This is a genomic window from Actinoplanes sp. CA-142083 (assembly GCF_050942195.1).
Lineage (GTDB): Bacteria > Actinomycetota > Actinomycetes > Mycobacteriales > Micromonosporaceae > Actinoplanes.
This window is the reverse complement of record NZ_CP192076.1, coordinates 1667416-1778877: the sequence shown is the minus strand read 5'-3', so window position 1 is coordinate 1778877 and position 111462 is coordinate 1667416. Positions and strand designations below refer to the sequence as shown.

Annotated in this window: 107 protein-coding genes, 2 tRNA genes and 2 pseudogenes (2 of these 111 cut by a window edge); 50 read left to right on the top strand and 61 right to left on the bottom strand. The window is 69.8% G+C overall.

Annotated features, from left to right (window positions below):
• Nucleotides 1–1264 carry the 5' portion of an arginine--tRNA ligase gene (argS, locus tag ACQPZX_RS08540; RefSeq protein ID WP_433376805.1) on the bottom strand. The gene continues 374 nt to the left of window position 1, outside the view, so only the first 1264 of its 1638 coding nucleotides appear in the window; its start codon is at nucleotides 1262–1264; the stop codon falls past the left edge of the window.
• A gap of 167 nt (nucleotides 1265–1431) precedes the next feature.
• Here argS and ACQPZX_RS08535 point away from each other — a divergent pair, with 167 nt between their 5' ends.
• Both ACQPZX_RS08535 and ACQPZX_RS08530 read left to right on the top strand, forming a co-directional pair.
• A complete protein-coding gene (locus ACQPZX_RS08535) occupies nucleotides 1432–1875 on the top strand; it encodes a protein-tyrosine phosphatase family protein (RefSeq protein WP_433376802.1) in 444 nt (147 codons plus the stop codon).
• An 87-nt stretch (nucleotides 1876–1962) separates the two neighbouring features.
• Complete coding sequence (locus ACQPZX_RS08530; RefSeq protein WP_433376799.1) at nucleotides 1963–2460, top strand: SRPBCC family protein; 498 nt, start codon at nucleotides 1963–1965, stop codon at nucleotides 2458–2460.
• Here ACQPZX_RS08530 and ACQPZX_RS08525 read toward each other — a convergent pair.
• The 6 genes from ACQPZX_RS08525 to ACQPZX_RS08500 form a co-directional block, all read right to left on the bottom strand.
• Nucleotides 2457–3266 (bottom strand): class I SAM-dependent methyltransferase, encoded by an 810-nt coding sequence (locus tag ACQPZX_RS08525; protein ID WP_433376797.1) that lies wholly within the window; start codon nucleotides 3264–3266, stop codon nucleotides 2457–2459. The genes ACQPZX_RS08530 and ACQPZX_RS08525 overlap by 4 nt on opposite strands.
• A 10-nt stretch (nucleotides 3267–3276) precedes the next feature.
• Entirely contained in the window at nucleotides 3277–5877 is a 2601-nt protein-coding gene (locus ACQPZX_RS08520; protein WP_433376794.1) for an ATP-binding protein, read from the bottom strand.
• A 21-nt stretch (nucleotides 5878–5898) separates the two neighbouring features.
• A complete protein-coding gene (locus ACQPZX_RS08515) occupies nucleotides 5899–7554 on the bottom strand; it encodes a glycoside hydrolase family 3 N-terminal domain-containing protein (protein ID WP_433376791.1) in 1656 nt (551 codons plus the stop codon).
• Nucleotides 7551–8111: a flavoprotein gene (locus ACQPZX_RS08510; RefSeq protein WP_433376788.1), complete on the bottom strand. Its 561-nt coding sequence runs from the start codon at nucleotides 8109–8111 to the stop codon at nucleotides 7551–7553. The genes ACQPZX_RS08515 and ACQPZX_RS08510 overlap by 4 nt, the downstream gene beginning before the upstream one ends.
• A 70-nt stretch (nucleotides 8112–8181) precedes the next feature.
• Nucleotides 8182–8718, bottom strand: coding sequence for a hypothetical protein (locus tag ACQPZX_RS08505; protein ID WP_433376785.1), 537 nt, complete (start codon nucleotides 8716–8718; stop codon nucleotides 8182–8184).
• On the bottom strand, nucleotides 8715–9908 hold the full coding sequence (locus tag ACQPZX_RS08500) for an extracellular solute-binding protein (protein WP_433376782.1): 1194 nt from the start codon (nucleotides 9906–9908) through the stop codon (nucleotides 8715–8717). The genes ACQPZX_RS08505 and ACQPZX_RS08500 overlap by 4 nt, the downstream gene beginning before the upstream one ends.
• Before the next feature lie 95 nt (nucleotides 9909–10003).
• Between ACQPZX_RS08500 and ACQPZX_RS08495 the strand changes: the two genes are divergently transcribed.
• Nucleotides 10004–10765: an ABC transporter ATP-binding protein gene (locus ACQPZX_RS08495; protein ID WP_433376780.1), complete on the top strand. Its 762-nt coding sequence runs from the start codon at nucleotides 10004–10006 to the stop codon at nucleotides 10763–10765.
• Here the strand turns inward: ACQPZX_RS08495 and mdlC are convergent.
• Genes mdlC through ACQPZX_RS08470 form a run of 5 tightly spaced genes read right to left on the bottom strand, consistent with a single transcriptional unit; the run spans nucleotide 10748 to nucleotide 15435 of the window.
• Nucleotides 10748–12325, bottom strand: a complete 1578-nt coding sequence (mdlC, locus tag ACQPZX_RS08490) for a benzoylformate decarboxylase (RefSeq protein WP_433376777.1) — start codon at nucleotides 12323–12325, stop codon at nucleotides 10748–10750. The two genes, ACQPZX_RS08495 and mdlC, sit on opposite strands and share 18 nt — an antisense overlap.
• The gene (locus ACQPZX_RS08485) at nucleotides 12322–13116 is read right to left on the bottom strand and encodes an ABC transporter permease (protein WP_433376774.1); all 795 of its coding nucleotides are present in this window, start codon (nucleotides 13114–13116) and stop codon (nucleotides 12322–12324) included. The genes mdlC and ACQPZX_RS08485 overlap by 4 nt, the downstream gene beginning before the upstream one ends.
• A complete protein-coding gene (locus ACQPZX_RS08480) occupies nucleotides 13113–13880 on the bottom strand; it encodes an ABC transporter permease (protein ID WP_433376771.1) in 768 nt (255 codons plus the stop codon). The genes ACQPZX_RS08485 and ACQPZX_RS08480 overlap by 4 nt, the downstream gene beginning before the upstream one ends.
• Nucleotides 13880–14845, bottom strand: a complete 966-nt coding sequence (locus ACQPZX_RS08475; protein WP_433376768.1) for an ABC transporter substrate-binding protein — start codon at nucleotides 14843–14845, stop codon at nucleotides 13880–13882. Before ACQPZX_RS08475 ends, ACQPZX_RS08480 begins: the two co-directional genes overlap by 1 nt.
• A gap of 41 nt (nucleotides 14846–14886) precedes the next feature.
• Nucleotides 14887–15435: an RNA polymerase sigma factor gene (locus ACQPZX_RS08470; protein WP_433376765.1), complete on the bottom strand. Its 549-nt coding sequence runs from the start codon at nucleotides 15433–15435 to the stop codon at nucleotides 14887–14889.
• A gap of 56 nt (nucleotides 15436–15491) precedes the next feature.
• Here ACQPZX_RS08470 and ACQPZX_RS08465 point away from each other — a divergent pair, with 56 nt between their 5' ends.
• The gene (locus ACQPZX_RS08465) at nucleotides 15492–16823 is read left to right on the top strand and encodes a serine/threonine-protein kinase (protein ID WP_433385102.1); all 1332 of its coding nucleotides are present in this window, start codon (nucleotides 15492–15494) and stop codon (nucleotides 16821–16823) included.
• Here the strand turns inward: ACQPZX_RS08465 and ACQPZX_RS08460 are convergent.
• Nucleotides 16814–17476, bottom strand: coding sequence for a hypothetical protein (locus ACQPZX_RS08460; RefSeq protein ID WP_433376762.1), 663 nt, complete (start codon nucleotides 17474–17476; stop codon nucleotides 16814–16816). The two genes, ACQPZX_RS08465 and ACQPZX_RS08460, sit on opposite strands and share 10 nt — an antisense overlap.
• Nucleotides 17477–17611: 135 nt before the next feature.
• Nucleotides 17612–18988 (bottom strand): cellulase family glycosylhydrolase, encoded by a 1377-nt coding sequence (locus ACQPZX_RS08455; protein ID WP_433376759.1) that lies wholly within the window; start codon nucleotides 18986–18988, stop codon nucleotides 17612–17614.
• Nucleotides 18989–19153: 165 nt separating this feature from the next.
• Here ACQPZX_RS08455 and ACQPZX_RS08450 point away from each other — a divergent pair, with 165 nt between their 5' ends.
• Both ACQPZX_RS08450 and ACQPZX_RS08445 read left to right on the top strand, forming a co-directional pair.
• On the top strand, nucleotides 19154–21499 hold the full coding sequence (locus tag ACQPZX_RS08450; protein WP_433376757.1) for an NEW3 domain-containing protein: 2346 nt from the start codon (nucleotides 19154–19156) through the stop codon (nucleotides 21497–21499).
• Between the two features lie 93 nt (nucleotides 21500–21592).
• Nucleotides 21593–22042 (top strand): hypothetical protein, encoded by a 450-nt coding sequence (locus tag ACQPZX_RS08445; RefSeq protein WP_433376754.1) that lies wholly within the window; start codon nucleotides 21593–21595, stop codon nucleotides 22040–22042.
• A 40-nt stretch (nucleotides 22043–22082) separates the two neighbouring features.
• Here the strand turns inward: ACQPZX_RS08445 and ACQPZX_RS08440 are convergent, their stop codons facing one another.
• Together ACQPZX_RS08440 and ACQPZX_RS08435 are read right to left on the bottom strand one after the other, a co-directional pair.
• Nucleotides 22083–22676: a class I SAM-dependent methyltransferase gene (locus ACQPZX_RS08440; protein WP_433376752.1), complete on the bottom strand. Its 594-nt coding sequence runs from the start codon at nucleotides 22674–22676 to the stop codon at nucleotides 22083–22085.
• Nucleotides 22677–22742: 66 nt separating this feature from the next.
• Nucleotides 22743–23033: a hypothetical protein gene (locus ACQPZX_RS08435; RefSeq protein WP_433376749.1), complete on the bottom strand. Its 291-nt coding sequence runs from the start codon at nucleotides 23031–23033 to the stop codon at nucleotides 22743–22745.
• A 183-nt stretch (nucleotides 23034–23216) separates the two neighbouring features.
• Between ACQPZX_RS08435 and ACQPZX_RS08430 the strand changes: the two genes are divergently transcribed.
• The 3 genes and pseudogenes from ACQPZX_RS08430 (at nucleotide 23217) to ACQPZX_RS08420 (ending at nucleotide 24945) form a co-directional block, all read left to right on the top strand.
• Nucleotides 23217–23289: transfer RNA gene (locus tag ACQPZX_RS08430), tRNA-Asn, on the top strand.
• Between the two features lie 103 nt (nucleotides 23290–23392).
• Nucleotides 23393–24485 (top strand): annotated as a pseudogene (locus ACQPZX_RS08425) (cation:proton antiporter domain-containing protein); the annotation flags it as partial.
• Between the two features lie 13 nt (nucleotides 24486–24498).
• On the top strand, nucleotides 24499–24945 hold the full coding sequence (locus tag ACQPZX_RS08420; RefSeq protein ID WP_433376747.1) for a CBS domain-containing protein: 447 nt from the start codon (nucleotides 24499–24501) through the stop codon (nucleotides 24943–24945).
• A gap of 8 nt (nucleotides 24946–24953) precedes the next feature.
• Here the strand turns inward: ACQPZX_RS08420 and ACQPZX_RS08415 are convergent, their stop codons facing one another.
• Both ACQPZX_RS08415 and ACQPZX_RS08410 read right to left on the bottom strand, forming a co-directional pair.
• A complete protein-coding gene (locus ACQPZX_RS08415) occupies nucleotides 24954–26522 on the bottom strand; it encodes a hypothetical protein (RefSeq protein WP_433376744.1) in 1569 nt (522 codons plus the stop codon).
• Nucleotides 26519–27412, bottom strand: a complete 894-nt coding sequence (locus tag ACQPZX_RS08410) for an ATP-binding cassette domain-containing protein (protein WP_433376742.1) — start codon at nucleotides 27410–27412, stop codon at nucleotides 26519–26521. The genes ACQPZX_RS08415 and ACQPZX_RS08410 overlap by 4 nt, the downstream gene beginning before the upstream one ends.
• 196 nt (nucleotides 27413–27608) lie before the next feature.
• On the opposite strand from ACQPZX_RS08410, the gene nhaA reads away from it, so the two are divergent.
• The 10 genes from nhaA (at nucleotide 27609) to ACQPZX_RS08360 (ending at nucleotide 38957) form a co-directional block, all read left to right on the top strand.
• On the top strand, nucleotides 27609–28928 hold the full coding sequence (gene nhaA, locus ACQPZX_RS08405) for a Na+/H+ antiporter NhaA (protein ID WP_433376739.1): 1320 nt from the start codon (nucleotides 27609–27611) through the stop codon (nucleotides 28926–28928).
• 72 nt (nucleotides 28929–29000) lie between these two features.
• Nucleotides 29001–30296, top strand: coding sequence for an SLC13 family permease (locus tag ACQPZX_RS08400; RefSeq protein WP_433376737.1), 1296 nt, complete (start codon nucleotides 29001–29003; stop codon nucleotides 30294–30296).
• Between the two features lie 58 nt (nucleotides 30297–30354).
• Nucleotides 30355–30906, top strand: coding sequence for a CGNR zinc finger domain-containing protein (locus ACQPZX_RS08395; RefSeq protein WP_433376734.1), 552 nt, complete (start codon nucleotides 30355–30357; stop codon nucleotides 30904–30906).
• Between the two features lie 2 nt (nucleotides 30907–30908).
• On the top strand, nucleotides 30909–33593 hold the full coding sequence (locus ACQPZX_RS08390) for an ATP-binding protein (RefSeq protein ID WP_433376731.1): 2685 nt from the start codon (nucleotides 30909–30911) through the stop codon (nucleotides 33591–33593).
• A gap of 105 nt (nucleotides 33594–33698) precedes the next feature.
• Nucleotides 33699–34559 (top strand): DUF427 domain-containing protein, encoded by an 861-nt coding sequence (locus tag ACQPZX_RS08385; protein WP_433376728.1) that lies wholly within the window; start codon nucleotides 33699–33701, stop codon nucleotides 34557–34559.
• A complete protein-coding gene (locus tag ACQPZX_RS08380; protein ID WP_433376725.1) occupies nucleotides 34556–35230 on the top strand; it encodes an SDR family oxidoreductase in 675 nt (224 codons plus the stop codon). Before ACQPZX_RS08385 ends, ACQPZX_RS08380 begins: the two co-directional genes overlap by 4 nt.
• Nucleotides 35230–35640, top strand: a complete 411-nt coding sequence (locus ACQPZX_RS08375; protein WP_433376722.1) for a VOC family protein — start codon at nucleotides 35230–35232, stop codon at nucleotides 35638–35640. The genes ACQPZX_RS08380 and ACQPZX_RS08375 overlap by 1 nt, the downstream gene beginning before the upstream one ends.
• Nucleotides 35637–37301 (top strand): MOSC domain-containing protein, encoded by a 1665-nt coding sequence (locus ACQPZX_RS08370; RefSeq protein ID WP_433376719.1) that lies wholly within the window; start codon nucleotides 35637–35639, stop codon nucleotides 37299–37301. The genes ACQPZX_RS08375 and ACQPZX_RS08370 overlap by 4 nt, the downstream gene beginning before the upstream one ends.
• A gap of 272 nt (nucleotides 37302–37573) precedes the next feature.
• Nucleotides 37574–38836 (top strand): NAD(P)/FAD-dependent oxidoreductase, encoded by a 1263-nt coding sequence (locus ACQPZX_RS08365; RefSeq protein WP_433376716.1) that lies wholly within the window; start codon nucleotides 37574–37576, stop codon nucleotides 38834–38836.
• A 47-nt stretch (nucleotides 38837–38883) separates the two neighbouring features.
• Nucleotides 38884–38957, top strand: a tRNA-Ile gene (locus tag ACQPZX_RS08360).
• Here the strand turns inward: ACQPZX_RS08360 and ACQPZX_RS08355 are convergent.
• The 4 genes from ACQPZX_RS08355 to ACQPZX_RS08340 all read right to left on the bottom strand — a co-directional run bounded on the left by ACQPZX_RS08355 (nucleotide 38917) and on the right by ACQPZX_RS08340 (nucleotide 42484).
• Nucleotides 38917–40482, bottom strand: a complete 1566-nt coding sequence (locus tag ACQPZX_RS08355) for a recombinase family protein (protein ID WP_433385099.1) — start codon at nucleotides 40480–40482, stop codon at nucleotides 38917–38919. The two genes, ACQPZX_RS08360 and ACQPZX_RS08355, sit on opposite strands and share 41 nt — an antisense overlap.
• Before the next feature lie 16 nt (nucleotides 40483–40498).
• Nucleotides 40499–40723 (bottom strand): hypothetical protein, encoded by a 225-nt coding sequence (locus tag ACQPZX_RS08350; protein ID WP_433376714.1) that lies wholly within the window; start codon nucleotides 40721–40723, stop codon nucleotides 40499–40501.
• 99 nt (nucleotides 40724–40822) lie between these two features.
• Nucleotides 40823–41695 carry a replication-relaxation family protein gene (locus ACQPZX_RS08345; RefSeq protein ID WP_433376711.1) on the bottom strand — a complete coding sequence of 291 codons (873 nt, stop codon included), beginning with the start codon at nucleotides 41693–41695 and terminating at the stop codon, nucleotides 40823–40825.
• 591 nt (nucleotides 41696–42286) lie between these two features.
• Nucleotides 42287–42484 carry a helix-turn-helix transcriptional regulator gene (locus ACQPZX_RS08340; protein WP_433376708.1) on the bottom strand — a complete coding sequence of 66 codons (198 nt, stop codon included), beginning with the start codon at nucleotides 42482–42484 and terminating at the stop codon, nucleotides 42287–42289.
• Between the two features lie 149 nt (nucleotides 42485–42633).
• On the opposite strand from ACQPZX_RS08340, the gene ACQPZX_RS08335 reads away from it, so the two are divergent.
• Nucleotides 42634–42918: a hypothetical protein gene (locus ACQPZX_RS08335; protein ID WP_433376705.1), complete on the top strand. Its 285-nt coding sequence runs from the start codon at nucleotides 42634–42636 to the stop codon at nucleotides 42916–42918.
• Between the two features lie 303 nt (nucleotides 42919–43221).
• Nucleotides 43222–45654, top strand: coding sequence for an AAA family ATPase (locus ACQPZX_RS08330; RefSeq protein ID WP_433376702.1), 2433 nt, complete (start codon nucleotides 43222–43224; stop codon nucleotides 45652–45654).
• A 596-nt stretch (nucleotides 45655–46250) separates the two neighbouring features.
• Here ACQPZX_RS08330 and ACQPZX_RS08325 read toward each other — a convergent pair.
• The 4 genes from ACQPZX_RS08325 to ACQPZX_RS08310 all read right to left on the bottom strand — a co-directional run bounded on the left by ACQPZX_RS08325 (nucleotide 46251) and on the right by ACQPZX_RS08310 (nucleotide 50244).
• The gene (locus ACQPZX_RS08325; RefSeq protein ID WP_433385096.1) at nucleotides 46251–46433 is read right to left on the bottom strand and encodes a helix-turn-helix domain-containing protein; all 183 of its coding nucleotides are present in this window, start codon (nucleotides 46431–46433) and stop codon (nucleotides 46251–46253) included.
• A gap of 1256 nt (nucleotides 46434–47689) precedes the next feature.
• Nucleotides 47690–48496 (bottom strand): CBS domain-containing protein, encoded by an 807-nt coding sequence (locus ACQPZX_RS08320; protein WP_433376699.1) that lies wholly within the window; start codon nucleotides 48494–48496, stop codon nucleotides 47690–47692.
• 790 nt (nucleotides 48497–49286) lie between these two features.
• Nucleotides 49287–49721, bottom strand: a complete 435-nt coding sequence (locus tag ACQPZX_RS08315; protein WP_433376696.1) for a hypothetical protein — start codon at nucleotides 49719–49721, stop codon at nucleotides 49287–49289.
• Nucleotides 49722–49725: 4 nt separating this feature from the next.
• On the bottom strand, nucleotides 49726–50244 hold the full coding sequence (locus ACQPZX_RS08310) for a hypothetical protein (RefSeq protein ID WP_433376693.1): 519 nt from the start codon (nucleotides 50242–50244) through the stop codon (nucleotides 49726–49728).
• 643 nt (nucleotides 50245–50887) lie between these two features.
• Here ACQPZX_RS08310 and ACQPZX_RS08305 point away from each other — a divergent pair.
• From ACQPZX_RS08305 to ACQPZX_RS08295, 3 genes are read left to right on the top strand one after another with little or no spacing between them, the layout of a single operon-like run.
• Nucleotides 50888–51274 (top strand): hypothetical protein, encoded by a 387-nt coding sequence (locus ACQPZX_RS08305; RefSeq protein ID WP_433376690.1) that lies wholly within the window; start codon nucleotides 50888–50890, stop codon nucleotides 51272–51274.
• Between the two features lie 18 nt (nucleotides 51275–51292).
• A complete protein-coding gene (locus ACQPZX_RS08300) occupies nucleotides 51293–52333 on the top strand; it encodes a tetratricopeptide repeat protein (RefSeq protein ID WP_433376687.1) in 1041 nt (346 codons plus the stop codon).
• Nucleotides 52333–53352: a hypothetical protein gene (locus tag ACQPZX_RS08295; RefSeq protein WP_433376684.1), complete on the top strand. Its 1020-nt coding sequence runs from the start codon at nucleotides 52333–52335 to the stop codon at nucleotides 53350–53352. The genes ACQPZX_RS08300 and ACQPZX_RS08295 overlap by 1 nt, the downstream gene beginning before the upstream one ends.
• Nucleotides 53353–53645: 293 nt before the next feature.
• Here ACQPZX_RS08295 and ACQPZX_RS08290 read toward each other — a convergent pair whose 3' ends face one another.
• From ACQPZX_RS08290 to ACQPZX_RS08280, 3 genes are read right to left on the bottom strand one after another with little or no spacing between them, the layout of a single operon-like run.
• Nucleotides 53646–54332, bottom strand: coding sequence for a hypothetical protein (locus tag ACQPZX_RS08290; RefSeq protein ID WP_433376681.1), 687 nt, complete (start codon nucleotides 54330–54332; stop codon nucleotides 53646–53648).
• 5 nt (nucleotides 54333–54337) lie between these two features.
• Nucleotides 54338–54994, bottom strand: a complete 657-nt coding sequence (locus ACQPZX_RS08285) for a GDSL-type esterase/lipase family protein (RefSeq protein WP_433376678.1) — start codon at nucleotides 54992–54994, stop codon at nucleotides 54338–54340.
• 58 nt (nucleotides 54995–55052) lie between these two features.
• On the bottom strand, nucleotides 55053–56669 hold the full coding sequence (locus ACQPZX_RS08280; protein WP_433376675.1) for a cellulase family glycosylhydrolase: 1617 nt from the start codon (nucleotides 56667–56669) through the stop codon (nucleotides 55053–55055).
• Between the two features lie 228 nt (nucleotides 56670–56897).
• On the opposite strand from ACQPZX_RS08280, the gene ACQPZX_RS08275 reads away from it, so the two are divergent.
• Nucleotides 56898–57299 carry a YdeI/OmpD-associated family protein gene (locus tag ACQPZX_RS08275; protein ID WP_433385093.1) on the top strand — a complete coding sequence of 134 codons (402 nt, stop codon included), beginning with the start codon at nucleotides 56898–56900 and terminating at the stop codon, nucleotides 57297–57299.
• Here ACQPZX_RS08275 and ACQPZX_RS08270 read toward each other — a convergent pair.
• Nucleotides 57274–58248 (bottom strand): TIGR03619 family F420-dependent LLM class oxidoreductase, encoded by a 975-nt coding sequence (locus tag ACQPZX_RS08270; RefSeq protein WP_433376672.1) that lies wholly within the window; start codon nucleotides 58246–58248, stop codon nucleotides 57274–57276. The two genes, ACQPZX_RS08275 and ACQPZX_RS08270, sit on opposite strands and share 26 nt — an antisense overlap.
• 293 nt (nucleotides 58249–58541) lie before the next feature.
• On the opposite strand from ACQPZX_RS08270, the gene ACQPZX_RS08265 reads away from it, so the two are divergent.
• On the top strand, nucleotides 58542–58769 hold the full coding sequence (locus tag ACQPZX_RS08265; RefSeq protein WP_433376669.1) for a hypothetical protein: 228 nt from the start codon (nucleotides 58542–58544) through the stop codon (nucleotides 58767–58769).
• Nucleotides 58770–58857: 88 nt separating this feature from the next.
• Here the strand turns inward: ACQPZX_RS08265 and ACQPZX_RS08260 are convergent, their stop codons facing one another.
• Nucleotides 58858–59283 carry an SRPBCC family protein gene (locus ACQPZX_RS08260; RefSeq protein WP_433376666.1) on the bottom strand — a complete coding sequence of 142 codons (426 nt, stop codon included), beginning with the start codon at nucleotides 59281–59283 and terminating at the stop codon, nucleotides 58858–58860.
• Between the two features lie 125 nt (nucleotides 59284–59408).
• Here ACQPZX_RS08260 and ACQPZX_RS08255 point away from each other — a divergent pair, with 125 nt between their 5' ends.
• Nucleotides 59409–61019 carry a methyl-accepting chemotaxis protein gene (locus tag ACQPZX_RS08255; RefSeq protein ID WP_433376663.1) on the top strand — a complete coding sequence of 537 codons (1611 nt, stop codon included), beginning with the start codon at nucleotides 59409–59411 and terminating at the stop codon, nucleotides 61017–61019.
• Between the two features lie 4 nt (nucleotides 61020–61023).
• On the opposite strand, the gene ACQPZX_RS08250 is transcribed toward ACQPZX_RS08255, so the two are convergent.
• Both ACQPZX_RS08250 and ACQPZX_RS08245 read right to left on the bottom strand, forming a co-directional pair.
• Nucleotides 61024–61512: a VOC family protein gene (locus ACQPZX_RS08250; RefSeq protein WP_433376660.1), complete on the bottom strand. Its 489-nt coding sequence runs from the start codon at nucleotides 61510–61512 to the stop codon at nucleotides 61024–61026.
• Between the two features lie 9 nt (nucleotides 61513–61521).
• Nucleotides 61522–61704: a hypothetical protein gene (locus ACQPZX_RS08245; protein ID WP_433376657.1), complete on the bottom strand. Its 183-nt coding sequence runs from the start codon at nucleotides 61702–61704 to the stop codon at nucleotides 61522–61524.
• Nucleotides 61705–61788: 84 nt separating this feature from the next.
• On the opposite strand from ACQPZX_RS08245, the gene ACQPZX_RS08240 reads away from it, so the two are divergent.
• Together ACQPZX_RS08240 and ACQPZX_RS08235 are read left to right on the top strand one after the other, a co-directional pair.
• Nucleotides 61789–62250 carry a MarR family winged helix-turn-helix transcriptional regulator gene (locus ACQPZX_RS08240; RefSeq protein ID WP_433376654.1) on the top strand — a complete coding sequence of 154 codons (462 nt, stop codon included), beginning with the start codon at nucleotides 61789–61791 and terminating at the stop codon, nucleotides 62248–62250.
• Between the two features lie 11 nt (nucleotides 62251–62261).
• A complete protein-coding gene (locus ACQPZX_RS08235; protein WP_433376651.1) occupies nucleotides 62262–63293 on the top strand; it encodes a LacI family DNA-binding transcriptional regulator in 1032 nt (343 codons plus the stop codon).
• On the opposite strand, the gene ACQPZX_RS08230 is transcribed toward ACQPZX_RS08235, so the two are convergent.
• From ACQPZX_RS08230 to ACQPZX_RS08215, 4 genes are all read right to left on the bottom strand, one after another.
• Complete coding sequence (locus ACQPZX_RS08230) at nucleotides 63286–65100, bottom strand: glycoside hydrolase family 127 protein (protein ID WP_433376648.1); 1815 nt, start codon at nucleotides 65098–65100, stop codon at nucleotides 63286–63288. The two genes, ACQPZX_RS08235 and ACQPZX_RS08230, sit on opposite strands and share 8 nt — an antisense overlap.
• A complete protein-coding gene (locus ACQPZX_RS08225; RefSeq protein ID WP_433376645.1) occupies nucleotides 65097–65981 on the bottom strand; it encodes a carbohydrate ABC transporter permease in 885 nt (294 codons plus the stop codon). Before ACQPZX_RS08225 ends, ACQPZX_RS08230 begins: the two co-directional genes overlap by 4 nt.
• Nucleotides 65978–66856 (bottom strand): carbohydrate ABC transporter permease, encoded by an 879-nt coding sequence (locus ACQPZX_RS08220; RefSeq protein ID WP_433376642.1) that lies wholly within the window; start codon nucleotides 66854–66856, stop codon nucleotides 65978–65980. The genes ACQPZX_RS08225 and ACQPZX_RS08220 overlap by 4 nt, the downstream gene beginning before the upstream one ends.
• Before the next feature lie 113 nt (nucleotides 66857–66969).
• Nucleotides 66970–68286: an ABC transporter substrate-binding protein gene (locus ACQPZX_RS08215; protein ID WP_433376639.1), complete on the bottom strand. Its 1317-nt coding sequence runs from the start codon at nucleotides 68284–68286 to the stop codon at nucleotides 66970–66972.
• A gap of 169 nt (nucleotides 68287–68455) precedes the next feature.
• Here ACQPZX_RS08215 and ACQPZX_RS08210 point away from each other — a divergent pair, with 169 nt between their 5' ends.
• From ACQPZX_RS08210 to ACQPZX_RS08200, 3 genes are all read left to right on the top strand, one after another.
• Complete coding sequence (locus tag ACQPZX_RS08210; RefSeq protein WP_433376636.1) at nucleotides 68456–69730, top strand: vanadium-dependent haloperoxidase; 1275 nt, start codon at nucleotides 68456–68458, stop codon at nucleotides 69728–69730.
• A gap of 86 nt (nucleotides 69731–69816) precedes the next feature.
• Entirely contained in the window at nucleotides 69817–70047 is a 231-nt protein-coding gene (locus tag ACQPZX_RS08205) for a TM2 domain-containing protein (RefSeq protein WP_433376633.1), read from the top strand.
• 426 nt (nucleotides 70048–70473) lie between these two features.
• Complete coding sequence (locus ACQPZX_RS08200) at nucleotides 70474–72072, top strand: hypothetical protein (RefSeq protein WP_433376630.1); 1599 nt, start codon at nucleotides 70474–70476, stop codon at nucleotides 72070–72072.
• On the opposite strand, the gene ACQPZX_RS08195 is transcribed toward ACQPZX_RS08200, so the two are convergent.
• Entirely contained in the window at nucleotides 72057–72980 is a 924-nt protein-coding gene (locus tag ACQPZX_RS08195) for an NAD-dependent epimerase/dehydratase family protein (protein WP_433376627.1), read from the bottom strand. The genes ACQPZX_RS08200 and ACQPZX_RS08195 overlap by 16 nt on opposite strands.
• Nucleotides 72981–73060: 80 nt before the next feature.
• On the opposite strand from ACQPZX_RS08195, the gene ACQPZX_RS08190 reads away from it, so the two are divergent.
• The 4 genes and pseudogenes from ACQPZX_RS08190 to ACQPZX_RS08175 all read left to right on the top strand — a co-directional run.
• The gene (locus ACQPZX_RS08190) at nucleotides 73061–75118 is read left to right on the top strand and encodes a M14 family zinc carboxypeptidase (protein WP_433376624.1); all 2058 of its coding nucleotides are present in this window, start codon (nucleotides 73061–73063) and stop codon (nucleotides 75116–75118) included.
• Between the two features lie 27 nt (nucleotides 75119–75145).
• Nucleotides 75146–75460 (top strand): PadR family transcriptional regulator, encoded by a 315-nt coding sequence (locus ACQPZX_RS08185; protein WP_433376621.1) that lies wholly within the window; start codon nucleotides 75146–75148, stop codon nucleotides 75458–75460.
• Nucleotides 75457–76536, top strand: a complete 1080-nt coding sequence (locus ACQPZX_RS08180; RefSeq protein ID WP_433376618.1) for a hypothetical protein — start codon at nucleotides 75457–75459, stop codon at nucleotides 76534–76536. Before ACQPZX_RS08185 ends, ACQPZX_RS08180 begins: the two co-directional genes overlap by 4 nt.
• A gap of 88 nt (nucleotides 76537–76624) precedes the next feature.
• Nucleotides 76625–77353, top strand: a pseudogene (locus ACQPZX_RS08175) (glycosyltransferase 87 family protein); the annotation flags it as partial.
• Nucleotides 77354–77625: 272 nt separating this feature from the next.
• Here the strand turns inward: ACQPZX_RS08175 and ACQPZX_RS08170 are convergent.
• The 7 genes from ACQPZX_RS08170 to ACQPZX_RS08140 all read right to left on the bottom strand — a co-directional run bounded on the left by ACQPZX_RS08170 (nucleotide 77626) and on the right by ACQPZX_RS08140 (nucleotide 86195).
• A complete protein-coding gene (locus tag ACQPZX_RS08170) occupies nucleotides 77626–78633 on the bottom strand; it encodes a sugar phosphate isomerase/epimerase family protein (protein ID WP_433376616.1) in 1008 nt (335 codons plus the stop codon).
• 140 nt (nucleotides 78634–78773) lie between these two features.
• Nucleotides 78774–79691 (bottom strand): sugar phosphate isomerase/epimerase family protein, encoded by a 918-nt coding sequence (locus ACQPZX_RS08165; RefSeq protein ID WP_433376613.1) that lies wholly within the window; start codon nucleotides 79689–79691, stop codon nucleotides 78774–78776.
• Nucleotides 79692–80209: 518 nt separating this feature from the next.
• Complete coding sequence (locus ACQPZX_RS08160; protein WP_433376610.1) at nucleotides 80210–81382, bottom strand: Gfo/Idh/MocA family protein; 1173 nt, start codon at nucleotides 81380–81382, stop codon at nucleotides 80210–80212.
• An 11-nt stretch (nucleotides 81383–81393) separates the two neighbouring features.
• Nucleotides 81394–82434: a substrate-binding domain-containing protein gene (locus tag ACQPZX_RS08155; RefSeq protein ID WP_433376607.1), complete on the bottom strand. Its 1041-nt coding sequence runs from the start codon at nucleotides 82432–82434 to the stop codon at nucleotides 81394–81396.
• A 40-nt stretch (nucleotides 82435–82474) separates the two neighbouring features.
• Nucleotides 82475–83476, bottom strand: coding sequence for an ABC transporter permease (locus ACQPZX_RS08150; protein WP_433376604.1), 1002 nt, complete (start codon nucleotides 83474–83476; stop codon nucleotides 82475–82477).
• Nucleotides 83473–85008, bottom strand: coding sequence for a sugar ABC transporter ATP-binding protein (locus ACQPZX_RS08145; RefSeq protein WP_433376601.1), 1536 nt, complete (start codon nucleotides 85006–85008; stop codon nucleotides 83473–83475). The genes ACQPZX_RS08150 and ACQPZX_RS08145 overlap by 4 nt, the downstream gene beginning before the upstream one ends.
• Nucleotides 85005–86195: an ROK family protein gene (locus ACQPZX_RS08140; protein ID WP_433385090.1), complete on the bottom strand. Its 1191-nt coding sequence runs from the start codon at nucleotides 86193–86195 to the stop codon at nucleotides 85005–85007. Before ACQPZX_RS08140 ends, ACQPZX_RS08145 begins: the two co-directional genes overlap by 4 nt.
• Nucleotides 86196–87648: 1453 nt before the next feature.
• On the opposite strand from ACQPZX_RS08140, the gene ACQPZX_RS08135 reads away from it, so the two are divergent.
• Nucleotides 87649–88617: a YihY/virulence factor BrkB family protein gene (locus ACQPZX_RS08135; RefSeq protein WP_433376598.1), complete on the top strand. Its 969-nt coding sequence runs from the start codon at nucleotides 87649–87651 to the stop codon at nucleotides 88615–88617.
• A 5-nt stretch (nucleotides 88618–88622) separates the two neighbouring features.
• On the opposite strand, the gene ACQPZX_RS08130 is transcribed toward ACQPZX_RS08135, so the two are convergent.
• From ACQPZX_RS08130 to ACQPZX_RS08105, 6 genes are all read right to left on the bottom strand, one after another.
• Entirely contained in the window at nucleotides 88623–89432 is an 810-nt protein-coding gene (locus ACQPZX_RS08130; RefSeq protein ID WP_433376595.1) for an ABC transporter permease, read from the bottom strand.
• Between the two features lies 1 nt (nucleotide 89433).
• Nucleotides 89434–90192: an ABC transporter permease gene (locus tag ACQPZX_RS08125; protein WP_433376592.1), complete on the bottom strand. Its 759-nt coding sequence runs from the start codon at nucleotides 90190–90192 to the stop codon at nucleotides 89434–89436.
• A 145-nt stretch (nucleotides 90193–90337) separates the two neighbouring features.
• Nucleotides 90338–91267: an ABC transporter ATP-binding protein gene (locus ACQPZX_RS08120; protein WP_433376589.1), complete on the bottom strand. Its 930-nt coding sequence runs from the start codon at nucleotides 91265–91267 to the stop codon at nucleotides 90338–90340.
• A 34-nt stretch (nucleotides 91268–91301) separates the two neighbouring features.
• The gene (locus ACQPZX_RS08115) at nucleotides 91302–91826 is read right to left on the bottom strand and encodes a hypothetical protein (protein WP_433376586.1); all 525 of its coding nucleotides are present in this window, start codon (nucleotides 91824–91826) and stop codon (nucleotides 91302–91304) included.
• A complete protein-coding gene (gene dnaG, locus ACQPZX_RS08110; protein ID WP_433376583.1) occupies nucleotides 91823–93682 on the bottom strand; it encodes a DNA primase in 1860 nt (619 codons plus the stop codon). The genes ACQPZX_RS08115 and dnaG overlap by 4 nt, the downstream gene beginning before the upstream one ends.
• A gap of 11 nt (nucleotides 93683–93693) precedes the next feature.
• On the bottom strand, nucleotides 93694–94908 hold the full coding sequence (locus ACQPZX_RS08105; RefSeq protein WP_433376581.1) for a deoxyguanosinetriphosphate triphosphohydrolase: 1215 nt from the start codon (nucleotides 94906–94908) through the stop codon (nucleotides 93694–93696).
• Nucleotides 94909–94952: 44 nt separating this feature from the next.
• Between ACQPZX_RS08105 and ACQPZX_RS08100 the strand changes: the two genes are divergently transcribed.
• Nucleotides 94953–96539, top strand: a complete 1587-nt coding sequence (locus tag ACQPZX_RS08100; RefSeq protein ID WP_433376578.1) for a methyl-accepting chemotaxis protein — start codon at nucleotides 94953–94955, stop codon at nucleotides 96537–96539.
• Here ACQPZX_RS08100 and ACQPZX_RS08095 read toward each other — a convergent pair.
• The gene (locus ACQPZX_RS08095) at nucleotides 96533–96901 is read right to left on the bottom strand and encodes a VOC family protein (protein ID WP_433376575.1); all 369 of its coding nucleotides are present in this window, start codon (nucleotides 96899–96901) and stop codon (nucleotides 96533–96535) included. The two genes, ACQPZX_RS08100 and ACQPZX_RS08095, sit on opposite strands and share 7 nt — an antisense overlap.
• Nucleotides 96902–97168: 267 nt before the next feature.
• Between ACQPZX_RS08095 and ACQPZX_RS08090 the strand changes: the two genes are divergently transcribed.
• From ACQPZX_RS08090 to ACQPZX_RS08075, 4 genes are all read left to right on the top strand, one after another.
• Nucleotides 97169–97549: a hypothetical protein gene (locus tag ACQPZX_RS08090; protein ID WP_433376572.1), complete on the top strand. Its 381-nt coding sequence runs from the start codon at nucleotides 97169–97171 to the stop codon at nucleotides 97547–97549.
• A gap of 8 nt (nucleotides 97550–97557) precedes the next feature.
• Complete coding sequence (locus tag ACQPZX_RS08085; RefSeq protein WP_433376569.1) at nucleotides 97558–98583, top strand: DUF4388 domain-containing protein; 1026 nt, start codon at nucleotides 97558–97560, stop codon at nucleotides 98581–98583.
• A 60-nt stretch (nucleotides 98584–98643) separates the two neighbouring features.
• Complete coding sequence (locus ACQPZX_RS08080) at nucleotides 98644–99129, top strand: roadblock/LC7 domain-containing protein (RefSeq protein WP_433376566.1); 486 nt, start codon at nucleotides 98644–98646, stop codon at nucleotides 99127–99129.
• Between the two features lie 83 nt (nucleotides 99130–99212).
• Nucleotides 99213–99584 carry a hypothetical protein gene (locus ACQPZX_RS08075; protein WP_433302043.1) on the top strand — a complete coding sequence of 124 codons (372 nt, stop codon included), beginning with the start codon at nucleotides 99213–99215 and terminating at the stop codon, nucleotides 99582–99584.
• Nucleotides 99585–99721: 137 nt separating this feature from the next.
• Here ACQPZX_RS08075 and ACQPZX_RS08070 read toward each other — a convergent pair whose 3' ends face one another.
• From ACQPZX_RS08070 to ACQPZX_RS08050, 5 genes are all read right to left on the bottom strand, one after another.
• Complete coding sequence (locus ACQPZX_RS08070; protein ID WP_433376563.1) at nucleotides 99722–100240, bottom strand: DUF1269 domain-containing protein; 519 nt, start codon at nucleotides 100238–100240, stop codon at nucleotides 99722–99724.
• Between the two features lie 63 nt (nucleotides 100241–100303).
• Entirely contained in the window at nucleotides 100304–101362 is a 1059-nt protein-coding gene (locus tag ACQPZX_RS08065; protein WP_433385087.1) for an MFS transporter, read from the bottom strand.
• Between the two features lie 105 nt (nucleotides 101363–101467).
• Entirely contained in the window at nucleotides 101468–102532 is a 1065-nt protein-coding gene (locus tag ACQPZX_RS08060; RefSeq protein ID WP_433376561.1) for a DUF2786 domain-containing protein, read from the bottom strand.
• The gene (gene dusB / locus ACQPZX_RS08055) at nucleotides 102529–103647 is read right to left on the bottom strand and encodes a tRNA dihydrouridine synthase DusB (protein WP_433385084.1); all 1119 of its coding nucleotides are present in this window, start codon (nucleotides 103645–103647) and stop codon (nucleotides 102529–102531) included. The genes ACQPZX_RS08060 and dusB overlap by 4 nt, the downstream gene beginning before the upstream one ends.
• Nucleotides 103648–103895: 248 nt before the next feature.
• Nucleotides 103896–104078: a hypothetical protein gene (locus ACQPZX_RS08050; RefSeq protein WP_433376558.1), complete on the bottom strand. Its 183-nt coding sequence runs from the start codon at nucleotides 104076–104078 to the stop codon at nucleotides 103896–103898.
• A gap of 114 nt (nucleotides 104079–104192) precedes the next feature.
• On the opposite strand from ACQPZX_RS08050, the gene ACQPZX_RS08045 reads away from it, so the two are divergent.
• A complete protein-coding gene (locus ACQPZX_RS08045) occupies nucleotides 104193–104690 on the top strand; it encodes an XdhC family protein (RefSeq protein ID WP_433376556.1) in 498 nt (165 codons plus the stop codon).
• Here ACQPZX_RS08045 and ACQPZX_RS08040 read toward each other — a convergent pair.
• The 3 genes from ACQPZX_RS08040 to ACQPZX_RS08030 all read right to left on the bottom strand — a co-directional run bounded on the left by ACQPZX_RS08040 (nucleotide 104668) and on the right by ACQPZX_RS08030 (nucleotide 106963).
• Nucleotides 104668–106047, bottom strand: coding sequence for a glycine--tRNA ligase (locus ACQPZX_RS08040; RefSeq protein WP_433376553.1), 1380 nt, complete (start codon nucleotides 106045–106047; stop codon nucleotides 104668–104670). The two genes, ACQPZX_RS08045 and ACQPZX_RS08040, sit on opposite strands and share 23 nt — an antisense overlap.
• 63 nt (nucleotides 106048–106110) lie before the next feature.
• Entirely contained in the window at nucleotides 106111–106605 is a 495-nt protein-coding gene (locus tag ACQPZX_RS08035) for an Rv0361 family membrane protein (protein ID WP_433376550.1), read from the bottom strand.
• Between the two features lie 16 nt (nucleotides 106606–106621).
• Nucleotides 106622–106963 (bottom strand): antibiotic biosynthesis monooxygenase family protein, encoded by a 342-nt coding sequence (locus tag ACQPZX_RS08030; protein ID WP_433376547.1) that lies wholly within the window; start codon nucleotides 106961–106963, stop codon nucleotides 106622–106624.
• A gap of 31 nt (nucleotides 106964–106994) precedes the next feature.
• On the opposite strand from ACQPZX_RS08030, the gene ACQPZX_RS08025 reads away from it, so the two are divergent.
• Genes ACQPZX_RS08025 through ACQPZX_RS07995 form a run of 7 tightly spaced genes read left to right on the top strand, consistent with a single transcriptional unit; the run spans nucleotide 106995 to nucleotide 111219 of the window.
• Nucleotides 106995–107252 (top strand): DUF6703 family protein, encoded by a 258-nt coding sequence (locus tag ACQPZX_RS08025; RefSeq protein WP_433376544.1) that lies wholly within the window; start codon nucleotides 106995–106997, stop codon nucleotides 107250–107252.
• A gap of 51 nt (nucleotides 107253–107303) precedes the next feature.
• Nucleotides 107304–108182, top strand: coding sequence for a metal ABC transporter substrate-binding protein (locus tag ACQPZX_RS08020; RefSeq protein ID WP_433376541.1), 879 nt, complete (start codon nucleotides 107304–107306; stop codon nucleotides 108180–108182).
• Complete coding sequence (locus ACQPZX_RS08015) at nucleotides 108179–108958, top strand: metal ABC transporter ATP-binding protein (RefSeq protein WP_433376538.1); 780 nt, start codon at nucleotides 108179–108181, stop codon at nucleotides 108956–108958. The genes ACQPZX_RS08020 and ACQPZX_RS08015 overlap by 4 nt, the downstream gene beginning before the upstream one ends.
• Complete coding sequence (locus ACQPZX_RS08010) at nucleotides 108958–109827, top strand: metal ABC transporter permease (RefSeq protein WP_433376535.1); 870 nt, start codon at nucleotides 108958–108960, stop codon at nucleotides 109825–109827. The genes ACQPZX_RS08015 and ACQPZX_RS08010 overlap by 1 nt, the downstream gene beginning before the upstream one ends.
• A 30-nt stretch (nucleotides 109828–109857) precedes the next feature.
• Nucleotides 109858–110160 carry an ArsR/SmtB family transcription factor gene (locus tag ACQPZX_RS08005; protein ID WP_203821098.1) on the top strand — a complete coding sequence of 101 codons (303 nt, stop codon included), beginning with the start codon at nucleotides 109858–109860 and terminating at the stop codon, nucleotides 110158–110160.
• On the top strand, nucleotides 110157–110561 hold the full coding sequence (locus ACQPZX_RS08000; RefSeq protein ID WP_433376532.1) for a Fur family transcriptional regulator: 405 nt from the start codon (nucleotides 110157–110159) through the stop codon (nucleotides 110559–110561). Before ACQPZX_RS08005 ends, ACQPZX_RS08000 begins: the two co-directional genes overlap by 4 nt.
• A 43-nt stretch (nucleotides 110562–110604) precedes the next feature.
• Nucleotides 110605–111219 (top strand): hypothetical protein, encoded by a 615-nt coding sequence (locus ACQPZX_RS07995; protein ID WP_433376529.1) that lies wholly within the window; start codon nucleotides 110605–110607, stop codon nucleotides 111217–111219.
• Here the strand turns inward: ACQPZX_RS07995 and ACQPZX_RS07990 are convergent.
• A protein-coding gene (locus ACQPZX_RS07990) for a DUF6328 family protein (RefSeq protein WP_433376526.1) crosses the window boundary here: on the bottom strand, nucleotides 111179–111462 show its 3' portion. 262 nt of this gene lie beyond the right edge of the window; 284 of the gene's 546 nt are visible here — the last part of the coding sequence; the start codon falls outside the window, past its right edge — the gene reads right to left on this strand; it ends in the stop codon at nucleotides 111179–111181. The genes ACQPZX_RS07995 and ACQPZX_RS07990 overlap by 41 nt on opposite strands.

The following is a 111462-nucleotide window of genomic DNA, read 5'->3' as shown; positions in this document are numbered from 1 at the left end:
GGTCCCAGTCGAAGACGTAGTCCGAGCGCCGGTCGCCGGACAGGTCGGCGTACTTGATCGCGCCGACCCCGATGGCCGGTGCCGACGCGCGCTGGTCGGCCTCGTCGAGAAGGTCGTCGAGCCGCACGTTGTCGCCGGCCCGCGTCTTGAACATCTTGCCGTCCGCGCCCAGGATCGACCCGAACTCGATGTGCTCGGCGACGCCGTCCGGCAGCCAGCCCGCGGCCCGGCACACCGCGAAGACCATCCGGAAATGGGTCCGCTGCGGCGCGCCCACCACGTAGAGCAGCCGATCCGCGCCGAGCGCCCGCACCCGGTGCCGCACGGCGGCGAGGTCGGTCGCCGCGTACCCGAATCCGCCGTCGCTCTTGCGCACGATCAGTGGCAGCGGCTCGCCGTCCCGGCCGGTGAATCCCGCCGGGAAGACGCAGAGCGCGCCCTCGCTCTCGACCAGCAAACCCTGCGCGGCCAGGTCGTCCACGACGGACGCGAGCTGCTCCTGGTAGAAGCTCTCACCGACGAAGTCGCCGGCGGTCAGCGTCACGCCGAGCCGCGCGTACGTGCCGAGGAAGTTGCGCTCGGTCTGCTCGATCAGCCGGCGCCACAGCGTCCGCGACAGCTCGTCGCCCGACTGCAGGGCCACCACCCGCAGCCGCGCCCGGGTCTTGAACGCCTCGTCGCCGTCGAACTTCACCCGCGCGGCCCGGTAGAAGTCGGTGAGGTCGCCCAGCGAGTGCTCGGCCTCCTCGGCACCGAGATCGACCATGTGCTCGATAAGCATGCCGAACTGCGTGCCCCAGTCGCCGAGGTGATTGGCCCGGATCACGTGGTGGCCCCGCCAAACGAGGATCCGAGCCAGCGCGTCCCCGATGATCGTCGACCGCAGGTGCCCGACCTGCATCTCCTTCGCCGCGTTCGGTCCCGAGTAGTCGATGACCACGCGTTCCGGCTCGGCCACCACCGGCACGCCGAGCCGGTCGTCGAGCCCGTCCAGGGCGGACGCGAGGACGGCGTCGTCGACGGTGAGGTTGAGGAAACCGGGCCGGGAGATCTCCACGGTGGCCAGGCCGGCGAGGTCGGCGCGGGCGGCGACCTCGGGGGCGAGCTCCCACGGCGCGCGGCCGGCCCGCTTGGCCAGCGCGAGCACGGCCGCGGACTGGAAGTCGGCGTGCTGCGACTGCCGGACCACCGGATCCACGGGGAATCCGGCCACGGCGGCGAGGGCCGGTTCGAGCCGGCCGGCGAGCAGAGCTTCGAGATTCATGGCAAACCCATCGACGGTACGCGCGGAGGCGGGTCGACCGGTTCACGGGCACAAAAAACCGGCGGGCTCGACCCGCCGGTGGAAGGCACTGCTTCAGCGGCGGTCGTCTGACCGCCGGCGTCGCTCGCTGAAGCTGTACATGGGCGCGACTGTAGCAGGATGGTGGCGTGCGGATCGAGCAGCTTTGGCGGGCCGGGGAGTCCGGGGTGCTGGCGTTGCCGTCGGGGCGGCTGGTGCGTGGCCGCGGGCTGCGCGACCCGATGCCGTCGGGGCATCCACCGACGTTCGGGGTCTACCTTCTGGGCGACGAGCCGCCCGAGTTCGGCTGGGAAACGCGCTGGGTGCGGTGGCCCGACTTCCGTCTGCCGGCCGATCCGCCGTACCTCATGGAGGTTTTGATCGAAAGCTTGCGCCGCGCCGAGGGTGAGCGGGTCGAGATCGCCTGCGGCGGCGGCCGCGGGCGCACCGGAACGGCCCTGGCCTGCCTCGCGGTGCTGGACGGCGTGCCGGCGGCGGAGGCGGTCGGGTACGTGCGGGAGCACTACCACCCGCACGCCGTGGAGACGCCGTGGCAGAAGAGGTTCGTGCGACGGTTCGATCGACCTCGATAGTCACGCCGTCCGCACGGGCGAAACACAGGGCACTGATCAGAAGCTGCCATTACGCTGGGACAGCACGCCGACGCCCTGGGGGACCCGATGATCGTCGTGGAGCGCACGTTCGCCGTGACCGCAGACCCGGGCGCCGTGCTGGCCTACCTGCGGGACTTCGCGAACGCTCAGGAATGGGATCCCTCGGCCCGGTCGACGCACCGCCTCGGCGCCGGGCCGATCGCGCCGGGCGCGCACTGGCGGCACGTCCGCAAGCTGCTCGGGGTGACGGCCGAGCTCACCTACACGCTGATCGTCGCCGACCCGGGCCGGCTCGTCTTCCAGGGCCGCAGCGAGGGCGCGACCTGCGTCGACACGGTCATGCTCGGGCCGGCGGCGGGCGGCACCCGGGTGTACTACCGCAGCGAGATCGAGATGCACGGGCTGGCCAAACTCGCCACCCCGGTCATGCGCGCGGAGATCGAGAAGCTCGCCTCCGGCAGTGTCGCCGCGGTGACGGCGGCACTCGAGGGCACGGCGGTGCACCGCCGGTTCGGCGCCGCCACGCCGAACCGGCTCACCGCCCCCTTGGAAGAGACCGGTTAGATGGGGTTCGCCAGCACCTGCACGTAGGCCGACGGGATCTTCGTGGTGCCGTCGGTGGCGACGTTGTGCTCGGCGGCCAAGGCGACCAGGTCGTCGTAGAGCGGCTTGCCGCCGTCCGGGCCGAGCGCCTCGAACGCCTTGAGCGTCGGGCCGTAGTTGGTGCGGAAGTAGTCGGCGAAATGCTCGGGGGTCGCGAAGCGGAAGACGAACGTGCGCGGCACGACCCGCAGGTTGCTGACCCGATCGCCGAACAGCTCGCGGATCCGCGGCTCGCTGCCCCACTCCACCGGCCCGCGGATGCCGGGCGGCGGCGGGACCCGGCGGCCCACCGTGCGGAACATGTGACCGATGAAGCCCTCGGGAGTCCAGTTCGCCATGGCGATCGTGCCGCCCGGCCGGCAGACCCGGGTCATCTCGGCCGCGACCTTCTCCTGGTCGGGGGCGAACATCGCCCCGACCACCGAGATCACGGCGTCGTAGGAGCCGTCGGCGTAGGGCAGGCTCTCGGCGTCGGCGACGTCGAAGTCCATCGGCAGGTGCTCGGCCGAGGCCCGCTCCCGGCCGCGGTCGAGCAGCCCGGTGACGTAGTCGGTGGAGGTGACCCGGCAGCCGCAGCGGGCCGCCGCCAGCGAGGCGTTGCCGGAGCCGGCCGCGATGTCGAGCACGGTCGCGCCGGCCGAGAGGTCGGCCGCCTGCGCGAGCTCCTCGGCGATCGGCTGGATGAGCGCGGCCACGGCGCTGTAGTCGCCGCTGGCCCACGTCTTCTGCTGCTTGGCCTTCAGGCCGTCGAGTACAAGTTCGGTCATGCCAAGAACGCTAGGAATCGCCGTCGTTCCCCACATGGGGAGAGTTCCCTAACTTGCGGGCCACAACAGCCGCCTGACCCCTATTCCGTACGCCCAATTTGCCGAGCACCGCGGACACGTGATGGTCGACCGTCTTGGCCGACAGGGTGAGGCGGGCCGCGATCTCGGCGTTGCTCAGGCCCTCGGCGATCAGCGCCAGCACCTCCCGCTGGCGGCCGGTGAGCCCGATCGGATCGGCGGCCGTGGCCGGGCGCGGGCCGCGCGGCACCGGCATCCCCCGCTCGCGCAGCACCCCGCGCAGCCGCCGGGCCGGACGCACCGCGCCCAGCCGGTCGTAGATCCGCAGCGCCTCGGTGGTCGCGTCGGCGTCGCCGGCGGAGAGCGCCTCGGCCCGCAGGTAGGGACAGCCGAGCTTCTCCCACGCGCCGGCCGCGGCCCGCCACTCCCCCGTCACCATCAGCCGGAACGGCTCGGCCGACGCGGCCACGGCCGACGGCGGGATCTCGCTGCCGGCCCGCCACAGCCAGAACGCCAGCTCGCCGAGGAACCACGCGTGCCCGGCCCGCTCGGCCACCCCGAGACCGTGCCACGCCTCGGCCCGCACCCGCTCGAGATCGCCGTCCAGCCAGCACAGCTCGGCCAGGGCGATCGCGGCCGGGCCGACGAACTGGACCTCGTTGGCACGGTAACCCCGCTCGCGGGCGAGCATCGCGTCCTCGCGCGCGCCCGGCTCGTCGCGGCGCGCCCGCAGCACCGCCCGCACGCTCAGCGCCGGCACGAGGTAGGCGCCCGGCGTCGCGCCGCTCGCCATCGCCTCCTCGACGTCGCCGGCCGCGGTCGCCCAGTCGCCGCGGGCCAGCCCGACCCGCGCCCGGTGGCCCAGCACATGCCGCACGTAGCCGTCCAGGTCGCGGGCGGTCAGGAACGGCAGGACCCGCTCGAAGGTCTCCTCGGCGAGGTCGAGCGCGTACCGGTCGACCGCGATCGTGCCCAGGTTGACCAGGGCGCGGCCGGCGTGGTCGTCGAGGCCGGCCGCGACCGCCAGGTCGAACGCCTCCCGCAGGCCGGTCACCCCCTCCGGCTCGTCGCGCTGCAGCCGGGCCGACGCGATGTTGACCATGGCGTGGACCACGGTGTCCCGGTCGCCGGCCTGCAGGGCCAGATCGAGCGCCCGGCTTCCCCACTCGATCGCCGCCGGCTCCTCGTTGGCCAGCATGTAGAGCTGCGACAAGTGGCTGTAGGCGGCGGCCAGCTCGGGGCCGGGCTCGGCCGCCTCGAGCACCCCGACCGCGCGCCAGCAGTAGTCGCGCGCGTCGTCGGGACGGCCGTTCCACCAGCTCAGCCGGGCCATCCAGCGCAGGTCGTCGCCGATGCGCAGCGGGTCGCCGAGCTCCTCGCGCAGGCGTAGCGCGGACTGGCGGGCCTCGATCGCGTCGACGCCGAGGCCCGCGTGGTACGCCGCCAGCGAGTGCTCCTCGAGGAGCTCGGCGCGCTCCTGCGCCGGACGGTCGCCGGCGAGCGCGAGCGCGGTCGCGTAATGCGCCACGGCCTGCCGGTAGGCGCCGAGCTGGGTGGCGCGGCGGGCGGCCGTCGGGGCCCAGCGGAGGACGGCCTCGGCGTCCCCCGCGTGGTGGGCATGGTGGACCAGCCGCGCGGGGTCGACCCCCGGCATCGTCGTCAGGGCGGCCAGGACCTCGGCGTGCAGGGCCTTTCGGCGTACGGGAGAAAGGGCCTCCTCCACCGCCCGGCGCAACAGCTCGTGGCGGAAGGCGACGCCGTCGCCGCTCGTGGTCAGAACACCGCGGGCCAGGCACTCGTCGACCGCGCCCGCACGACCCCGCAGCAGGTCGGACTCGGCGCGGGCGGGCACCACCGAGACCAGGCGGGCGACGTCGCGGGCCGGCTCGCCGAGCGAGGACAGCCGGGAGAGGACCAGGTCACGGACGGTCGGCGGGATGCCCTCGGCCTCGGCCGCCAGGACCTCGGTCACCAGCAGCGGGTTGCCGCCGGTCACCTCGTACACCTCGGGGGTGGCGCGACCGGCACGCTGCGCGAGCTCCGCGACCGCCGCCCGGGAGAGCGGCGGCAGCGTCACCCGGCGGGAAAGGGCAGGCGGGAGTCCGGCCAGGACATTTCGCAAGCGGTGGTCGGGACCGATCTCGTCATCACGGTACGTCACGAGCAGCAGCGCCCGGCACAGCGCGAGGCGGCGGCCGAGGAACGCCACCATGTCCAGCGTGGCCTCGTCGGCCCAGTGCAGGTCCTCCAGGACGACGACCGGGCGGGCCGTCTGCGGCGGCCGGTCGAGCGCCTCCAGCAACAGGTCGAAGACCTCGGCGCGCGGCGCCTCCAGGATGCGCTCGCGGAGGCGGCCGCCCAGCGCGCGGGCGATGTCGTGCAGCGGGCCGAGCGCGCGCGGGGTGAGCAACGGATCGCAGGCGCCCCACAGGACCTGCGCGCGGGGGCCGGCGGCCTCGGCGAACGCGGCGGCGAGCGTGGACTTGCCGGCGCCGGCCTCGCCGCTGAGCACGGCGACCCGGCCGCCCGCCGACGTCTCGGCGAGCAGCCTGGTCAGGGTCGCGAGCTCGTCGGCGCGTTCCAGCAGGTCCATGTACCGGCCACGCTAGGCCTCCTAGCGGGTTTGGGACAGGCCGCTGCCGTACGGGTAAAGCCCTTCGATCGTGACGGGGAGGCGGCCGGTGGCGGGGGTCTTGCCCTGCAGGACAGCGGCCAGCGCGGTGATGGAGACGGGCTGGTAGCCGTAGGCGGCCACGTAGGTCTCGGCCGTGGGGAAGTACGAGAGGTCGTAGGGGGCGCCCACGGCGGTCACAATGATGGGCTTTCCGGTGGCCAGGAGAGCGGCGACGAGACGCTGCTGGGTCGCGTCGGACCACGCGTTGTAAGTCGTGACGACGGTGACATCGTGCTGGATTGCCGCTGCCACGGCCTGGGCTATGACGGCGTCCGAAGGGGAGCCGGTGTAGAAGCGGGTGGCGCCCAGGGCATTGGCGAGGTTGGTCGTCGTGGACACGCCCCAACCCGTTACCAGGACGGTCTGTCCGCTTTGCAGCGGGAGGGCCTTGTCGCGCAGGACCGTGATCGAGCGGGCGGCCGCGTCGGCCATCACCGCCTGGTGGGCGGGGGTGCCTACGGTCGGGGTCTCCGGGACGTACGCGTCATAGGTCTTGGTTTTGAGAATCCGACGCACGGACTGGTCGATGCGGTGCTCGGAGATGGTGCCGGCGGCGACCGCGTCCAGGAGGGTCTGGATGGCGAGGGGGACGTTGCGGGGCATCAGGAGCTGGTCCACGCCGGCGTTCACCGCGTCCAGGACTATCTGCTGGTCGGTGTAGTCCTCCAAGGCCGCTGCCTCCAGGGCATCGGTGATCACTACGCCGTTGAAGTGGAGTTTTTCGCGCAGCAGGCCGGTGATGATCGGCTTGGAGAGGCTTGCGGGCTTGTTGGAGGGGTCCAGCGCCGGGGCGATGATGTGGGCGGCCATGATGCTTTCGGCGCCCGCCTGGATCGCTGCTTTGAACGGCGGGATATGGGTCTTCAGGATCTCTTGGCGGGACTCGTTGGTGATCGCTACGCCGTTGTCCGTGTTGACCGTCGTGTCGCCCAGCCCCGGGAAGTGCTTGGCCTGCGTGCCGATTTTTGCGCTTTCGTACCCTTTTATAGCTTTTATCGTGAAATTGGTGACGTGGTGGGTGCGGTCGCTGAACGAGCGGACGCCGTCGGCGCTGTTCAGGGGGTTGGTGTTGACGTCGACCACGGGGGCGTCGACGACGTTGATGCCCAGGGCCTTGAGCTCCTCGCCGCTGACCTTGGCGGCGCGCTCGGCGGTGCGCGGATCGAACGTCGCACCCAGCGCCATGTTGCCCGGGGAGATCGCCAGCGGGGCGCCGATGCGGTTGACGACGCCACCCTCCTGATCGGTGCTGATCTGCAGCGGGATGCCGGTGTCGGCCATCGCGGCGTGCTGGAGGCCGTTGGAAAGGGCGGCGATCTGGACCGGGGTGCCGAGGTTGTGGCTCCAAGTGAAGTAGATGACGCCGCCGAGGTGGTACTTGGCGACGGCCTGGGCGGCGGTGGTCACATCGGCGCCGAACATCGCCTGGTTGGCCGCGGCGTCGGCGGCGCTCGGCGCGGTGGCGCTGTCGCCGTACACGTAGGAGACGATCATCTGGCCGACCTTCTCGGCCAGGGTCATGTGCTTGAGAGGGTCACTCTCGTGCGCCGGCGTCCCTCCGGCTATCAAGATCAATGCCAGGAGCCACTTGGTCATGACCTCATCGGAACGCGTTGATCGATGGTTGTCAAATCCTCGGCCAGATCCAGCGCACGCAGCCACGGGAAGCGGCGGGGGTCGTTCTGGCCGGGCGGCAGCGGCTCCCAATCGTCTTCGGCCCCGAACAGCACGCGTACGCCTTCGGACCGCAGATCTTCGACCGCCTGCCGGAACGGCCGCCGAGCGGCGAGCGCCGAGTTGACCGCCGGCACGACCACGGTCGGCACGCCACGCCCGATCACCTCGGCGATCGAGCTGAGCGCGTAGGTGTCCGCGATCCCCGCCGCGAGCTTGTTGACCGTGTTGAACGTCGCCGGCGCCACGATCAGCGCATCCGCCGGCGGCGAGATCCGCCGCCCGTCCGGCGCGAACTTGTACGTCGTGCGGACGGGCCGCCCGCTGACCCGCGCGACATCGGCGACGTCGATGAAGTCGAGCGCGTTCTGCGTGGCCGTGACGTCCACGGCCCATCCGCGCTTGCCCGCCTCAGAAATCAGCCCGACGACACCGGAGGCAGCGCCGCCCCCGCACACCACGACCCGCAAATCACCCATAGCTTCCGATTCTGACGGATGATCGCGCCCCGGCGCTTCCCTAATGCGCTCCTGACGCACTCACCAGGCATTATCGCCGCGGGGTTTTGCGGCCGGCCAGGAGGCGGCGGATCAACAAGGGCAGGAAAGGCTGGCTCGGCGCCCTCCCGTCGGGCGCTCGGCGTGGGGGCGGCCCAAGCGGCTCATTCCCCGGCGGCGCGGGCTGTGGAGCCGGCGGCGACGGGGTCGGTGACGGAGGGCTGATGGCCGGCTTTGCGGGTGGCGGCTCGATCGCCGGCTCGGATGGCGCGGGCTCCTCGGGGGCGCCGGTCCCCGACGGCGGGGCGGACTGGGACTGGTAGGAGCGCAGCGCCAGCACGAAGGCGACCAGCGCCACCACCCCCGCCGCCACGCTGGAGAGCTTGTCGGCCAGGTCGGGGCCCAGCGCCGCGACGGCGATCACGACCGTGAGGATCACCAGGAGGGCCAGGGCCGTGGTGCGGAACCAGCGGCTCACCACCAGGTTGGGACGGCGGCTCAGGAGTAGGTGCACCAAGGGCTCGAGGGCGACGATCAGCAGCGTCACGATCAGGGACAGCTGCCACGCCTGGATGCCGGAGTCGCTCACTTCAGCGCCCCCCGGATGTCGGTGATGAACTGCTGCGTCAGCTCCTCGCCGTCGTGCAGGTGGCGGCGGGTGTGGTCGGCGAAGCGGCGGGCGAACTCGGCGTAGTTGGCGTGGATCGGGCGCGGGCGGGAACCCTCGACCGCGTAGCGCACCAGGCTCAGGTGGGGCAGGGCCTCCTGCAGGTCGGCGTCGATGTAGGCGTCGACCCCGGTCGGGGCGAAGCCGAACGACGTGAGCAGCTTCTGCGCGGGGTTGTCGGTCAGGAAGTGGATCGCCTGGATCGCCTCGTCGCGGTGGTCGCTGTCGGCCGCCACCGCCAGGCTCTGGCCGCCGAGAATGCCGATCGGCAGGCGGCCGATGCGGATCTCCTCGGTGTCGGGCCGGGCCCGCTCGGCGCGGTCGAGCGGCAGGTAGCGGACCGGCCAGCTGCGCATGTACCGCAGGCTGTCGCGCTGGAACGCGCGGGTCGTGTCGTCCTCGCCGGCCGCCGCGACGACCCGTTTGCGGCGGATCGCGTCGGCGAGCGGCGCCAGCGCGTCGCGCCACTGCCCCAAGCCGTACGAGAGGGTGCCGCCCTCGTCCAGGATCGCCTCGTCCTGCGCGAGCGCCTGTTCGAGCACGTTGCACACGAACGCCTCGTCGGTCTGGCTGCCGACCGTGTCGAGCTGCCCCGCGAAGGTCACCGGGCCGGTGGCCGACGCGGCGAGCACCGACTTGAGCGTGGTCGGCGGGTCGATCCGCTTGTCGGTGACCCGGCGGAACAGCATGCCGACGTCGGAGTTGAACGGCACCGCCCAGAACTGATCCGTCCCGGCGCGCCGGCACACCTGGCGGACCGGCGCGAGCAGCGAGATGTCGTTCTCGAGATCGATCGGGACGATCTTGCCCTCGGCCACGAACCGGGGAATGTGGATCACGTCGAGGTTGAAGATGTCGGCGTGCGTCTCGTTGAACTTGAGGAACTGGTCCTGGGTGGAGCTGTTGACCTCTTTGACGTCGATCTGGACGTTCGGATTCATCTTGTTCCACATGTCGACCAGGAGCTGGCGCCCACCGGTCGGATCGGCGCCGGTGGCGAGAGTGAGCTGAATCTTTTCGCGCCGGGTGAAGAAGTATCCGGCGGAAGTCGACAGCATGCCCGCGGTCAGCACCCCGGCGAGGAACGACCGTCGCGAATAGAGCTCCGCCATTGCCTGACCGTACTCCTTGACCGAAAGGGATCGACGCCGATCCGTCCGGCGACGCGGCCGACTCGAATGTGGAGACGAAGACGTACGGTTAATCCATGCTGGAGATCCGCGACCTCGCGCACAGCTATGACGGGCATGTCGCGCTGAGCGGGGTGACGCTGCGGATCGAGCCGAAAACCCTGGTGAGCATCGTGGGGCCGTCGGGCTGCGGCAAGTCGACGCTGCTGCGGTGCGTGGCCGGCCTGCAGGAGCCGTCGGGCGGCGAGGTGCTGCTCGACGGCGAGCCGATCATCGGCGTCCCGGGCGATCTCGCGGTGGTCTTCCAGGACTACAGCCGTTCGCTCTATCCGTGGCTGACCGTCCGGGACAACGTGGCCCTCCCCTTGCGGCGACGCGGCCTCGACAAGACGGCCCGGCGGCAGAAGGCGGTCGAGGCGCTCGAGTCCGTCGGATTGAAGAGCCAGACCACCAGATACCCATGGCAGCTCTCCGGCGGCATGCAACAGCGCGTCGCCATCGCGCGGGCCCTCGCCTTCCACCCCAAGCTGCTGCTGATGGACGAGCCGTTCGGCTCGGTCGACGCGCAGACCCGCGAGGACCTCGAGGATCTCCTCCTCAAGATCCGCGCGGGCAGCGACATGACGATCCTGTTCGTCACCCACGACATCGACGAGAGCGTCTACGTCGGCGACCGCGTGGTGGTGCTGGGCGGCCCGCCCGGCCACGTCGCCGCCGACCTCCCGGTCACCCTGCCGGGCCCGCGCGAGCAGATCGCGACCCGGGAGCTGCCGGAGTTCGTCGCTCTGCGTGCCGAGGTGGGCCGCCTGGTCCGCGGCAGGCTAGTAGAGCGTCGCTGAGGTCGTCCCCACCGGCACGTCCAGCACGTAGGGCCCGTCGTGAGCCAGCGCCGTCTCCAACGCTCCGGACAACTCGGTCGACCGACTGACACGCCCCGCAGCACATCCGAACCCCCGCGCCAGCGCGACGAAGTCCAGCGCGGGAAGATCGGTTCCAGGCACATCCCGTACGCCGATCCGGCGCCCCAGAGCAGCGACCGCCTCGTATTTCGCGTTGTTCAGCACCACCACGGTCAGCTGAGCCTTCTCCCGAGCGGCCGTCCACAGTGCTTGGACGCAGTACATGGCCGAGCCGTCCCCCACCACGCAGACCACTCGATCCCCGGCGAGCGCCCGCCCCACCGCGACCGGCAGTCCCCACCCGAGCGCCCCGCTCCCGGTCGACACGTAACCGCGGGGCCGGGTGATCGGGACGTACTCGTGCAGCGCGTCCTTGTGCGAGGGCGCCTCTTCCACGAGCACCGCGTCTGAAGGCAGCGCCCGCCGCAACGCCTCCAGAACCGAGGTGGCCTGCATCGGATCGCCCAGGGCTGGCGCCGCCGGCCGGGCGAGCACGGGCGGATCCGCCCGCCCCGACGCCGGCTTCACCAGCCGCGCCAGCTCGGCCACCCCGGCCCGCACCGTGGTCAGCACGCTGGTGCCCACCGCCGCCCGGGCGGCCGCACCCGGATCGCAGTCGAGGTGGAACAAACGGGCGCCGTCGGGAAGAACCGGCCCGTCGGTGTGCACGTGATAGGTGAAGACCGGCGCGCCCAGCACCACGACGACGTCGTTGTCGGCGAGCAGCGACGCGATGCTCGACCGCACCGGCGGCAGGTAGCCCCGGAACAGCGGATGGTCCTCCGGGAACGCCGCGCGGCTCGGCATCGGCGCCGCCCACACGGCGGCCCGCACGGTCTCGGCCAGCGCGACGGTTGCCTCCCAGGCGTCGTCCTCGTCCACGCCAGGCCCGGCCACGATCGCCGGCGCCCGCGCCGCGCTCAGCGCCTCGGCGACCGAGGCCAGCGCGGCCGGATCCGCCACGAAGTCCGACCGCACCGAACGCACGGGCACCGGATCCGCCGGGGCGTCCCAGTCATCCTCCGGAATGGACAGGAACACCGGCCCGCGCGGCGGCATCATCGCCACCCGGTACGCCTCCGCGAGCGCCCCCGGCACCGACAAGGCGCTCTCCGGTTGATGGCTCCATTTCACGTACGGGCGGGGAAAAGTCGCCGGCTCGTCGGCCGAGAGGAACGGCCGGGTCGGCAGCATGGCGCGGGTCTGCTGCCCGGCGATCACCACCAGCGGCACCCGGTCCCGGTATGCGTTGAACACCGCCCCGAGCGCGTGCCCCACCCCGCCCGCGGAGTGCAGGCTGACCAACTGCGCCTGTCCACTGCCGATCGCGTACCCGGAAGCCACTCCCACCGCCGACGCCTCCTGCAGCGCCAGCACGTACCGGAAATCGGCCGGCCAATCGCGCAGCATGCGCAGTTCCGTGGAGCCCGGGTTGCCGAACCAGGTCGTCATGCCGGCTTGCCGGCAGACGTCGAAGAAAGCCTCGCGAACGTCCGTCATGTCGCTGCCTCCGCCTTCCGTGCCGAGAGATGCCAGCTCAGGGCCCGCCGCTCCACCGCCAGCAGCATCATGTTGAGTACGTATCCCAGAATGCCGAGCAGCACGATCGCGGCCCAGACCGTCTCGTAGTCGAATCGCGTGGTCGCCTCGACCAGCTGGAACCCGATGCCGTCGGCCGCGCCCGGCTGCAGCTCGGAGAAGACCATCAGGATCAGCGACAGCGAGAGCGCGAGCCGCAGCCCGGCGAAGAGCTTCGGCATGGTGGCCGGCAGGATCACGAAGGCGAGCCGCTCGGGCCCGGTCAGCCGGAACGCGCGCGCCGTCTCGATCTGCAACGGCTCGACCGTGCGTGCGCCGTCCGCCGTGTTGAGCAGCACCGGCCACAGCACGCTGAAGACGATCGACGCGATCTGCATGGGCGCGCCGAGCGAGAACAACACGATCAGCACCGGGACCAGCGTGGGCGGCGGAATCGCGCGGAAGAACTGCAACACCGGATCAAAGATCTCGTACGCCCAGAGCGAGCGCCCGATCGCGACGCCGAGCACAGCCCCGAGCAGTGCGCCGCCGAGAAACCCGAGCGCCAGCCGACCGAGGCTGGGCAGCACGTTGCCGATCGCCCCGTCGGTGAGGAACAGCCGCGTCACCGGGCCGGAGAACCACAGGTCGTACATCCGCCGCACGATCGTGGCCGGGGTCGGGAAGAAGGGGTCGGCGGCCGCGGCGGTGGCCACCTGCCAGGCGGCCACCGCCAGCGCGAAGACCAGCCACCGTTGCGCCAGGCGGTTCATCCGGGAGTTCCGTTCCGGTACGCCCAGAAGAACAGTCGCCGTTCGCCGCCGCGCAGCAGGGCGTTGATGGCGAGGCCGAGCGCCCCGGCCCAGACCGTCGCCGCGAGCGTGTCGGTCGTGCCGCCCGGATAGTTCGAGGCCGACGCGATGAAGATGCCGATGCCCTCGCCGAACCCGCCGAACATCTCGGCGGTGACCGCGAGGATCAGCGCGACCGCCGCGGCCATCCGCACCCCGGTGGCGATGAACGGCGCGGTGGCCGGCACGGCGACCCGGCCCAGCACCGCGAGCCGGCCGAAGCCGAACGCGCGCAGGGTGTCCCGGGCGACCGGGTCGACGTCGCGCAGGCCGTAGATCGTGTTGAACAGGATGGGCCAGACCGCGGCGTACACGATGACGGTGAGCTTCATCTGCAGGCCGGTCCCGACCAGCATGGCGACCAGCGGGATCAGCGCGACCGAGGGGATCGGCCGCAGGAACTCGACGATCGTGGTGACCGCGCGGGCGATCGGCGGGATGGTGCCGAGCACCAGGCCGAGCGGCACCGCGACGGCGGTGGCGATCAGCAGGCCGAGCGCCCAGGCGGTGAGCGTCGCGCGGACGTCGGTGAGGAACTCACCGTCGACGGCGAGCTCGCCCGCCCGGGCCAGGATCGACGAGGCCGGCGGCAGGAAGTCGCGGTGCACGATGCCGGCCCGGCCGAGCGCCTCGCTCGCCAGCAGCACCACCAGAACTCCGGACAGGCCGCGGAGGATGCGACCCATCAGGGCTGGAACACGATTGTCGTGGCGTCGATCCGGTTGGTGAGCTGGCCCTGCTCCTTCATCAGGTCGATGAGCTTCTGCAGGCGCTGCGGGTCGTTCGCGGTCGGGAAGCCCGGCATGGTCAGCTTCTTCGCCACCGCGGGGTCGACGTTGCGGATGTAGCTGGGCAGCACCTCTTCGACCTTCGTCCGGTCGCCGGCGGCGATCCCCTGGGCCTTGGCCAGCGCCCGCTGGAACGCCGCCGCGGTCTTGGGGTACTTCTTGGACCACCCGTCGAGCGCGAAGTAGCCGTCCATCGGGATGCCGGTCACCGGCGCGGCGCCGCCGTCGACGGCCATCCGCGCGCCCAGCTTGACCTCGGCGTCGGTGAGGAAGGGCTCGTTGACGTGGATGGCGTCCAGGTCGCCCTTCTGCATGGTGGCCGCCATCTGCGGGAAGACCACCTGGCGGTATTGGATCTGGGCCGGGTCGACGCCGTTCTGCTTCGCGATCGCGTTGAGCGTGATCGCCTGGATGTTGTTGAGCACGTGCACCGAGACGCTGTGCCCGGCGAGGTCCTTGATGGACTTGATCGGTGAGCCGGGCATGACCAGCACGGCCATGAACTTGGGCGTGAGCGTGGTGCCCTCGGCGATCAGGTTGATCGGCAGGTCGCCCTTGTCGTGCCCCAGCAGCATCGACGCGTCGTTGGCGAAGACGAGGTCGATCGCGCCGTTCTTGAGCGCCGGGTACGCCTGCGGCGAGGCCTGCACCGGCTGCGTCTCGACGGTCAGCCCCTCGGCCTCGAAGAGCTTCTCCTTGACGGCGATGTAGTAGGGAGCGTTGGTGACCAGCGACAGCATGGCCACCTTGATCTTCGATTTCTCCAGGCCCGAGCCGCTCGCCTGCGGGTCGTCCGAGTCGCCGCACGCGACCAGCAACGAGGCCAACAAAAGGAGCACGGCGGGAATGCGGATCCGATTCATCGTTTCTCCTCCCCAAGGAGACGAATCACCGGAATATAGCCCTATCCCAACGGCAAAAGATATTCACGCAGGTCAGTACGTGCCTGATGGATTCGGGACTTGACCGTGCCGACCGGGATGCCGAGATGCCCGGCGATCTCGGCGTAGTCGAGCTGGCAGACGTCGCGCAGCACGAGCGGCGCCACCAGGTCGGGCCGGCGCGCTTCGAGCCGCTCCAGCGCGTCCAGGAAGTCGAGCCGCGAGCCGGCGATCACGCTGGTGGTGCGCGGGTCGGGCCGGTCGAGCTGCGGCGCCTCGTGCGCCTGCTCGACGGCGCGGCGCTTGAGCGACCGGTAGGTCTGCCGCGCGCTGTTCGCCACCACCACGTACAGCCAGGTGGTGAACAGCGACCGGCCCTCGAACCGGTCGATCGTGCGTGCGACCTGCAGCAGCGCGTCCTGGCAGGCCTCTTCCGCGTCCTGGAAGCAGGGCAGGAACCGGGCGCAGCGGCGCAGCACGTTCGGCCGGATCGCGGCGAGTAGCTCGTTCAGCGCCGCGGCGTCGCCGGCGGCGGCTCGCCGGGCCAGCGCCTCCAGACGGTCATCCCCCATGATCGATCCCCCCGTTTTCCCCCATGGTGCGATGACCGCACAATATCTGCGTGTCGATGCCGGCCCGGATCGGGCGCTACCGGGTGGAACGACGGCTCGGCGCGGGCGCGTTCGCGACGGTCTGGCTGGCCGAGGACGAGCAGCTCGAGTCCCAGGTCGCCATCAAGGTGCTCGCCGACAACTGGGCGCACCAGGCGGATGTGCGCGCCCGCTTCGAGCAGGAGGCGCAGGTGCTGCGCCGGGCCGACTCCGAGCGGCTGGTCCGCATCCACGACTACGGCGAGCTCCCCGACGGCCGGCCGTACCAGGTGATGACCTACGCCGACGGCGGCACGCTGGCCGAGCGGCTCGCCGCCGGTCCGATGCCGGTGCGGTCGGCGCTGCGCATCGCGGCGGACATCGCCCGGGCCACCGCCGACCTGCATGCGTCCGGCGTGCTGCACCGCGACCTCAAGCCGTCCAACGTGCTGTTCGGCACGGTCCGCGGCGCCGAGCGGGTCATGGTGGCCGATCTGGGGCTGGCCAAGGCGATCGCGTACGCCTCGGGTTTCACGGTGGTGGCCGGGACACCCGGGTACATGGCCCCCGAGCAGTCCCGGCCCGGCGGCGGCCTGGACGTGCGCGCCGACGTGCACGCGATCGGCGCGATGACGTACCAGATGCTCACCGCCACCACCCCCGATGGCGCCGCGCTACCCCCGTCGAAGCGCCGCGCCGGGGTCTCTCCCGCGGTCGACCGGATCGTCCTGCGCGCCCTGGCCGCCGACCGCGACCGGCGCTGGCCGACCGCCGACGCCCTCGCCGACGCCCTCGAGGAGGCGGCCGAGGCGCCCGCCCGCCGCCGCAACCGGGCCCTGCAGCTGGCCGGCCGGACGACCGGCCTGCTGGTCGCGGTCGCCGGATTGGCGCTGCTGAGCGGTGCGGTGCCGGAGTGGGCGCTTGCCCACTCTGAGTGGGCAAGCGCCCACTCAAAGGGCTGGACGCGGGTGGCCGACTCGACGGGGACGATCTCGGTGGCGGTCCCCGAACAGTGGGCCGGCCAGGCCCGGCCGGCCGGCTGGAATCCGGCCGCGGTGGGCCTTCCCGCCGGGACGAGTCCGGGGCTGGCGGTGGCCGCCGACCTGTCCTCGTGGGGCGAGGAGTACACCGGCGGGCCGGGCGTCTTCGCCGGCGCCGCCGGGGGTCTCGAGCGGGCGACGCTGCCGGTACACGACCGGTGCGCACGCTCGGAGCGCGCGATCCCGGGCGGCCGGGTGACCCGCTGGACGAACTGCGCGGGCACCTCCATCTCGTACAGCGAGGTGGTGGTCGGCGGGATCTATCTGCAGATCAAGCAGGTGGGCGCGGAGGACCTCACCGACTCGATCGTGGGCGGGCTTCACTCGTAGCAGTCCTGGTTCTTGTACTGCAGGGTGAGCTCGACGACCTTGCCCTTGTTGATGACGATCCGGTAGGTGGCCTTGTCGTTGCCGGGCACGGCGGCGTATCCGCGGCCTTCGGCCTTCGGGTTCTCCACTTCGGCGTTCTTCCAGTCCGGGTACGCCTTGAACAAGGCCGCCGCGGTGCTGCCCAGGTGGATGCCCTCCGGCGTGCGCATGCTCCCGTCGTACGCGTCGATGATCTCCACCCCGAGAGTGGACGAGACCATGACGAAACCGCGGTCGCTGCCGGAGGCCTTGAGGTGGGTGTTCTTGACGCAGCCGGGACCGAACGGGCCGGTGGTCACCCACGGGTCGATCAGGCCGGTGGCGCTGGCGGCATCGGCGGTCATGCCGAGTTTCAGCTTGCCGTAGCCGTTCGGGCCGAGCCGGAGCGCGGCCGCCGTGGTCGCGGTCCTCGTCGGCGTGGCGCTCGCCGACGCGCTCGCCGGAGGGCTGGTGGGCTCGCTCGTGGTGGCCGCGGAGGTGACGGACGGGGACGGGCTGCCGGTCACCGGGCCGGCGGTGCCCGTGACGGTCTGCACGCCGCCCTTGTCGCAGGCGGCGGTGACGAGAAGCGCGGCCGGCAGGGCGACGACGGCGACGAGACGGGCGATACGCATGGTGGTTACCTCTCTTCTGGGTTTGCCACACAGTGCGATGCGGCCGTCCGCGGTCGAGTTCGGTAACCGAGGTAACAGACTTATAACAGCCGAGGCCCGGCCGGCGAAACCGCCGGCCGGGCCCCCGAGGAAAGATCAGCTCGCCGAACAGCTCAGCGTCGGAACGCTGTTGGTGCTGTTGTTCCAGGAGCCGAGGAAGCCGAAGGACGTCGTGCCCCCGGCCGAAAGCTTGCCGTTGTAGCTGACGTTCCTGGCCGTCACGGCCGAGCCGCTGCTGGTCACCGTGGCGCTCCAGGCCTGCGACACGGTCTGGCCGTTGGCGTACGTCCAGGTCACCGTCCAGCCGTTGATGGCGCTGCCGCCGGCGGTCACCTTGATCTCGCCCTGGAAGCCGGACGGCCACTGCCCGGTGATCGCGTACGCGGCCGTGCAGCCGCCGCCGCTGGGCGGCGTGGTCGGCGGAGTCGTGGGCGGCGTGGTCGGCGGGGTCGTCGGCGGCGTGGTGGGCGGCGTGGTCGGCGGGGTCGTCGTCGAGGTGCCGAAGATGGTGGCCTGCTTCGAGGTGGCCTTGATGCCGTTGGCGCCGTTGACGATCCGCTGACCCCAGGTGGTGAGCTGGGCGGGGTTGAAGCTGGTGGTCATGTCGAGGATCGGGTCGGTGTTGCCCGACCACGACCAGCCGATGTAACCGATGCCCCGGGCGACCGCTTCCTTGAGGATCGTCTGGTCGTCGACCTCGCTCGAGGAGAACTGCCAGCCGAACTCGCCGATCACCAGCGGCCAGCCCTTGCTCTTGAAGGTGTCCAGGTAGGACGTGATCGACGAGGCCGTGTTGAAGACCGCGTACATGTGGATCGAGAGCACGGTGTTGTGCTGGGTGTCGGCGTCGAGGATGGTCTGGCCGTTGTCCCGCATCGTGTACTGCCAGTCCTGGCCCCAGTTGGGCGCGTCGATCATCAGCATGTGCTGGAAGCCGTTGCTGCGCATCTTCTGGATGGCCGCGACGGTGGCGGCGGTCCACTGGCTCGGGTTGTTGTTGCCGATCGGCTCGTTGCCGATGTTGATGATGACGTAGTCCTCCTGGCCGACCAGCACGCTCTTGAGGCCGATCCAGTAGTTCACCGCCTGGTCGAGGGTGTAGGCCGCGCCGTCCTCGCCGTACCCGGTGGTGTCGTGGTCCTCGAGGACGCAGATCATCTTGTTCGCCTTGCACAGCGAGATCACGTTGGCCACGTCGGAGGCGCTGTTGGCGGTCCACCGGCCGCCGCTGAGCACGACCCGGACGGTGTTCGCGCCGGTCGCCTTGATGTTGGCGAACGAGCTGGTCTGGTTCGTGTACCAGGTGTGCGCGTGGTTGATGCCACGCATGATGAAGTTGGAGCCGTTGGCCTCGACGACGTTCGTGCCGCTGATGTGCAGGCCGGTGGCCGCGTAGGCGGGACTGACGAACATGACGACCGAGGCGGCGAGGGCGGCGAGGACCGCGACGAGGATGCTGAGCTGTCTTTTCATGACCAGCCTTCAATGACGGGGGAAGGGGACAGTGCGCACCCAGCCCGCCGCGCATGCAGCAGTGCTCGCCCTCGGGATTACGTGCTCAGAAAACTACCCACCTCATCGCCGCCCGTCAATGGGAGCGCTTCCATAGACAGACATTGATGCGTACGGTTGGGGGCCATGCGCAGACTCCTGGTGACCGCAATGCTTGCGACGCTGGCTGTTCTCCCCGCCTCGCCGGCGCATGCCCTCCCCGACGGACAAGCCCTCACCCCGCCGATGGGGTTCAACGACTGGAACGCGTTCGGCTGCGACGTCAGCGAGCAGCTCATCAAGGAGACGGCGGACCTGTTCGTCGCCGAAGGACTCAAGGACGCGGGCTACCAGTACGTCAACATCGACGACTGCTGGGCGCTCAAGGAACGCGACCCGGCGACCGGGCGGCTCGTGCCCGACCCGGTGAAGTTCCCCTCGGGAATCGCGGGCACCGCGGCGTACGTGCACGGCAAAGGGCTCAAGCTCGGCATCTACGGCGACGCGGGCACGAACACCTGCGCCGGCTACCCGGGCAGCCTCGGGCACGAGGACCTGGACGCGCAGACCCTCGCCGACTGGGGTGTGGACTACCTCAAGTACGACAACTGCTACAACGAGTCCGACGGGTCGCAGGCCGACTACATCCGGCGGTACACCGCCATGCGGGACGCGCTCGCGAAGACCGGGCGGCCGATCGTCTTCTCGATCTGCGAGTGGGGCACGTCGCATCCGTGGACGTGGGGCGCCGACGTCGGCCACTTGTGGCGCACCACCGGCGACATCAGCGACAACTGGCCCTCGCTGAAATCGATCATCGCGCAGAACGTGGCGCTGGCGCCCTACGCCGGCCCGGGGCACTGGAACGACCCCGACATGCTCGAGATCGGCAACGGCGGGATGACCGACACCGAGTACCGGACCCACATGAGCATGTGGGCGATGATGGCGGCGCCGCTGATCATCGGAACCGACCTGCGCGAGGCGTCGCCGGCGACGCTGTCGATCCTGACCAACCGCGACATCATCGGCATCGACCAGGACCGGCTCGGGACGCAGGGCTGGGTCGTGTCGGACACGAACGGCCTGCTGGTGCTGGACAAGCCGCTCGCTTCCGGCGAGCACGCCATCGCGCTCTACAACTCGACGGACTCGCTGGCCACGGTCGGTGTGGCCGCCTCGGCAACAGGGTTGCCCCGAGCTGCGGCGTATCGGTTGCGCGACGTCTGGACGGGCGCCGTGACCCAGGCGCGCCGCACCATCGAGGCGGCGGTTCCCGCGCACGGCACTGTCGTTTATCGCGTACGGCCGTCCGGCCCCTCCGCTTCGGCGCCGGCCGTCACCGTGGCCGGGAGCAGTGGGACGCTCGTGCCCGGGACCGGTAGCCCGCTCGCCACGACCGTCACCAACCGTGGCGCCGGCGCCATCACCGACGTCCGGCTCTCGGCTTCCGGCCCGTCGGGCTGGACCGTGACTCCGGCACACGTCCGCCGGCGGGCGCTGAACACGGACGAGTCGCTCAGCGGCGACTTCTCGCTCACCGCGCCGGCGGGGACGGCCGCCGGGTCCTATCCGGTGACGATCTCCGCCTCGTACGTGTGGGGAGGCCGCCACCGGACGACCGGCGCCAGCACCCTCATGGTGAATGTCGTCAACGCGCCGCCCGCCGGGCGGCGGCACCTGAGCACGGTGCAGGCGGCCTCGGTGAGCGGGCCGGTGTTCTACGACCAGAACAGCTCGGGCAACCTCATCTCGATCGACTCCCGGGTGTACGTGCGCGGGATCGGGACCACGGCGCCGGCCACGCTCACCTACTACCTGGGTGGAATCTGCCAGAGCCTGACAGCCGACGTCGGGGCCGGATCGTTCCAGGTCTTCGCGGACGACACCGTCGCCGCGTCGGGCTCGTCGACGACGCTGACCGCGAACCTGACCGGCGCGACCTGGCTGCGGCTGGTCACCACCGGGACGGGCACCGCCGACTGGGCCGCGCCGGTGCTCTCCTGCGGCGCGGTCGCACCGGACAGCCCGATCCAGCCGGCGTCGCGGACGCTGTTCTCGTTCGAGTCCGGCACCGACGGGTTCGGGATCGCCAACGCCGACGGGGGCGGTTCGGTCGAGCCGTCGGCCGCCTTCAGCACCGACGGGAGCGCGGGGCTGCTCGTGCACACCCCGGTCAACGGGAACTGGTTCGGGCTGGCGCTGCCGTCGCCGCTCGACCTCGCCGGGGCGCCCGGGCTCAAGTTCGACATGCGGGTCGAGACGCTGGGCAGCGTCGGGGAGATCGCGGTGCAGGTGGGTGACGCGTACACGTGGTGCCAGGGCGGGCAATGGACCTGGACCAACCCCGGCGGGAGCCGGACCGTCGCGCGCAGCTGGGACGACATCGCCTGCCCGGGCGGGGTGACCCTCGACCCGGCGGACATCCGGGCCGTGTGGGTGTTCCTGAACACGGGAGGGGACGTCGCGATCGACAACGTCCGGGCCGAGTAAGTCTCAGTCGGCGGATATGCCGGGCATAGCTTGCCGACAGGTCCCGCCCGCACCTTCGAGTGGTGCAGCGCACCCCAGAAGGAAGGACGGACGATGACGACTGATCAGGTCGCACCCCGGCAGGAGCCGGTCACGGCGCCGATCGAGGGCCTCGCGCCGGCGGCGGCCTCCCCGCAGCCGGAGGCCGTCGCGGGCGAATGGGTCCCGCCCAGCGAGGGCTGGGCGTCCGTGCCCGCCGAGACCACTACCGGGCCGGCGTCGTCGGGCGCCGGCCGGTGGACCGGGAAGAAGGTGATCGCGGCGGTGGCCCTCACGGCGGCGCTGGCGGGTGGCGCGGGCTTCGGCATCGGCATGGCGGTCGACAGCGGGAGCGGCGCGTCGCAGCAGGGCGGGCCGGGCGGCGGCTTCGGCGGCGGCAACGGCGGGCCGGGCGGCGGCATGGGCGGCGGCGGCTTCGGCAACCAGCAGGGCACCCAGGGCGGCACGCAAGACGGCACGACTCAGCAGGGCGCCGTGCCGGACGGGACGGCCTCGACTACCTGACCGTCGGTTTCCGGGCGGCGGCGCTGGCGGGTGCCGCCGCCTACGCTTCTCGCACGAGGAGCGCCACGAGGAAGTCGGACCCGGGGGTGAAGGGGCGCAGGTCCCAGGTGCCGAGCAGCAGCTCCGGCCGCAGCCCGGCGGTCGCGGCGTCGGCGAGGAACGCGTCGAACGCGTACCCCCTCTCGGCCCCGAAACCGACCGCGAGCCGCCCCTCGGGGCGCAAGTGGGCGCCCAGCCGGCGCAGGATCTCCACCCGCGTCGACGGCGCCACGAAAGTGATCACATTGCCCGCGCAGACCGCCGCGTCGAAACCGCCCGGCAGGTCGAGCTCGGTGAGGTCGCCGACGTGCCACTCGCCCTTGGGGTGCTCCTCCCGCGCCACCGTGATCAGCTCGGGATCGAGGTCGACGCCGACCACCTCGTGGCCCGCCTCGAGCAGGAACCCGCCCACCCGGCCGGTGCCACAGCCCGCGTCGAGGATCCGCGCGCCCCGCCGCACCATGGCGTCGATCATCCGAGCCTCGCCGCCGAGGTCCATGCCGCCGGCCGCGAGGTCGCGGAACCGCTGGACGTACCGCCGGGAGTGCCCCGGATCCGCCGACACCATCCGGAGCCACTTGTTCTCGTCGGTCATGAGCCCACCGTAGGACGGCGAAACGGCCGCCCCGGAAGCGGGGCGGCCGTTCGGTCGAGCGAGATATCAGACGGTCCCTGGGGACTTGGTGTTCGAACCGGCCAGCGAGTCGGCCGGGTCTGTGCTCGAGGCCACGTGCAGTTTCTCGCCCAGCTTGGAGGACTGCAGCTTGTCCTTGCCCTCCGAGTAGAGCTTCGTGGCCTGCGCCTGGGCCACGCCGGCCGCTTCCTGGACCGTGGGACTCTCCCAAACTTTCTTGGCGTTGTCCCGGATCTCCTCGTACTTCTCCCGGCCGGCACGGCTGCCCAGGACGAAGCCCGCCGCGAGGCCGGCGAGGAACATCAGCTTTCCGCGCATGATGGCGGCTCCTTCCGTACGTGACGCGCGCGCGTCTCTGAGGCCCATACCCATCCTGCCGGGAACGTACTCCCGCACCAGGTGTTTCACTCGGGCGCGGCGCGCCCGGGCAACCCCTTCGCGCAGATGGCCGGGGGTCATGTACTCTGTTCCCCGGCACCGAGCAAGGCGGGTGCCGCGCGATCCCCCATAGCTCAATTGGCAGAGCAGCCGGCTGTTAACCGGCAGGTTTTTGGTTCGAGTCCAAATGGGGGAGCTTTTCCCAGGTCAGACTGCATTTGACGCCGTCGTCGCCGTTGTCATCGGCGGCTCGCGCACCCTCAAGGCCGGCGGCTGATTCGTCGTGGATCGGGGCGCCCGTGCTGCTGCTGACCTTCGCTGTCGTCCTTTTCCTCGCGGTGCTGGTGTCGGCGCTGGCGAAGCGCACGATCCTGTCGACCGCGGTGCTGTTTCTGGCGGCCGGCATCATTCTCGGCTCCGACACGACCGGCGTTCTGGACGTGCGTTCCGATTCGCCGATCGTGGGGACGCTCGCCGAGCTGGCCCTGTTCGCGGTGTTGTTCACCGACGGCATGCGAGTCGGCTGGGCCGATCTGCGGTCGGCCTGGCGGCTGCCCGGCCGTGCCCTCGGCTGGGGCCTGCCGCTGACACTGGCGGTGACCGCGGTGGCGGCCCACTTCGTGGCCGGTCTGGACTGGCCGGAGTCGCTGCTGATCGGCGCGATCCTGGCCCCGACCGATCCGGTGTTCGCGTCGGCGCTGGTGGGCAACGACAAGGTGCCGGCCCGGCTGCGGCATCTGCTGAACGTGGAGTCCGGGGTCAACGACGGGCTGGCGCTGCCGTTCGTGATCGTGTTCCTGGCGGTGGCGGCCGGCTCCGACGACCTGCACCTCGGTGAGTTGGCCCTGGAGGTCACCGGCGGGCTGGCCATCGGCGTGCTGATCCCGCTGGTGGCGATCCTGCTGGAGCGCAGCCGGTTCTTCTCCGCGTCGCCGGCGTACGAGCCGCTCAACGGCTTCGCGATCGGGCTTCTCGTGCTGGCCGTGGGCAAGGCGACGCACGCCAACCTCTTCCTGGCGGCGTTCGCGGCCGGCATCACGGTGGCCACGTTCGGCCCGCGGCAGCGGGCGACGTTCGAGCACTTCGGCGAGAACATCGCCGAGCTGTTCAAACTCGCGGCGCTGCTGGTGTTCGGCGCGCGAGCAGGCGGCGGCGATGTGGTTCGGCCCCAAAGGTTTCGCGTCGGTGGTGTACGGCCTGCTCGTGCTGGAGTCCGGGATCACCGCGGCGGACACGTTGTTCCACCTTGTCGCGCTGACGATCGTCTTGTCGATCGTGCTGCACTCCTCGACCGACGTGGTGGTGGCGCGGGCTTTCGACGACGAGGCCGACACGCCGGCGTGGCACGGCGTCCTGCGCCGCACGCTGCGCTCGGCCCGTCGCGGTCAAGGACTACCGTCATGTCATGCGCGCACGCGATGTGGCGAGGCCGTTCAGCACGGTGACCGAGTCCACCTCCGCCCGGGAGGCGGTCACGGTCCTCGCGGCGCAGGATCTGCCCGGTCTGGTGGTCGTCGACGGGCGAGGGCGGCCGCTGACCGTGCTGGCCGGCACCCAGGTGCTGAGGATGGCCTTGCCTTCCTACTGCCAGGACGACCCCGCGCTGGCCAGGGTGGTGGACGAGAACGCCGCCGACCTGATCTTCGAGGGCCTCGGGGACCGGACGGTCGCCGAGTTGCTGCCTCGCAGCCGGCCGGAGCTGCCGGTGGTGGCCCCGGAGGCGACCGTCCTGGAAGTGGCCTCGGTGATGGCCCGGTCCAACGTGCCGCTGGTCGCGGTCGTCGGCGCCGACAAGGTCATGACCGGCGTGATCACCCTGGACGGGCTGCTCGACCGCATGCTCGGCACCTGAGGCGGGTCTCATCCGAACAGATCTCGCCTGCGGTAGGCCCATAGTCCGGCGCCGGCGAGCGCCACGCTGACCGAGACCATGACTGCCTCCGCCGTGAGGCTCACCGGCGCCAGCGGGGCGGGCGAGAGGTGGGCGTAGGGAGAGATGCCGCGGACCCAACCGGGCGCTCCGATGCTGTCGGCGACGGTGTACAGCAGGAACCCGCCGACGGTCGGTAGCGAGCCGAGCGCGATGACCGCGCGGGGCGCGCAGCCGACGGCGAGCACGGCCGCACCGAGACCGAGCAGCGCGACCGGCAGCGCGTTCCAAGCGCCGCGCAGGGCTGCCGCCATGCCCAGCTCGCCACCCGCCACGGCGACCCCGGCCCAGGTGGCGAGCGCGGCAACGGTGACCAGGAACGCCATCCCGGCGGCGGTCACCGCCATCTCGGCGGCGAGCAAGCGTTCGCGGCTGACGGGTTGCGCGGCGATCAGGACCAGCCGCCGGTCGGCCTCGGCGGCGACGAACGCGGCCAGCCGCACGACGGCGAAACCGGCGACGGGCAGGGAGAGCAACCCGAAGACGGCGGCGGTAAGCCCTTCGATCTGGTCGAGGCCGCCGAATCCCGCTTGTCCAGCCATGTCGGCGATGGTGCTGTTCTGCGCCATGAACTCGGTGACGGCAACTCCGGTGAGCCCGATCACCAGGAAATAGGCGATCACTCCCGCGGTCCAGGCGGTCAGCGGCAGCAGCATTCGGCGCAGGGCGAACGCCTCGACGCTGCCGAGCGGACCACGCGTGGCGGTTCGTGCCGCCGTGCGGCGGATCAAGCCGTCACCGGCGTCGCGGCGCCCGGCCAGGAGCACGGCCGTTGCACCGAGCGCGGCGCTGACGGCGAGCAGGAGCAGCAGCGGCAGCGGGCGGTTGTCCCGGTACGGCGAGCTGAGCTCGAGCAGGCCGAGCGGGGACGTCCAGCGCAGCCAGGCCAGGCCGGTGATGCCATCGCCGGCCATGCGCACCAGCAGGCTGACGCCGAGTACCGCGACGGCGGATCCGGACGCGGTGGCTCGCGAGGCGAACAGCTGTGCGGTCAGCGCTGCGGTCGCGGTGCAGAACAAGCCGATCGCGGCGATGCCGGCGCCATGGACGACGGCGCCCGCCGGCCGGTCGGCGGTGAGCGCCAGCGCGGCGGTGACGGCGCCGCCCGTTGCCGTGGCGGCGACGGCGACACCGGCCACGTGCCGCAGGGTGATGCCGCGCAGCGATACCCGGCCGGCGAGCAGGAGATCCCATCGGTGGGCTTCCTCGGCGCCGCGGGTGATGCGCGTCGTGGTGAGGATCGCCCAGATGCCGAGCAGGACGGCGATGACCGTGCCCACGCGCCAGACGGTGAATCCGCCGGCGTGGTCGAGGGCGACCGGTTCACCGAACAGGGTTCGGATCGCGGCGTTGCCGGCGATGCCGCGCAGCCCGGCGGCCGCCGCCGGGTCGGCCATGACTCCGGCGTAACTGGCTGCGATGAAGGCGGTGATCCCGGCGCAGACGACGGCGACGGTTGCGGCGCCACCACGGATCTGCCGGACGGCGAGGCCGGTCATCGGCCTGCCTGCTCGCCGTAGTAGTCGAGGAAGATCTCCTCGAGGCTGGGCTCGCGCATCGCAAGGGCGGTGACGTCGGCGCCGGCGAGCGCCCGCAGCGCTGCGGCGGGCGGTCCGGTCAGAGTGAAACGCAGACGATGGTCGCCGTTGGTCTCGACTGTCTCGATGCCGGGGACGCCGGACAGCCGTGGCGGCGCGCCGGTGTAGGTGACCGCTACTTCGTTGCGGTGCAGGGCACGGAGTTCGGCGACAGCGGCGACTTCGACGAGCCGCCCGGCACGCAAGATACCGACGCGGTCGCAGACAGCCTCCACCTCGGCGAGCTGATGGGAGCTGAGGAACACGCTCTGTCCGCGCTCGCGAGCGGCGGTGACGGCGTGCCGGAACTCGCGTTCCATCAGCGGGTCCAGGCCGCTGGTGGGCTCGTCGAGCACCAGCAGGCGGGCCCGGGTGGCGAACGCGGCGATCAGGGCGACCTTCTGCCGGTTGCCCGTCGAGTAGGTGCGAGCCGGCTTCGACGGGTCGAGCTCGAACCGTTCGACGAGTTCGTCGCGGTAGGCGCGATCGATGCCCGGCCCGGTGGCGGCCAGCAACTCCAGGTGTTCGCCGCCGGTCAGCCGCGGCCACAGGGCTACGTCGGCCGGTACGTAGGCCAGCTTGGCATGTGCGGCGACCACGTCGGCAGCGTCGGTGCCGAAAACGCGGATCTGTCCCGCGGTGGGGCGGGCGAGTCCGAGCAGCATGCGGATGGTGGTGGACTTGCCGGCGCCGTTCGGGCCGAGAAACCCGAAGACCTCACCCGCCGCGACCTCCAGAGTGAGATCGTCGACGGCGGTCAGCCGCCCATACCGTTTGGTGAGGTGGACAGCGCCGACCGCGGCAGCGTTCATGACAGGCGAGCCTTTCCAGCAGACAACGGTTCATGACCGCCGACCAGACTTCCCGGCACACCTGGCAGTCACCGTACTCCCGTGCCGCCACCGCGGACGCGTGGTCGTAAGTCCCGCACCAGGTAGGCTTGCCGGCAGGTGCGCCGGGAAGTCTGGTCGGCAACGTCGTTCACCGACCAGAAAACCTGGAGCCGCCGTGCCTGACTTCTCTCGTCCGACGCCGTCCCTGCTCGGGCGCGGATCATGGCCCGAGGTGCGCCGCATCGCCGACGTGCTGCGCAAGGAGACCATCGGCGGGGTGCTGCTGCTGGCCGGCGCGCTCGTCGCGCTGCTGTGGGCCAATTCGCCGTGGTCCGACCGATATCACGCCTTGACGGAGCTGACGGTCGGTCCGGCCGCGCTGCATCTCGATCTGAGCCTGGTGACCTGGGCGGCCGACGGGCTCCTGGCCATCTTCTTCTTCGTCGCCGGCCTCGAGCTGAAGCGTGAGTTCGTCGCCGGCGATCTCCGCGACCCGCGCCGTGCCGCGGTGCCGGTGGCCGCCGCGGTCGGCGGGGTGATCGTGCCGGCGGTGTGCTACTTGCTGGTCAACTGGGGTGGCGCCGCGAAGGGATGGGCCGTTCCGACCGCCACCGACATCGCCTTCGCGCTGGCCGTGCTGGCGGTCGTCGGGCGGAGCCTGCCCGCCGCGCTGCGCACTTTCCTGCTGACGCTCGCCGTGGTCGACGACCTGCTCGCCATCGTGATCATCGCAGTCTTCTACACGGCGCATCTGTCCGTGCTGCCGCTGCTGGCGGCGCTGATCCCGCTGGCCGCGTTCACCGCGCTGGTGCAGCGGCGGGTGCGGTCGTGGTGGCTGCTCCTGCCCCTGGCCTTCGCCACCTGGTCGCTGGTGCACGCCTCCGGGGTGCACGCCACGGTCGCCGGGGTTCTGCTCGGCTTCGCCGTTCCGGTCTTGACACCGGCGGAAGATCACTCGGGCCCCGGCCTGGCCGAGCACTTCGAGCACCGGTTCCGCCCGATCTCCGCCGGCATCGCGGTGCCCATCTTCGCCCTGTTCTCCGCCGGCGTGACCATCGGCGGCCTCGACGGGCTCGGCTCGGCGCTGTCCGATCCGGCCGCGATCGGCATCATGGTGGGCCTGATCGTCGGCAAGCCCATCGGGGTCCTGTCGGCGACGTGGCTGATCGCCCGGTTCACCCGGGCCCGGATCGACGCCGGCCTCGCCTGGATCGACATGGCGGGACTGGCAGTCCTGGCCGGTGTCGGCTTCACCGTGTCGCTGCTGATCGGGGAACTGGCGTTCGGCATCGGCAGCGACCGCGAGGACCATGTGAAGATCGCCGTGCTGTCCGGCTCGCTGGTGGCGGCCCTGCTGGCCTCCCTGGTTCTGCTCGCCCGCAACCGCACCTACCGCCACCTTCGCGCCGAAGAGCAGGTCGACCGGGACGGCGACGAGATCCCCGACGTCTACCAGCAGGTCGAGCGGACGCGGGAAGAGCCGGGCGTCGGCTGATAGGTTGATCCTGGTGTGCCGGGAAGTCTGGTCGGCGATCGCTGACGGCTGACCGAAACCGGGGAAACACAGTTGAGCGCCATCGCCTGGACCGCCGTCGCGGTGTTCGCCGTCGCGTACGTGCTGATCGCCACCGAGAAGCTCAACCGGGTCACCGTCGCCCTCGGCGGAGCAGCGATCATGCTGGCCCTGGGCGCTACCGACGCCGAGCACGCCTTCTTCTCCGAAGATGCCGGCGTCGACTGGAACGTCATCTTCCTGCTGCTGGGCATGATGCTGATCGTCGGTGTGCTCAAGCGCACCGGCGTCTTCGAGTACTTGGCGATCTGGTCGGCCAAGAAGGCCCAGGGTCGCCCTTTCCCGATCATGGTGATCCTCGTCCTGGTCACCGGCGTGGTCTCCGCCGGACTCGACAACGTGACCACCGTGCTGCTGGTCGCCCCGGTGACGCTGCTGGTCTGCGATCGGCTCGGCGTGCCGCCGGTGCCGTTCCTGATCGCCGAGGTGTTCGCCTCCAACATCGGCGGCACCGCGACCCTCGTCGGCGACCCGCCCAACATCATCATCGCGAGCCGGTCCGGGCTGAGCTTCAACGACTTCCTCGCCGTGCTCGCGCCGTTCGTCGCCGTCGTGCTGGTCGTGTTCGTCCTGCTGTGCCGGATCATGTTCCGTAAGGCGTTCCGGTACGACCCGGAACGCGTGTCCAAGGTGATGGCGTTGCGCGAACGCGATGCGATCCGCGACCCCCGCCTGCTCGTGATCAGTCTGTCCGTGCTGGCCGCCGTCCTCGCCGCGTTCGTGCTGCACACCCTGCTCGATCTCGAGCCGTCCGTGGTGGCGCTGCTCGGCGGGCTGCTGCTGCTCGCGCTGTCCCGGCTCGATCCCGCTGAGGTCGCCCGCGAGGTGGAATGGCCCACGCTGATCTTCTTCGCCGGACTGTTCGTCATGGTCGGCGCGCTGGTCAACACCGGGGTGATCGACCAGATCGCGCACGCTGCGACCGGCGCGGTGGAGGGCAAGTTGTGGCCGGCGACGATGCTGTTGCTCTGGGCGTCGGCCGGGCTCTCGGCAATCGTCGACAACATTCCGTACGTGGCCACGATGAGCCCCATCGTCGCCGAACTGGTCGACGGCTCGGGCGGTCTCGGCAAGGCCCAGGTGCTGTGGTGGGCGCTCGCCATCGGCGCCGACTTCGGCGGCAACGCCACCGCGGTGGGCGCCTCGGCCAACGTCGTCGTCCTCGGCATCGCGGGCCGGGCCGACCACCGGATCACCTTCTGGGAGTTCACGAAGTACGGCCTGATCGTCACCGTCATCTCCGTCGCGCTGGCCGTGCCGTACCTGTGGTTGCGGTTTTTCGCCCTGTGAGACCTAATGGGCACGTGCGGTCTTGAAGCATTAGCAGCTGAGGGCTAGCGTCCCATCTGTGCTGCTTGAAGACCTTCAGCGGGCCGGCTTCCCCATGGGCGGCGAGCCGCTCGTGGCGATCGACCTCGCGGACACGGTGATGCTCGCCGTAAACCCGCCCATCGACCTGCTCTCCTCCGAACGGGCCGCGACTGCCTGGTGGGAGCTCCAGGCGCCGCGGCTTCCGGTGGGCCCGGCGCCGAGCCTGGCCGAGACCCGTCGGCTCCGGGCCGCGATCCGTCACCTGATCGAGGCACGAGACCTCGACCCGGGCGCGATCGACACACTCAACGCGATCGCGGCCCAGGCGCCGGCCAGCCCCCGCCTCTCCGCCGACGGCCTCCGCGAGACCCGCTGGCACGGCGGTGACGCCCGGCTCGCGGCCGTGGCCGGGGAGGCGATCGCGCTGCTGGCCGACTCCGAGCGGCTCGATCTGCTGCGCCGCTGCGCCAACCCGGCCTGCTCGATGCTGTTCCTGGCCGAGAACAAGCGTCGCCGCTGGTGCGCGCCGAACGTCTGCGGCAACCGGGTGCGCGTCGCCCGCCACCACGAGCGGCATCGGCCGGCCTGACCATGCTTCTGGACCGGGTCGCCGAGCGCGCCGAGCTCGACCGCCTCCTGGCCGGCCTCGCGACCGGCGAGAGCCGGGCGCTGGTGCTGCGCGGCGAGGCCGGCATCGGCAAGACCGTCCTGCTGGAGCACCTGCGCGGCCGGGCCACCGGCTGCCATGTCGTGCGCGCCGTCGGGATCGAGGCCGAGCGGGAGCTCGCCTTCGCGGCGCTGCACCAGATCTGCGCGCCGATGCTCGACCGGCTCGCCCACCTTCCCGCGCCGCAGGCCGAGGCGCTGCGCACGGCGTTCGGGATCAGCGCGGGCAGCCCGCCCGACCCGTTCATGGTCGGTCTGGGCCTGCTGGGCCTGCTCGCCGAGCTGGCGCGGGAGCAGCCGGTCCTCTGCCTGATCGACGACGCTCAGTGGCTCGACCGGGCGTCGGCGCGGGTGCTCGGCTTCGCGGCGCGCCGCCTGCGGGCCGAGTCGGTCGGGATCGTGTTCGCGGAGCGTACGGAGTCTCCCGATCTCACCGGGCTGCCCTGCCTGCAGGTAGAAGGCCTCCCCGACGAAGCCGCCCGCGCCCTGCTCGCCGCCGCGCACGCCGGCCCCGCCGACGCCCGGGTGCTCGACCGGATCGTCGCGGAGAGCGGCGGCAACCCCCTGGCCCTGGTGGAGCTGCCGCGTGGCTTCACCCCGGCCGAGCTGGCCGGCGGGTTCGGCCTGCTCACGCCGGCGGAGTTGCCGCACCGCATCGAGGAGAGCTTCCGCCGGCAGATCGCCGGCCTCTCCCCCGCCGCCCGCCAGGTGCTGCTGGTCGCCGCGGCCGAGCCGGTGGGCGACCCGGTGCTGGTCTGGCGGGCCGTCGAGCTGCTCGGCGTCGAGGAAAATCCGCAGGCCGTCGCCGGGTTCGTGGAGTTCGCCGCCTCCGTCCGGTTCCGGCATCCGCTGCTTCGCTCGGCCGTCTACCGCGCCGCCGACCCGGCCGGGCGGCGCCGCGCGCACGACGCGCTGGCCCGGGCCACCGATCCGGTCGCCGACCCCGACCGGCGGGTGTGGCATCGCGCCCAGGCCGCCGGCGACCCCGACGAGGAGGTCGCCGCCGAGCTGGAGCGCTCGGCCGAGCGCGCCCGCGACCGTGGCGGCCCGGCCGCGGCGGCCGCGTTCCTCGAACGCGCCGCCGAGCTCACCCCCGACCCGGCGGCGCGCGGCCGGCGCCTGCTCGCCGCCGCGACCGCGAAGCACCAGGGCGGCCTGCCCGAGGCGGCGCTGCGGCTGCTCGCGATGGCCGACGCCCGCCCGCTCGGCGAACTGGAACGCGCGCGGGCCGACGTGCTGCGGGCGGACATCACCTTCGCGGTCGACCGCGGCCGGGACACCCCGGCGCTGCTGTTGCGGGCCGCGGGCCGGCTCGAGCCGCTGGACGCGCCGCTGGCCCGCACCACCTACCTGGATGCGCTGCGGGCCGCCTGGTACGCCGCCGACCCGACCGGGGTGACGCTGGCCGACGTGGCCAAGGCCGCCCGGGCCGCGCCGGCGCCGGCCGGGCCTCCCCGAGCGGCGGACCTGCTGCTGGACGGGCTGGCCGAGCGCTACACGGCGGGCTTCGCGGCCGGCGCCCCGATGATCAAACGGGCGCTGCGGGCGTTCCGCGGCGACGAGGACCCGCGGTGGCTGTGGTTCGCATGCTCGGCGGCCGTGGACCTGGTGGACGACGAGGCGGCCGACGCGGTCACCGGCCGCTACCTGGCGCTGGCCCGGGAAACAGGTGCGCTGGCAGCACTGCCGATGGCGCTGACCACGCGCATCGTCGTGGAGATCCTCACCGGCGAGCTGGGCGCGGCCGGCGCGCACGTCGAGGAGCTGCGCGACGTGGGCGAGAGCACCGGTCTTCGTGGTCCGGCGTACACGGCGCAGCTGCTCAGCGCCTGGCGGGGCGACGAGGAACGCACCGAGGAGCTGGTGCTGGTCACGACGGCGGACGCGGGCCGGCGCGGCGAGGGGCTCGGCGCGATCAACGCGGGCTGGGTGCGGGCGGTGCTGTGCAACGGGCTCGGCCGGTTCGAGGAGGCGGCGGACGCGGCGCAGGTGGCGCTCGAGCCGAGCCAGGAGCGGGGCGTGCTGACCTGGGCGCCGCTGCTGGAGCTGGTCACGGCCGCGGGTCACGCCGGGCGGCCGGAGCTCGCCGACGCCGCGGTGCGGCGCCTGACCCCGCTGACGCGGGCGAGCGGCACGGAGGGCGCGCTGGGACTGGAGGCTTACGCGAGGGCGCTGGCCGGGCAGGAGCCGGAGATCGCGTACGCCGAGGCGGTCGCTCGCCTCGGGCGTACGCGAATCCGGGGTTTTCTCGCCCGCGCCCACCTCCACCACGGTGAGTGGCTGCGGCGGCGCGGCAGTCGCGACGAAGCCCGTGCACCGCTGCGCACCGCGCACGACATGTTCACGGCGATGGGCATGGAGGCGTTCGCCGGGACGGCGGCCCGGGAGCTGACCGCCGCGGGTGCGCCGCCCGCTCGGCGGGGTGGCGAACCGGCGGTGGCCGGGAAGCTCACCGCGCAGGAGACGCAGATCGTGCGCCTCGTCCGCGACGGCCTGGCGAACGCGGAGATCGCGACCCGGCTGTTCATCAGCCCGCGCACGGTCGAGTGGCACCTCAGCAACATCTTCGCGAAGCTCGGCGTCTCCTCCCGCCGCCAGCTGCGCCACTGACCCCCGGGGTCGATCCCCGAGGCGATCCCCGTGGTGAACCCCGGCTCGATCGCCGCCCGCGCAAGCAAGTCTGGACGCCGAGCTCGTCGGTCGAAAGGAGTGATCATGGGACTGGCATGGCAGCAAGGGCCGCTCTCGGCCAAGCCGGTGGGACGGTTCCTGACGCCGGCGCCGCTGCCCGAGCGGCTGATCTTCGCCGAGCGGCTGCGGCGGCGCATGCGGGTGCGCCTCGGCGGGGAGTGGATCGCGGACAGCGAGGACGTGCTCCTGCTGCACGAGCAGGGGCACTACCCGGTCGCGTATTTCCCGCGCGAGGACGTCGAGGTCGGGGTGCTGGCCGCCACGTCGCGGACCACCAAGCACGCGCAGCTCGGGGTCACGGCGTGGTTCACCGTGCGGGGCGCCGAGCGGGCCGCCTGGGAGTTCGCCGAACCGCCCGAGCACGCCTCGGAGCTGCGCGGGCGGGTCGCCTTCGCGTGGCGGGCCATGGACGCGTTCTTCGAGGAGGACGAGCGGATCGTCGGGCACGCCGCGGACCCGTACCACCGGATCGACATCCGCCGCACGTCGCGGCACCTGCGGGTGACCGACGGCGATCGCGTCATCGCCGACTCGCGCCGCCCGCTGGTGCTGTACGAGTCGGGCTTCGCCCCGCGCTGGTACGTGCCCCGCGAGGACGTCGACCTGACCGCCCTCGAGCCCGTCGAGGGACAGCAGACGTTCTGCCCCTACAAAGGCCTGGCCGGCTACTTCGCCATCGATGACCGGGCCGGAGCCGCCTGGTCCTACCCGGACGCGTGGCCCGAGGTCGGCCAGATCGCCGGACACATCTCGTTCGAACCCGACAAGGTCGACGTCTTCCTGGACGGCAAGCAGCTGCACCTCGAACCCGGCCAGTCGGTGATCCCGCATGGGCTCGACCGCGGCCTCGACGTCGACGAGATCGCCGAAAGGACCCACCAGTGACTCCCTGTTTGAAGGGCCGCAAGATCGTCGTGATCGGCCGCGGCGGCATCGCGCAAGCCGTCGCCGAGGCCGCCGGTGACGCCGGCGCGGAGGTCGTGCTCGCCGGCCGTCACCAGGAGGTGGCCGTCGACGTGACCGACGAGGCGAGCGTCGCCGCGCTGGCCGAGCGGCTCGGCACGGTCGACCACGTGGTCTCGACGGCCTCGGCCCGGGCCCGAGGCTCCCTCGCCGACCTGCGGCCCGACGCGGTCCTCGCCTCGCTGGCCACCAAGGTGCTCGGCCCGATCCTGCTGGCCAAGCACCTCGCGCCGATCATGCCGCCGGACGGGAGCTTCGTGTTCTTCTCGGGCGCCACCGCCCGCAAGCCGGCCGCCGGCATGCTCGCCGTCGCGGCCACCAACGGCGGGGTCGACGCGGTGACCCGGGCCCTCGCGGTCGAGCTGGCGCCGATCCGGGTCAACGCGATCGCGCCGGGCACGATCGACAGCGGCGCCTACGACGCGCTCGGCGAGGAGCGCAAGGCGGAGCTGTTCGAACGCCGCACGACGCTGAACCCGGCCCGGCGCGTCGGCCGGCCCGCCGACGTCGCGGCCGCCGCGGTCTTCGCCCTGACCAGCACGTTCACCACCGGACAGGTGCTGGGCGTGGACGGCGGCGAGGTGCTGGTCTGATGGACCTCCGCCTCGAAGTCGAGACCATCGCGGTGCGCGACGTGGATCGCGCGCTCGCCTTCTACCGGGACCGGCTGGGCTTCCGGCTCGACGTGGACTACCAGCCGCACGACGGGTTCCGGATCGTCCAGCTCACCCCGCCCGGCTCGTCCTGCTCGCTCCAGTTCGGGGTGGGGTTCGGCGAGACGCGCTACCTCGTGGTCGAGGACATCGCGCTGGCCCGGCAGCAGTTGATCGACAACGGCGTTCTCGTCGGAACGATCCGCCACAAGGCGTCGGCCGACTGGCAGGGCGACCTGGTGGACGGCGTCGACCCGGACCGGCGCGACTACGCGAGCTTCGCCGACTTCCAGGATCCGGATGGCCATCGGTGGACGCTTCAGGAACGAGGGTTCAAGGTAGGCGAATGAGCGGAGCGGCAGCGCTGGTCTCGGTGAACGTGGGCATGCCCCGCGACGTTCCGTGGCAGGGGCGGACGGTTTACACCGGCATCTACAAGACGCCCATCGACGGGCCGGTGATGGCCCGGCGGCTCAATCTCGACGGGGACGGTCAGGGCGACCTCGGCGGGCACGGCGGCGAACAGCGCGCGGTGCTCGTCTACCAGGTCGAGTCGATCGACTATTGGCGCCGGGAATTGGGCCGCGACGATATCGGCCACGGGCATTTCGGCGAGAACCTCACGGTTTCCGGGATGCCGGACGACGAGGTCTGCATCGGCGACCGGTATCGGATCGGGGAGGCCGAATTCGAGGTCACGCAGCCGCGGGTGACCTGCTATCGGGTGGGCATGCGGCTCGGGCAGCCGAGCATGCCGTCCCTGCTCGTGGCCCACCACCGGCCCGGTTTCTACATGCGGGTCATCACCGAGGGCGAGGTCCGGGCCGGCGACGAGATATCGCGGACCCGGCGCGGACCGCATTCGCTCAGCGTGGCCGAGATCGACGCGCTGCTCTATCTGCCGGATCGCTCTTTCGCGCGGCTCCACGACGCGGTCGACATTCCGGCGCTGAGCCCGGGGTGGCAGCAGTCGTTCCACGAATTGCTCGACGGTGGCGGAGCGCCGGCGGTCGGTGTCGAGCCGGGATGGGCGGGCTTTCGCCCGCTGCGGGTGGTCGCGCTGACGCCGGAGAGTTCCGCCATTCTTTCCGTACGCCTTTCCGCGGTCGACGGGAGCCGATTGCCGGTTCCGGCTCCCGGGCAGTACGTGACGGTCCGGGTCGACGGGGCGGTGCGCAGTTATTCGCTGTCGTCGGGGTCGGACGACGGGACGTACCGGATCAGCGTGAAACGGGACGGGAAGGTCAGCACCTATCTGCACACGGCGTTGCGGGTCGGTTCGGTGATCGAGACGGCGGCGCCGCGCGGAGATTTCGTGCTGTCCGCCGATTCCTCGCCGGTGCTGCTGATCTCGGCCGGGGTGGGGGTCACGCCGGTGCTGGCGATGCTGCATCAGCTGGCCGCCTCGGGAAGTAGCCGGGAGGTCTGGTGGCTGCACACCGATCACGCCGCGCCGATGGCCTTCGACGACGAGGTGCGGGGGCTGGTCTCCGCCCTCGCGGACGTCCGGGTGCACTTCTTCGTGGGGCGCCGGCAGACGCTCGACGGGTTGGGGGCGCTTCAGCTGCCGGTGTCGGCCAGCGCTTACATCTGCGGGCCGCAGGGGTTCATGGATGACGTGCGGGCGGAGCTGGTGGGTCTCGGGCTGGATCCGGGTCGGCTGCACACCGAGATGTTCGGGGCGCGGTCGGCGATCAATCCCGGGCTGGTGTCGCCGGAGGCGGTGCGGGCGCCGCACCAGCCGGTCGGGGCGGCCGGGGGCGGGCCGCGGGTGACGTTCGCCCGGAGTGGGCTGACGGTGCGGTCGGGGGACGGCTCGCTGCTCGAGCTGGCCGAGGCGTGCGACGTGCCGACCCGCTGGTCGTGCCGGACCGGGGTGTGCCACACCTGCGTGACGTCGGTGCTGAGCGGGGACGTGGCCTACTCGCCGGAGCCGCTCGAGCGGCCGGCCGCCGGGGAGGTGCTGCTGTGCTGCGCACGCCCGACCGACGATCTGGTGCTCGATATTTGATATTTGGTATTTGATGCGGCGGCGCGCCCTGCCCGACTAGGGGGCCCGACGTCGTTGTTGTGGGGGACGGCTTTCGCGTTTCGTTGTTGCGGGGGACGGCCCAGGGGCGGTGCCCGCGCCTTTTGCGCGGCGGGGACGGGGCCGGTTGCGGTTGGGGACGGTGTCGTCGCGTACTCGATGGGCCTGATTTGAAGCGTGACCGATTCGCCTGCCTCGACCCTCGCTCGCCGTTAGGCTGGGCCTTGCCTGTTTCGTCCCCTTGTGAGGTGCCCGTGTCGCAGCCCGTGGAGGTGGATGTCGTCATCGTCGGCGGCGGACTCGCCGGCCTCGCCGCCGCCCGCCGGTTGGACCGCGCCGGGGTCGAGTGGCTGCTCGTCGAGGCGTCCGACCGGATCGGCGGGCGCGTGACGACGGACGTCATCGACGGATGGCGGCTGGACCGGGGCTTTCAGGTGCTCAACACGGCCTACCCGCGGATCCCGGCGCTGATCGACGTCGACGCGCTGGACATGCGCTACTTCACGTCCGGTGTCCTCGTCCGGCGGGCCGGCGACCTGCACCGCCTGGAGAATCCCCTGCGTGGACCCCTCGCGACGCCCCAGACGCTGACCTCCGGGGTGGGCACGCTGAGTGACCGCCTGAAGTTCGCGGCGCTCGCCACCCGCTGCGCCTCGATGCCGGCCGCGCGCCTGCTCGAGGCCCGCGAGACCACGACGCAGGAGATGCTGCGCCGGGCCGGCATCTCGCACCGCATGATCGAAGAGGTGCTGCGCCCGTTCCTGTCCGGCGTCTTCGCCGACCGGTCGCTCGACACGTCGAGCCACGTCTTCGCGATGATGCTGCGCTCGTTCACCCGCGGCCGGATCGGCGTGCCCGCGCTCGGCATGGGCGCCCTGCCCGCCGCCGTGGCCGGGCCGCTCCCCTACCCACAGTTGCTGATCGGCGCTCGCACCCTGTCGCTGGGCCCCGGCCTGGTCGTCACCGAGGGTGGCGAGATCCACTGCCGCGCCGTGATCGTCGCGACCGACCCCGTCACCGCCTCGACCCTGCTCCCGCAGTTCCCCTCGCCGGACATGCACGGCCTCACCACCTTCTACTTCGGGGCGGACCGCGCGCCGCTCGACGAGCCCACCCTGGTCCTCGACGGCGACCGCCGCGAGATCATCGCCAACACGATGGTCGTCAGCAACGCCGCGCCCGAGTACGCACCCAGCGGCAAGTCGCTGATCGCCGCATCGGTGGTCGGCGTGTCCGCGCCGTCGAGCGCCTCCGAGTCCGTGATCCGGGTGGAGCTGGCCCGGATGTACGGAGTGCCCACCGATTCGTGGGAGCTGCTCGAGGTCATCAGCATCCCCGCGGCGCTACCGTCCGCCCGGGTCCCGCAGGCCAAGCTGCGCAAGCCGGTAGACCTCGGCGACGGCATCTTCGTCGCCGGCGACCACCGCGACAGCCCGTCGATCCAGGGGGCACTAGCCGGCGGCTGGCGGTCCGCGGGGGCGGTGCTGTCATGGTTGGGCGCGCGGGTGGCGGCGTAGATCGGTGGCTTGCGGGCTGATTGGCGGGTTAGGATCGCCGCCGGTAAGGGGCGGTAGCTCAGTGGGTTAGAGCAGTCGACTCATAATCGATCGGTCACGGGTTCGAGTCCCGTCCGCCCCACAACCTGACCCCGTGCGCGAAACGCGTCCACCGGGATGCGGTAGACGGGGATCAGTCGGTCGCCGTCGAACTGGATTTCGGCGATGTGGGTTTCCATGACGGCCTTGCGCTGGCCGAGGGTGCCGCTGCTGAGGATGTCGGTGAGGTGGCGGTGGATCCGCTCGATCTCGACCGGGTCGGGCGCCTCCGGCAGTACGGCGGCCTCGGTCAGCTCGGCTCGGCGTTGGTTGAGCTGGTGGAGTTGGGTGGTGAGGTCGGTGACGCGGCGGCCGCAGGTGGTTTCGTCGAGGGTGCCGTTCTCGAAGGCGGTCAGGTAGCGGTCGATCGCGGCTTGGGTGGCGGCGGCGCGGCCGGTGAGGCTGTCGAGTTCGGCCGTGTGCTGGGCGGCGTCTTGGGCGCGGAGGCGGTTTTCGTTGGCCACGGCCGCGGTGATCAGGTCGGTGCGGGCGTAGAAGTCGACGAGTGCTTCTGCGGCGGCGGGGTCGAGCAGGTCGGCGTCGATGCGCGGGGCTTGGCATCCCGCGCGGCCGTAGCGGATGCGTGAGAAGCAGGTGTAATAGCGGTAGCGGCGTAGCTTGCCGGTCGCGGACGCGCCGATGTACTTGTTGCCGCATTCCGGGCAGGTGATCAGGCCGGTGAGGCAGTAGCCGGAGTTCGACGACGCCCGCGATGAGCCGGGCTTCCCGCGTGCAGTGAGGATCTGCTGGCATTCCTCGAAAGTGCCCGGGTCGATGAGCGGCTCGTGCGCGCCGGTGGTGACGACGTCGCGGAAGAAGGTCTCGCCCAGGTAGAGCCGGTTGCTGAGCATGGCGTTGATGGTGTGCCCGGAGAACGGCTTGCCGTGCTTGGTGCGTACGCCTTGGGCGTTGAGCTGATCGGCGATCGCTCGGGTGCCCATCCGGGTGCGGGCGTAGGTGGTGAAGATGCTCCGCACGACGTGCTGTTCTTCAGGGTGCGGCAGCAGGCGATGGGTCACGGAATCGATGAGGTAGCCGTAGGGGCGGGGTCCGTGGGTCCACTCGCCATTCCCGGCCTTCCGCTCCATTCCGGCGATGACGCGGTCGATGATGACTTCGCGTTCGAACTCGGCGAACGCGCCGAGCATCTGGACGAACAGCCGCCCGGCGGCGCTGGCAGTGTCGAACGGTTCGGTGGCGGAGCGGAAGTGCACGCCGACGTCTTCGAGATCGTCCATGAGGGTGGCCAGGTCGCGGATGCGGCGGCTGAACCGGTCGAGGCGGTAGACCAGCAGCAGGTCGTACTCGCCGTTGCGGGCAGCGTCGAGTGCAGCGGTGAGGCCGGGCCGGTTGATGGTTGCACCGGAGGCGTCGTCGGTGAATCGGGCGACGATCTGCCAGCCCGGCTGCGAGGTGACGTAGGCGGTGAGGCGGTCGGTCTGGGCTTCGATGGTGTAGGGCTGGTGCTCGTCGTCGGTGGAGCGCCGGGTGTAGAGGGCGACCCGCAGCCGCGTGTCCGGAGTGATGGGCTCGCGGCGGCGGGTCCTCGTAGTGCGTCTGCTGGGCATCAGATCTGATCTCCGGTTACGGCTCGGGCGGGTGGTCGGTCAGCCACTGCGCGATCAGGACCGTCCAGAGCCGGACGGCCTGCTGGTACTGCTGCTCGGTCATCGGGATCGTCTTCGGCGGGCCGAGCGTGTGCCGGGGTCCGGTTCTGGTCGTGCCGGTGGTGGTCGAGCGGGTCCGGCGGCCGTGCCGGTCTCGTCTGGTCCGGCTCTTCTTCGGGTCGTGTTCGGGGCTTGCTGGCATTGGGCTCCTCGTGTCGTGGTGTGCGGCATCGGGATCCCCCTTTCGTTGATCTTGTGGCGATGGGATGTGGGTCGATCCCCGCTCCATCCGCCGGTTCTGTCAAGCCGCGTCCGGGTCGTCGAACGCGGCCAGGTTCACGGGGTCGGGCATGGGCAGGTCGGACAGGCGTTGCGGCGGGCCAGGATGGCCGTGGACGTGCCAGATCGCGTCGGCCGGGCTGCTGTCGGCGGCGCGGTCGCGGGCGGCGGTCGCGACGGGCACGGCCGCCCGGATGCCGGTCAGGCGCTCATGGAAATGGGCTTCCCGAATGGTCGAGTGCACCCAGAACAGCACCGGCCAGGCCGGCCCGCCGCGGCGGCGGAGTTCCCGGTAGCCGTGCAGCTTGTCGACCAGGACGGGCAGGGCTTCGGTGCCGGTGTCGTGTTCGAGGTAGAACGCCACCGTCCGGTCGCGCTCGGACCAGACGCCGAGCCCGTCGGCGTGGATCGACGCGACGGTCATCGTGCCGGGCGGGCTGAACGACGTCAGCCGGGTGTCGGGCCACCAGTGATGTAGTCGCGCGCCGGGGTAGGTGCGTTCGTGGCCGGCGAGGTCGGTGAAGAACTGATTGATGCCGAGCCGGTGGTCGAGGTTGCGGCTGGTCGCGATCCGATGCATCCGAGCGGTGCTGTCGCCCCGCCTCGGCGGCGTCTGTCCTCGGGACGCGGTGACGATCAGTGCGCCGAGGTGCGCGAGGGCGTAGTGGTAGGGGTAGCTGCCGCCCGTGAGACGGAACGGCCGGAACCGCTCGACCAGGCGCAGCTCGGTGAGCGTGGTGAGGCGGCGCTGGGCGTAGTTGAGGCTCGGGAACAGGGCGTGGGCGATCTGGAAGCTGGTCAGCACGCGGTGGTCGTGTAGCCAGCCGAGCAGCCGCCAGTCTCGTTCAGTGAGTTGGTGCTGGACTGCGAGGACTTGATCTCGGGGTGTGGTCATAGGCATCGCCTCCTTGTATTCGTTCGTGCCCCTGCGGGAGGAGACCACTTGGGTCTTCGGCGTCCTGGTCATCCGCCCGGCGAGCGGGTGACCAGGCCTGTCGGCCCGATGCCTGGCGCTCAAGGGGGTCACTCTGAAGCAGGACGGGCTCGGTGCCCCGCTCGGGCACGGCGGATCGGACGCTAAGCCGATCCAGGCGGGCATAACGAAGAGCCGTCGCGCGATCGAACGGCGCATCGGCTCACAACAAGCAGGACAGGAACGATGAGCTCGCGGGCGGCGACGCCGTTGACGGCGTCATGTCCTCCAACACAGGGGTTCCTCACAGCCGTGAGAGTCGAACGCAGCGCGCGGTCGCGCGGGTGTTGGAGGACCTCCCTCCCGGCCTGCCGAATGGCGGCCAGGTCAACGCCGACTGCCCGCTTCGGGACAATGCTCGGCTGGTTTAGAACGAGATATCTACGGTAGGCCGCGCAAGCAGTCCGGGTCAACGACGTTCCGTACCGGCAACGAGTCGCTGAACTGGGCTGTTAGGACTTGTCAGCTCTTGTCAGACCGCGGTGGCTAGCTTGTCAGGGTCGAGCGCTCGTTCTACTGCTGCTCGTCCTCTTGGATCCGGTTCGGCCGCTGGGCCGCCCACTTGCGCACGTCGGATGTGCGCCAGACCCTGCCCACAGACAGGTGCGCAATCGGCTCCGGGAAGTCGGCGCGGTCGACCAGCACGGCCACACGCTGGCGAGTCACGCCGAGGTAGTCGGCGATCTCGGCGGCGGCCATGACTTCGTCCATTGCCACCGATCCTCCGATCATGGGCGTTGTCGGCCTGACAATCGGGGGGTTGTCTACTAGACAACCAATATGGCATTGTTCCGGATACGCGTGCGATCCGACGCTGCACCATCGGTGGGTGCTAGCCCGGCCGCCGCCGATCTTGCACCATGCGAGCCGAACTGAAGTTTCGGGAGGCCAACATGTCGAGTGACCAGAACTTCGACCCGATGCAGCGCATCACTCAGCAGGTCGCGGACTGCTTCTCCGCGAGCGGTTACGCCTTCGTCGAAGACGACAAGCTAGAAGCGTTAGCCGCCGTCCTGACCTCGTTCCTAACGGACGCCGGGGTCCCAGTTAACGGCCGGTACAACGCCGAGGGTTTGCGCCCGACGCCCATATCTCCTGACCGGGCCAACCTGAGCGGTGAGGCACGGAACGCGTACAGACGTTAGCCGAGTTCACGCCCAGGCTTCGGTCGAAGCAGGGGCCGGGTCAGCGGCCTTCTCCGAGTCAAGACTGCACACCGTCGGGCTTGGCCAGGTCACGCTTGGCCAGCCAGAGGTCAAGACACCCGTACAGCGATACCCCGAAGCCCGCTGGCGAGCAGTTCCCGATCCACCCGTTACAACGCCGCCACCGTCTCGTCCTAACATCAACCTGAGAGGCGCCAGTGGCTGACTTATCCCTCATCCGCCGGTCCTCAACCGTCACAGATGCTGGAGTCGATGTGTCGAACGAGCCGAAGGCCGGTCAAGGTGCCCAACGAGTATGACGCTGGCAAGGCTGCACTGGATGACCTCATCCAGTGGGCCGACGTGCATGCGGCAGACGGCCGGTTCAACGAGTCAGACACGCGCCTGAAGCTAATCAACGACCTCCTCGAAAAAGTCCTTTGTTGGCCGAGAGCTTCAATCCGCACCGAGGAACCGTCAGGCGCGGGCTTTATGGATTATGTTCTCGGAAGCCCTGGTCCGAAGTTCATCGTAGAGGCGAAGCGACAAGGAACCTACTTCGACCTTCCTGCAGGGACAACTACCGGCGTGCACTCGATCCAGAGCATTACGGACGGCGCGGCCGGCAAGGCTCTCCGTGACGCGATGGAGCAGGTAACTCGCTATGCAGCCAACGAAGGCATCGCTCCCTCCGCAGTCAGCAACGGGGTGCAACTCGTCATCTTTCTAGCCGTCCGCACGGACAACATTCAGCCGCGCAAGGGACGAGCGCTCGTTTACACCTCCCTCGAAGACATGCGCACAGATTTTCGGAGGCTGTGGGATAGCGCGTCGCCGTATGGCATCGAGGCTAAGCGCCTATATTCAACGCTCCGAGTAACGCCTATCCCACCACCCGCACCACTTTCGGTACACCTAGCAAACTATCCCGGCATGCAGCGCCGGAACGACTTACAATCAAGCCTTGACATCTTGGGAGATCTATTCCTAATTGACGTTGCAAGGCTTGAGGAACTCCGGTCGGACTTCCTCCGAGATTGTTATGCCAGCAGCGGAGCGCTTTCGCAGTATGCAATGATTAGTAGGCAAATCCTGCAATCACGCTACGAGCTTCTCAAAGAAGAGCAAGGACCTCAGGCCACGCCAGTAATGACAAAGAAGGGCGTTTCGCCGGCGCTCACTCAGGACATGCTAGCTGCTGCGGCCGCCTCGCGCCCTATCGTTTTACTGGGAGACGTGGGTGTCGGAAAGACGACCTTCATTCAGCGCCTGGTCTATGTAGAAGCACCGGAGCTATTTGAGAACGCCTTCACCATCTATATAGACTTCGGCGCATCAACGAATCTGGGCGACCTTCGACGATTCGTGATCGACGAGTCCGGCCGCCAGTTGCTAAGCAGACATGACGTTGATATCGAAGATTTTGACTTCGTTGAAGACGTCTATCGGGACGAGCTGAGGCTACAGGAAAGGCGCTTCCTCGGCAGGCTCCGTGATGTCGATCCCGTAATGTATGAACGTGAGCGCTTGATGTTTCTGCAGCGGCTGGTAGAGGCCCGTGCCGAGCACCTGAGTAAGAGTCTTGAAAGGTTGCGAACCAGTAGACGGCGTCAGATCGTTGTTTTCCTGGACAACATAGATCAACGCAGCGACGAGGATCAAGAACAGGTCTTCTTGATAGCCAACGAACTTGCTCAGAGTTGGCCAGCCACCGTCTTCGTTACCCTGCGGCCGGAAACGTTCTACGCCTCAAGCCGGCGAGGTGCGCTTTCCGGGTACCAGCCCCGAGTGTTTACGATCTCGCCGCCCAGAGCTGACGTAATGCTTCAGCGGCGAGTGGACTTTGCCCTGAAACAGCTAAAGGAGACCGGTCGACTCGGCTCATTTCCGATCGGTGTCACGGTCAACAGCGAGAACCTCATCGACTTCCTGGAAGTGCTTTCTGACAATTTTCGAAGGAACGAGCCTTTAATAGCTCTTATTGACAACATCGCTGGCGGCAACATGCGCCATGCGTTGACCTTCGTTAAGGAGTTTATCGGGAGCGGCCACGTGCATACCGGCAAGATCATCGATATCTACCGGGATCAAGGCAGATATGTTATTCCCGTGCACGAGTTTCTGCGGGCTCTGCTCTTCGGCGATTATCGATACTATGATCCCGACTCTTCTCCGATTGCTAACCTGGTCAGAATCTCGCAGCCGGATGGTCGAGAGCACTTCCTCCTGCCGGTCCTCCTCACACAGACCCAAATTCTGGGAGAGCAGTTCCAGCAGGAGGGTTATGTTGCTGCGGACGCCATACACAGTTACTGCCAGCAGATTGGCTTCAACTCCGACCAGGTCGTAGCTGCGCTCGACTACGCATTGGTTCATCGTCTTCTTGACGCCACACCTCGATTCACTTCTGATGGTCAGGCGATCTATTATCGGATCACGACCGTTGGCGCCTACACGACCAAGGTTCTGTTGGCATATTTCGCATATGTTGATGCCGTCATCACGGATACGCCGATAGTGGATGACCAGTACCGTCGACTTATAGAGGACGTATACTCTCTCACGGATCGAGTAACACGGACGGAGTACTTCCGGCTATACCTCGACAAGCAATGGTCCCGCATTCCTCGCGGTGCAACGACGTGGGACTGGCCAAGCGTCAGTAGCCAGCTCGCGTCTGACATCACCAGGGTCGGTCGCGTAGCCGACCCGGATGCTTGGAGGCATAGGGACTAGTCTTAGAACCCCCACCGCATCACTTGCGCGACCGGGCTGTTCCTACACAGGCAACGGGTCGCCGACCACGCTGAAAACCAATTTTGCATTCTGGGCCAACCAAACTCTTGCTGACCTGCGGGAACGTGAGGTTACCTGGGGTCGCGCAGCGACACAGTCCTTGTACAGCAAGGGATTCGTGGTTTCGGATGCGGAACGACAACCAAGACACCTGAGACAGCTTTGTCCGCGGGTTCAAGGAGCGTAATCGGTGTGCTCCTGCAGGTCCAGCTTCCCCGGCCGATTGGAGCGGACGGCAGTAGCTCCTCGGCAGGAATATCGCGGGCGCGGGGCCGTCGCTCTCCCGGACTCCAGACTCTTCAACCAGAGGAAGGCCTGGAGCAGGCCTGGAGCCATCGGTCATGTGTTCCCCAGAGTCGGGCTGGCAACTGTCCGTCGGGCCGGCGAACTGAGGGCCGCACGAGCCTATCCGACAATGGCGTGCCGGGTGAAGGTGACTCGCAGTGAGGCTTCGTCAGCGGTGGCCATATTCCTGGCGGCGATGAGAGTGTATGGCACTTTCTTATGCCAGAGTCCGTCTTGACATGAATTCTGGCTCAGGCCTTCTTTCGCCTTCTAGCGCCTCCTCTTTGCCGCAGTTGCACGCCTGATTCCGTGAGGATTCGATGGATATAGCCGTAGCTACGTCCGGTCGCCTCAGCGAGCGCTCGGATCGACTCGCCTGCGGTGTAGCGACTTACGACGTCTCTAGCGAGAGCCTGCCGCTCACTCCCTATCAGGCGCCGCCCCTTCGCCGTCGGCGCTAAGACGGCAACAGCCTGCGTATTTGCGCTGGATGAGTACCCCGGGACGCTAACCTCCGGCCTGGACTCTTGCGACGCTGCGGAGTTCGCCGCTGGCTCGAAGCCGACGGTATCGGTCATCGCGACTACCCTGACACCGGGGCCGGGTAAGGCGAGGCTCGGCAGTAGTCGGTCATTGAATGGTGCTGGCCACAGAACCACAGTTGTGTTCTCGGGCCAGCGTTCGGACGGCGTCACTACAGGCGTGGCAACTACGCATTCTCCTTGGCCGACAGAGGCCATTGCTGATCGGCGGTCGTCGGCGCGCATACTGCTGCTGATGACCGCGCGTGGGGTTCTGTGCGTGCCATTTAGGTGCTCGGCGATGTAACTCGCATCTGTCGTCGTCGGCGCCATGACGACGCATCGTGCTTTCGCGGCAAGCACTCCATCCAAAACTCGGTCCAGGGCCTGCAGTCGCGAGTCTGGGCCTGGGAAGGCGTCCATGCGGTCGAGAAGGTTCCACATTCGATCGGCCAGATCGTCTCGCAGGTGGGCTCCAGTGGTTGCGGTCAGGAGACGTGAGTGGAGCGCGGGCAAGCTGTCACTCGGCAGGACCAGGGGTGTGCCATTGTTCCGTGCGTATTCCGCCAAGGCTGTCACGGCGGCGACGCGGAGTTCGCGCTCGTGCGGTTCTTCCTCGTAGAAGTAACGAGTTGCGTTGATCAGCCCTTTGTCGACCATGTCCCGCAGTGTCATGCGCCAGATCACTGACGGACCTGTCCAGCCATCCTCTTGCCGATCGACGAGAGTGATGGCCCGGCGAGTACTGAGGCGCGGCTCCGTTGTCTCGGCGAAAGGCGGCCGGGGAGGGTCATCGTAGATCGCGAGCTCGAATTCCATCGACGAGAGCGCTTCGCCGCTAAGCTTGTGCCGAACCGATGCGTGCGTGGTGACGATGACGCCGTTCCTTGGCACATCGACTCCCTCTAGAATCGGCAGCGCTGCACTGGCGCTAGTCAGCAAGACGACTCGCTCGACGCCCGCCGCTTCCAGTCGGGTAGCCCATTGCGCGGCGAGCATTTGGTTCGCGGCCACGACAAGGCAGAGCGACTCTGCAGCAATCTCCGCTAGGTGAATTTGGAGTGGTAGGCGAGCGCCGGTGCCGGGCGGAGCCACCACGACAGCCTGCGTGGGGCACGCCGGATCGCGGAGCCTGTCAAGTAGCTGCCGGTGGTCGGGGCGCAGAGTGGTCACTTCGCCTCCCCTCTGATCATTACCCGGCGGCGGACCCAGGTTAGCGCCGCAACCAAATTCTTCAGCTCTTCGGGCGACGGCCCGTCTCGGAAGTGAAAGACTTTGTTTCTGATCTCGCGTACGGGATCGAGGGTGCTCCGAACGAGATCGCGATTGTTGCCGAAGCGTAGACGGAAGAAGCGGCCGAAGTTTTCGCCGTTTAGTAGCACGGAGAGCAGCTCGGCCATCGTCAGGTCCTCCAGCCGACCGCGCGCCCGGTCGGGATCCGCCGGGATCGAGGCCGCGATCAGACCGGGCAGGGTGCCGGCATCGCAGGCCGAGCGCATCAGGTCCCGCACGCCGAGCTCAATGTCTTGCAGCAGCACAAAGGGGCGCGTCCGGTGCCAGAGAAAGCGGCTCACGTCCGCCGGTGTCACGATCGCAAGTAGGCGATCCTCGTCGCCGACCAGGAGGGCGTTGCCTTGTTCGACGAAGGCGAGCACCTCGCCGAGCTCTTGCGACGAGTGGACGAACCGCAGCTCCTCCAAGTGGTCCTCCACCGTCGCATTGAGGGCATTGTTGCGGAGGAGCGGCAGCCCTGCGGCCATCGACCTATAAGTGAAGACGCCGATCACGCGTTGCGCGGCAGTGAGGACCGGGAGCTGGTCGTAATCGTACGCGCGCATTATGTCGAGCGCGCTTCCGACTTTCGTACCCACGGGAACGGTCAGGAGGTCCTGGTCGTCGGGCACAAGCTGGCCTACTCTGGCGAATCCCGGCGTCGTCGGCGTGGCCGCGGACACCTCGGATGCTGCGCCATCCACTCGGCCGTGCCTCCTCGGATCCGGCGACAAACTCGATGCGGCGCACGAGTGTCCGGGTCCGGTGCGCCGGCTACCAGGATTCCAGGGCAAGCGCCGCCCGTCGACACTCAGTACGGTAAGTCGTGCAGGCGGACCTCCGTGGACCGTGCATTCGTCGTTATCGACGGAGCCGTGCCTTGGACTATCGCACCGAGGCCGGCCGACTGGCCAAGCGGATTTCTGCCGAGACCAGGACCAGCACGTGCCCTTGGACGCGGCAAAGGCTGTAGCCCGGCAACCGCGCGCTTGGTCGACAAAGAGAAAGAGGTTGTCGCCCTGATCCTGCAGTCTGCTGACCAGCTTGGCAACCACGACGCAGGTCGGCTCGATTGCGACAACATCAGCAAGTTCCGCCCCGGCCCAGGAGCACCATCGGCTGGGCCTGTCCTGACGCCAGGTCAGTGACCTCATGGGGGCGACACCCAGCCAGGCCATAGCCCGCGCGCTCGGCGCTCGGACGCAGATCATCTTCGATTACAGCAACGACTCCACAGATCACGTAAGCAGTGCTCATCGAGGCCCGACCGGCCGTCGTGATCTGGCCGTTCGCACGGGCAGCGGGTCACCCACCGCCACCAGCACGGATTTCGTATTCTGGTGGTCCGGGCCCACTCCGCTTACCTGGGGGCGACCCCCAGACCCCACGGTGCGGTGGTCGCGCTCCGCGGGTCAGTCACGGCCGTAAACGACCCCACGCTGCTCGAATCATCGGTAAGCCCAGGTCTTGTGTCGTCACGACGGCCGCGCGGCGCTATCGACGCGTCTTTCGAATTTCGGTGGCCCTCAATGCGAGGTCTTCGGCCGCCTGACCCAAAGCGGGAGCAGTGCCGTCCTCGCCGCAACACGGCGGCTTGGTGCGCTTCTCCGATGGCTCCGGCTCATGACCAACAAGACGGTACAACTCGGCATAGATATTGAAGTCAGGATCGCTGTCATCGTGATCGGCCACCAACATGAGCCACGCGGTCTGCTCAGACTCGAACGCCACGATGACGCGAAGACGCCCGCCCAAGTGCTTGTCGCACAATCTTTCCAACGGGTCTGATCCGGTAAGGCGATAGGAGAGAGCAGCGCAACCGTTCGCTTCAAGGTCGCGCAGGAACGCGATGACCTTCTTTTGATCGCCCTTGGACCGGCTCCTCAACTGCTGGTCAGCGCGCGGCGTCCGGAAAATCTTCACCGACATGCGACTACTCTGCGATCCCTAGATCTCGTTCCAGGTCGTCGATATCAGTCGGGATACCGTCACCGCGGCGCATCTGAGCCAGGCTGTCCCGCAGGTCCGATCGTTCGAGCACCACGCTGTCCGCAAGCCGGTCCCACACCTTGTTGAGCAAGTCATGGGTTTGACCAGCGGCACGCAGCTCGCGGACCACAGCGATAACCTCATACAAGCGACGTACGTCAAGGCCACCGTCCTGCCCATCGGCATAGACCAGCAGGCCGCGACGCGTCCAGCTCCGAACCGTGGGCTCGCTCACCCCGAGCAAAGGAGCTGCCACCGACACCGGGACAGGGGGCAGATCGCTTAGGACATCTCTGCTGACCCGCAGGAGCTCGGCACGACTCTGATCATCTTCGCCGAATCGACTGGCGATTCGCTCGAGATCTCCCACCCGCGACATGACCTTCTCCACCTCGGCCCGCCGAGACCTGCGGTAGTGCTTCGGCCGCGCACGTCGCTTGGCCTTGTCGGCCGCGTAGCTCATCGCCCTACCTCCTGCCGCTTGCCCATAGTTTCGAGTATGGGGCCCTTTTCCGAAAGTTGCCAGGAGCGTGCATGGCGGATCAGCCCACGACACATCTACCACGCGCACTGGCGAGAAGACCCGGGAGCGGGCGGCCGGGAACGGTGGCTAGGCGGTTCGTATGGTGCAACGTCCGGTCCACGAGTTGGCAGTACCCGAACCGCCTGTCAGACCCGATAGGCGGTTCTTCTGTCGTCGTTCGGCGTGGAAGACACGACATCTGAGCTGCGCTGTTAGGTGCTGACAGGTTGGGACAGGGCTCGACCTCCTCCGATGATGTTTCCCAGCTGTCTTCGCCCACTCAGCGGCTGCCGGACAGCTTCACCCCGCGGGCGGCCCGATCGGCTCAGGCATGTGCCGACTGATATTCGGCGCCGAGGTCGACTTGAACCGAGCGAAAAGTTGCTCACCCTGCCACCCGAACACCGCGGCCTGCTGCTCGGGCTCAAATCCGCCCGCGCGGCGGTCACCGAGCCTTGCCAGGCGCTCCGCGGCCCAGCCTCCGATCTGGTCGACGAGTTCCGAACGACTGGCAGGCGGCTATCTGTAGCTATTGATCTTCGTTTATATTCGCGTCTTGTCGGGTGGGTGCACACTTGTTGAGGTGAATGTCCCGAACGAACACGTGCCCCAGTCCGGTCCACCGCAGGCATTCGACACCGTGCTCGTCACGGCGATCGTGACCGCGGCTGTCGTGCCGTTCGTGCAGGCCCTGGCCACCAAGGCCGCCGAGGACTCGTACGCCGCGGTCCGGTCTGCCCTGCGGCGGCGGTTCCGCGAGGCCCGGGGCGCAGACCAGCCGGAGGGCGAGCCGTTGCTGGTCATCAGGAACGACAACCTGACGCTCTATGCCCAGCCGGAGATGACCGACGCGGCGATCAGAGCACTCGCCGGCCTCGACCTTGCCGCGATCACCGAGGCGGCACAGACCGGCCAGGTACAGATCTTCTTCAACGAGACGACCGGCCGCTGGCAGATCGACCAGCGCTAGACCCGGGGAGGCTCTGCCGTGCTCTACGGCGCTCTGTCCCACGACTGCTTCCACTGTGTCGACTACCGCTACGTGCACGGTTCGGCCGAAGCGCGGGAGTTCATCACCGGCGTCGCCGGGACCGTCTGCGCGATCTGCAGCACGCGCACCGAGACGTTCGAGGTCGTGATCGACCGGCAGGAGTACGAGGATTGGCGCGAGGACCGCGGCACCTGGGACAAGGCCGTGCCGCCGGGTGCGGGCTTCGCCAGATTCACCGACGCGACGGGCTCGCCGGCACCCGGGACCTCCCCCGCCGCCGAGGCGCTGCGGGGCGGGCTTACCAGGGCGGCCGCCGCGAAGCGCAGAGCCGTCCTGGAGGAACTGACCGAACGGGTCCAGGCGGACGCCGCTCTGGCGGTCGGCGTCAAGGCCTGGCAGGCGGGGCAGACGGGCGAGGCCCGGCGGGCATTGGAGGTTTGCGCCCGGACCGGGAAACCCCAGGCGAAGCGGGCCGCCTTCCTGCTCGGCGACATCGCCCGCAAGACCGGGGACGAGGAGACGGCGGCCCGCCGGTACGCCGAGGCAGCCAGCTCCGGAGACCCCGACGTTCGGGCGTCGGCGCTGCTCATGCTCGGCGAGTGCCGGGAACTCACCGGTGACCTCGACGGCAGCATCGAGGCCTACCGGGCCTGCATGACGGCGGGCCCGAGCGTCTCCCGGGGGCTGTCGGCGTTCCGGTTGGGCACCGTGCTGAAGTCGAGGGGGGACATCACCGGGGCCCGGTCGGCGTACGAGACCGCCTACGGGCTGCGGGACCCGCTCTCGTCGCCGCAGGCGGCGCTCAACCTGGGCGGGCTCGACGAGGACCTCGGCCGGTGGGGCGAGGCGACCGGCTGCTGGGAGTACGCCTTCTCCGCCGGTGACGGCGAGGTCCGAGCGCTGGCCGCGTTCAACCTGGCTCGGGCGTGGGAGCGCCGCAGGCGGTGGCGCAAGGCCCGCCGGTTCTACGAGATCGCCATGGGTGCCACCGACCGGGACATCGCCGCGCGTGCCCGGGCCGCGCTGGACAACCGCTGATGGAACTGGAACCCCAATACCTGGCGTTGCTGGCCCGGGAAGGGTTGCAGGATCTCCTCGCGGCGCCGGACCCCGCCGCGGTGCGCGCCTACGTCGAGGGACTCAGCGAGCAGGAGCGCGAGTACATCGGCGAGGACGTCATCGGCCCGATCCGCGACGCGGGCTACGTCGTGGCGCCGGAGAATCCTTTCGAGTCGGTGGACGCCACGATCCGTAAGGTGCTCGCCGCGAGCGGAGCCGCCGTGCCGGGCGGTACGTACGTCGGCGAGTTCCCGCACCGTTCCTTCAACGCCCAGGCCCTACCGGTGCCCGGCGGAACTCTGATCCTGCTCAACACCGGACTGCGGTCTCTTCTGGATCGGGTGGCGACCACTCTCGTCGCCTCGCAGTTGTTCTTCCGGCGCGGCGAGCGCGATGCGATCGAGTACGAGACCCCGACCCTCGATCAGGAGCGCCGACGGGCCGAGGCCGACACCGCGCTCGCCGAGGCGGTCGTCGCGTACGTCAGTCAGAGCCGCACCGATCCGGCCGCGGCGCCCCGGCTCGGCCTGAATCCGGACGGGGCCTTCTCCTTCTTCATCGCTCGCTCGGCGGAACAGTTCGCCATCGGCCACGAGTACGGCCACCTGCTCGCCGGTCACCTGCACTCCCCGCCGGACGGCACCGAGGAACGCCGCCGCCACGAGTACGAGGCCGACGAACTGGCCGCGATGCTGATCCTGCGCGGCATCGACGATTCGGGCGAGATGCTGTGGCGCCTACTCGCCGTCGCCGGCCCGTTTCTCTTCCTGGCGGTTGACCATCTGGTGACCCGGGTACGCAACGCGGTCTACGAAATCCCCGACGGCCTGCTGACGCCGACGCACCCGCCCTCCGACGAGCGCGCGGCGGTGCTACGCGGCATCTTCACCCGGCTCGGTGAACGCCACCTGCTGCAGTTCGCCGACGCGTGGGTGAGCTCGCTGGAACAACGCGAGCCGACCATCGTCGAACTGGCCCGGACCGCACTCACGGCCTGAGAGCAGGTCGAGGTACGCCTCGAGCACGCTGCGGCGCTCGACCTTCCCAGGCGAACAGCGTGAATGCGGTTCGGGTTGTGCCACGTCCGGTCCACCTCATAGCTGACCTGCGCGGGTGTTCAGGGCGGGTAAGGCAGTGCGCGAACCGTGCCGTGCCGCCGCCGAGTCGTATGCGTGGTGTGCTGACGACAATCGTGCTGGTGATGTCAGGCGGTTGTCTCTTAGCACGTACGCTAATCGCTATATAGCACAGATCTGAATCGCGATCCAGCACACCCGACCTATCACCGACCTCAACCGGTCCGGCGGCGGGTCACGATGGTTGCTGCAGCCGTGGCCACCGTGGCCCAAGCGAGCAGGATCGCCGGCATCAGCAGCGCGGCCGGGCCGGCGTCGGCGATCAGTGACACCGCCACCGGGTGACTTGACGGCGGCGCGGCGGCGCCCACCAGCAGCAGAAGGGTGGCGGGCTGGCACAGAATCACCGCCGCGGCGACGATCAGCCGGCGTCTCGTGAACAGCCTGCCGACGGCCGCCCCGATGATCGCCCACAGCGGGAAGCACGCGAAGCTCGCCAGCAGGCACCAGCGCACGGCGGGCTCGGAGAGCATCGTCGGGTCGGGGGCCACGCTCGGGTACCCGTGGGAGTGCATCGGGCGTATGCCGGCGGCGATCGCCACCGCGCCGACGAGGAGGCCGAGCGCAGCGCCGGCCAGGGCCGCCCGCCCGATGATGGCCGGGCGGTAGGCACCCGAGCGGGCGACCAGCCAGGCGCCGGCGAGTGCCGCGACGAGCTGCCCGAGCCAATGCCCGGCCGTATAAACGTGCGCCGCCAGGTCGCGGTGGAACTCCAGCCGTTCCGGGTCGGACTGCGGGTCGTAGTAGGCGAAGTACTCGCCGATCGTCACGCTCAGCGGCGCCGCCAGCGCGGTCCACGCGAGCAGGCCGCCGACAACGGCCACCGGAGCCCAACGACGCATGCCGTTCAGCCGGCCCGGATCTCGCCGGCGACCGCGGCCGCGACGGCTGGGTGCGAGTCGACGCTGAGGTGGATCCCGTCATCGCCCGTCTTGGCCACACTCCCCAGGTCGACGAGGCCCAGCCCGCGTTCGGCCGCCAGGTCCCGGACCGCGGCCGCGAGCGCGTGCGACCGTACGATCAACTCGGGCGCGACCTCTCGGCGGAAGAACTCGTGGAAGCCGGGTCGGGTGTCGTCGATCGGCAGCGGAGCTAGCAACACGACCCGTGGTGGCCGGCCTCCCCAGTTGGCCGGTGCGGCGTCGACTTCGTCAAGCAGCCGGTTGAGAGATGCGGCAACCTGCGGTACACCCAGCCGGAACTGAGGCTTGAGGTCGTTGAAGCCGAGCCCGAGCACCAGGATGTCAACCGGATGCTGACTCTCCAGGCAGGGGATCAGGTAGGCGCGGCCATTGCGGCCGGGCCGCTGCTCGTCGAGCTCGATCGTCCGGCCGTTGAGCCCCTCCTCGACCACCGCATAGCCATCGCCGAGCAGGCGCTGCAGCAGACCGGTCCAGCGGATGTCGACCGGCCACCGTCCCTTGTCGACATCCTCGGCGCGCTGGCCGTAGGTGTTGGAGTCACCGAAGCACAGCACGGTGCGCGCGTCCGGGTCGGTGTTCATCGACCAAGTGTGAAGGGCACGACGGGCCGGTGCATGGCGCCGGCCCGCCGTGGGTGGATCAGCTGCAGGTGGCGCCGTTCAGCTTGAAGCCGGTGGGCGCGGCGGCGTTGCCGGTGTGGCTGGCCTGATATCCGATGGTGGCCGAGCCTCCCGCCGCAAGCGAGCCGTTGTAACTGACGTTGGTCGCCGTCACCGCGCCGCTGCTCGGCGAGAAGTTGGCGCTCCAGCCGGAGGTGATCGTCTGCCCGGCGGGCAGGGTGAAGGTCAGGCTCCAGCCGTTGATGGCGGCGGTGCCGGTGTTGGTGATGGTGATGTTGTTGACCAGACCGGTGTTCCACGCGCTGACCGCGTTGCCGATCCGGCAGGCGCCGGTGCCGCCGGGGGTGGTCGTCGGCGGCGTCGTGGGCGGCGTTGTGGGTGGCGTGGTCGGCGGCGTCGTGGGCGGCGTGGTGGGTGGCGTGGTGGGCTGGCTGCCGCCGGCCGCGGTGATGATGGCGCTGATGATGCTCTGCTGGGTCACCGTGTTGGAGCTGCGGTTGAACAGCCCGAAGCCGTGCTGCCCGTTGTAGCCGTTGTCCCAGTAGGCGGTGGCCGCTCCGTACTTCTTGGCGGTGGACACCAGGGCACGCGCGAAGTTCGCCCGGTAGGTGTTGTTGGCGGAGTCGTAGACGGTCTTGTCGATCGAGCCATATTCACCGACAAAGACCGGATATCCGCGTACGACGAAAGCGTCGTACATCTTCTTCAGCATGGTGTCCATGTAGTCTTCCTGTCCCCAGGTCGACTTCTTCGCCGGGTTGGTCGCGGCCGCACCCCACTGCGTGATGTTGCCGTCCTCCTGGCCCGAGAAGTCCCACGGGTCGTAGTAGTGGACGGAGATCATGATCCGCTGCTCGCTGCTGGGAATGGTGCTGGACCGGTACTGGTCGGTGGGCATCACGAAGCCGTAGTTGCCCGCGGTGTACTCGATGTTGGTGTTCCAGCCCGGGACGAGCAGCCACCGTGAGGCGTTGGTGCCGCCGGTTTGCCGGACGGTGTTCACGAAGAGCTGGTTGTATGCGTTGATGTTCGAGTAGCACGCCGAGGTCGGGTTGCCGTACTGTCCGTCGAATTCCTCGTTCATGGACTCGAAGATCAGGTGCTCGTTGTAGCTCTGGAACTTCGTCGCGATCTGCTGCCATACCTTCTGATACTTGGCCTTGATGGTCGTCTGGTCGGACGCATCGCAGATCAGCCAGGAGCCGGTGACGGTCTTGTAGCCGTCGCCATGCATGTTGATCAGCACGTAGAGGCCCTGGTTGTAGGCGTAGTTGACGACCTCCGCGATCCGGCTCAGCCAGGCGGAGTTGACGGTGTAGTTCGGGGCGGCCCCGATGTTCCCCAGGTAGGAGACCGGGATGCGGATCGTCTTGAAGCCCGACGCCTTCACCCGGTCGATGAGGGCCTGCGTCACGACGGGGTTGCCCCACGCGGTCTCGCTGGGGATGCCGTTGTTGTTGGCCTCCAGCTGGTTACCCAGATTCCAGCCGGCGCCCATGTCGGCAACCAGCTGAGGAGCGGTCAGCTGGGCCGTGACGTCGGCCGCGGCGGGCCTGGTCACGCCGTACACGGCTCCGGCGAAAGCCAGGGTTGCGGCAACGACCGCGAGCCCAGCCTTCCTCACTGTCGTACTCATGGATCTTCCTCTCGGACGGACTCGAGCGCGGAAACCGGCGGTGGAACCAGTCGCGCATGGCCATCGAAGCGCTTCGATGACTGCCCAGTCAAGAGCTGGATCGAGAACGTGCGTGGGGCGGTCACACTCCCCGGCCCGCTTCCGTCATAGCGTTGACCGGGTGGACGGAAACACTGGGGGAATGTTGTGGCACTGAAGTTTCGGGCTCAGGTGGAGCCGCCGGAGCCGATGCGGGGGCTGGAAGTTCCGGCTGATGTGGTGGCGGCGCTCGGTGGGGGTGCGCGGCCCCCGGTGACCATCACCGTCAACGGGCATTCGTGGAAGAGCCGGGTCGCGATCATGCGGGGGCGCCATCTGCTCGGCCTGAGCAACGCCAACCGCCAAGCGGCCGGGGTGGTGATCGGCGAGGAGGTCGAAGTCGAGGTCGCGCTGGATGCCGAGCCGCGCGTCGCGGTCGAGCCGCCGGACCTCGCTCGTGCGCTGGATGCCGACCCGGTCGCTCGGGCCGCCTTCGATCAGCTGACGCAGAGCCAGCGGCGGGAACACGTACGCGCTGTCGAAAGTGCGAAGAAGCCCGAGACGCGTACGCGTCGGGTGGAGAAAGTCATCGCGACGCTCCGGGACCGATAACGCCGAGGCGATCGGCTGCCTCGATCACCTCACCGAGCAGTCCGAGCCATGGGTCCACGTCGGCGGCCTGCAGGCCCACGTCGAGTCCGAGGCCCTGTCCGCCGGCGAGGTACACCTGGGTCACACCGATCTCGCGGGCGGCCATGAGGTCCTCGGCGATCTGCCGGGGCGATCCGCCGAGGAAGGGCCGGCCGTCCCCGATCGGCTCACGGGTTACCGGGGTCGGCCAGGGCGCCTGGTTGACCACGACGAGGTCGCGGGGGTCGCGGCCGGCCTCCCGGGCGGCGTCGTGGAACGCGGAGACGACGCCGCGCAGCTCCTGCTCCGAGGAGGTGAGGGGCAGCAGGCCGTCCGCGATCCGGCCGGCGCGCTTGACGGCGGCCGGCGACGTCGCGGCCAGCAGTACCGGAATGCGGGCCTGGACCGGCTTGGGGTTCACCTGCGACGGCGCGATCCGATAGAACTCGCCTTTGTGCTCGACCGGGTCGGGACCCCACGTGGCCCGCATCGCCGCGATGAAGTCCTCGGTGCGGGCCCCTTTGCGGCTGCTCGGCACGTTCGCCGTCTCGAACTCGTGGTGCTGCCAGCCCTGCCCCAGGCCGGCGATGACCCGGCCGCCGCTGAACCGGTCCAGGGTGGCGAGCCGGCGTGCGAGCATCACCGGCACGTGCAGCGGCGCCACCAGGACCGCGGCGCCGAGCTTGATCCGCTCGGTCACGGCGGCGATGTAACTCAGCGTCTCCAGCGGTTCGTACGCGGAGGCGTAGAAGTCCGGCAACATCTGAGGCTCGCCCCCGGTCCACAGCACGACCTTGTCGATCGGGCGGAGCAGCCGCTCGAACGTCCACAGGGCGCTGAAGCCCAGCCGCTCGGCCTCCTTGGCAACCCTGATGATCGTGTCCGGCGAGGTCTGCGGCCCGGCGGTGGGCAGTGCGAGACCGATTTCCATGGCTTCTCCAGCAGGGAATTCGCAAACGAGTGGCTGTTCCCCAGAGTCGCTCCGCTGGACCTGGCAAACCACGTCGATCCGGCCGAGAAGCCCTGCAATCACGACAGGTCGAGGAGAGGCCTCGGCCGGACGCACGCCGCGAAATGGCCGCCTCAGTCGACCTCGTTGAAGTACGCGAGGCCCGGGTAGACCGGGCGGCGCCGGCGCCTCATCCGCCGCGAATGAACACCACCGGGCCGGCCGGTCGGACAGGCGGTGCCGACGCCGCCGACGACGGCCCTTAACCTGATGCCGTGACTGATGTCTACGAGACCGCCGAGCAGCCCGACCTCATTGCCACGCACTACCTGACCAGCATCGAAGACGTGACGGAGCACCTGCGGGCCGCGAGCCGGCTCGGGCTCGGCGTCCGGGTCCGCAGCTACCTCGAGGCCGACGACGAAGAGGAGGCGCTGACCGAGCATTGGGAGGTCGAGCTGTTCACCTCCTCGCCGGTCAGCGAGGGGGAACCGGGCGAATAGCGCGCGCCAGGCGGCACCCCGGCCTGCGCCACCCGGTCGTGGCCGATTCGCGCCAGCGTTTCGTCAGGGGCCCTCGCGGAGGAGGGGCTCATCGCGGAGGGAGCGACTTCGCGATGGCCGATTCCCACGCCTGCATCATGTGGGGATAGTCCGCCGCGAAGTGCGTCAGCCAATCTCCGCTCCCGTGCGTCAAAGCGGTGAGCACATAAGTGACCGCGACCTCGGTGTGGTCCCCGGCCGGCGCCAACCGGACCTCCACGGTGCCGGCGTCCCGCCCCGCCGCGACCCGGGCGTAGCGGATCCGGCGGTCGCCGTCACGATCGACGACGACCCACGTGACGGGCTGTCCACCGTGATCGGTCAGGAACACCGTGCCGGCCTCGGCGTCGTCGTCGACGGGCGTGGGGAACACCGGTTCCCAACCGTCGACCCAGTCACGCTCGCCCCTCGCGGTGAACAGCCGGAAGGCCTCGGACACGGGCAGCGGAACGGTCAGACTTCCATCGAGTCTCATGCGCACAGCAAAGTACGTCGAGCAGCAAGCGGGCAAGGAGCCGGGCGGTGCGGTCAAACCGTGACCGGCGGGAGGATCCGGTCCGTATCGTCGACGTAACGGGATTATCACGTTGGGTGACGACTATGCGGCTCCTTCAGAATGTCAAGATCGGCGTCCGGCTCGGGGCCGCATTCACTGGCGTCTGCCTCTGCATGCTCGCCGCCATCGGCATCGGGCTGTGGGGACAGAGCGCCGCCCACGCGGCCACCCGTGACCTGGCCGCGGCGGATGCGACGAGCGCAACGGCGCTGATGGCGAAGTTCCGCACCGCCGACTTCGCCGGCTGGCAGACCGGGTACGCGTTCGACACGATCCGGGGCGTCGCGGGCGCCACCGATGACACGGTCGGTCAGCGCGCGGCCTTCCTCGCCTCCACCGCCGCCTTCGGTGACGACCTCGCCGCCCTCCGAGCGCATCGGCTCAGCAGCGCGGAGCTGGCGCTGGCCGACGGCGTCGACCAGTCGTTCGAGCAGTTCATGGCGGTCGACCAGCGGATCATCGCGGGCTACCGGGCCGGCACGCCCGCCGCCATCGCCAAGGCCAACAACCTGGCCTCCGGCGAGTCCCTGGACTGGATGGGCAAGATCATCGACTCGGTCGACCAGCTCGTGGCCTCGACCGCCGCCCGCTCGACGGCCGCGCAGCGGGAAGCCGACGACGCGGCCGGCACCGCCCGCACGTTCATGCTCGCGGCGGGGCTGTTGTCCCTGCTGCTCACGGTCCTGCTCGCCGTCGTGGTCACCCGCAGCATCGCCCGGCCGCTGGCGGCCACGGTCGCCGCGATCGAGGTCGTCGCGGAGAAGGATCTGACCGTACGGGTGCCGGAAGCCGGCCGCGACGAGCTGGCCGCGATGGGCCGCGCCGTGAACCGCACCCTCGAGCTGCTCCGCGGTGCTTTCGTCACGATCAGCGACAGCAGCCGTACGCTGTCGACCGCCGCCGGCGAGCTGACGGCGACCTCCGCCCAGATCTCGGACGCGGCCGACTCGGCCTCCGGCCAGTCGGACCTCATCGCCTCCTCGGCCGAGGAGGTGTCGCGCAGCGTGCAGACCGTGGCGTCCGGCACCGAGGAGATGAACGCGGCGATCCGGGAGATCTCGGACGGCGCCAACCGGGCCGCCGGCGTGGCCGCGGACGGCGTCGACAGCGTCCGGGCCGCCACCGAGACGATCGACCGGCTGGGCCGCTCCAGCGCCGAGATCAGCGACGTGGTCAACCTCATCACCACGATCGCCGAGCAGACGAACTTGCTCGCCCTCAACGCCACCATCGAGGCCGCCCGGGCCGGCGAGCTCGGCAAGGGCTTCGCCGTCGTGGCCGGCGAGGTGAAGGATCTCGCGCAGGCGACCTCCCGGGCCACGGTCGACATCGGCGGCCAGGTTCAGGCGATCCAGCAGGACACCGACGCGGCCATCTCGGCGATCAACCGGATCGCCGAGATCATCGGTGAGGTCAACGAGCACACCACGACCATCGCCGCCGCCGTGGAGGAGCAGACCGCGACCACGGCCGAGATGAGCCGCAACATCGTCGAGGCCGCCACCGGGTCGGGCCAGATCGCGACCGGGATCGCCGGCGTGGCGATCGCCAGCCAGAACACCGCGAGCGGCGTCGTGCGCTCCCGGCAGACCGCCGAGGACCTGGCCGGCATGTCACACCGGCTGCAGGACCTCGTCGGTCAGTTCCGGGTATGAGAAGTCAGAGAACTTTGGCGCCGTACATCTCTCCCAGCGGATCGGCGAGCAACTCCAGCCGAGCCCCGTCCGGATCCCGGAAGTAGATCGAGGAACCGCTCTCCACCGCGTACTCCACGCCCGCGCCGTCGAGCTTTCCCCGCAGGTGCTCCCACCGCTCCGGCGTCACCGAGATCGCCAGGTGATGCAAACCGCCAAGCACTTCCGCGTACGGCCCGAGGTCGAGCCCCGGCAGGTCGAAGAACGCCAGCAGGTTCCCGTTCCCGATGTCGAAGAAGAAGTGGTTGGAGCCCGGGTAGTCCCGGTTCTCGAAGATCTCGGTGAGCGGAAACTCCAGCACTCCCTGATAGAAGGAGATGGTTCGCCGTACGTCCGAGCAGATCAGCGCAAAATGGTGCAGGCCGCGGGCGCTCGTCGGCGAGCCCGTCGCGTGCAGGAATTCGTCCCGGATCCGTGACCGCTCGGCCGCGATGGCCTCGAGATCGATCGCCACAATATCCCCTTAAAATTCGGAAAAATCCGCCGAGGAACCTACCTCCACCCGGGTGTCGCCGGCGTTCGCGCCGGTCGGAGCCATCCAGACCTCCGGCTCCTCGGCGAGGGCGAACATGCCGGCCGCCTCCCGGCGCACGGCCCCGAGCAGATTGTCCTTGCTCTCGTAGCTCATGAAGTCCCACGCACTCATCGGGAACCCTCCCGTAAGCAAATGTGGTTGCCGTGGCAACCAGATTCCTCCGGCCCCGAGCCCGCGTCAACGGCCGCTCGTACCATGCGAAAGGTGACCGATGTGCGCTGGCTCGACGCCACCCAGCAGCGGGCCTGGCGTGGGTTCCTCGATCTGCACGCCCAGCTCGCGGCCAGGCTCAACCGCGACTTGCAGCAGACCTCGGGCCTCACCCTCTCCGACTACGACGTGCTGGTGCACCTGACCGATGTGCCCGAGGGGCGGCTGCGCGCCTTCGAGCTCGGCGACGGCCTGCAGTGGGACAAGAGCCGGGTGTCCAAACAGGTCGCCCGGCTGGCCGCCCGGGGCCTGGTGGCCAAGGAGCAGTGCGAGACCGACCGGCGCGGCGCGTACGTGGTGCTCACCCCGCTCGGCCGGGAGGCGATCGAGGCGGCCGCGCCCGCCCACGTCGAGCTCGTCCACCGTCTGGTGTTCGACACCCTCTCGCCGGGCCAGATCCGGCAATGGGCCGCGATCAGCGCAGCCGTCCTGCGGAAAATGGAATAGGCTTCGCGTCGATGGGGCGTTCAGTCGTCACGATGCGGGACATCGCCGCCGCGTCCGGCGTTTCGCAGAGCACAGTCTCGCGTGTTCTCAACAACGCGCCCACCAGGGTGCCGATCGCGGCGGAGACCCGCGAGCGGGTGATCCAGGCGGCCCGCCATCTCGGCTACCGGCCCAACCCTTTGGCGCGCGGCCTGCGCGGCGCGTCCACCAATCTGATCGGCGCGGTGGTCCGCGACTTCAGCGACGTCTTCTACGCCGGCGTCATCGAGGCGCTCGTCGTCGAGTCGATGGCGCACGGCTACAACGTGGTGCTCGGCCACGTGCACGGCCAGCTCGACGAGGGCACCCCGCTCACCACCGTGCTGGAGACCCGGCACACCGACGCGATAATCCTGCTCGGCGACATGCAGGCGTACCCGGAGCTGCTCGCCGACCTCCGCGGCTCCTCGGTTCCGGTCGTGGGCCTGTGGCAGGGAACGAGCCCGCTCGAGTTCCCCACGGCAAACCCCGACGACCAGGCCGGCGTACGGGCGGGGCTCGAGCACCTGGCGTCGCTGGGCCACCGCCGGATCGGATTCCTGAGCGCGGAACTGCCCAACGGCTATCGGATCCGCGAGGACGCGTACGTCGAGTTCATGCGGGAACGGTTCGGCGGCGTGCCCGAGGGTTACCTGCAACGCTGCGCCGGCACGATGGACGGTGGCGAGTCGGCGCTCGCCGCCATGATGGGCCTGCCGGAACCGCCGACGGCGGTGGCCGCCTCGACCGACCTGGTCGGCGTGGGCGCGCTGCACGCCGCGCACAGCCTCGGCGTCCCGGTGCCGGGCCGGCTGTCGGTGGTCGGGTTCGACGACATCCTCATCGCGGCGCACACGGTGCCCGCGCTCACGACGCTGCGGATGCCGATCGTCGAGATCGTCGGCTACGGCGTCTCGCAGGCCGTGGCGCTGGCCCGCGATCCGTCCGAGGCGCACGCGCCCAGCATGACCGTCTTCGAGCTGCCGCTGATCATCAGGGAGTCGACGGCGCCGCCGGTCACCTAGGGATCCAGACCCGCATGCCGCCCTCGGCCCGGTTGGCCCACGCGAAATACGGGATCGCGCCGGCCGTCAGCCCCTCGACCGGCGCCTCGCCGGGCCACCGGCGGAACACCGGCACGGCGATGCCGACGAGAGCTTCGGCGAGGTCGGGGCGCGGCACCGTCGCCAGCTCACGGCCGGGATCCCAGGCGAGCTCCTCGATTTCGGTACGCCCGGGCGCGTCCGCCGCCTCGATGCAGTAGACCAGCGGTCCCCGCTCGACGGCCACGCACCCGCGCACGGCGTCGATCCGGGGATCCGGCTCGGTGATCCGGGCCGGCATGTCGAGGTCCAGCTCGACGACGTCGCCGGCCTGCCATCGCCGGTACCGCTTGACGATGCCGGTCCCGGCGGCGAGCGTGCCGTCCGGCCCGGTCAGCGTCGCCGAGCGGCACCATCGCGGCACCCGCATCGACAGGGTCCACGGCTCGGGCGGGGTCCGCACGAACTCCACGGTCACCCGCCCGTCCCACGGATAGCCGGTGCGAACGCGCAGGTGCGCCGGCCCGGTGACGATGTCCGCCGAGGCGTACTGATGAATCTGAATGCCGCTGTCGTCGTGAGTCGCGAGATATTGCTGCCATGAGCTGAGCATGCGCATCAGATTGGGTGGGCAGCAGGCGCACGGGTACCACGGACGCCGCTCCCCGGTGCCGCCAGGCACCCGATGAGTGCGGCGCTGCAGCGGGTTGGTGTAGAAGAACCGCGTGCCGCTCAACGCGATCCCGGGCAGCACGCCGTTGAACATGGTGCGCTCGATCGTGTCGGCATACCCGACATCTCCCGTGGCCAGCAGCAGGCGCCAGGCGAGCATCACGCTGGCGATGGCCGCGCACGTCTCCGCGTACGCGCGATCCGGCGGCAACTCGTACGGGTCGCCGAAGGCCTCGTCGCGGTGCCGGCTGCCCATCCCGCCGGTGAGGTACGTCCGCGTACGCATCATGTCGTCCCACCGGCGCCGCACCGCCGCCAGCAGCCGGTCGTCGCCCAGCTCGACCGCGACGTCGACGGCGCCACAGTCCAGGTAGAGCTGGCGGACCGCGTGCCCGGCGACGGACCCCGCGTCGCGTACGGGATCATGGTCTTGCCAATAGATCGCGCCGAACCGCTCCGCGCCCGGCAGCGTGCCGTGCCCTCGCAGCTCGATCATCTCGGCGGCCATCGTCACGTAACGCCGCTCGCCCGTCACCCGGCCCAGCTCCACCAGCGCCATCTCGACGCCGGGATGGCCGTCGATGATCGCCGCCGGCACGTGATCGGCGGCCCGGACCGCGATGCTGAGCAGCCGGTCGTCGTCCAGCGCGCGATGCCAGGCCACCGCCGCCTGGATCAGGTGGCCGAGGCAGTACAACTCGTGCCCCCACGACAAGTCCTGGTACGGCGTCCCCCCGCCGGCCTGCACGTAGCTGTTGAGATAGCCGTCGGGGCGCTGGGCCGCGGCGACCAGGCCGATCACGTCGTCCGCCGCCGAGGCCAGGCGGGGATCGGGCGCCCGCGCCAGCTCCCACCCGACCGCCTCGAGCCACTTGTAGACATCGGAGTCCAGGAACGGCAGGGTCGCGCCGGTCGAGTCGGCCGAGCCCTGATAGCCGCTCGTGAGCCGCAGATTGTCGAGGTTGCCGGCGCTCCGGAGCTGGTCGAGACCGTGCGGGATGGTGCGCTCCCGGTTGACCTGGGTCCGGTCGGCCCAGAACCCGGACACGAGCGAGACCTGCCGGGCGTCGAACGGATGGAACCGGGTCCGGGAGGGCTGTACGACGACGATGCTCATTTCACGGCTCCGCTCATCAGGCCGGCCATGTAGTACCGCTGCAGCAACAGGTAGACCAGCACGCAGGGAATGATCGAGATGGTCACGCCGGCCTGGAGCATGCCCCAGTCCGTGCCGCCGAGGCTGGTCTCGGTGCGTGCGGTCGCCAGGATCACGGGCAGGGTGAACTTCTCGCTCGAGCTCATCATCACCAGCGCGCCGAGGAACTCGTTCCAGGACGTGATGAAGGCGAACAGGGTGACGGTGACGATCGCCGGCACCGTGGGCGGGATGAAGATCCGCAGGAGGATCTGCGGCGACGCCGCGCCGTCCATCACCGCGGCCTCCTCGAGCTCGCGCGGCACCGCGGCGAAGCTGTTGCGCAGGATGTAGAGGCTGAACGGCAGCTGGATCGTGGTGTGCAGGACGGCCAGCCCGATCAGCGAGTTGGTCAGCCCGATCTTGGCGAACATCAGGAACATCGGGGTCAGCAGCGCCTGGTACGGGACGATCAGCGAGAGCAGCAGCACCACGAAGATCAGTTCCTTGCCCGGGATCGGGAACCGCGCCAGCGCGTACCCGGCGGGCACGGTGAGCAGCAGCGTGAAGACGATCGTCAGGACGGCGGTGCCGAAGCTGTTGCCGAGGTAGGTGAGCAGGCCCTCCTGGTAGTTCCACAGTCGCTGGTAGCTGTCGAGGCTGACGCCGTGCGGCAGGTAGGTCGGCGGGCTGGCGGCGGCCTCGGCCGTCGGCTTGATCGAGGCGAGGATCGAGTAGAGCAGCGGCAGCAGCATGACCGTGACGATCGCGATGCAGCCGGCCGCCACCAGGTAGCCGCGGCGTCCCACCCGGGCCTTGCCGGGGATGTCCCGGACCAGCGTCCGCTCCAGCGTGGCGGTCACGACTCGCTCCGCCGGGTGAGCACGAGCTGCACGATCGTGAACGCCAGGATGGTCACCGCGAGGACCAGCGACAACGCCGCGCCGTAGCCGAGCTTCAGGTACGGGAACGAGTTCAGGTAGACGAAGAAGACCGAGGTCGCGGTCTCGTTCTGCGGCTGCCCGGCGGTCATGATGTAGAACTGGTCGAACGCCAGCAGCGAGCCGATCACGCTGACCAGGGTGACCAGCAGGACCGTGCGCATCGTGAGCGGCAGCACCACCCGGCCGATCCGCTGCCAGTACCCGGCGCCGTCCACCAGGCTCGCCTCGGTGATCTCGGTGGGGATCGCCTGGATCGCGCCGACGAACAGGATCATCCCGAAGCCGATGACCTTCCACACCACCGACGTGCTGATCGCGAAGTTCGAGGTGTCGGCGTCCACCCCCAGCCAGAGCACCGGCTGATCGATGACGCCGAGGTCGAGCAGGATCCTGTTGATCACGCCGAAATTCGTGCTGAAGAGCCAATACCAGAGAAGGCTCGACACCCCAAGACCGATAACAACCGGGACAAATATTATCGTACGGGTTAAAGCACGCGTTTTCGTTTTAGGGGCCGTCAGCAGCGCCAACAGGTAGCCACCGACGATCAGAACCGGCGTGATGAGGACCGTGTACTTGAGGGTGAACAGGAAAGACACCCAGAACTGGCGGTCGCCGAAGGCCTGCCGGTAGTTGTCCAGGCCGATGTAACGCGGCTGGGAGATCAGCGACCACTCGTGCAGCGACATCCAGATCATCCGGCCCAGCGGGTACACCGTGAACGCCATCACGAACACGAACGCCGGAGCCACATAGGCCAGACCGATGAACCTGTTCCGACGCGTACGCATCATGGTCTTGTCTCCTCCGATGCGTGCCGTGCCCGGCGGGGGTGCGATCCCGTTCCTTCTCCCCCACCCCCGCCGGGCACGACGATCCCCCCGGATACCGCTTGGACTTGTCGGCTCTAGGACTTGGCTGCGATGTCCGACATCGACTTCTTCGCGTCGGCGATGACCGTGTCGAGGTCGTCGTCGCTGTAGTAGGCGCGCTGGAGCATCTTGAGCCACGGACCCTGCGGCGAGTTGATCTGCTCGAAGAAGGTCAGCGTGTACGGCGTACGGCCGACCGTCAGGGCCTTCGCCACGTCCTGCACCAGCGGCTCGGCCTTGAAGTACTTGTTGTCGACCATGTCGCTGCGCGTGGTCAGGTTCAGCGCCTTGGCGTACACCTCGACCTGGACTTCATCGGAGAGCAGGAACTTCATGAAGTTGACCGCGTCGTTCACACGCTTGCTGCCCTTGGGCACGACGACGAGGTCGCCGCCGATGAACGACGCGTACTTGCCGGGCTCCATGCCGGGGAGCAGGGCCACGCCGAACTTCATCGACGGGTTCTGCTGGCGGGCGAGGGTGATGTTGAAGTTGCCGGTGCCCATCATGCCGACCTTGCCGGAGCCGAACTGGAGGTGGAACGTCTCCCCGTTCTCCGTCCGGTCGCCGTCGTGGACGTTCCCGGCCTTGACCATGTCGCGCTCGAACTGCAGCACCTGCTTGACGCCGTCGCCGACGAGCGGCTCGTCGCCCGGCCCGGCCGCCTCGATCTTGGCGCCCGACGCCCACATCAGCGGGCCGACCGTGAAGATGTTGCAGCCCGCGCAGTTGCCGGGCAAGTAGTAGCCCTTGATGTCGCCGCCCAGCGCGGTGATCTTGTCGGCGTAGGCGCGGAGCTCGGGCAGGCTGGTCGGTGGTTTCTCCGGATCCAGGCCGGCCTTGGAGAAGAGGTCCTTGTTGTAGAACAGCGCGGAGACGTCGGCGTAGAGCGGCACGCCGTACAGGTGGTCCTCGTACGTCGCGACCGTCATGTGCCCCTTGCTGGCGGTCGCCAGCTCCGGCCAGCTCTTGATGCGGTCGGTGAGGTCGACGAGCTGCTGCGCCTTCTCGAACTGCGGCGCGTAGATCAGGTCCATCCCCATCAGGTCGGGAACCTGGCCCGAGGCGATGCCCTGTGCGATCTTGCCGACCATCTCGGTGTGCGGAATATAGGTCAGCTTGACGGCGCAGTCGGGATTCTTGGCGTTCCACGCCGCGACGAGCATGTCCACCATTTCCTTGTTGCCGCCCGAGCGCTCCCACATCGTGAGCCCGCCCTTGCTGGCGCAACTGGTCGTGGCCGCCACGTTCTGACCGGCGGTGGAGTCCGGTGAATCGTCCCCCTGGGAGCAGCCCGCGACCCCGATCATGGCCGCGACCGTCAGGAGGGACAACCGCTGACGGGTCTTCATCCCACGTACCTCCTGCCCTGTCGAGTGAGGTAACTCGGGACCGTACTCCTACCGCATACGTTTGCGTACATACGTTTGCGGTCTCCGAGACTCGCGACATAGCTGAAGAATCGGTCCGATTTCCTACACAGTGGAACGGAGCCCTGCCGCGCGAGCGCAAGGTGCGGGGATGGTTAAGAAGCTGCTCTTCGCTGCGCTGCTCGGTCTCGTCGCCAGCGGACTCGGCGTTCCCGCCGCCGCCCGTGTGGACATCGACGCAGCTCGAAGCTGGAACGAACGCGCCCTCAACGCGGTACGCGCCAACCGGTCCACCGACGCCGACGCCGCCCGCCTCTACGCCATGGTCAACGTCGCGATGTACGACGCCGTCAACGGCATCACGCGCACCCGCGCACCCGCCCTCGTGCCGGATCGCGGCCCGCGCAAGGCCGACGAACAGGCGGCCGCGGCGGCCGCGGCGCACGCCGTTCTCGTCCGCCTCGACGCGACCCGGGCCGCCGACTACGACGCCGCGCTCGCCGCCGACCTCGCCCGGCTGGGCAACGGCCAGGGCGTGACCACCGGCGTGGCCTGGGGCCGGTCGGTCGGCGACCGGGTCGTCACCGCCCGCGCCGACGACGGTTCCACACCCGTCGAGTCCCAGCCGGCCGGCGCCGGTCCCGGCGTGTTCCGCGCCGCGTGGTCCGGCACGCAGTACCGCCACGTCCGCCCGTTCGCCGTCGCCGACCCGTCGCGGTACGTCCCCGGCCCACCGCCCACTCTGGACTCGGTGCTGTACGCGGGCGCGTTCGCCGAGGTCGCGGTGCTCGGCGACGCCGCGCTGACCGCGCCCGACCTGCTGGCCACCTTCCAGTTCTGGTCGCTGCCGGCCGGCTCCGACCAGCCGCCGGGCGAATGGCTGCGGATCGCGCTCGCGGTGGCCGGCGACCGGCGCCTGCCGCTGGCCGACGAGGTCCGCCTGACTGCCCTGCTGACGATGGCGCTCTCCGACACGTCGGTCACGACCGTCGCCACCAAGTACACGTACCAGCATTGGCGGCCCACCACCGCCATCCGCGAGGCCGACACCGACAACAACCCGGTCACCACGGCCGATCCCACCTGGACGGCCCGCGCCGGCGCCGTCGGCGGCACCCCCGAGTACGTCTCCGGCCACAGCTCCTACAGCGGGGCCGGCGCCGCCGCCCTGCAGGGCTTCTTCTGCACCGACGCCATCGGTTTCGCCCTGGCCACCGACTCGGCTCCCGGTGGCGTGGCCCGCACCTATGCCGGCTTCTCGAAGGCCGCCGCCGAGGCCGGGCGGTCGAGAGTCTTCGGCGGCCAGCACTTCGAGTTCAGCAACCAGGCCGGCCTCGAGATCGGCCGTGGCGTGGCCACCGAGGTCCTGAGCACCAGCCTGCTACGCGCCACCGGCCCGACCCATTTCGGCGCCTGCCCACGCTGACAACTGTGGATATTGCCTATTGAGGCCGTGTACCGCTATCGTGCTTCGGCTTTCACGGATCTCTAATCAGAGGAGAAATGTCCATAATGACCGCCACCCAGACCGCCGCCACCGGCACGAAGTCCTGGCTCGCCGCCCTGCTGCTCTGCTTCTTCGTCGGCGTCCTCGGCATCCACCGCTTCTACGTCGGCAAGATCGGCACCGGCATCCTCATGCTGATCACCTTCGGCGGCTTCGGCATCTGGACCCTGATCGACTTCATCATGATCGCGGTCGGCAGCTTCAAGGACAAGCAGGGCCAGGCTCTCGCCCGCTGACCCACATAGCGCCACCACCGGGCGCCCGGCCTCCGCCGGGCGCCCGGTTCGTCTTTCCGGTTGGAGTATCCGCAGGGTTCTATCCTCGGCAGGTGTGCCGAGCGATCACGCCGCGGGACTGACCTTCCGTGAATGTCGTTCCTGGGCGGCGGATGTCCCACGTAGCCGGGAATCGCGGCAGGCTGAGCTGATTGTCCGCCCGCGCGGGCCGGGCTTGTGCCGGCCCGGCCGCCGCTACCGGTGCTGCTCTACCTGGCCTCCCTCGAAGGGCGGCTCGTAGGACGATCGCCAGACGCTTTCGCGGTGATAGAGCCGCCGATCGCGCGGAACGCCGAGTGGACAAGAGCCCGGGAATTGCCGCGGCGGGCTCGGATTCTCGGCCGGCTCACTCGCGCTTGGCAGTACCTGGCGCCGTACGTCCCGTTCATGACCGCGATGATCGTCTCGGTGCCGCTCGGGTTCGTCTCGAGGGACGGGGCGATCGTGGCGGCCACCCTTCTCCTCGCCGGTTTGGCGTTGGCAATCGGCGACATGGTCGTAGCGGTGTTGCGGTCGCTCTGGTCACTTGTCCGGGACGGGGCACCGGCAACCGACGACGACATCGCCGGTGGTGAACTGCATAGCTATCACTGGACGGTCACCTACCTCCACGTGACGGATCCGGTCCGCGCGAAGGGTCTGCTCCGGGAGTCCTTCGAACGTGCGGCCGCTCTCACGGACACGCGCCTGTCGCCGGATCCGGCCTTCGGGTCGGGACTGGTCGCGATCCGGACCGAAAGCGTCACCGCTGCCCTTGTCCGGGCTTTCCTCGGCACTCTTACCTCTGTCACGCCTGTCGCGGGCACGCCGTGGCTGGTCATCGGCGCCCACGGGCCGCCCCGGAAAGACGGACCGGCAGGCGATGCCAGCGGACGGTTCCAGCCTCCCCGGCACGATGCCGTTCGGCCACTGAGCGGAATTCGCCTGATGATCATTGCCACGCTCGCAGGACTCGCGGCCGTGGCGCAGGGTGTGGCCGCCACCGAACGTCAGGCATGCGCGGCAGTCGATTGCGGTGGGCGGCCGGCCACGTTCACGACGGCGTTGCCATGGACCTTGCGGCACGTCGTCGGCCAGTTTCCGGAGCCCGCGACCGCCCGGTCGCAAGTGCTCGGAGCGCTCGCCCTGATCCTGGTGCCTGTCATGGTCATATGCGTGCTGATGACGCTCGCGCAGCGCATCCGATACCGGCGAGCACGGCGAGATCTCATGTTTGAGGTCCTGAACAGGACGGCGGCCAAGCCGACGGTCGCGATATTGGTTGTCAGCGACGTCGAGCGCGAAGCCGTGGTGAATGCGTTCACGGCACGTTCGCCGGGGCTGACGCCCGTCGTCGAACCGGTTGGCCGGCACGCCATGCTCCGGCTCGGTTCGTCCGGTGGAGCACGGATCGTACTGGCGCAGAGCGAACAGGGCACAGTCGGCGTGGGGTCCATGCCGTGGACGGCTCGCAACCTGATCGACAAGCTGGCCCCGGCGTCTCTCGTGGTCACCGGAATCTGCTACGGACTGCGGTCACGCGAGCTCGACTCTGGCGACCAGGAGCTCGGCGACGTTGTTGTTTCGACCCAGCTGCACGCGGTGGACCATCGCAAGGTGACCACGCGGAACGACGGATCCCGCCACGAGATCATTCGCGGCCCCCGCCCGGAGTCGGCCAGTGCTCTGCTCAGCCACGCACGTGCGCTCAGCCGGGGCAGGCGGCCACCTCGAATACATTTCGGCCGGGTGCTGTCTTTGAACACGCTGGTGGACAACCTGGAGGAGCGCCGCCGGCTCCGCGCCCTGGACGAGGAGGCGATCGCGGGCGAGATGGAGCTGGCCGGCCTGTACGCGGCGGCCGCCTCAGCCAAGTGCGACTGGATCCTCGTCAAGGGCATCTCCGACTGGGGCGTCCTGAAGGCGGACGACCACCAGGCGGCAGCCGCGCGGAACGCCGCGGAGTTCGTCGCTGAGCTGGTCGCTCAGATCTACCCAGCCGCCTGACCCGCCTCGGCGATCCGCGGAAAGCTCTCGGCGAAAGCGGCGTCCAGCGAGCGGCCCGTCGCCGGCTCGATGAACAGGTTGCTCAGGACGAGGTCGGCGAAATGGGCCGGGGTCACGCCGGTCTCCTTGCGGGTCAACGACTGAAGAAGGCCGCCGGCCGGCAGCGCCGCGCGGATCAGGGCGGCGGGCAAGCGATGGACCTTGCGCGGGCGACCGACCGCGGCCGCGATGTGGGTGAGCAACTCGGACCACGTGAGGTTCCGGTCGGCTATCGGGATGTCGGCGCCCGACGAGTTTTCCAGAGCGTCGACGGCCACCTCGGCCACGGTCCGGGCGGAGACCACGGCGGTGCCGCCGGGAGGGGCCAGCAAAGGGAAGCGGGAGGATGCCCACCGGGCCGGAGGGGCGGACCAGTTCGGGGTGCGGGCGCCGGCCCGGCCCAGGACGAAAGGGAGCTCGATGACCGCGGTCGGGAGCAGCGCGCGGGACTCGGCGGCCTGCTCGGCGCGGCAGCGGACGTAGACGTGCTTGTCCCGCAGGCGCCAGTCGGGGTGCAGGCGGTCGAAATACGTGTAGTACGAGCCGAGGATCAAGCCGCGGGTCAGCGACTCGGCGCGGGCGGCGGTGAACAGGCGGACGACGGGGTCGACCATGTCGTGGCGGAACTGCGGGTAGATCGGCTTCGGCAGCGGATGCTGCTCCTCGGAGCGGGTGCCGTAGACGACGCCGTCGAGGCCCTCCACCAGCGAGCGCAGGGTGTCGACCGAGGCGGACTTCAGGTCGAGCGAGTTGTCGACGCCGGGTTTCGGCGTGCGGGCGACCGTGGTCACCTCGTGGCCGCGGGCGCGCAGGGCCGCGGTGATGTGGGCGCCGATCAGGCCGCTGCCGCCGATGACTAGGAAACGCACGTCCCGCATCAAATCATTGACACATCCGAATCAGCGAGATGGGGTGATAGCGACATCCTTCGATGACGCAGGAGGGTTCGATGTCACCTCGGGCACGTGGGGCGGCGGCGCTGGCCGTCGTCCTGCTCACGATCACGCTCGCCCCACCCAGGGCATACGCGGCTCCGATCGATCTCGGAACAACCGAGCACGCCCTCATCCGCTTCCGCCTTCCCGACGACGCCATGCTCCAGCGCCTCGTCCAGGAGGGCGCCGACATCGCCGCCCGGCCGAAGACCTCGGCCGACGGCGCGGTCCTCGCCGATCTCGTGGTCGACGAGGCGGAACTGACCACCCTGACCAACAGCGGCGCCACCGCGTTGCAGGTGATCCAGCGGGAGTCCGACGGCACCCGCCGGCTGGCACAGAGCAAAGCCAGGATCGCCGCCGTGCAAAGCGACACCCTGCAGTTCCTCCAGGCGTACTGGTGGACCACCAACGGCCGCACGTTCCTGCAGACGCAGGTCGCGACCACCGCCACCGACGATCCCGACGTCGAGATCACCGTCACCTGGCGTACCGCCGACGGCGCCACCGGAACGTATCCGCTGATCCGGTTCGAGGACTCGGGCGAATACCAGTACCACTACGCGCTGCCCCAGCTGCTGCCGAGCAAGCCGACGCAGGTCACGGCGACTTCGAGCCTCGGCGGGCAGAGCCGCGCGATCACCCCGGCGGTCTGGCCGAACGCCGCGCCCCCGCCCACGCCGAGCGGCTATCAGAAGGATTTCGTCGATGCCTACATGACGCCGACGGACATCAGCGCGCGCATCAAGCGGCTCAAGCGGCAGTATCCGAAATTGGTCGATGTCATCGATCTGCCGAACAAGACCCAGGGCTATCGGCGTACGGCGGTGGCTTATCTCGGCGATCCGAACGTGGCCGCGGTCGTCGTCGAATCGGTGAAGTTCGGCGATCAGGGGATGAATGGCGTCCAGGTGAAGACCGTGGATCCCGGCAAAGCCAATCGGCCGCTGTCCGCCTCGTACCGTGATCGGGTCTTGATCTTGAGTCTGGCCACCGATGCCGGCGGCAAGGTGATCAGCACGACCGACGATGTCGCCGCCTTCATCTCGGCCAAGTATCCGCAGCGGTTCCGCGCCGTTGTCGAGGACGGTTCGGCCGGTTTGCCGATGCCGATCGCCGGGCCGGTCACGCTCGACGACGGATTGATGGGAACCGAGGTCTCGAAGAAACCGTGGACCGTGCAGGCGCTGCGGATCGGCAAGGTGCGCGACGGCTCGAAGACCGGCGTGCTGGCCTACAGCCAGGAGCACGCGCGGGAGTGGGCCACCCCGTTGGTGACGCTCGAGTTCGCCGAGCGGATGCTCGCCAACTACAACACCGATCCGGCCACCAAGGCGCTGGTGGACGCCGTCGACATCTTCATCATCCCGACGGTGAACCCGGACGGCGCCAACTACTCCTTCAACGACTTCAACTTCCAGAGAAAAAACCTGGTCAATCACTGTACGGGTACCAGCCGCGACCCTCGATACCGCAATTCCTGGGGGGTGGACGTCAACCGCAACTACACCGTCGGGTCCTATTTCGACGGTTACGTCGGCGGCAGCCCGAACTGCCTTTCCGGCACCTACGCCGGCACCGGTGAGTTGTCGGAGGCCGAGAGCCGCAACGTCATCGCGTTGGCAACGAGCCATCCGAACATCAAGTTCGCGATGAACGTGCACAGCTACGGCGGCTATTTCATGTGGCCGCCCGGGTCCTACAAGGCGGACGGGCGGGTCACGCTGCCCCGGCCGTCGATCGACGAGTCGAAGTTCTTCCTCGACAGCGCGCGCCGGATCGTCGGGGCCATCGCGGCCTCGCGCGGAACGGTGACGTGGCCGTCGTACACCGGCCCGGTCGCCGACGTGCTGTATTCGGCGGCGGGAAACTCGGCGGACCAGTTGTACTACGAGCTCGGTATCGACGCCTGGGACTTCGAGGTCGGCAACGACATCTGGAACGACACGACCCAGGAATGGGAGGGCGTCGGATTCCAGCCGCCGTTCGACGAGGCGCACGCCGAGTCGCAGGAGTACGCCGGCGGGCTGGTCGAGCTCGTGCGGGTAGCGAGCGAGGCAGGACTAGCCTGAGGATCTGGCCCTATGTAGAGTTACTACATGCCTCCTAAGCCCCGGCTCACCACGCCCGTGCTCAAAGTCATGGCGGCGCTGCTCGCCGACCCGGGCGCCGAGCGGTACGGGCTGCAGCTGATGCAGGACACCGGCCTTCCCAGCGGGACCCTCTATCCGATCCTGGTGCGCCTCGAGCGCGCCGGCTGGATGGAGTCCCGCTGGGAGGAGGTCGATCCGGTCGCCGAGGGCCGCCCCAACCGGCGGTATTACAAGCTCACCACCGAGGGTGCCATCGCCGCGCGCGACGAGGTGGCGCGCATGCACGCCCAGATGTCCCGGGCGATCGAGAGGCCGGCATGAGTCCGGCGTTCCGGCTGGCCCGGTGGCTGGTCGTGCGGGCCGCTCGCCGCTGGCCCGGCGACATGTCGCGCGAGTGGCTGGCCGAGCTCGAGGTGCTGCGCGCCCAGCCGGCCCAGGCCCTCACTTTCGCTTTCAGCCTCGCCGTCTCTCCCGCCGTCGAGGCCATCGGGGAGGAGCCGGCGGCCCGGGTCGAGTCCTGGGCACGGTCGCTGGCGGCGTCGATCGGCGTGACCCTGTTGGCGGCCATGCTGTTCAACGGCGTGCACCTGGCCCAGCACCACGCCGGGCCCGCCGTCGGGGCCGCCGCTCTGGTCGTCGCCGCCACCCTGATGGCGGCCCTGGCCCGCCGGGTCGGCGGCAACACCGTCGTCATGGGCGCGGCGCTGTTCGCGTTCCTGCTGGCCGGCAACCGCATCCAGTACATGCCCTACATGGGCTGGGCCGACATCCTGCCGGCCATCGCCGTCTGGACCGTCGGCACCCTGCTCAGCACCCGGCTGCGCCGGCCGGCAGCGGTCGCCGGCACCTTGATCACGCCGGCGCTGGCCACCGTCGCGGGCTCGCTGCACGCCGCCGTCAGCCTCGGCGTCGACCTCCGCTCGGCCGCCGCCTGGTTCCCGCTGTCGCTCGCCCCCGGCGGCACGGTCACCTTCGGCCCGGCCTTCCCCGGTTACCAGGCCTCCGAGCTGCTGCTCGGCAACGCCTCGGCGATGGCCGGCCCGATGCTGCTCTGCTCGGTCTTCGCCCTGTCCCGCTCATCCAAACCCGGACCGAGCCGGCTCCGCCCGGTCTTCGCCCTAGCCCGCTCAGCCACACCCGGACCGAGCCGGCTCCACCTCGAGATCCCGCTCGGGGTCGGCGCCACCCTGGCCGCGCAGACCGCCTGCGAGATCTTCCGCCGACTCCCACCGGCCGTCGCCCCCGACCGCCTGATCGACAACACCGGCGTCTTCGGCTTCGGCTTCGCCGCCCATCTCCCCGGCCAGATCCTCATCGCTCTGGTCGCCGGCCTTCTCGCCGCCCAGGTGGGCACGATCCGTCGCGCATCGACCGCATCCGGGCACCCAAGCCGTTAAGCCGGCCGCGTAACCACGCCGCGGCCGCCCCAGACCTGACAGACGCCACCACCAAGCCCACTCCGCGACCCTATGTAGAGGAGCGACTATGGTAGGCAGGCTTCCCGCCGCATTGATCGCGACTGTGACGGCCTACGCCTTTCTGCTGCGTCCCGCCGGCGGCCGCCTCACCGACCTCGGCGTCTACCTCGGCGCGGTGACCGACCTGCGCAACGGCGACGGCCTCTACGACTTCATCATCAGCGGCGCGCCCTTCACGTACCCGCCGTTCGCCGCCCTGGTCTTCCTGCCGCTGACGTTCCTCCCGCCGCTGGCCGTGCAGATCGCCTGGACCCTCGGCACGGTCGCCGCCGTCTACGCCATCGCTCGCCAGGCCAACGCGCCGCTCGCTGCCCTGGCGCTCTTTCTGTCCGCCCCGGTCTCCTCGGATCTGCGACTCGGGCAGGTGAGCCTCTTTCTCGCCCTGATGGTTCGGTCCCGCAAACCGGTCCTCATCGGCCTGGCCGCGGCGATCAAGCTCACTCCGCTGATCTTCATCCCGATGCTGTGGCTGCGCGGCGAGCGCCGGCCGGCCGCGATCGCCACCGCCACGTTCGCCGCCTGCGGCCTCCTCGCCGCCCTTGTCCTGCCCGGGGATTCGCTGCGCTACTGGCTGACCGAGGTACGCGACGTCGACCGTATCGGCGTCATCGAGTCGCCCGGCAACCAGAGCCTCAACGCCGCCCTGCTCCGCCTCGGCGTCCCCGACACCCCGCGCGCCGCGATCGCCCTGCTGCTGGGCGGCGTCGTCGTCCTGCTGGCCTTGAGGCAGGCCCGCAAGAAAGACTGGCTCGCGGCGACCGTCATCGTCGGCGCCGCGAGCGTCGTCTTCTCCCCCGTCTCGTGGACCCACCACCAGATCTGGCTGGTCCTGGCCGCCTTCCTGCCGCTACGCCACGAGGCCTGGCGCTGGGCGATCCTCGCCGTGATGCTGCTCCCGTCCACGGCGCTCTGGAACGACGCCCGCCTGGCCCTGGCGATCGCGATCGCCGTCGGGCTCGTGATACAGGACGACAACATTCAGGACGACAACATTCAGGACGACAACATTCAGGACGACGACGAGAACGCCGCGTCGAACGCTGCCGAGGGCGCGTCGAAGGCCAGACGGCGCACGAACTTCAACGCCTCCGGCGCGCCGACCAGCCGGTCCATGCCGGCGTCCTCCCACTCGATCGAGATCGGGCCGTCGTAGCCGATCGCGTTGAGCGCGCGGAAGCAGTCCTCCCACGGCACGTCGCCGTGGCCGGTGGAGACGAAGTCCCAGCCGCGACGCAGGTCGGCCCAGGGCAGGTGCGAGCTCAGCCGGCCCCGGCGGCCGTCGCCGGTGCGTACCTTCGCGTCCTTGCAGTCGACGTGGTAGATCAGGTCCTTGAACTCGAGGATGAAGTTGACCGGGTCGAGGTCCTGCCAGACGAAGTGCGACGGGTCCCAGTTCAGGCCGAAGGCGGGCCGGTTCCCGATCGCCTCCAGGGTCCGGCGGGTGGTCCAGTAGTCGTACGCGATCTCGCTTGGATGCACCTCGTGCGCGAAGCGCACCCCCTCCTCGTCGAACACGTCGAGAATCGGGTTCCACCGGTCGGCGAAGTCCTGGTAGCCGCGGTCGATCATGGCTTGCGAGGCGGGCGGGAACATCGCGACCGTGTGCCAGATCGACGAGCCGGTGAACCCGACGACGGTCTTCACGCCGAGGCGCGCGGCGGCACGGGCGGTGTCCTTCATCCGCTCGGCGGCCCGGCTCCGCACGCCCTCGGGATCGCCGTCGCCCCAGATGGCGGCGGGGAGGATGTCCTGGTGCCGCTCGTCGATCGGGTGGTCGCAGACGGCCTGCCCGACGAGGTGGTTGGAGATCGCGAAGACCTTCAGGCCGTGCTTCTCCAGCACGGAGCGCTTGTGGTCGATGTAGTCGGGCTCGGCGAGCGCCCGGTCGACCTCGAAGTGATCGCCCCAGCAGGCGATCTCGAGTCCGTCGTAGCCCCACTCGGAGGCCAGCCGGCAGACGTCGTCGAAGGGCAGGTCAGCCCACTGGCCGGTGAAGAGCGTGATGGGTCGGGCCATGTCGTGCAACTCCCTGATCGCAGCCGAAAACGGCGGACGGCGAGGGAGGACCGGCCGGAAACAGATGGTGTTCACGTGGCGTCGCGACCGGCCGGGGTTGCGCCTCCCGAACGGTCCGCCGAACCAACCCTATCGAAAAATCAGCGGGCGGGGCAGGGCTCGTTCTCCGGCGCGAGGCCGATCGCCGCGAGCTCCGCCAACAGGTACGCCACGTCGCCCGCCACCTGCTCGGGGGTCGGGTCGGGGGTCCGGCTGAGCAGGGTCAGATATTCGGTGAGGGGCCCGCCGGCGCCGAACACCTGCCGCAGCCCGGACCGCCATGCCTCGGTCGTCCCGCCCGGCACCGCCGCGAGACGAACCTCGATGATGGACAGCCCGGCGTCGGTGAGGGACTCGATGCCGGCGGCCGGGTCGGGCCACGTGCGCGCCACGTGACCGAGGTCGAGGCAGACGCCCAGCCGCTCCTTATCGATGCGGCTGAGCGCGGCGACGGTCTGCTCGGGGCTGTCGAGCACCGCGCCGGGACCGGGCTGGAAGCCGACCCGGACGGCCCGGCCGTTCTGCCAGGCGAGGTCGGCCAGCCCGGCGGACAGGCGGCGCAGGATGCCGGCGCTCGCCTTGTCGGAGGCCTCGGCCCAGCCGGCGCGCGGGCCGAGGCCGATGGTGCTGACGGCGCCGCGGACGGCGTCCTCGTCGAGGAGGTCGAGCAGGGTGCGGGCGAGGTCGAGCGTATACTCACGGCGGGCGGGCTCGGTCCAGGCGGGGGGCTGCTCGCCGCCACCCTCGCCGAAGGGCGCGCCACTCAACGTAACGACCTCGAGGCGGCGGGCGTCGAGTTCGGCACGAAGCCGGGTGCGGGCGCGGCTCTCGACGGCAAGGGCGGCGGCGAGCGTCGGGGGAAGCCAGAGGTTGACGCCGAGCAGGTCGGCGCCGAGGCGGGCACGGACCGCGCCGTACGTGTCGAGCCGCCCGACGACACCCGGTAGATTGCTCTCGGGTCGCGCGGCGATCTCGACGCTGAGGTGCACGATCCGGCCGGAAGGATGTCTCAGCCGCATCAGTGTCCTCCCCGGGCGAGGGTGCCGGTGCATCTGCACGTGCATCCGCGCGTGCTGTGGCGTCCAGTATGGACCATGCCGCCGCCGATGCTCGACGCGCGCGGTGCGGTCCGTCGCGTTGCCATGACGCCTCCATCCGTGGGGTCCACTCGACCTCGGATACGAGCGTCATGCGCCCACAGGATCAGCGGCGTACGGACCGTGCGACGCGGTGACCGGCGCGGACATGATCGGAGGGCCGCGGGAAGATCGGCATTCATAAATGCGCGCGGATAGGGTGACCTGCCGGTAGGACGGTGTACGGGTGGGCTTCAAAGGCCTCGGAGAGCGCTATCTATGTGCGCTATCTGCACGTTCGGACACGCACACGACGATCACCCGTGCGGGCGCACGCGGGTGACCGGGCAACAAAAAATCTTGCGGCCGCCCGGGGAGCCGGGCGGCCGCAAACATCCCGCCGCGGGCCGGCCGGCGCGGGCGCAACCGCGCCGTCCCTCGCCGGCCTGCGACGGACGTAACTAGATCTCCTCGACCTTCGTCCACTGCGACGTCTCGGCGGACTGGGAGACGGCGTCGAGGACCAACTGGACCTGCAGCGCGTCCGAGAAGGACGGCGTGGGGTCGGTCCCCGTGCCGATAGCCTCGATGAGGTCGCGCATCTCGTGGGTGAAGGTGTGCTCGTAGCCGATCGGGTGCCCGGCCGGCCACCAGGCCGCCATGTACGGGTGCGACGGCTCGGTCACTAGGATCCGGCTGAAGCCCTGCTCGTCGCCGGGCAGCCCGCCGTCGTAGAAGGACAGCTCGTTCATCCGCTCGAAATCGAAGACCAGCGACCCGAGCGAACCGTTGAGCTCAACCCGCAGCCCGTTCTTGCGGCCGGTGGCGAAGCGGGTCGCCTCGTAGGTCGCGATCGCTCCCCCGTTGAGCCGGGCGAGGAAGAGCGCCGCGTCGTCGACGGTGACCTCGCCCGTTTCGGCGGAGGAGGCCGACGCGGCCAGGCCGGAGGACGCCGACGGCAGGGGGCGCTCCCGGACGAAAGTCTCCGTCAGCGCCGACACCGAAGTGATCGACTGCCCGGTCACGTACTGGGTCAGGTCGATGATGTGCGCCCCGATGTCACCGAGCGCCCCCGAGCCGGCGACCTCTTTGCGTAGCCGCCACACCAGGGGAAAGCTCGGATCGACGATCCAGTCCTGGAGGTAGACGGCCCGCACGTGCCGGATGGCGCCGATCCGTCCGTCGGCGACCATCTGCCGCATCAGCGCCACGGCGGGCACCCGCCGGTAGTTGAAGCCGCACATCGCCCGTACGCCATGGGCTTGTGCAGCGGCCGCGGCCGCGACCATCTCTCTCGCCTCAGCCACCGAATTGGCCAGGGGTTTCTCGCACAGCACGTGTTTGCCGGCCGCGAGCGCCGCCAGCGCGATCTCCGCGTGCGTGTCACCCGGGGTGCAGATGTCGACCAGATCGACGTCGTCGCGCTCGACAAGTGAACGCCAGTCCGTGGTGTGCGACTCCCAGCCGAGCTTGGTAGCGGCGGCCGCTACCCCCTCGGGGGAACGACCGCTCACCACCCGCATCCGTGCCGACAGCGGCAGGTCGAAGAAATGGTTCACGGAACGCCACGCCTGGGAGTGCGCGGCGCCCATGAACGCATAACCGACCATGCCGACCCGCAGCTGTTCCGACATGAAATATCCCCTTAAAAGCCCAGCTTCGCGTACTTCGAAGCGTTTTCCTTGGTGATCGTCTCCGACGCGAGCGTGATCTCCTTGGGAACCTGCAGCTCCACCAGGTCGCTCATCCCCTTGCCCTGCCCGATCAGCCGGGCCAGGGAGATCGCCGAGGACGCCATCGACGGGCTGTAGGTGACCGTCGCCTTGAGGACCAGGTCGTCCTTGGCGATCGAGTCGATCGCCGCCTTCGAGCCCGCGCCGCCGACCATGAAGAACTCGCTGCGGTTCGCCTGCTTGATCGCGGCGAGCACGCCGATGCCCTGGTCGTCGTCGTGGTTCCACAGCGCGTCCATCTTGGGCAGCGCCTGCAGCAGCGCGGTCGCGGCCGCCTGGCCCGAGTCGGCCGTGAACTCCGCCGGCCGGCGGTTGGCGACCTTGAAGCCGTACACCGCGAGGGCGGTGTTGAAGCCCTGCGTGCGCTCCTGGGTGAGCTCGAGCGAGTCGATGCCGGGGATCTCCCCGATGATCGGGTTGGTCACGCCCTTGGTCTTGAGCTGCTCGCCGATGTACTGCCCGGCGGCCAGGCCCATGCCGTAGTTGTCGCCCTTGATCTGCAGGCGGTACGCGGCGGCGGAGGGGAACGCGCGGTCGAGGTTGACCACCGGGATGCCGGCTCGCATCGCCTCGAGGCCGGTCGCGTTCAGCTCCTTGCCGTCGTGCGGGAGCATCACGATCACGCTGGGCTTCTGCGCGATCAGCGTGGCCAGCGCGGCCCTCTGAGCGGCGGCGTCGGCGCCGGCCTCGACGGTCTTGAGCTCCACGTCGGAGTACGCGGCGGCCTGCGCCTTCGCGTTGTTGGTGATCGCCGCGATCCAGCCGTGGTCGGCGGCGGGCGCGGAGAATCCGATCACGACCTTGGTGCCGGGCGCGGCGTTGGCGTCGCCGCTGGAGTTGGTCTTCACCTGCGCGTCGGTGCCGGGGTCGTTGCTCGTGCAGGCGGTCAGGAGCGCGCCGGCGCCGACGGCCGCGCCGCCGAACAGAACGCGCCTACGGGACAAAGCGGACATGATTCCTCCAAGGGGGACCCGGTTTGCGGGCCGGGAGTGGTCAGCGCTTGAGGAGTTGCGTCAACGAGCGATAGCGGAACTGCTGGATCAAGACGGCGGCGACGATGATGCCGCCCTTGACCATGTTCTGGACCTCGGTGGAGAGGTTGTTGATCGCGAAGAGGTTGGTGATGGTGGAGAAGACCAGCACCCCGAAGAGGGCGCCGATGATGGTGCCGCGGCCGCCGCTGAGCAACGTGCCGCCGATGATCGCCGCGGCGATCGCGTCCAGTTCGTACAAGTTCGCCATGGCGGCCTGCGCGCTGGTCGCCTGGGACGTCAACATGATCGCGGCGATGCCGCAGCACAGGCCGGAGAGCGCGTAGAGCAGCACGGTGTGGCGCTTGACGTTGATGCCGGCCAGCCGCGCCGCCTCCGGGTTGCCGCCGACCGCGACCGTGCGCCGTCCGAAGGTCGTGCGATTCAGCAGGACCCACCCGGCCGCGACGACAACCGCCAACATCCAGACCAGCAGGGGTACGCCGAGGAGTTTCGTCGTCGCGATGGCGTTGATGGTGTCGTTCGCCGACACCTGGGTCTGCTTCCCCGAGATCTGGGCCGCCAGGCCGCGCGCCGACACCAGCATGGCCAGCGTCGCGATAAAAGGCACCAACCGGCCGTACGAGATGAGCACGCCGTTGACCAGCCCGACGGCGATGCCCACCACCAGCGCCGTGAAGATCATGCCGGTCGCGCCGTAGCTCTGGGTCGCCAGCGTCGTGCACCAGACCCCGGCGAGCGCGATGATCGCGCCGACCGAGAGGTCGATGCCGCCCCCGATGATCACGAAGGTCATGCCGACCGTGACCACGCCGATCGCCGACGCCTGCTGCAGGATCGTCAGGAAGTTGTTGCGCACCCAGGTCGGGTCGGAGTACAGGTCAGGCTTGGTGATGATCCCGATGATCACCAAGAGGACCAGCACACCGACGAGACCCAGGTTCCGCGCCGTGTTGTCATCGATCCGCCACTTCCTGGCGGCGGGCGCCGTTTCGGCGATCATGCGGGTTCCCCCTCCAGGAGCGACCCCGCCATCACGAGGTCGAGCACGGTGTCTTCGTCCAACTCGTCGGCCGGCGCCTCGTGGATGAGGTGGCCCTCGCGCATCACCAGCACCCGGTCGGCCAGACCCAGCACCTCGGGCACCTCGCTGGAGACCAGCAGCACGGCCACCCCGTCGGCGGCCAGCCCCCGGATCACCTGGTAGAGCTCGGCGCGGGCGCCCACGTCCACGCCCCGGGTCGGCTCGTCGAGCAGCAACAGCCGGGTCTTGTCGAGCAGCCAGCGGCCGACCACGACCTTCTGCTGGTTGCCGCCCGAGAGCGTGCGGGCCGGCCGGTCCACGTCGCGCGGGCGCAGCTCCAGCAGGTCGGCGGTCTTGAGAGCGGCCGCGCGCTCGTCGCGGGCGGCGGTGAAGCCGGCCCGCGCGAACCCGGCGAACGACGAGAGGGTCATGTTCTTGTAGACCGGCTCGTCGAGCAGCAGAGCCTGGCTCTTGCGCTCCTCGGGGGCCATGCCGATGCCCTTCTTGACGGCCCGCCCCACCCCGGTGATCCGCTGCCCGTCCATGGTGACCGTGCCGGCGTCCGGGCGTCGCGCCCCGAAAATGGTCTCGAGCAGCTCGGAGCGGCCCGACCCGACCAGCCCGGCGATTCCCACGATCTCGCCGGGCGCGACCGTGAGGCTCGCGTCGACGAACTCGCCGTGCCTGGTCAGTCCCTCGACCACGAGGATCGGCGGTTTCTCCTGTCGCGCCGGCCTCGGGGGGAAGACGTACTCGATGCTCCGGCCGGTCATCTTGCCGACCAGCTCCCGGGTCGGCGTGGTGCGGGCCGGCAGGTTGGCCGCCGTCGTGCGGCCGTCCTTGAGGACCGTCACGCGGTCGCCGATCTCGCGGATCTCGGCCAGCCGGTGCGAGATGTAGATGACCGCGATGCCGTGCGAGGTCAGGTCGCGGATGATGCGGAACAGGTTTGCCACCTCGTCATGAGCGAGCACGGCGCTGGGCTCGTCCATGACGATCAGCTTGGCGTCGTGCGAGAGGGCCCGCGCCATGCTGACGATCTGCTTGCCGGCCGCGGGCAGCTTGTCCACCTTGGTACGCGGCCCGATCTCGGCGTGTCCCAGCCGGGCCAGGATCTCCCTGGTCTTCTCGGCCGCGCTGCGGCGCCGGGTGAAACCGAACTTCGCCTCCTCGTGACCGAGGAACGCGTTTTCCGCCACCGAGAGGTCGTCGACCAGGTCGAGCTCCTGATAGATGGTGGCGATGCCGGCCCGCATGGCGGCCTGCGGCGTGGCCGGCGCGAACGGCTCGCCGAGCCAGGTGATGTCGCCGCCGTCGGCGTGGTGCACGCCCGCCAGCACCTTGATCAGCGTGGACTTGCCGGCGCCGTTCTGCCCGAGCAGGCAGTGCACCTCGCCGGCCTGCACCTCGAGCTGTACGCCGTCGAGCGCCCGGACGCCCGGGAACGTCTTGACCACGTCGGTGAGCCGCAGGACGACTTCTTTCTCCGCTTTTCCTTCCGGGGCGGTCATGACGCCTGCTCGAAGGCCATGTCGGAGGCGAGCACCGCCGCCCCGGTCACGCCGGCGCGTCCCTCCAGCTCGGAGAGGACCACCGGCAGGTTTCCCGTGGCGAGCGGCAACGACCGCCGGTAGACCACGCTCCTGATCTCGGCTAGTAGCACATGCCCGAGCTGGGCCAACCCACCCCCGATCACGATCATCGACGGGTTGGCGAACGAGACCAGCGTGGCCAGCACCCCGCCGACCCGCCTGCCCCCCTCCCGGATCAGCCGGATGCAGGTGACGTCGCCCTCGGCGGCCCCGTCGGCGACATCTTTGGCGCTGAGGTCGCCGCCGTCGCTCGCCGCCAGCCGCTCGGCCAGCGCCGGGGAATCCCCCGCCCGGGCTGCCGCGAGCGCGTCCCGGGCCAGCGCGGCGCCGCTGAACAGCGCCTCGAGACAACCGGTGTTGCCGCACGAGCAGACCGGCCCGTTGGCGTCGACCTGGATGTGCCCGATGTCGCCGGCGCAGCCGTCCACCCCGCGATAGACGGTGCCGGCCAGGTGGATCCCACACCCTATTCCGGTCCCGATCTTCACGAAGAGGAAGTCGTCGACCGAGTGCGCGACCCCGCCGTGCCGCTCGCCGATCGCCATGATGTTGACGTCGTTGTCCACCACGGCCGGGCAGCCGTGCTCGCGGGCGAGCACCTCACGCACCGGATAGCGATCCCAGCCCGGCATGATCGGCGGCGAGACCGGCACCCCGTCGCGGAAGCTGACCGGACCCGGCACCCCGATGCCCACCCCGTCGAGCCGCTCGTAGGCGCCGTCGGTGCGCGCCTTGGCCAGCAACTCGTTGACCCGCTGGAGGATCACCTTGGGGCCGGAGCGGATGTCGGCCGGCTCGCGATAGGCCGCCACCGGCTCGAGCCGCCCGTTGGTCACCTCGATGTCGATCGAGCTGGCCCCGAGGTCGACGGCCGCGAACCGCAGCCGCGGATGAATCTCGACGAGCGTCGACCGCCGGCCACCCCGCGAGGCGGCCATCCCCGCTTCGGCGATGAGGCCCGCGGCAACGAGCCTTTCCACCTCGGCGAGCAGGCGGGGCCGGGTCAGCTCGAGCCGGTCCCCCAACTCGGCCCGGGACACCGGCCCCTCGTCCCGGAGCAGCCGCAGAACCCGCAAATGCGGGGCGTCAGCAAGAAACACGGCCACCTCCAGGCGCGACACCTGCACGAACACCGCTTCGATCACGCGATGTTGTGCCCGTCACACTAGGCGTGTTCCGCCTCAACAGTCCATACCTTCCAGAAGATCCGTTCCAACTTTTGTTTCCCAAGCCAAAAGTTGGCACGGCGACCCACCTTTTGACCTCCCGAAAACCCACGAGAGTACGCCGCCCGGACCGCCCCCAACCGCAGTCCCCCGCCGCACCAAGCCCCGCACTTCCCGGCTCCATCAGCGCTCCCCCGCCCTGCGGGGCAGATCTTGATGAACTGGCGCGCGCAGCACGCAGTAACTCATCAGGGCCGCGGCGCCTCCCGCTCCTCCCCACCCTCGAGAGGGCGATCTTGATGAACTCGCGCACCCAGCGCGCGGCAACTCATCAGGGCCGCGGCGCCTCCCGCTCCTCCCCACCCTCGAGAGGGCGATCTTGATGAACTCGCGCACCCAGCGCGCGGCAACTCATCAGGCTCGCGCCGCCCGGCAGCGGGCAGCGGGCAGCGGCAGCGGCAGCGGCAGCGGCAGCGGCAATGATGAGTTCGCGCGGGCAGCGCATTCCGCCTAACCAAGATCGACTGGGGCGACAGACTCGGCGGTCACTGATGAGCTCGCACGCTCAGCACAAGGGCGGCGCCGGCCAGCGTCGACGGACATGCGCGCCGGGCGGCTGCCGGCGCCGGCGGGCGCTGACGAGCTCGCGCGCCTTGCAAGCGCAGCGCGGGCGGGCGCCGCGTTTTGCGCGATGCGCGCGTGTGGCGGGCACAGCGCGTGGCGAGCGCAGCGCATCGCGGGCACAGCGCGTGCCGGGCACACCGCGTGCCGGGCACACCGCGTGGCGAGCGCAGCGCGTGGCGAGCGCAGCGCATGGCGAGCGCAGCGCATGGCGAGCGCAGCGCATGGCGAGCGCAGCGCATGGCGAGCGCAGCGCATGGCGAGCGCAGCGCATGGCGAGCGCAGCGCATGGCGAGCGCAGCGCATGGCGAGCGCAGCGCATGGCGAGCGCAGCGCATGGCGAGCGCAGCGCATGGCGAGCGCAGCGCATGGCGCGTGGCGGGCAGGTGGAGCGGCGGGCGCGGACGGCCTTTTGTTGCAAGCAGCGGAGGCGGCGCGGCGGAGGCGGACGTTGCTGTGGTTGGGGGCGGGCCCCGCCTCGTACCCGAAAAGGGGTTTGATCCTAGGTTCGGATCGGCATTTGGTGGGCAATGCCGTTACTGGTCGTATCCGCACGTGAGGGGGAGGGTGACGTGCGGAGGGCCTTCACCGTTCTGTCCGGAGGATTGCCATGAAGCTGGGCCGCAGGACCGACGATGACCGTCCCGGGTCGACGCCGACCGCTGAGTCAGAGGCTCCTGAGTCGAAGGAAGCCGCCGAAGCGCGCGCTCGCGGCGCGGAGGATTACGACGTCGCCGCGGCGGCGACCACCGATGTCGGGGAAGAGGGGAAGGTGCCATCACCCCCCGGGGTCCCGCCGTCGGCCGGTCCCGACTCGCCGACGCAGCTGCGCGGCAAGGGATGGCTCGCCGCGCTCAAGCGGACCTTCGGGCAGTTCTCGGAGGACAACGTCTCGGACTGGGCGGCGGCGCTGACGTATTACGGCGTGCTGTCGATCTTCCCGGGGGCGCTGGTGCTCGTGTCGGTCCTCGGGCTGCTGAGCTCGAACGGCCGGGACACCGTGCAGGACACGATCAACGAGCTGACCGGCAACGAGCAGATCCGCGACCTGGTGAACACCGTGCTGAAGCAGGTCAACGACTCGGGGGCGGCCAGTTTCACGGCGATCATCGGTCTCGTGCTGGCCTTCTGGTCGGCCTCCGGATATGTCGCGGCCTTCATGCGGGCATCCAACGTGGTCTATGACGTGCCGGAAGGGCGGCCGATCTGGAAGACGCTGCCCATCCGGGTCGGTGTCACCGCGGTCGTCGGTGTCATGTTGATCGCCTCGGCCTTCATCGTGGTCTTCACCGGCGATCTGGCGCGCGTGGTCGGCGAGAAGCTCGGTTTCGGCGGCGTGGCCGTCACGGTCTGGAACGTCGCCAAGTGGCCGGTGCTGGTGGTGCTGGTCAGCTTGATGTTCGCGATCCTCTACTGGGCCTCGCCGAACGCCAAGACCGGCGGTTTCCGCTGGGTGAGCCCGGGCGGCATCTTCGCGGTGGTGCTGTGGCTGGCCGCCTCCGGCGCGTTCGCGATCTACCTGGCGAACTTCGCCAACTACTCCAAGACCTACGGCACGCTGGGTGGCGTCATCGCCTTCCTGGTGTGGCTGTGGATCACCAACATCGCGATCCTGATGGGCGCCGAGCTCGACGCCGAGCTGGAACGAGGACGCGCCATCGCGGCGGGCCACGACCCGGGCGACGAGCCGTTCCTCGAGCTGCGCGACACCCGCAAGCTCAAGAAGCACGACGACACGTAGCCGGCTCATTTGCACAGCATCTTGCCCATGCGGCGGCCCGCCACGGTGAGGCCGAGGGCGAGCATCGCCAGCAGGTAGAGGACGTCGAGCAGCTGCAGCGCGCCCACCGGGCCGAGGCTCAGCGCCCGGGTCAGGTCGACCGAGCGGTACAGCGGGGTCACCTCGATCAGCCAGCGGACCGGAGTGGGATAGGCCGTGGGCGGGACGAACGTGCCGGAGAACAGGAACAGGGCGAACTGGGCCGACGCGATCAGGTCGAAGTCCTGCCAGCTCCGGATGACGGTCGAGGTGGCCATGCCGAGCGCGCCGAAGGCGAAGCCGACCAGGATCGTCGCCGGGAACATCGCGGCGGCGCGCGCGGCCGAGGTCAGGTCGAGGGCGACCATGATGACCAGGAACGCGGCGGAATACAGAACGCCGCGGACCATCGCCCACGCCAGCTCGCCGAGGGCGATCTCGATCGGCCGGATCGGCGTCGCGAGCATGCCCTCGTAGAGGCGCATGAACTTCATCTTGCCGAAGAAGTTGAACGTGGTCTCGGACAGCGCGCCGGACATGGCCGCGGCCGCGAGCATGGCCGGCGCGACGAACTCCGCGTACCCCACCAGGCGGCCGTCGGGCAGCCGCAGGTCGCCGATCAGCCCGCCCACGCCGACGCCGATCGAGAACAGGTACAGCACCGGCTCGAGGAAGCCGGAGAGCATCACCACCCAGTACGCCGAGCGCAGGCAGTTGATGTTGCGCTCGGTCACCGACGCCGCGCGCCGGCCCGTCCCCTCGAAGGTGACCAGACGGGGCAGAACCAGGGCCAGCATGTCAGACCACCAACCGACGACGGAACCGGGAATGGGCCAGCCACCAGCCCAGCGCGCACCAGGCCAGCAGGTAGAGCAGGTGCCACAGGCCGAGCCACCCGGGCGTCAGCCCGAGCATGGCGTCGCGGCTCAGGTCGACGCCGTGCCAGAGCGGCAGCGCCCACGCCACCCAGCGCAGCAGCGTCGGCAGCGACTCGATCGGGAAGAACACGCCGGAGAACAGCGACATCGGCAGCACCGCGAACCGCAGCAGGATCGCCAGATAGCTGTCGCTGGTGACCCAGGAGCTGTAGGCGACCGTGGGCGCGGCCACCGCGAAGCCCACCAGCAGCGACACCACCAGCGTGAGCGGCGCCCACCACGAGTGCACCGCGCCGAACAGCACCGCGATGCCGAGGAACGCGGTCGCGCTGAGCAGGATGCGGAACAGCATGAAAGCGAGATGGCCGCCGAGGATGTCGGCCACCCGCAGCGGGGCCGCCGCCTGCGCGAAGTAGACCTTGAGCCACTCGAAGTAGCTCAGCACCGGCCAGGTCGCCTCGCCGATCGCCGCCTGCACCGCGGTCGAGGCGATCAGGCCGGGCACGATCCAGTCCAGATAGGGCACTCCGTCGACGCCGCCCGCCACGTACGCCCCGACGCCCACCCCGAAGCCGAGCATCGTCAGCAACGGCATGACGAGTGTGGACAGTGCGCTCGACCGCCAGGTGCGGCGGTAGTTGACCAGGTGGTACTCCAGAACGTAAGCGCCGGGCGTCATCGCGTTGTCCCCAAGGTCGCAGCTGAGCTACCGTTAAGGTCGGACATCTTGGCGGCGAACCCTTCCGAGTCGGCGGTTTGGGGTGTCCGACAGGCTCCCGCCCCGGCGCTCTTCCCGGGGCGGGGGTTTTCTTTCCCGGCTCCCATCAGTCCACCAGCGTCCGGCCCGTGAGGTGCAGAAACACGTCCTCCAGGCTGCTGCGGCGCACCAGCACGCTGGCCGGCATCAGCGACCGCCGCTGCACTTCGGCCGCCGCCTCGTCACCGTCCGCGACGTAGAGCAGGATGCGGTCGGGCAGCACCTCGAGCCGCTCGCCCAGACCGGCCAGCTTCTCCGCGTACGGATGCTGGGACTCGGCGGCGAACCGCAACTCGACCACCTCGCGCGTCGAATATTGCTCGATCAATGCGCGCGGCGAGCCCTCGGCGACGATGCGGCCGCCGTCCATCACCACGAGCCGGTCGCACAACTGCTCGGCCTCATCCATGTAGTGGGTGGTCAGCACCAGCGTCACGCCCTGCTGCTTGAGCCGGAACAACCGCTCCCACACCAGGTGCCGCGCCTGCGGGTCGAGGCCGGTGGTCGGCTCGTCGAGCAGCACCATCTCGGGCTCGTTGACCAGGGCGCGGGCGATCGTCAGCCGCCTTTTCATCCCGCCGGACAACGGCTCGACCTTGCTCTCGGCCCGCTCACCGAGCTGCACGAACTCGAGCAGCTCGTCGGCGCGGCGGCGAGCGACCTTGCGCGGGATGCCGAAGAAGCGGGCGTAGGTCGTGAGGTTCTCCCGGACATTCAGCTCGATGTCCAGATTGTCCAGCTGGGGGCACACGCCCAGCCGCGCCCGGATGCGCGGACCGTCGCGCTGCGGATCGAGCCCGAGAATGCGCAGCACCCCGCCCGACGGCGGCGACACACACCCGATCATGCGCATGGTCGAGCTCTTGCCCGCCCCGTTGGGCCCGAGGAACCCGAACGCCTCGCCCCGCCGCACGTCGACGTCGATGCCGTCGACCGCGGTGAAGTCGCCGAATCGCTTGACCAGGCCACGCGCGTGAATGAGGGAGTCGTTGTCCACGCCGACGACCCTAGGCGTGGGGTACGACAAAAACTCAATCCCGCGGGGAGGTCGCTCCCTGCGCCGCCGACACCAGCTCGCCGGTCAGCTCGACCACCGCCGGCAGCTGCACCGGCGTGCCCGAGTCGTAGCGAACGGCCCAGCTCAGGCCGTCGTGACCGGGCACCCGCCGGCCCACCACGCGCACCCCGCCGGTGTTCAGCGGATGATGCGACGTGTACGCCACCGACCGGGTCACCCTGGTCCGCACCTGATCGGGCAGCTCACCCGGCTCCAGCAGCAGGTAGCTCACCGCCGGACCGTCGATCAGCACGGCGTACTCGTCGCGCACCTCGGCCACCTCGGCCGGCGTGATCCGCAGCTCCCGCCCCGACCACGCCGCCTTGTGGATCTCGTGCCAGCCCAGCTTCTTGCCATCGGGCAGCCACAACCCCTGGTTCGTGGCCACCAGCGCGCCGTCCGGCGAGGACACCGGCGCCCACGCCAGCACCCGCTCCTCCGGGCCGAGCGCGGGCCGCAACGAAGCCGGCAGCTTCGGCCGCCGTCGTAACCAACTCACAGTCCACCTGCCGCCTGTTCGCGCAACGCGCGCGCCTGCTGTTCCAGCGAGAAGAGCTCCCCGGCCAGGGCCAGGTATTCATCCTTGTGCGCCACCGGGTTGAGCCGCTGGACCTTCGACTTGAGATCACGAATCCGGGTGGTCACCGAGCCCGCCTGCAGCCGGGCCAGGGTGATCTGCACGTACCGCGGGTCGACCACGCCGTCCACGCGCAGCGGTTCCACCGAGAGCTCCGAGATCAGGCCCTTGCCGGCCAGGTCGTCGCAGGAGTCGCGCACCTTCTCGATCCACACCACCCCGCCGGACGACGCCGACGACGCGCCGCCGGCCTCCCGGATCGCGGCGCGGATCGCCTGGTAGACGCCGTCGACGTAGTCCTCGGCGCCGACCGTGTCGAACATCGGACCGGCCAGCACCGGCTCCTGCAGGGCGAGCTTCAGCGATTCCCGCTCGACGAGCCGCTGCGGCGCCTCGGCAGCGCGAGCCGCCGGCGCCGCGTCGGCCGGAGCGGTGCCCCGCAACGCCGAGTTCACCGCCCGTTGGACCGGCTCCAGATCCATCCCGAGGTCGGCCGCCAGCTTCCGCGCGTACTCCGGCCTCTTTTCCCTGTCCTTGATCTTGGCGACCAGGGGGGCCGCCTTGCGCATCGCCTCGACCCGCCCCTCGACCGTGTCCAGGTCGAAGCGCGAAATCGTGTGGCGCAGCGCGAAGTCCACCAGCGGCTCCCGCCCGGCGATCATGTCGCGCACCGCGAGGTCGCCCTTGGCCAGGCGCAGCTCGCACGGGTCCATGTTGTCGGGACTGACGGCGATGAACGTGCGGCCGACGAACCGCTGATCCTCCTCGAACGCCCGCAATGCCGCCTTTTGTCCCGCCGCGTCGCCGTCGAAGGTGTAGATGATCTCGCCGGTGAAGCTGTCGCTGTCCATCAGCAGCCGCCGCAGCACCCCGATGTGGTCGATGCCGAACGCCGTGCCGCAGGTCGCCACCGCCGTCGGCTCGCCCGCCTCGTGACAGGCCATCACGTCGGTGTACCCCTCGACGATCACCGCCCGGCCGCGTTTCGCGATCTCGCGTTTGGCCTGGTCGATGCCGTAGAGCACGTGCGACTTCTTGTACAGCGGCGACTCGGGGGTGTTGAGGTATTTCGGACCGTCGTCGTCATCGAACAGCTTGCGCGCGCCGAACCCGATAATGTCGCCGGTCAGGTCCTTGATCGGCCACAGCAGCCGGCGCCGGAACCGGTCGATCAGCGACCCCGAGCGGGCCGGCTTGGTCAGGCCCGCGGTGTTGAGCTCGTCGGCGGTGAAGCCCTTCTGCCGCAGGTGCTTGGCGAGCGCGTCCCACGAGTCGGGGGCGAAGCCACACCCGTACCTCTCGGCGGCGTCACGCCCGAACCCGCGCTGCGCGAGAAACTCGCGCGCCTTGCGCGCGCCCGGCGTCGAAAGCTGGTCGCGATAGAACTCGAACGCCGCGACGTGCGCCGACAGCAACCGCTGACGCTGCCCGGCCTGCGGGCGCGGCGCGCTCGGCGAGTTGTCGATGTCGTAGCGCAGCTGAATGCCGGCCCGCGACGCGAGCCGCTCGACCGACTCGATGAACGAGAGATGCTCCGCGTCCATCAGGAACTTGATGGCGTCGCCGCCCTGACCGCAGCCGTGGCAGTAATACACGCCGCGAGCTGGGGCAACGGTGAACGACGGGGTCTTCTCGTCGTGGAAGGGGCACAGGCCCTTCAGGTTGCCGCCGCCCGCCGGGCGCAGCGTCACCGTCTCGCTGATGATGTCGTCGATCGACGTCCGGTCCCGGACCAGCGCGATGTCCTCGTCCTTGACCCTGCCCGCCACGGCATACATCCTGCCTCGCGCTACGCCCGCGCCGCCACCAGGGTCCTGTGCCATGCCACCGCGGCGTGGTCGGTGAGGGACGCGACCTGGTCGACCACCACTCTGAGTGCCGCGGCGTCACTCTCGGCGGTCTCGAACAAAGGCCCAAAAACCACGTCCAGACCCGATGGCGTACGGGTCAGAGCGTCCACCAATTCGACGAGGATCGTCCGCTGCTGCTCATACCAGTCCTCAGCGGCCCGCGACCGCATCACGTAGCGCAACGCCATGCCCTTGAGCAACGCGCACTGGTTACGCACGGTGCGCGGCACGATGAGGTCGGCGTCGTATCTCCGCACCGGATCGGTGCCGTACCGGCTCTGGGTCGCGCCGACCGCGGAGGCGACGAAGCGGCCGGTGAGCACGCTGGTCATCCGTTTGAGGGTGACCTGGGCGCCGTAGGTGCCGTCGTAGCCGGCGACCGGGACCACCGCCGGGTCGGCGAGCAGCTGGTCGAGGGCGGCCGCGAGCGCGTCGGCCGGCTCGTCGGAGTAGGTCGCGGCGACGTCGGCGCAGAGCTCGGCGCGCTCGGCCGGGTCGTCGAGCAGCGGCCGCAGGGAGAGGTAGCCGCCGTGCACACCGTCCTCGACGTCGTGGACCGAATAGGCGACGTCGTCGGCCCAGTCCATGACCTGCGCCTCGAGGCAGCGGCGCTCCCCCAGGCCGTCGAGGCGCATCCAGTCGAAGACCGGCCGGTCGTCGGAGTAGATGCCGAACTTGCGGTAGCCGTCCTTGCGCGGCCAGGGGTATTTGCTGCACGCGTCGAGAGAGGCGCGGGTGAGATTGAGGCCGGCGCCGGGGACCTTGGCCTCGAGCCGGGTGAGCACCCGCAGGGTCTGCGCGTTGCCCTCGAAGCCTCCGCAGGCCCGGGCGGCCTCGTCGAGGGCGGTTTCGCCGTTGTGGCCGAAGGGTGGGTGGCCGAGGTCGTGGGCGAGCCCGGCGACGTCGACCACATCCGGGTCGCAGCCGAGGCGGGCGCCCATCTCGCGGGAGATCTGGGCCACCTCGAGGGAGTGCGTCAGACGCGTACGCAAGAAGTCGTCGGACCCGGCCGTGTGCACCTGGGTCTTGGACGCCAGCCGGCGAAAGCCGGCCGAATGCAGCACCCGCGCCCGATCCCGCTGGTAGGGGGTTCGTCCGTATCCGCTGTCCTTGGTCGGTTCTGGGACCCACCGCTGGGCGTCGAGCGCCGTCATGATCTCAGCCTAAGCGTCCCGTCACCCTTGCCGATGTAGTAGCCGTGGAGTCCGATTCGCCGTCGCGCGGGATCACGATCGTCGCGCGCTTGCTGGTCATGGTCGCCGCTGGGCTGGCTTCGGTCGGCCTGGTGGTCGGCTTCGCGATCTACAGCTCGTCGGTGCAGGCCGACGCGAGCCGGGACATGGCCCGGGTCAGCGACGGCATGAGCGACCAGTGGAACGCGGACATGATGCACGACGCACTGCGCGCGGACGTGATGTCGGCGATGTACGCGACCACCGACGCCCAGCGGACGAAGTACGGCGTGGAAGAGGTCTCCGACCACGCCCAGACGATCATGGAGATGTACGACGCGGCGGCCGCCGAGGCGCCGGCGAGCCTGCGGGCGGAGTACGCGGCGGTGCGCCCGCGCCTGCAGGTGTACGCGGACACGGCCACCTCGCTGGTCGCCACCGCCGCCACCGATCATGACAAGGCCGAGTCGCAGCTCGGGGACTATCTGACGATCTACTCGGAGCTCGAGGAGAAGCTCGGCGCCCTCGACGACAACATGCTCACGGCGGTCAAGGAGGCGAGCGACCGGGGCGTCGCCTCGGCCCGGAAGAGCAACTGGATCATCGGGCTGGCCGGCCTGGCCGGCGCCGTGATCACGGCGCTGGCGGGGTGGTCGACGCTGCGGGCGATCCGCCGGCCGCTGCGCGAGATGCTGACCGGACTGCGCGCGGCCGCCGCCTGCGACCTGACCGTGCGGGTGCCGACGATCCGCCGCGACGAGCTGGGCGAGATGGCCGGGGCGCTGAACGAGGCGATGGGCTCGCTGCGCGAGACGGTGGCGGCGACGGCCGCGAGCGTCGGCACGCTGTCGGCGGCGAGCGTCGACCTGCGCACGCTGGCCGGGGACCTGGACTCGTCGGCCGAGCAGACCTCGGTGCAGGCGCGCAGCGCGGACGCGTCGGCGCAGCAGGTGTCGTCGTCGGTGATGGACATGATGAGCGCGACCGAGCAGATGGCGTCGTCGATCCGGGAGATCTCCCGGCAGACCGCGTCGGCGTCGATCACCACCGGCGAGGCGAACCGGAACGCTTTGAGCACGGCCGACGCGGTGGCGAAGCTGAGCGAGGCGAGCCGGGAGGTCGGCGACATCGTGCAGCTGATCACCAACATCGCCGAGCAGACCAACCTGCTGGCGCTGAACGCGACGATCGAGGCGGCCCGGGCCGGCGAGCAGGGCAAGGGCTTCGCCGTGGTGGCGACCGAGGTGAAGGACCTGGCCCAGGAGACCGCGCAGGCGACCGCGGACATCACCACGAAGATCTCGGCGATCCAGGAGATGACCTCGGGGACGGCGGACGCGATCGCGGCGATCACCGCGGTCATCCAGCAGATCGACGACGGTCAGCGGACGATCGCGGCGGCCGTCGAGGAGCAGTCGTCGACCACGGATCTGATGTCGCGCAACGTGGGCGAGGTGTCGTCGGCCGCCGCCGAGATCAGCGGGACCGTCTCGAACATCACCCGTTCGACGGAAGCCACGGCCGAGAGCGCGAACACCACGCGCGGCTCCGCCGAGCTGGTGAGCTCGGCGGCCGGCGAGATCCAGACGCTTATCAGCCGCTTCCGCTACTGACCCTTCGCCGCGGGTTTCCGCGCGGCGAGCACGCAGAACTCGTTGCCCTCGGGGTCGGCGAGAACGACCCAGGGAACGTCGCCCTGGCCGATGTCGGCGGGCCGGGCGCCCATGTCGACCAGCCGCTCGACCTCGGCCTCCTGATCGTCCGGGCGCAGGTCGATGTGCAGGCGATTCTTCACCGTCTTGGGGTCGGGTGAGGCGCCGAACAGCAGGCCGGGCAACTCGCCGGGGGATCGACGGATCTCCACCTCGTCCGGCGCCTCGTGCACGATCACGTACCCGAGCGCCTCGGCCCACCATCGGGCCAAGCGGTGTGGATCGTCGGCGTCCACGACGACCTGTTCCCAGCTGATCGGCATATGGCCCCCTCCTTATCGAAAAGTGACGATCATGTTACGCGCCTCTGGCGGCCGTACCCCGCCCGGAACGGCGCACCCGGCGTGCGACGGCACATTTCGACGCGCGTGAGGATGCGAGGCGTGGGGCAGATCTCGGCGGGCCGGAACAACGGACGCACAGCGGGTGCGACTTGTCGTCGCAGGGTCGCCGCAGGATGGCCCACGGTGACGGCACGGAGTTTCTCGATGGCCGCGCCACGGAGGCGAGAACCACGCAAGGGGATATGGGTGCCCGGCGTCGATCACTGTCTGCAGGAGGCCATGGCGATACCCGGCGCGGTCGGCGCCAGCATCGTCGACTACACCACCGGCTTCCCGGTCGCCACGACCGGAGCCGCACCGAACTCCGACCACGAGGCCGCCGCGGCCGGCACGGCCGACGTGGTCCAGGCCGCGAACAGCCGCTCGCTGTTCGTCTCGGCCCTTCCGCACGACCTGCTCGAAGACCTGATCATCACGACCGCCGGGGGCTACCACCTGCTCCGCCTCGTGCAGACCGACTTCGACAGCCGGCTGGTCCTCTACGTCTGGCTGGACCGGACGCAGGGGAACCTCGCGGTGGCCCGCCGCCGCATGCAGACCCTCGCCGACAACCTGGTCTTTCACTAGGAGCCGCTTTGACCACCTCGAAGACCGCCGCACCCGCGCGCCTGCTCTCGCAGGTCGCCGGGGAGCGGCAGACCGGCGTGCTGGTGGTCGGGGGCCACCCGGGCGGCGCGGTCTACGTCCTCGAGGGGCGGGTCATCTACGCCGAGTCGCCGGCCGCGCCGGGGGTGGGCGAGCTGCTCACCGCGTCCGGCCGGCTCGCCGGGCGCACCTGGCAGAACGCGCTCGACCAGGGCACCTCGACCGCCCGGGTGGGCCGGCTGCTCGTCGAGCACGGGCACCTCACCCAGGGCGAGCTGGAGCTGTGCGTGCTCGGCGCCACCTACGACGCCGCGTACTTCGCGCTCTCGCCCGCGAACGCGCCGGTCGAGTTCCTCGGCGGCGCCACCCACTGGCTGGGCCCGGTCGTGCACATCGACCCGGCCGCGGTCACCCGGGAGGTGCGCCGGCGGGTCAAGCTGCTCGACGACATCTTCCCCGACCCGCGGGTGGACACCGCGATCGTGACGCCGGTCCCCCGGCCGCCGCGGGAGCGGGTCACGCTGACCGCGCCGCAGTGGGAGCTGCTGGTGCACGCCGACGGGCAGCGCACGCCGTCCGACCTGGCGCAGCTGCTGGGACGGGCGGGCTACGCGACCGTCCAGGAGCTACGCCGGCTCGCGGCCCTGGGCCTGCTCGAGCTTCCCGAGGTACGCCCGGCGGACGTGCCCGAGTTCGTGCGGCTCCCCCGCGCGCGGGGCACCGCCGTGGACGTACGCCGTCCGCAGATCCGCCCGGACGACTCGCCGACCGTGCCGGTCGTCAGCGGGGTGCGCCCCGCCGTCCCCGATCCCCCGCCGTCGCCGGCCCAGACGTCGCCGGCCCTGACCGAGGAGACCAACGCCAACGGGACGGTGTACCGGCCGCCCCGCCTGGCCCGCCGGAAACCCGGGGCGAAACTGCCGAAAGAGGTCGCCGGCGAGGCGCCCCCGGCAGCGCCCGGCACCGACGAAGTCCTGCTGAAACGCATCCGCACCGCATTGCGGGCCCTGCGGTGACACGCGCGCCTCCGACCTTCCCGAGGCCTCCGACCTCCCAGAAAGAAAGCGAGACCGAGGATGACCGTGGACCCGGCGGTGCTCCAGGAGCTCGACCGCCTGCGTGCCAGGGTGCCGGAGCTGTCCGGCAGCGTTCTCGCCACCACCGACGGGCTGGTGGTCGCGCACGACGCGCACGGCATCGAGCCGGACGGTCTCGCCGCGCTGGCCGCGGCACATCTCGCGCTGGCCCGGCGGTTCGCGCACGCGGTGAACCACGGCGAGCTGCGGGAATCGGTGGTCGAGTGCGACCGGGGCTACATCACGACCTACACCGCCGGCCCGAACTCGCTGCTCACCCTCGTCACGTCGGGCGACGCGAACCTCGCCATGGTGCACCTCGAGGCGCGCCGATGCGTACGCCGGCTCGTGAAGATCCTGGCGATCGAGGCGAAACAGAACCGCCCGGAGATACCCACGCAGGCCGGCCCGGCGGCGCCGCTGGCGCGGCGCACGCCGATGGCCACCCTGCCCAACAACGCCCGGCGCCGGCAGGCGACGGGTTGACCGCACCGCGGCACAAGGCCGCGGGCGCTACCGGTACCGCCGTAGGGCGGACCGCCATCCCACCGCATACGGAGGACCTACCCATGGGCGACATGGACACCGCACTCAAGGAAATCATGGAGATCGACGGCGCGATCGGCGTCGCCCTCGTGGACCACACGAGCGGCATGGCGCTGGGCACCGTCGGCGGCGGCAAGGAGCTCGACCTGACGGTCGCGGCGGCCGGCAACACGGACGTGGTCCGGGCGAAGCTGCGGGCGATGGAGATGCTGAACATCTCCGAGAAGATCGAGGACATCCTCATCACGCTCGACACCCAGTACCACATGATCCGCCCTCTGACGAGCCGCTCCGGCAAGGGGCTGTTCCTGTACCTGGCCCTGCGCCGCGACCGCGCCAACCTGGCCATGTCCCGGCACCAGCTGAGGCGCATCGAGAACGACCTCGACGTCTGATCTGGACGACGCCATGTCCCGCTCCCGGCGGGGAGGGCAAGCAAGGGCGCCCTCCCCGCTCAGGACGAGTCACCGCGGCGCCGACGCGGACGCGACGGCGCCGACCGGCGGCTGAGGGTCCGCCGGCCGGCCGCGCGTCAGTACGGCTGCGGATTGGCGGAACCGCCGCCGAAGGTTTGCAGCAGGATCTCGCGTTCGCCCTCGGTGAGATTGGTGTGGATCAGCTTGCTGTGCTGGCCCATGCCGTGGAATCGCTCGCCGAGGCGGTCCAGGTTGCCCTGGTCGGTGACCAGGAACAGCGCGGACGTGCCCTCGGTGATCTCCGTGCGAATGGTCTCCAGCTGTTTCTTGTCGATGCCGGAGTCTTCGGTGGCCTTGCTGATCGCCCCGATCGCCGCGCCGGCCGCGCCGCCGATCACCGGGACCAGGAACAGCGCGCCGGCCAGCAGGCCCCACAGCGCGCCCCAGCCGGCGCCGCGCCACACGCCGTCGTGGCCGTGCTGCAGCTTCTCGGGTTGCGGGGCGCCCACCGGCCACCGGATGACCGCGTGGTCGAGCACCTTCACGAGGCCCTCGGCCTGGGCGTCCTTGAGCTGCTCGGAGGCGCCCTGGGCGCCGTCGGGACTGTCGAATTTCCACACCGTGAACGTCGTCATCTCGCGCTCCTGAAGGGGATGGCTCCTCAACGCTCATGGTCGGCGGAAGCGCCCGGCGGCCCCTCATCCCCGGCGGGCGATTTCCAGCGCCGCGGTCAGCAGCAGCGGAATCGCGGCCAGCGCGAAGAGCAGCGTCAATGGCACGGGCAGGCCGAAGCCGGCGTACAGCAGCACCGCGAACACCTCGGCGCCGAAGCCGCTCACCGACAGGACCGTGCTGCGCGCCGGCCCGGTGATCGACTCCTGGAGGCGGGTCTCGGCGCGGACCATGGCGTACTGCAGCAGGCCGAACGCCGCGGCGATCGGGATCATGCCGGTCAGGTGCGGGATCAGCGCGCCGGCGGCGATCAGCACCGCCGAGCCGGCGACGATCAAGGGCATTGACGCGATGCGGCGGCCGGCCAGGGCGCTTCCGGCGGCCATCGCGAGTGCCACGAGGCCATAGATGACGGGTACGCCTACCGTGGGCGCGCCCATGTCGCGGGCGAGCAGGGGGAGGTACTCGTCGAGGGCGGTGAACCCGGGCAGGAGCGCGGCGATCGTGACGGCGAGCAGCGTGGACTTGTCGCGTACCGACTCGCGCAACCCGGAGGTCAACAGCTCCCGGTAACTGCCCGTGCTGTGGTCGTCGGCTTCCTCACCCGTACGATCGACTGCGCTTGCCCGATTGGCGGGAAGTCGAAGCGCGAGGAGACCACCCAGCGTGACCATCGCGATGCTGGCGATGCCCACCAGGCGATAGCCGCCCACCGAGAGCAACGGCGCGGCAAGCAGCGTCGCGGCCAGGGTGGCGAGGATGCCGATCGTGCCCGCGCGGCCCATGATCTTGGCATAGTCGTCGCCGACCTGGTCGTAGACGAGCGCCTCCAGCGAGCCGGAAGCCAGCGCGCCGCCCAGCCCCCACAGCACGAAGCCCAGCGCGAAACCCGGGAAGGCCGGCCAGATCAGCCACAGCGCGTAACCGGCGGCGGTGAGCAGCTCACCGATCGCATAGAGGCCGCGGCGGGACCAGGCGTCGGCCAGCGCGCCGGACGGCACCTCGAAGGCGAACGAGACGACCGACCAGATCGCGAACAGGGTGGAGATCTGGCTGGTGGACAGGCCCGCGTCGGCGAAGAGCAGCGCGTAGACCGGGTAGAGCAGGACTCCGTCGGAGCAGGCTCGGACGGCGTAAAGGGTTCTCGATCAGCGTGGTGGTGAAGGCATGCGTCCATGCTCCCGCGGCGGTCAAGCCAATTTCGCCTCGTCGGCCGCGGCGCGGCCGGACTCCCATCCCTCCAGGCTGTCGACCCGGCTGCCGCGGGCTTTCACCGTACGGGGGAAGGCGCGCGTCACCGCCTCCTGAACCTGCAGGTCACGGCTCCGCAGCACGGGCAGGAGATCGCTGTGCTGCTCGATCTCGTGGCGGGTCGCGCGTTCGAAGCGCTCGCCGATGCGCACCGCGTACGCGACCAGGAAGCTCCGCCGGAACGCCTTGATCCGTGCCTTGCCCTTGGCCGGCTCGTCGCGGGCCATCGCCCGGTTGGCCTGCACGAGCAGCGAGGTGTAGAGCAACTCGACCGCGTCGATGTCGGCGTCGAAGCCGAAGACCGTCGAGAACGCCAGCTCGGGCGACCACACGGTGTGACAGTGGTTGGCGCGCGCCACGGCGTCGAGCAGGCTGGCCTTCTCGCTCTCGTAGGGGTGATCGACGCCGAGGCGGCGGGCCAGCGGCGTCTCGTCCGGGGTGGCGGCGAGGACCTCCTCGATGCTGTGCCGGGCGATCAGCTCCTGGGCCTTGGCGGAGAAGGCCTCGGCCTCGGCGGGGAAGTCGGTCGACTCGGCCTTGGCGAGTAGCGCTCGCACCCGCTCGAGGACCCGGTTGTCGGCGCCGCGAAGGCGTTTTTCCGGTTTGTCGCCCGGGGCGGGGATCAGCTTGTCGATCGTCGGCAGCTTGCGCAGCTCGATCAGGAGGCCGAGGCCGGCGTCGAGGGTTTTGATGCGATCGCGGTTGTTGTTGCCGCCCGGGAGGTCGTCGGCTTGTGCACGCCACCGGGGATCTATGTCCGGAAATTTCGATATATAGGCTCTCGTGGCCTCGGCGATCAGGTGAGCTTGGACCGGATTGCCCAGCCTTGCCACGACCCGATGCAGCTCGGCCGGCTGCCACCCACCGCGGACCAGCCGATCGACGCCCTCGGCGACCGCGCCGCGCATGGCCGCGTCGGCTTCTCCCGCCGGTGCCACCGTCAGCGCGTCCAGGCCGTCCTCGTAGCTGAGAGATCCCCGCAGCACGTCCTGGATCGTGGTCATCCGCCCGACTCGTCGGTCTCGGCGCCGACCGGGACGGTGTCGTCGTCGCGGCTCTCGAGCCAGCCGTAGGGCAGCGAGACCTTGCCCGGCGCGTTGACCCGGCCGCGCGGCTGGCCCAGCGCCTCGGCCGGGAACGGGATCGACGGGTCCAGCTTTTCGAGGAGGTCGTCCAGCTCGGCCAGCGACGAGATCATCGCGAGGCTCCGGCGCAGCTCACCGCCGACCGGGAAGCCCTTCAAATACCACGCCACGTGCTTGCGGAAGTCGGCGCAGCCGTGCTTCTCGTCACCGAGCGTGTCGACCAGCAACTCGGCATGCCGGGACATGATCTTGGCGACCTCGCCCAGGTAAGGAAGCACCGGACGGTAGCCGGCGCCCTGCGTGAACGCGGCCTCCAGATCGGCGAACAGCCACGGGCGGCCCAGGCAGCCGCGGCCCACGACCACGCCGTCGACGCCGGTCTGCTCGACCATGCGCAGCGCGTCCGAGCCTTCCCAGATGTCGCCGTTGCCGAGCACCGGCACGTCGAGGGCCTGCTTGAGGGTGGCGATCGCCTCCCAGTCGGCCTTGCCGGAGTAGCGCTGCTCGGCGGTGCGCGCGTGCAGCGCCACCGCGGCGACACCCGCCTCCTGCGCGATCAGGCCGGCCTCGACGTACGTGAGGTGGTCGTCGTCGATGCCCTTGCGCATCTTGATCGTCAGCGGGATACCGAACGGCTTCGCCGCCGCCACCGCCTGCTGCACGATCCGCCCGAAGAGCCGCCGCCGCCACGGAAGGGCCGAGCCGCCGCCACGCCGGGTGACCTTCGGCACCGGGCAGCCGAAGTTGAGATCGATGTGATCGGCCAGCCCGTCCTCGCCGACCATGCGCACCGCACGAGCCGTGACGTCCGGGTCCACGCCGTAGAGCTGAAGGCTGCGAAAGTCCTCATCCTCGGCGAACGCGACCATCTTGAGCGTCTTGGGAATCCGCTCGACCAGAGCCCGCGTGGTGATCATCTCGCAGACGTAGACCCCACCACCTTGCTCCCGGCAGAGCCGCCGAAACGCCACGTTGGTGATGCCCGCCATCGGTGCGAGCACAACAGGCGGGTTGACGGCGCGGTCGCCGAGCATGAGCGGTGCAGTCACGCCTTCGAGGATGCCATGCGCGACGGCCCGCGCCGAAATCACTCGAGGTTGCGGATCATCGCCTGCGGGGTGGCGACCCTGCTGACCCGTTTCCTGGACGCCCGGCCGGGCGGTGCCGCAGCACCCCGCCCGTCCGGCAGTGACCCTCGATCCACGTCCGCGTCACCACCCGGCCGGGGCGGCGCAAATCAGGTGCACACCCCAGCCCGGCGGCCTCGTACAGCCCGCGTCGCCTATCGGCGGTCGTCGCGCTCGATCAGCGTGTCGAGCACGCCGACGATCTGCGTGAAGCCGCCCTTGAGCTCCTCCACCGCTCCGGTGAGCCGGGCCAAGGCCTGGGTGTGCTCGGACTGCCTTTCCAGCCGGTCCATACGAATCTCCAGTGAAGTGACGCGCTCTTCGAGAGTGGCGGTCATCGGTTCCTCCAGGGGTGGGACTGCACCTAGCGCCATGAGAATAGTCAACCGACTAGCTGTCGCGCGACCTGAGTATGGGTGGCGAACCAGAATTTTTCTGGCAGAGTCGAGCGGGTGAGCGATGGTCTGAGTCCGCGGCGGCTGGTCGTCGTGTTCGAGTCGCCGGTGGCGGAGGCCATTCTTCGGCTTGCCGTCGAGGTGGGGTTTCAGTCTGTGCTGGTCGAGCCCGATGAGACGCGGCTGCAGGGCACGCCACGGCCGCACGGTGATCTCTTTGTGCACGATCTCGCGGCCGCGCACCTCGACGAGCACACCGACATCGTGCTGAGCGACCACCACCGCGCCGAGATCGGCGTGGTGCTCAAGGAGGCGCTGGCGGCGCCGACGCGGTGGATCGGGATCCTGGGCAAGCCGACCATCGAAGGCCCGCACATCCAGATGCTGCGCGACCTCGACGTCCCGGAGGATCAGATCGCGCGGGTGCACCGTCCGATCGGCCTCGACATCGGGTCGAAGACCCCGGCCGAGATCGCCATCGCGACCTTGGCCGGGCTCATCGCGGACCGCAACAAGCGGCCGGGCGGCTTCTTCAGCAACCAGGCAGGCGCTTGAGCAGGTAGTCCTCGACCTGGGCAAGCGCGACCCTCTCCTGCTTCATGGTGTCGCGGTCCCGGATCGTCACCGCGTCGTCGGTGAGCGTGTCGAAGTCGACCGTCACGCAGAACGGCGTGCCGATCTCGTCCTGGCGACGGTAGCGCCGGCCGATCGCCTGCGAGTCGTCGAACTCGACGATCCAGCGCTTGCGCAGCGTGTCGGCGAGGCCGCGGGCCTTCGGGGACAGGTCGGGGTTGCGCGACAGCGGCAGCACTGCGACCTTGATCGGCGCGAGCCTGGGGTCGAAGCGCATGACCGTCCGCTTGTCGACGCCGCCCTTGGTGTTGGGGGCCTCGTCCTCGTCGTACGCCTCGAGCAGGAAGGCCAGCACCGCGCGGGTGAGGCCGGCGGCGGGCTCGATCACGTACGGCACCCAGCGCTCCTGCTTCTCCTGGTCGAAGTAGGAGAGATCAACCCCGGAGTGCTTGGAATGAGTGGACAAATCGAAATTTGTTCGGTTTGCGATGCCTTCCAGCTCCGCGAAGTCCGAGCCACCGAACTGGAAGCGGTACTCGATGTCGACCGTCCGCTTCGAGTAGTGCGAAAGCTTTTCGCGAGGATGCTCGTAGAAGCGCAGATTCGACTCGGACAGGCCGAGGTCGCGGTACCAGTTCCAGCGCTGCTGCAACCAGTACTCGTGCCACTCCTCGTCGCTGCCGGGCTCGACGAAGAACTCCATCTCCATCTGCTCGAACTCACGCGTACGGAAGATGAAGTTGCCTGGTGTGATCTCGTTGCGGAAGCTCTTGCCGACCTGGGCGATGCCGAACGGCGGCTTCTTGCGGGCCGCCGTCGCGACGTTGTTGAAGTTCACGAAGATGCCCTGCGCGGTCTCGGGACGCAGGTAGTGCAGCCCCTCCGCGCTCTCGGTCGGGCCGAGGTAGGTCTTCATGAGCCCGTTGAACATCTTCGGCTCGGTGAAGGTGCCCTTGTTGCCGCAGTTCGGGCAGTTGAGCTCCTGCAGCGAGGACGGCAGCGAGCCGTGCTTGGCCTCGTACGCCTCTTCCAGGTGATCGGCCCGGAAGCGCTTGTGGCAGGACTGGCACTCGGTGAGCGGGTCGACGAACTCGGCGATGTGGCCGGACGCCTCCCACACCTGGCGCGCGAGGATGACGGCGGAGTCGAGGCCGACGATGTCGTCGCGCTGCTGCACCATGGTGCGCCACCACTGGCGGCGGACGTTCTCCTTCAGCTCCACGCCCAGCGGACCGTAGTCCCAGGCCGAGCGGGTTCCTCCGTAGATCTCGCTGGAGGGGAAGACGAAGCCACGGCGCTTGGCCAGGCTGACGACGGCATCGATACGGTCGGCAGGCATGTTCCTCCTACGCCGGCTGGGTGTCGGCGGGGACAAAATAGTTGATCCGGACGAGTTGCGAGATTACTCCCCGATCTCGCACACCTCGAACGTGCCCGTCTGGCTATCGACACCCAGATATGCCTCGAGCTGCGCGCTGCTGCCGTCGTCATAAGTGGCGTCCACCGGGACGGCGCCGGTCAACAGATCAAGATCACCCATCGTGTACGACTCGATGACCGGCTCCGCGGAGACGCGGGCGCGGAACGCGGCGGGGCTCTCGCTGTCCTGCGCGTCGTCGCAGAGCAGGTTGTACGCCTGGTCGTACTTGCCGGAGCGCACCGCGTTCAGGTACGAGCTGACGGCGACGTGGGCACGCTCCTGATACGACCCCCTTGAGGCGACCGCCACGCCGATCAGGGCGGCCGTGCCGAGCCCGCAGACCAGCACGACGACGCCGATCGCGATGCCGATGGACCAGCCGACGCGCTTGCCCTTGCCCTCGACCGGCGGGGCCGGGAAGGGCGGGTAGACGCCGGGGCCCGGTGGCGGTGCGGGAACGTGCGGCGCCGTCGTCATAAATCCAGACTAGTGCTCAGCCCCACGGGTCCGTGGCCCGGTCGCTGGCCGTCACGACCACCTGGCCGCCCGGGTCGGCGCTGGCGAGGGTCTCGAACGCCGAGGGCGTGTCGACCGACTCGGCGAGCAGCGGGGTCGCGTGCACCTTGACGTCGAAGTTGCCCAGGGCGCGCCGGTAGGCTCCCACCGACTCCCACTCGGTCACCAGGGTCCAGTGGGCGGGGTCGTCGAGGGCCCGGGTGAGCCGCCCGGAAAGGTATCCGGGGCGCTCGGCCAGCGCGGTGAGGGCGGCGTGCGCGCGGAGCACGAAGCCGTCCTGCGTGTCCGGCGCGACCACGAAGCGGTTGAGCACGAGCATGCGACGAGCGTACGCAGCGCGAGGAGGCGACATGGTGGCACCGTCCGAGAACGTGCTGCGCCGGCTGGCGAGGGTGAGTCCGACCACGGCGTTCATCGTGGCGCTGGTGCTGATGCTGGCCGGTTTGTTCCTGCCGGGAATCGTCGGCGCCGCGGTGCTGTTCGTCCTGGCTGCGGGGCTGGCGGCGCTGACCTTCACGACCTGGCCGGTGCAGCCGCCGCCGACGCGCGTCCTGCGCGTGGTGATGCTGGTGATTCTGCTGGCGGCGGTCACGGCCAAGGCGATCTGAGAACACATGCGGTTTTGACAATCATTATCATTGTCGGGGACAGTTGGTGGTATGCCCCGCGCCCTGCTAGCCGTGCTCCTGACGCTCGCCGTCGCCGCCGGTTGCGCCGGGCGCGCCTCCGCGAACGGCTTCACGGACGGGAAGCTCAACGTCGTCACGGCGTTCTACCCGTTGCAGTTCCTCAGCGAGCGGATCGGGGGCGACGCGGTGACCGTCACGAATCTCACCAAGCCGGGCGCCGAGCCGCACGACGTCGAGCTCAACCCCCGCCAGGTCGCCCAGGTCGCCGACGCGGGCCTCGCGGTCTACCTCGAGGGTTTCCAGCCGGCCGTCGACGCCGCCGTGAAGCAGGAGGCGAAAGGCCGCGCTTTCAACGTGGCAAGCGTGGTCGAGTTGATCCCCCTCGGGAAAAGCAAGGACCCGCACGTCTGGCTCGACCCCGTCCGTTTCTCGACCATCGCCGGCAAGCTGGGCGATCGACTGGCCGAGGCCGATCCCGCGCACGCCGCCGACTTCCACGCCCGGGCGCAAGAGCTGCAAAATCAACTTCAAGACCTCAATCGCACGTACGCCGAGAGCTTGGCGAACTGTCCGCGGCGCGAGCTGGTCACCAGCCACGAGGCGTTCGGTTACCTGGCCTCGCGCTATGGCCTCACCCAGATCGGCATCACCGGAATCTCCCCCGAGGCCGAGCCGTCCCCGCGCCGCCTCGCCGAGGTCGCGGCCGAGGCCCGGGCCACCGGCACCACCACGATCTTCTTCGAGACCCTGGTGAGCCCCAAGGTCGCCGAGACCATCGCCCGCGAGGTCGGCGCCAGGACCGCGGTGCTCGACCCCCTCGAAGGACTCACGGACCCGAACGCCGATTACTTCACCGTCATGCGGTCCAACCTGGCCGCGCTCACCACGGCATTGGGGTGCACCTCATGAGCGTCGTCGACGTACGCCATCTCGCCGTCGGATACGACGGCCGGGAGATCCTGCACGACGTCTCGCTGTCGGTGCAGGGCGGCGAGGTGGTCGCGATCCTCGGCGCCAACGGCTCCGGCAAGTCCACGCTGATCCGCACGATCCTCGGCCTGGTCCCGTCCGCGCGCGGCCGGATCGACCTGTTCGGCACCGACCGGCGCAAGTTCCGCGACTGGGCCCGGGTCGGCTACGTGCCGCAGCGCCTCGGCGCCGGCTCCGGCGTGCCCGCCACGGTCGGCGAGGTGGTCGCCTCCGGCCGGCTGGCCCGCCGCGGCATCTTCCGCCCGTCCGGCGCCGCCGACAAGAAGGCGGTCCGCGAGGCGCTCACCGCCGTCGGACTGCTCGACCGGATCGGCGATCCGGTCGCCACGCTCTCCGGCGGCCAGCAGCAGCGCACGCTGATCGCCCGCGCCCTGGCCGGGAAGCCCGACCTGCTGGTGCTCGACGAGCCGACCGCCGGCGTCGACGCGGCCAGCCAGGAGGCGTTCGCCGCGGCGCTCGGCGAGTTCGCGGCCCGCGGCGGCACGATCCTGCTGGTCGCGCACGAGCTCGGCCCGCTGCGCCCGCTGATCGACCGGGCGATCGTCGTGCACGAGGGGCAGATCGCGCACCAGGGCGTCCCGCCCGAGCCGGCCGGTCACCACGCCGACCCCGACCACGACCACACGCACCCGCACGCCGCGCCCGAGAAGGCCAAGATCTGCGTGGCGCCCACCGACCGGATCGCGGCCGGCTGATGGACCTGTTCGCCTACGACTTCATGATCCGGGCGCTCATCGGCGCGCTGGTGATCGGCCTGGCCGCCCCCGCGCTGGGCATCTATCTGGTGCAGCGCCGCCTGTCGCTGATCGGCGACGGCATCGGCCACGTGGCCCTGACCGGCGTCGGCGTGGGCCTGCTGCTGCACCACTCCCCGGTGATCAGCGCGGTGATCGTCTCGGCGATCGGCGCGGTCGGCATCGAGCTGATCCGCCAGCGCGGCCGCACCTCCGGCGACCTGGCGCTGGCGCTGCTGTTCTACGGCGGCATCGCGGGCGGCGTGGTGCTGGTCGGCCTCTCCGACGACAGCAGCAACGCCAACCTCATGCAGTACCTGTTCGGCTCGCTGATCACGACGTCGCCCGAGGACCTCGTGGTGATCATCGTGCTGGGCGTGGCCGTGCTGCTGGCGATGACGGTCTTCCGCCCGGCGCTCTTCGCGATCTCCAACGACGAGGAGTACGCGCGGGTCAGCGGCCTGCCGGTGCGCACGCTCAACCTGCTGATGGCGGTCACGACCGCGGTCACGGTGACGATCGCCATGCGTACGGTCGGCTTGTTGCTCGTCTCCGCCCTGATGGTCGTCCCGGTCGCCGCGGCCCAGCAGGTCACCCGGGGTTTCCGCAGCACCATGGCCCTGGCCATGGTGATCGGCCTCGGCGCCGCCGCGGCCGGCGTGGCCGTCTCGGCCGAGATCGACACCGCGCCCGGCGCCACCACGGTGATCCTCGCCCTGGCCGTCTTCGTGGCGCTCTCGGTCGGCGTGGGCGTGGTCCGGGCCCTGCGTCGGCGTGCCGCGAGCCAGCCCCGGGAGGTGGAGCCGCCCGATGTCGTCCTGCAGAGTTGACCGGTGGCGCGCGATAAATTGGCGGGGACGATGACGACGACGACCGGTTACGAGGCCTACGAGTCGGCCGGGGAGCTGCTTCGAGCCCTCTCCGCGCCGATCCGTGTCGCGATCGTCGCCGAGCTCGGCGTGGGCGAGCGCTGCGTGCACGAGCTGGTGGAAAAGCTGGGCGCGCCCCAGCCCCTGGTCTCCCAGCATCTGCGGGTGCTGCGCGGCGCCGGGGTGGTGCGGGGCGCGCGGCGCGGCCGCGAGATCGCATACTCCCTGGTGGACGATCACGTCGCGCACATCGTCGCCGACGCCGTCAGCCACGCGAGGGAGGTCAGATCGTGAACGCGGACGCCAACGCGCAGCGGAACACGAAGCAGCGCAGCGCGGTCAGCGCCGTGCTCAACGACGTCGAGGGGTTCAACAGCGCCCAGGACCTGCACGCCAAGCTGCGCGAGAGGGGCGAGCGGGTCGGCCTCACCACGGTCTACCGCACGCTGCAGGGCCTCGCCGACGCCGGCGAGATCGACGTGATGCGCCCGCCCGGCGGCGAGCACCTCTACCGCCGGTGCAGCCAGGGCCATCACCACCACCTGGTGTGCCGGGCCTGCGGGCGGGCCGTCGAGGTGGAGGGCCCGGCGGTCGAGTCGTGGGCCGACAAGGTGGCCGCCCAGCACGGCTTCACCGACGTGTCGCACACGATGGAGATCTTCGGCACCTGCCAGGATTGCTCCGCCAAGCGCTGACGCTGAGTCAGCGGGGTTGGTGGCCACATGGGACGCTTTCGGCGTGAAGCTCTACGCCGAGCGGCTCCCCACCGCCATCCGCCAGCTGCTCACCGACATCGTCGTCGTCATCTGGGTCTACCTGTGGATCAGGGCGGGCCTCTGGGTCAACGACGTGGTGGAGAAACTCGCCGTCCCGGGCCAGAAGCTGCAGAGCGCCGGCGGCGGCATCGCCGACAATCTCGCCGACGCCGGCGGCAAGGTCAACCGGGTGCCGCTGGTCGGCGACCAGCTGGTCAAGCCGTTCAACGGCGCCGCCGACGCGGCCCGGGCCATCGCCGACGCCGGGCGCCAGCAACAGGAGATCGTCGACCAGATGGCGTGGATGCTGGCGATCCTCGCGGTCTCCGTGCCGCTCGCGCTGGTGCTTTTCCTCTGGCTTCCGTTGCGGTTGCGGTGGATGCGCCGGGCCGGGGTGGCTTCTTCGGTACGGGCGGAGCCGGCCGGCCGCGATCTGCTGGCGCTGCGCGCGCTCGCGTCCCAGCCGCTCGACGAACTGACCAAGCTGGGCCCGGACATCGCGCAGAGCTGGCGCAACGGCGACGCGGAGGCGGTCGACGCGCTCGCGGCGCTGGAGCTCAGGCGCCTGGGTCTGACCGCCTCGGGTCGTCGCCGTTGAGCTCCTCGTCCTCCTCCTCGTCGTCCTCGTCGATCCAGTTGTGCCGGTAGAACGGGAAGGCCACCCACAGCGCGACGAACCAGAACGCCGCCACGCCCGCCAGGATCAGCGCGATCCGGCGGCTGAGGATGAAATCGGTGACCAGCAGCACGCTGCTGACCATCGAGATGAGCAGGAACGCGAGGCCGCCGCCGGCCATCCGGTGGGCGTAACGGACCAGCTCCGGCTTGCGGCCCTGGCGGA

Coding starts and splice junctions, on each gene's coding strand:
- ACQPZX_RS08440 (WP_433376752.1), bottom strand. CDS start 22,676: ATGACCGACGAGAACAAGTGGCTCCGGATGGTGTCGGCGGATCCGGGG.
- ACQPZX_RS08390 (WP_433376731.1), top strand. CDS start 30,909: ATGCTTCTGGACCGGGTCGCCGAGCGCGCCGAGCTCGACCGCCTCCTG.
- ACQPZX_RS08060 (WP_433376561.1), bottom strand. CDS start 102,532: ATGACCACGATCCAGGACGTGCTGCGGGGATCTCTCAGCTACGAGGAC.
- ACQPZX_RS08080 (WP_433376566.1), top strand. CDS start 98,644: ATGACCGTGGACCCGGCGGTGCTCCAGGAGCTCGACCGCCTGCGTGCC.
- ACQPZX_RS08010 (WP_433376535.1), top strand. CDS start 108,958: ATGGACCTGTTCGCCTACGACTTCATGATCCGGGCGCTCATCGGCGCG.
- ACQPZX_RS08470 (WP_433376765.1), bottom strand. CDS start 15,435: ATGGGGGATGACCGTCTGGAGGCGCTGGCCCGGCGAGCCGCCGCCGGC.
- ACQPZX_RS08415 (WP_433376744.1), bottom strand. CDS start 26,522: ATGACCGGCCTCGCCGTCCGGCAGATCCGTGGTGGCGCCGCAACCGTC.
- ACQPZX_RS08050 (WP_433376558.1), bottom strand. CDS start 104,078: ATGACCGCCACTCTCGAAGAGCGCGTCACTTCACTGGAGATTCGTATG.
- dnaG (WP_433376583.1), bottom strand. CDS start 93,682: ATGTATGCCGTGGCGGGCAGGGTCAAGGACGAGGACATCGCGCTGGTC.
- ACQPZX_RS08370 (WP_433376719.1), top strand. CDS start 35,637: ATGAGCGGAGCGGCAGCGCTGGTCTCGGTGAACGTGGGCATGCCCCGC.
- ACQPZX_RS08530 (WP_433376799.1), top strand. CDS start 1,963: ATGATCGTCGTGGAGCGCACGTTCGCCGTGACCGCAGACCCGGGCGCC.
- ACQPZX_RS08345 (WP_433376711.1), bottom strand. CDS start 41,695: ATGACCACACCCCGAGATCAAGTCCTCGCAGTCCAGCACCAACTCACT.
- ACQPZX_RS08030 (WP_433376547.1), bottom strand. CDS start 106,963: ATGCTCGTGCTCAACCGCTTCGTGGTCGCGCCGGACACGCAGGACGGC.
- ACQPZX_RS08485 (WP_433376774.1), bottom strand. CDS start 13,116: ATGAACCGCCTGGCGCAACGGTGGCTGGTCTTCGCGCTGGCGGTGGCC.
- ACQPZX_RS08200 (WP_433376630.1), top strand. CDS start 70,474: ATGACCGCGATGATCGTCTCGGTGCCGCTCGGGTTCGTCTCGAGGGAC.
- ACQPZX_RS08525 (WP_433376797.1), bottom strand. CDS start 3,266: ATGACCGAACTTGTACTCGACGGCCTGAAGGCCAAGCAGCAGAAGACG.
- ACQPZX_RS08170 (WP_433376616.1), bottom strand. CDS start 78,633: ATGGCCCGACCCATCACGCTCTTCACCGGCCAGTGGGCTGACCTGCCC.
- ACQPZX_RS08040 (WP_433376553.1), bottom strand. CDS start 106,047: ATGCCTGCCGACCGTATCGATGCCGTCGTCAGCCTGGCCAAGCGCCGT.
- ACQPZX_RS08515 (WP_433376791.1), bottom strand. CDS start 7,554: ATGACCAAGTGGCTCCTGGCATTGATCTTGATAGCCGGAGGGACGCCG.
- ACQPZX_RS08185 (WP_433376621.1), top strand. CDS start 75,146: ATGCCTCCTAAGCCCCGGCTCACCACGCCCGTGCTCAAAGTCATGGCG.
- ACQPZX_RS08420 (WP_433376747.1), top strand. CDS start 24,499: ATGCGCGCACGCGATGTGGCGAGGCCGTTCAGCACGGTGACCGAGTCC.
- ACQPZX_RS08280 (WP_433376675.1), bottom strand. CDS start 56,669: ATGAGTACGACAGTGAGGAAGGCTGGGCTCGCGGTCGTTGCCGCAACC.
- ACQPZX_RS08155 (WP_433376607.1), bottom strand. CDS start 82,434: ATGTCCGCTTTGTCCCGTAGGCGCGTTCTGTTCGGCGGCGCGGCCGTC.
- ACQPZX_RS08500 (WP_433376782.1), bottom strand. CDS start 9,908: ATGGCGGAGCTCTATTCGCGACGGTCGTTCCTCGCCGGGGTGCTGACC.
- ACQPZX_RS08150 (WP_433376604.1), bottom strand. CDS start 83,476: ATGATCGCCGAAACGGCGCCCGCCGCCAGGAAGTGGCGGATCGATGAC.
- ACQPZX_RS08165 (WP_433376613.1), bottom strand. CDS start 79,691: ATGCGGCTGAGACATCCTTCCGGCCGGATCGTGCACCTCAGCGTCGAG.
- ACQPZX_RS08315 (WP_433376696.1), bottom strand. CDS start 49,721: ATGTCGGTGAAGATTTTCCGGACGCCGCGCGCTGACCAGCAGTTGAGG.
- ACQPZX_RS08095 (WP_433376575.1), bottom strand. CDS start 96,901: ATGCCGATCAGCTGGGAACAGGTCGTCGTGGACGCCGACGATCCACAC.
- ACQPZX_RS08480 (WP_433376771.1), bottom strand. CDS start 13,880: ATGGGTCGCATCCTCCGCGGCCTGTCCGGAGTTCTGGTGGTGCTGCTG.
- ACQPZX_RS08260 (WP_433376666.1), bottom strand. CDS start 59,283: ATGAGACTCGATGGAAGTCTGACCGTTCCGCTGCCCGTGTCCGAGGCC.
- ACQPZX_RS08340 (WP_433376708.1), bottom strand. CDS start 42,484: ATGGACGAAGTCATGGCCGCCGCCGAGATCGCCGACTACCTCGGCGTG.
- ACQPZX_RS08005 (WP_203821098.1), top strand. CDS start 109,858: ATGACGACGACGACCGGTTACGAGGCCTACGAGTCGGCCGGGGAGCTG.
- ACQPZX_RS08240 (WP_433376654.1), top strand. CDS start 61,789: ATGCGAAAGGTGACCGATGTGCGCTGGCTCGACGCCACCCAGCAGCGG.
- ACQPZX_RS08025 (WP_433376544.1), top strand. CDS start 106,995: ATGGTGGCACCGTCCGAGAACGTGCTGCGCCGGCTGGCGAGGGTGAGT.
- ACQPZX_RS08230 (WP_433376648.1), bottom strand. CDS start 65,100: ATGAGCATCGTCGTCGTACAGCCCTCCCGGACCCGGTTCCATCCGTTC.
- ACQPZX_RS08355 (WP_433385099.1), bottom strand. CDS start 40,482: ATGCCCAGCAGACGCACTACGAGGACCCGCCGCCGCGAGCCCATCACT.
- ACQPZX_RS08290 (WP_433376681.1), bottom strand. CDS start 54,332: ATGCGTCGTTGGGCTCCGGTGGCCGTTGTCGGCGGCCTGCTCGCGTGG.
- ACQPZX_RS08035 (WP_433376550.1), bottom strand. CDS start 106,605: ATGACGACGGCGCCGCACGTTCCCGCACCGCCACCGGGCCCCGGCGTC.
- ACQPZX_RS08210 (WP_433376636.1), top strand. CDS start 68,456: ATGGTTAAGAAGCTGCTCTTCGCTGCGCTGCTCGGTCTCGTCGCCAGC.
- ACQPZX_RS08245 (WP_433376657.1), bottom strand. CDS start 61,704: ATGAGTGCGTGGGACTTCATGAGCTACGAGAGCAAGGACAATCTGCTC.
- ACQPZX_RS08385 (WP_433376728.1), top strand. CDS start 33,699: ATGGGACTGGCATGGCAGCAAGGGCCGCTCTCGGCCAAGCCGGTGGGA.
- ACQPZX_RS08445 (WP_433376754.1), top strand. CDS start 21,593: ATGACGACTGATCAGGTCGCACCCCGGCAGGAGCCGGTCACGGCGCCG.
- ACQPZX_RS08215 (WP_433376639.1), bottom strand. CDS start 68,286: ATGAAGACCCGTCAGCGGTTGTCCCTCCTGACGGTCGCGGCCATGATC.
- ACQPZX_RS08295 (WP_433376684.1), top strand. CDS start 52,333: ATGGAACTGGAACCCCAATACCTGGCGTTGCTGGCCCGGGAAGGGTTG.
- ACQPZX_RS08130 (WP_433376595.1), bottom strand. CDS start 89,432: ATGCTGGCCCTGGTTCTGCCCCGTCTGGTCACCTTCGAGGGGACGGGC.
- ACQPZX_RS08460 (WP_433376762.1), bottom strand. CDS start 17,476: ATGCGTATCGCCCGTCTCGTCGCCGTCGTCGCCCTGCCGGCCGCGCTT.
- ACQPZX_RS08465 (WP_433385102.1), top strand. CDS start 15,492: ATGCCGGCCCGGATCGGGCGCTACCGGGTGGAACGACGGCTCGGCGCG.
- ACQPZX_RS08205 (WP_433376633.1), top strand. CDS start 69,817: ATGACCGCCACCCAGACCGCCGCCACCGGCACGAAGTCCTGGCTCGCC.
- mdlC (WP_433376777.1), bottom strand. CDS start 12,325: ATGACGGACGTTCGCGAGGCTTTCTTCGACGTCTGCCGGCAAGCCGGC.
- ACQPZX_RS08105 (WP_433376581.1), bottom strand. CDS start 94,908: ATGACGGCGCTCGACGCCCAGCGGTGGGTCCCAGAACCGACCAAGGAC.
- ACQPZX_RS08510 (WP_433376788.1), bottom strand. CDS start 8,111: ATGGGTGATTTGCGGGTCGTGGTGTGCGGGGGCGGCGCTGCCTCCGGT.
- ACQPZX_RS08020 (WP_433376541.1), top strand. CDS start 107,304: ATGCCCCGCGCCCTGCTAGCCGTGCTCCTGACGCTCGCCGTCGCCGCC.
- ACQPZX_RS08235 (WP_433376651.1), top strand. CDS start 62,262: ATGGGGCGTTCAGTCGTCACGATGCGGGACATCGCCGCCGCGTCCGGC.
- ACQPZX_RS08275 (WP_433385093.1), top strand. CDS start 56,898: ATGCGGGGGCTGGAAGTTCCGGCTGATGTGGTGGCGGCGCTCGGTGGG.
- ACQPZX_RS08015 (WP_433376538.1), top strand. CDS start 108,179: ATGAGCGTCGTCGACGTACGCCATCTCGCCGTCGGATACGACGGCCGG.
- ACQPZX_RS08270 (WP_433376672.1), bottom strand. CDS start 58,248: ATGGAAATCGGTCTCGCACTGCCCACCGCCGGGCCGCAGACCTCGCCG.
- dusB (WP_433385084.1), bottom strand. CDS start 103,647: ATGCTCGGCGACCGCGCCGTCAACCCGCCTGTTGTGCTCGCACCGATG.
- ACQPZX_RS08070 (WP_433376563.1), bottom strand. CDS start 100,240: ATGACGACGTTCACGGTGTGGAAATTCGACAGTCCCGACGGCGCCCAG.
- ACQPZX_RS08180 (WP_433376618.1), top strand. CDS start 75,457: ATGAGTCCGGCGTTCCGGCTGGCCCGGTGGCTGGTCGTGCGGGCCGCT.
- ACQPZX_RS08495 (WP_433376780.1), top strand. CDS start 10,004: ATGCTGGAGATCCGCGACCTCGCGCACAGCTATGACGGGCATGTCGCG.
- ACQPZX_RS08455 (WP_433376759.1), bottom strand. CDS start 18,988: ATGAAAAGACAGCTCAGCATCCTCGTCGCGGTCCTCGCCGCCCTCGCC.
- ACQPZX_RS08410 (WP_433376742.1), bottom strand. CDS start 27,412: ATGAACGCTGCCGCGGTCGGCGCTGTCCACCTCACCAAACGGTATGGG.
- ACQPZX_RS08075 (WP_433302043.1), top strand. CDS start 99,213: ATGGGCGACATGGACACCGCACTCAAGGAAATCATGGAGATCGACGGC.
- ACQPZX_RS08375 (WP_433376722.1), top strand. CDS start 35,230: ATGGACCTCCGCCTCGAAGTCGAGACCATCGCGGTGCGCGACGTGGAT.
- ACQPZX_RS08220 (WP_433376642.1), bottom strand. CDS start 66,856: ATGATGCGTACGCGTCGGAACAGGTTCATCGGTCTGGCCTATGTGGCT.
- ACQPZX_RS08125 (WP_433376592.1), bottom strand. CDS start 90,192: ATGACGCCCGGCGCTTACGTTCTGGAGTACCACCTGGTCAACTACCGC.
- ACQPZX_RS08475 (WP_433376768.1), bottom strand. CDS start 14,845: ATGAATCGGATCCGCATTCCCGCCGTGCTCCTTTTGTTGGCCTCGTTG.
- ACQPZX_RS08160 (WP_433376610.1), bottom strand. CDS start 81,382: ATGTCGGAACAGCTGCGGGTCGGCATGGTCGGTTATGCGTTCATGGGC.
- ACQPZX_RS08450 (WP_433376757.1), top strand. CDS start 19,154: ATGCGCAGACTCCTGGTGACCGCAATGCTTGCGACGCTGGCTGTTCTC.
- ACQPZX_RS08285 (WP_433376678.1), bottom strand. CDS start 54,994: ATGAACACCGACCCGGACGCGCGCACCGTGCTGTGCTTCGGTGACTCC.
- ACQPZX_RS08255 (WP_433376663.1), top strand. CDS start 59,409: ATGCGGCTCCTTCAGAATGTCAAGATCGGCGTCCGGCTCGGGGCCGCA.
- ACQPZX_RS08350 (WP_433376714.1), bottom strand. CDS start 40,723: ATGCCAGCAAGCCCCGAACACGACCCGAAGAAGAGCCGGACCAGACGA.
- ACQPZX_RS08145 (WP_433376601.1), bottom strand. CDS start 85,008: ATGACCGCCCCGGAAGGAAAAGCGGAGAAAGAAGTCGTCCTGCGGCTC.
- ACQPZX_RS08310 (WP_433376693.1), bottom strand. CDS start 50,244: ATGAGCTACGCGGCCGACAAGGCCAAGCGACGTGCGCGGCCGAAGCAC.
- ACQPZX_RS08190 (WP_433376624.1), top strand. CDS start 73,061: ATGTCACCTCGGGCACGTGGGGCGGCGGCGCTGGCCGTCGTCCTGCTC.
- ACQPZX_RS08520 (WP_433376794.1), bottom strand. CDS start 5,877: ATGGACCTGCTGGAACGCGCCGACGAGCTCGCGACCCTGACCAGGCTG.
- ACQPZX_RS08335 (WP_433376705.1), top strand. CDS start 42,634: ATGCGAGCCGAACTGAAGTTTCGGGAGGCCAACATGTCGAGTGACCAG.
- ACQPZX_RS08435 (WP_433376749.1), bottom strand. CDS start 23,033: ATGCGCGGAAAGCTGATGTTCCTCGCCGGCCTCGCGGCGGGCTTCGTC.